This is a genomic window from Corynebacterium sp. MSK071 (genome assembly GCF_030232125.1).
In the GTDB taxonomy this organism is placed as follows: domain Bacteria; phylum Actinomycetota; class Actinomycetes; order Mycobacteriales; family Mycobacteriaceae; genus Corynebacterium; species Corynebacterium kefirresidentii.
Map to the genome: position 1 here is coordinate 1 of NZ_JASPJA010000007.1, position 112,227 is coordinate 112,227.

General features: G+C 59.8%; 114 protein-coding genes, 3 tRNA genes and 4 pseudogenes. 44 read left to right on the forward strand and 77 right to left on the reverse strand.

Annotated features, from left to right (window positions below; genetic code table 11):
* Positions 1-40: 40 nt before the first annotated feature.
* The 7 genes from QP990_RS07015 to QP990_RS07045 all read right to left on the reverse strand — a co-directional run bounded on the left by QP990_RS07015 (position 41) and on the right by QP990_RS07045 (position 5,958).
* Entirely contained in the window at positions 41-229 is a 189-nt protein-coding gene (locus QP990_RS07015) for a hypothetical protein (RefSeq protein WP_284798896.1), read from the reverse strand.
* Positions 230-650: 421 nt separating this feature from the next.
* Positions 651-723: transfer RNA gene (locus QP990_RS07020), tRNA-Arg, on the reverse strand.
* A 120-nt stretch (positions 724-843) separates the two neighbouring features.
* Positions 844-1,917, reverse strand: coding sequence for a GTP-binding protein (locus QP990_RS07025; protein WP_023020369.1), 1,074 nt, complete (start codon positions 1,915-1,917; stop codon positions 844-846).
* Positions 1,918-1,958: 41 nt separating this feature from the next.
* Positions 1,959-3,533 carry a DASS family sodium-coupled anion symporter gene (locus QP990_RS07030; RefSeq protein ID WP_259824789.1) on the reverse strand — a complete coding sequence of 525 codons (1,575 nt, stop codon included), beginning with the start codon at positions 3,531-3,533 and terminating at the stop codon, positions 1,959-1,961.
* A 258-nt stretch (positions 3,534-3,791) separates the two neighbouring features.
* On the reverse strand, positions 3,792-5,156 hold the full coding sequence (gene mgtE, locus QP990_RS07035; protein WP_239207818.1) for a magnesium transporter: 1,365 nt from the start codon (positions 5,154-5,156) through the stop codon (positions 3,792-3,794).
* Between the two features lie 138 nt (positions 5,157-5,294).
* Positions 5,295-5,603 (reverse strand): DUF202 domain-containing protein, encoded by a 309-nt coding sequence (locus QP990_RS07040; RefSeq protein ID WP_200288386.1) that lies wholly within the window; start codon positions 5,601-5,603, stop codon positions 5,295-5,297.
* A complete protein-coding gene (locus QP990_RS07045; RefSeq protein WP_049359000.1) occupies positions 5,596-5,958 on the reverse strand; it encodes a YidH family protein in 363 nt (120 codons plus the stop codon). The genes QP990_RS07040 and QP990_RS07045 overlap by 8 nt, the downstream gene beginning before the upstream one ends.
* Positions 5,959-6,075: 117 nt before the next feature.
* Here QP990_RS07045 and QP990_RS07050 point away from each other — a divergent pair, with 117 nt between their 5' ends.
* The 3 genes from QP990_RS07050 (at position 6,076) to QP990_RS07060 (ending at position 7,554) form a co-directional block, all read left to right on the forward strand.
* Entirely contained in the window at positions 6,076-6,837 is a 762-nt protein-coding gene (locus QP990_RS07050) for a hypothetical protein (protein ID WP_248099281.1), read from the forward strand.
* Positions 6,838-6,865: 28 nt separating this feature from the next.
* Positions 6,866-7,249 (forward strand): NUDIX domain-containing protein, encoded by a 384-nt coding sequence (locus QP990_RS07055; RefSeq protein WP_239207816.1) that lies wholly within the window; start codon positions 6,866-6,868, stop codon positions 7,247-7,249.
* 80 nt (positions 7,250-7,329) lie between these two features.
* Positions 7,330-7,554, forward strand: coding sequence for a hemolysin III family channel protein (locus tag QP990_RS07060; RefSeq protein WP_239207815.1), 225 nt, complete (start codon positions 7,330-7,332; stop codon positions 7,552-7,554).
* Positions 7,555-7,631: 77 nt separating this feature from the next.
* Here the strand turns inward: QP990_RS07060 and QP990_RS07065 are convergent.
* Positions 7,632-7,720, reverse strand: a tRNA-Ser gene (locus QP990_RS07065).
* A 108-nt stretch (positions 7,721-7,828) separates the two neighbouring features.
* Between QP990_RS07065 and hisC the strand changes: the two genes are divergently transcribed.
* Positions 7,829-8,881, forward strand: a complete 1,053-nt coding sequence (gene hisC, locus QP990_RS07070) for a histidinol-phosphate transaminase (RefSeq protein WP_248099283.1) — start codon at positions 7,829-7,831, stop codon at positions 8,879-8,881.
* On the forward strand, positions 8,882-9,274 hold the full coding sequence (locus QP990_RS07075; protein WP_023020361.1) for a phage holin family protein: 393 nt from the start codon (positions 8,882-8,884) through the stop codon (positions 9,272-9,274). It abuts the gene before it with no gap.
* Here the strand turns inward: QP990_RS07075 and QP990_RS07080 are convergent.
* The gene (locus tag QP990_RS07080) at positions 9,271-9,531 is read right to left on the reverse strand and encodes a MoaD/ThiS family protein (protein ID WP_049358915.1); all 261 of its coding nucleotides are present in this window, start codon (positions 9,529-9,531) and stop codon (positions 9,271-9,273) included. The genes QP990_RS07075 and QP990_RS07080 overlap by 4 nt on opposite strands.
* 58 nt (positions 9,532-9,589) lie before the next feature.
* Between QP990_RS07080 and QP990_RS07085 the strand changes: the two genes are divergently transcribed.
* Genes QP990_RS07085 through QP990_RS07100 form a run of 4 tightly spaced genes read left to right on the forward strand, consistent with a single transcriptional unit; the run spans position 9,590 to position 12,657 of the window.
* Positions 9,590-10,726, forward strand: coding sequence for a molybdopterin molybdotransferase MoeA (locus tag QP990_RS07085; protein ID WP_200288393.1), 1,137 nt, complete (start codon positions 9,590-9,592; stop codon positions 10,724-10,726).
* The gene (locus tag QP990_RS07090) at positions 10,723-11,202 is read left to right on the forward strand and encodes a MogA/MoaB family molybdenum cofactor biosynthesis protein (protein WP_023020358.1); all 480 of its coding nucleotides are present in this window, start codon (positions 10,723-10,725) and stop codon (positions 11,200-11,202) included. The genes QP990_RS07085 and QP990_RS07090 overlap by 4 nt, the downstream gene beginning before the upstream one ends.
* Positions 11,192-11,653 carry a molybdenum cofactor biosynthesis protein MoaE gene (locus QP990_RS07095; protein WP_284798782.1) on the forward strand — a complete coding sequence of 154 codons (462 nt, stop codon included), beginning with the start codon at positions 11,192-11,194 and terminating at the stop codon, positions 11,651-11,653. Before QP990_RS07090 ends, QP990_RS07095 begins: the two co-directional genes overlap by 11 nt.
* Entirely contained in the window at positions 11,650-12,657 is a 1,008-nt protein-coding gene (locus QP990_RS07100) for a ThiF family adenylyltransferase (protein ID WP_284798783.1), read from the forward strand. Before QP990_RS07095 ends, QP990_RS07100 begins: the two co-directional genes overlap by 4 nt.
* A gap of 19 nt (positions 12,658-12,676) precedes the next feature.
* On the opposite strand, the gene QP990_RS07105 is transcribed toward QP990_RS07100, so the two are convergent.
* Together QP990_RS07105 and QP990_RS07110 are read right to left on the reverse strand one after the other, a co-directional pair.
* Positions 12,677-12,931, reverse strand: a complete 255-nt coding sequence (locus QP990_RS07105; RefSeq protein ID WP_023020355.1) for a PLD nuclease N-terminal domain-containing protein — start codon at positions 12,929-12,931, stop codon at positions 12,677-12,679.
* A gap of 317 nt (positions 12,932-13,248) precedes the next feature.
* A tRNA-Ser gene (locus QP990_RS07110) sits at positions 13,249-13,336 on the reverse strand.
* Between the two features lie 165 nt (positions 13,337-13,501).
* Between QP990_RS07110 and QP990_RS07115 the strand changes: the two genes are divergently transcribed.
* Positions 13,502-14,458, forward strand: coding sequence for an NAD(P)H-quinone oxidoreductase (locus tag QP990_RS07115; protein WP_284798891.1), 957 nt, complete (start codon positions 13,502-13,504; stop codon positions 14,456-14,458).
* Here the strand turns inward: QP990_RS07115 and QP990_RS07120 are convergent.
* Positions 14,455-15,711 carry an aminotransferase class V-fold PLP-dependent enzyme gene (locus QP990_RS07120; protein ID WP_284798784.1) on the reverse strand — a complete coding sequence of 419 codons (1,257 nt, stop codon included), beginning with the start codon at positions 15,709-15,711 and terminating at the stop codon, positions 14,455-14,457. The two genes, QP990_RS07115 and QP990_RS07120, sit on opposite strands and share 4 nt — an antisense overlap.
* 213 nt (positions 15,712-15,924) lie before the next feature.
* On the opposite strand from QP990_RS07120, the gene QP990_RS07125 reads away from it, so the two are divergent.
* Together QP990_RS07125 and QP990_RS07130 are read left to right on the forward strand one after the other, a co-directional pair.
* Positions 15,925-16,776 (forward strand): ABC transporter permease, encoded by an 852-nt coding sequence (locus tag QP990_RS07125; protein WP_051138321.1) that lies wholly within the window; start codon positions 15,925-15,927, stop codon positions 16,774-16,776.
* Positions 16,777-16,822: 46 nt separating this feature from the next.
* Positions 16,823-17,626, forward strand: coding sequence for an ABC transporter ATP-binding protein (locus tag QP990_RS07130; protein ID WP_023020351.1), 804 nt, complete (start codon positions 16,823-16,825; stop codon positions 17,624-17,626).
* Here QP990_RS07130 and QP990_RS07135 read toward each other — a convergent pair.
* Positions 17,623-18,291, reverse strand: coding sequence for a GNAT family N-acetyltransferase (locus QP990_RS07135; protein WP_284798785.1), 669 nt, complete (start codon positions 18,289-18,291; stop codon positions 17,623-17,625). The two genes, QP990_RS07130 and QP990_RS07135, sit on opposite strands and share 4 nt — an antisense overlap.
* 94 nt (positions 18,292-18,385) lie before the next feature.
* Here QP990_RS07135 and QP990_RS07140 point away from each other — a divergent pair, with 94 nt between their 5' ends.
* Positions 18,386-19,303: a glycosyltransferase gene (locus tag QP990_RS07140; RefSeq protein ID WP_284798893.1), complete on the forward strand. Its 918-nt coding sequence runs from the start codon at positions 18,386-18,388 to the stop codon at positions 19,301-19,303.
* A gap of 121 nt (positions 19,304-19,424) precedes the next feature.
* Here QP990_RS07140 and QP990_RS07145 read toward each other — a convergent pair whose 3' ends face one another.
* The 3 genes from QP990_RS07145 to QP990_RS07155 are packed head-to-tail and all read right to left on the reverse strand — an operon-like array spanning position 19,425 to position 21,259.
* On the reverse strand, positions 19,425-19,865 hold the full coding sequence (locus QP990_RS07145) for a GtrA family protein (protein ID WP_200288397.1): 441 nt from the start codon (positions 19,863-19,865) through the stop codon (positions 19,425-19,427).
* Positions 19,866-19,876: 11 nt separating this feature from the next.
* On the reverse strand, positions 19,877-20,785 hold the full coding sequence (locus QP990_RS07150; protein ID WP_200288398.1) for a hypothetical protein: 909 nt from the start codon (positions 20,783-20,785) through the stop codon (positions 19,877-19,879).
* 9 nt (positions 20,786-20,794) lie between these two features.
* Complete coding sequence (locus QP990_RS07155; protein ID WP_200288399.1) at positions 20,795-21,259, reverse strand: hypothetical protein; 465 nt, start codon at positions 21,257-21,259, stop codon at positions 20,795-20,797.
* 34 nt (positions 21,260-21,293) lie between these two features.
* On the opposite strand from QP990_RS07155, the gene QP990_RS07160 reads away from it, so the two are divergent.
* The 5 genes from QP990_RS07160 to QP990_RS07180 all read left to right on the forward strand — a co-directional run bounded on the left by QP990_RS07160 (position 21,294) and on the right by QP990_RS07180 (position 29,600).
* Entirely contained in the window at positions 21,294-21,569 is a 276-nt protein-coding gene (locus QP990_RS07160; RefSeq protein ID WP_200288400.1) for a hypothetical protein, read from the forward strand.
* A 126-nt stretch (positions 21,570-21,695) separates the two neighbouring features.
* Positions 21,696-23,111 carry an FAD-binding oxidoreductase gene (locus QP990_RS07165; RefSeq protein WP_239279094.1) on the forward strand — a complete coding sequence of 472 codons (1,416 nt, stop codon included), beginning with the start codon at positions 21,696-21,698 and terminating at the stop codon, positions 23,109-23,111.
* A 37-nt stretch (positions 23,112-23,148) separates the two neighbouring features.
* Positions 23,149-23,907 (forward strand): decaprenylphospho-beta-D-erythro-pentofuranosid-2-ulose 2-reductase, encoded by a 759-nt coding sequence (locus QP990_RS07170; protein ID WP_023020343.1) that lies wholly within the window; start codon positions 23,149-23,151, stop codon positions 23,905-23,907.
* Positions 23,908-24,087: 180 nt separating this feature from the next.
* Positions 24,088-26,064 carry a galactan 5-O-arabinofuranosyltransferase gene (locus QP990_RS07175; protein WP_284798786.1) on the forward strand — a complete coding sequence of 659 codons (1,977 nt, stop codon included), beginning with the start codon at positions 24,088-24,090 and terminating at the stop codon, positions 26,062-26,064.
* A gap of 74 nt (positions 26,065-26,138) precedes the next feature.
* Complete coding sequence (locus QP990_RS07180; protein WP_284798787.1) at positions 26,139-29,600, forward strand: arabinosyltransferase domain-containing protein; 3,462 nt, start codon at positions 26,139-26,141, stop codon at positions 29,598-29,600.
* Here the strand turns inward: QP990_RS07180 and QP990_RS07185 are convergent.
* The 3 genes from QP990_RS07185 to QP990_RS07195 form a co-directional block, all read right to left on the reverse strand.
* Positions 29,539-30,924, reverse strand: coding sequence for a PepSY domain-containing protein (locus QP990_RS07185; protein WP_284798788.1), 1,386 nt, complete (start codon positions 30,922-30,924; stop codon positions 29,539-29,541). The two genes, QP990_RS07180 and QP990_RS07185, sit on opposite strands and share 62 nt — an antisense overlap.
* A 63-nt stretch (positions 30,925-30,987) precedes the next feature.
* Positions 30,988-31,881 carry an alpha/beta hydrolase gene (locus tag QP990_RS07190; RefSeq protein WP_284798789.1) on the reverse strand — a complete coding sequence of 298 codons (894 nt, stop codon included), beginning with the start codon at positions 31,879-31,881 and terminating at the stop codon, positions 30,988-30,990.
* A gap of 39 nt (positions 31,882-31,920) precedes the next feature.
* Positions 31,921-33,855, reverse strand: coding sequence for a M13 family metallopeptidase (locus QP990_RS07195; protein ID WP_284798790.1), 1,935 nt, complete (start codon positions 33,853-33,855; stop codon positions 31,921-31,923).
* 42 nt (positions 33,856-33,897) lie between these two features.
* Between QP990_RS07195 and QP990_RS07200 the strand changes: the two genes are divergently transcribed.
* Entirely contained in the window at positions 33,898-34,479 is a 582-nt protein-coding gene (locus QP990_RS07200) for a hypothetical protein (protein WP_023020337.1), read from the forward strand.
* A complete protein-coding gene (locus QP990_RS07205) occupies positions 34,480-35,331 on the forward strand; it encodes a PrsW family intramembrane metalloprotease (protein ID WP_023020336.1) in 852 nt (283 codons plus the stop codon). It abuts the gene before it with no gap.
* Between the two features lie 58 nt (positions 35,332-35,389).
* On the opposite strand, the gene QP990_RS07210 is transcribed toward QP990_RS07205, so the two are convergent.
* The 12 genes and pseudogenes from QP990_RS07210 to QP990_RS07265 all read right to left on the reverse strand — a co-directional run bounded on the left by QP990_RS07210 (position 35,390) and on the right by QP990_RS07265 (position 41,463).
* Positions 35,390-36,256, reverse strand: coding sequence for a hypothetical protein (locus tag QP990_RS07210; RefSeq protein WP_239207794.1), 867 nt, complete (start codon positions 36,254-36,256; stop codon positions 35,390-35,392).
* 30 nt (positions 36,257-36,286) lie between these two features.
* Positions 36,287-36,604, reverse strand: a complete 318-nt coding sequence (locus QP990_RS07215; protein ID WP_239207793.1) for a multidrug efflux SMR transporter — start codon at positions 36,602-36,604, stop codon at positions 36,287-36,289.
* The gene (locus QP990_RS07220) at positions 36,601-36,960 is read right to left on the reverse strand and encodes a multidrug efflux SMR transporter (protein WP_284798791.1); all 360 of its coding nucleotides are present in this window, start codon (positions 36,958-36,960) and stop codon (positions 36,601-36,603) included. The genes QP990_RS07215 and QP990_RS07220 overlap by 4 nt, the downstream gene beginning before the upstream one ends.
* Positions 36,957-37,262 carry an MGMT family protein gene (locus QP990_RS07225; protein WP_239207791.1) on the reverse strand — a complete coding sequence of 102 codons (306 nt, stop codon included), beginning with the start codon at positions 37,260-37,262 and terminating at the stop codon, positions 36,957-36,959. The genes QP990_RS07220 and QP990_RS07225 overlap by 4 nt, the downstream gene beginning before the upstream one ends.
* Positions 37,263-37,267: 5 nt before the next feature.
* Positions 37,268-38,095 carry a VOC family protein gene (locus QP990_RS07230; RefSeq protein WP_284798792.1) on the reverse strand — a complete coding sequence of 276 codons (828 nt, stop codon included), beginning with the start codon at positions 38,093-38,095 and terminating at the stop codon, positions 37,268-37,270.
* On the reverse strand, positions 38,096-38,380 hold the full coding sequence (locus tag QP990_RS07235) for an RNA-binding S4 domain-containing protein (protein WP_023020323.1): 285 nt from the start codon (positions 38,378-38,380) through the stop codon (positions 38,096-38,098). It lies immediately after the preceding gene.
* 35 nt (positions 38,381-38,415) lie between these two features.
* The gene (locus tag QP990_RS07240; RefSeq protein ID WP_023020322.1) at positions 38,416-39,351 is read right to left on the reverse strand and encodes a PHB depolymerase family esterase; all 936 of its coding nucleotides are present in this window, start codon (positions 39,349-39,351) and stop codon (positions 38,416-38,418) included.
* Entirely contained in the window at positions 39,344-39,673 is a 330-nt protein-coding gene (locus QP990_RS07245) for a YbjQ family protein (RefSeq protein ID WP_023020321.1), read from the reverse strand. Before QP990_RS07245 ends, QP990_RS07240 begins: the two co-directional genes overlap by 8 nt.
* 9 nt (positions 39,674-39,682) lie before the next feature.
* The gene (locus QP990_RS07250; RefSeq protein ID WP_023020320.1) at positions 39,683-40,357 is read right to left on the reverse strand and encodes a LysE family translocator; all 675 of its coding nucleotides are present in this window, start codon (positions 40,355-40,357) and stop codon (positions 39,683-39,685) included.
* Positions 40,358-40,493: 136 nt separating this feature from the next.
* Positions 40,494-40,640: a hypothetical protein gene (locus tag QP990_RS07255; protein WP_023020319.1), complete on the reverse strand. Its 147-nt coding sequence runs from the start codon at positions 40,638-40,640 to the stop codon at positions 40,494-40,496.
* Between the two features lie 20 nt (positions 40,641-40,660).
* Positions 40,661-40,861 (reverse strand): annotated as a pseudogene (locus QP990_RS12280) (LysE family transporter); the annotation flags it as partial.
* Between the two features lie 251 nt (positions 40,862-41,112).
* On the reverse strand, positions 41,113-41,463 hold the full coding sequence (locus QP990_RS07265) for a VOC family protein (protein WP_284798793.1): 351 nt from the start codon (positions 41,461-41,463) through the stop codon (positions 41,113-41,115).
* Between the two features lie 113 nt (positions 41,464-41,576).
* Between QP990_RS07265 and QP990_RS07270 the strand changes: the two genes are divergently transcribed.
* Positions 41,577-42,302, forward strand: coding sequence for a TIGR02391 family protein (locus QP990_RS07270; RefSeq protein WP_284798794.1), 726 nt, complete (start codon positions 41,577-41,579; stop codon positions 42,300-42,302).
* A 918-nt stretch (positions 42,303-43,220) separates the two neighbouring features.
* Here the strand turns inward: QP990_RS07270 and QP990_RS07275 are convergent.
* The 5 genes from QP990_RS07275 to betA form a co-directional block, all read right to left on the reverse strand.
* On the reverse strand, positions 43,221-45,113 hold the full coding sequence (locus QP990_RS07275) for a cation-translocating P-type ATPase (RefSeq protein ID WP_200288406.1): 1,893 nt from the start codon (positions 45,111-45,113) through the stop codon (positions 43,221-43,223).
* Positions 45,110-45,469, reverse strand: coding sequence for a helix-turn-helix transcriptional regulator (locus QP990_RS07280; protein ID WP_150851294.1), 360 nt, complete (start codon positions 45,467-45,469; stop codon positions 45,110-45,112). The genes QP990_RS07275 and QP990_RS07280 overlap by 4 nt, the downstream gene beginning before the upstream one ends.
* A gap of 82 nt (positions 45,470-45,551) precedes the next feature.
* The gene (locus QP990_RS07285) at positions 45,552-45,704 is read right to left on the reverse strand and encodes an alkane 1-monooxygenase (RefSeq protein ID WP_200288407.1); all 153 of its coding nucleotides are present in this window, start codon (positions 45,702-45,704) and stop codon (positions 45,552-45,554) included.
* Positions 45,705-46,048: 344 nt separating this feature from the next.
* Entirely contained in the window at positions 46,049-46,168 is a 120-nt protein-coding gene (locus tag QP990_RS07290; RefSeq protein WP_200288408.1) for a chemotaxis protein, read from the reverse strand.
* 179 nt (positions 46,169-46,347) lie between these two features.
* Positions 46,348-48,123, reverse strand: a complete 1,776-nt coding sequence (betA, locus tag QP990_RS07295) for a choline dehydrogenase (protein ID WP_284798795.1) — start codon at positions 48,121-48,123, stop codon at positions 46,348-46,350.
* Between the two features lie 333 nt (positions 48,124-48,456).
* Between betA and betT the strand changes: the two genes are divergently transcribed.
* The gene (gene betT, locus QP990_RS07300; protein ID WP_284798796.1) at positions 48,457-50,706 is read left to right on the forward strand and encodes a choline BCCT transporter BetT; all 2,250 of its coding nucleotides are present in this window, start codon (positions 48,457-48,459) and stop codon (positions 50,704-50,706) included.
* Between the two features lie 45 nt (positions 50,707-50,751).
* On the forward strand, positions 50,752-52,329 hold the full coding sequence (locus tag QP990_RS07305) for an aldehyde dehydrogenase family protein (protein WP_200288411.1): 1,578 nt from the start codon (positions 50,752-50,754) through the stop codon (positions 52,327-52,329).
* Between the two features lie 141 nt (positions 52,330-52,470).
* On the opposite strand, the gene QP990_RS07310 is transcribed toward QP990_RS07305, so the two are convergent.
* Both QP990_RS07310 and QP990_RS07315 read right to left on the reverse strand, forming a co-directional pair.
* The gene (locus QP990_RS07310; protein ID WP_200288412.1) at positions 52,471-53,016 is read right to left on the reverse strand and encodes an NADPH-dependent FMN reductase; all 546 of its coding nucleotides are present in this window, start codon (positions 53,014-53,016) and stop codon (positions 52,471-52,473) included.
* A 38-nt stretch (positions 53,017-53,054) separates the two neighbouring features.
* Positions 53,055-53,744, reverse strand: a complete 690-nt coding sequence (locus tag QP990_RS07315) for an alpha-ketoglutarate-dependent dioxygenase AlkB (protein ID WP_200288413.1) — start codon at positions 53,742-53,744, stop codon at positions 53,055-53,057.
* 150 nt (positions 53,745-53,894) lie between these two features.
* Here QP990_RS07315 and QP990_RS07320 point away from each other — a divergent pair, with 150 nt between their 5' ends.
* Both QP990_RS07320 and QP990_RS07325 read left to right on the forward strand, forming a co-directional pair.
* Positions 53,895-54,362, forward strand: a complete 468-nt coding sequence (locus QP990_RS07320; protein WP_234288137.1) for a MepB family protein — start codon at positions 53,895-53,897, stop codon at positions 54,360-54,362.
* A 340-nt stretch (positions 54,363-54,702) separates the two neighbouring features.
* Positions 54,703-55,413, forward strand: a complete 711-nt coding sequence (locus QP990_RS07325; protein ID WP_259824803.1) for an ASCH domain-containing protein — start codon at positions 54,703-54,705, stop codon at positions 55,411-55,413.
* Positions 55,414-55,507: 94 nt separating this feature from the next.
* Here the strand turns inward: QP990_RS07325 and QP990_RS07330 are convergent, their stop codons facing one another.
* Positions 55,508-55,837 carry a hypothetical protein gene (locus QP990_RS07330; RefSeq protein ID WP_234288138.1) on the reverse strand — a complete coding sequence of 110 codons (330 nt, stop codon included), beginning with the start codon at positions 55,835-55,837 and terminating at the stop codon, positions 55,508-55,510.
* Positions 55,838-56,007: 170 nt separating this feature from the next.
* Between QP990_RS07330 and QP990_RS07335 the strand changes: the two genes are divergently transcribed.
* Both QP990_RS07335 and QP990_RS07340 read left to right on the forward strand, forming a co-directional pair.
* A complete protein-coding gene (locus QP990_RS07335; protein ID WP_200288415.1) occupies positions 56,008-56,673 on the forward strand; it encodes a sugar O-acetyltransferase in 666 nt (221 codons plus the stop codon).
* On the forward strand, positions 56,674-58,941 hold the full coding sequence (locus QP990_RS07340; RefSeq protein WP_284798797.1) for an ATP-dependent RNA helicase: 2,268 nt from the start codon (positions 56,674-56,676) through the stop codon (positions 58,939-58,941).
* Here the strand turns inward: QP990_RS07340 and QP990_RS07345 are convergent, their stop codons facing one another.
* A complete protein-coding gene (locus tag QP990_RS07345) occupies positions 58,942-59,712 on the reverse strand; it encodes a TSUP family transporter (RefSeq protein WP_239207775.1) in 771 nt (256 codons plus the stop codon).
* A 113-nt stretch (positions 59,713-59,825) separates the two neighbouring features.
* Here QP990_RS07345 and QP990_RS07350 point away from each other — a divergent pair, with 113 nt between their 5' ends.
* Entirely contained in the window at positions 59,826-60,917 is a 1,092-nt protein-coding gene (locus QP990_RS07350; RefSeq protein ID WP_284798798.1) for an AbrB family transcriptional regulator, read from the forward strand.
* Here QP990_RS07350 and QP990_RS07355 read toward each other — a convergent pair.
* Positions 60,914-62,584 (reverse strand): DUF885 domain-containing protein, encoded by a 1,671-nt coding sequence (locus QP990_RS07355; RefSeq protein ID WP_284798799.1) that lies wholly within the window; start codon positions 62,582-62,584, stop codon positions 60,914-60,916. The two genes, QP990_RS07350 and QP990_RS07355, sit on opposite strands and share 4 nt — an antisense overlap.
* A 69-nt stretch (positions 62,585-62,653) precedes the next feature.
* Complete coding sequence (locus QP990_RS07360) at positions 62,654-63,223, reverse strand: TIGR00730 family Rossman fold protein (protein ID WP_284798800.1); 570 nt, start codon at positions 63,221-63,223, stop codon at positions 62,654-62,656.
* A 108-nt stretch (positions 63,224-63,331) separates the two neighbouring features.
* Between QP990_RS07360 and QP990_RS07365 the strand changes: the two genes are divergently transcribed.
* Positions 63,332-64,465 (forward strand): ROK family transcriptional regulator, encoded by a 1,134-nt coding sequence (locus tag QP990_RS07365; protein ID WP_239207773.1) that lies wholly within the window; start codon positions 63,332-63,334, stop codon positions 64,463-64,465.
* Here QP990_RS07365 and QP990_RS07370 read toward each other — a convergent pair.
* The 13 genes from QP990_RS07370 to kdpF form a co-directional block, all read right to left on the reverse strand.
* Positions 64,448-65,044: an HAD-IA family hydrolase gene (locus QP990_RS07370; protein ID WP_200288421.1), complete on the reverse strand. Its 597-nt coding sequence runs from the start codon at positions 65,042-65,044 to the stop codon at positions 64,448-64,450. The two genes, QP990_RS07365 and QP990_RS07370, sit on opposite strands and share 18 nt — an antisense overlap.
* Before the next feature lie 13 nt (positions 65,045-65,057).
* Positions 65,058-65,411: a hypothetical protein gene (locus QP990_RS07375; RefSeq protein ID WP_200288422.1), complete on the reverse strand. Its 354-nt coding sequence runs from the start codon at positions 65,409-65,411 to the stop codon at positions 65,058-65,060.
* A gap of 82 nt (positions 65,412-65,493) precedes the next feature.
* Positions 65,494-65,994, reverse strand: a complete 501-nt coding sequence (locus tag QP990_RS07380; RefSeq protein ID WP_284798801.1) for a ferritin — start codon at positions 65,992-65,994, stop codon at positions 65,494-65,496.
* A gap of 285 nt (positions 65,995-66,279) precedes the next feature.
* Positions 66,280-67,761, reverse strand: coding sequence for a SulP family inorganic anion transporter (locus tag QP990_RS07385; protein ID WP_284798802.1), 1,482 nt, complete (start codon positions 67,759-67,761; stop codon positions 66,280-66,282).
* Between the two features lie 21 nt (positions 67,762-67,782).
* The gene (locus tag QP990_RS07390) at positions 67,783-68,295 is read right to left on the reverse strand and encodes a phosphoribosyltransferase (protein WP_005326355.1); all 513 of its coding nucleotides are present in this window, start codon (positions 68,293-68,295) and stop codon (positions 67,783-67,785) included.
* Between the two features lie 73 nt (positions 68,296-68,368).
* The gene (amn, locus tag QP990_RS07395) at positions 68,369-69,772 is read right to left on the reverse strand and encodes an AMP nucleosidase (protein WP_034656130.1); all 1,404 of its coding nucleotides are present in this window, start codon (positions 69,770-69,772) and stop codon (positions 68,369-68,371) included.
* A 233-nt stretch (positions 69,773-70,005) separates the two neighbouring features.
* A complete protein-coding gene (locus tag QP990_RS07400; RefSeq protein ID WP_023020287.1) occupies positions 70,006-71,154 on the reverse strand; it encodes an MFS transporter in 1,149 nt (382 codons plus the stop codon).
* A gap of 884 nt (positions 71,155-72,038) precedes the next feature.
* Entirely contained in the window at positions 72,039-72,752 is a 714-nt protein-coding gene (locus QP990_RS07410; RefSeq protein ID WP_200288998.1) for a response regulator, read from the reverse strand.
* Positions 72,745-75,339 carry an ATP-binding protein gene (locus QP990_RS07415; protein WP_284798803.1) on the reverse strand — a complete coding sequence of 865 codons (2,595 nt, stop codon included), beginning with the start codon at positions 75,337-75,339 and terminating at the stop codon, positions 72,745-72,747. Before QP990_RS07415 ends, QP990_RS07410 begins: the two co-directional genes overlap by 8 nt.
* A gap of 12 nt (positions 75,340-75,351) precedes the next feature.
* Positions 75,352-75,903, reverse strand: a complete 552-nt coding sequence (locus QP990_RS07420) for a potassium-transporting ATPase subunit C (protein WP_284798804.1) — start codon at positions 75,901-75,903, stop codon at positions 75,352-75,354.
* 17 nt (positions 75,904-75,920) lie between these two features.
* Positions 75,921-77,984, reverse strand: coding sequence for a potassium-transporting ATPase subunit KdpB (kdpB, locus tag QP990_RS07425; RefSeq protein ID WP_023020283.1), 2,064 nt, complete (start codon positions 77,982-77,984; stop codon positions 75,921-75,923).
* Positions 77,981-79,696 (reverse strand): potassium-transporting ATPase subunit KdpA, encoded by a 1,716-nt coding sequence (gene kdpA / locus QP990_RS07430; protein WP_239206731.1) that lies wholly within the window; start codon positions 79,694-79,696, stop codon positions 77,981-77,983. Before kdpA ends, kdpB begins: the two co-directional genes overlap by 4 nt.
* The gene (gene kdpF / locus QP990_RS07435; RefSeq protein WP_005328272.1) at positions 79,693-79,788 is read right to left on the reverse strand and encodes a K(+)-transporting ATPase subunit F; all 96 of its coding nucleotides are present in this window, start codon (positions 79,786-79,788) and stop codon (positions 79,693-79,695) included. The genes kdpA and kdpF overlap by 4 nt, the downstream gene beginning before the upstream one ends.
* Before the next feature lie 535 nt (positions 79,789-80,323).
* On the opposite strand from kdpF, the gene QP990_RS07440 reads away from it, so the two are divergent.
* Complete coding sequence (locus QP990_RS07440; RefSeq protein WP_200288427.1) at positions 80,324-81,313, forward strand: triacylglycerol lipase; 990 nt, start codon at positions 80,324-80,326, stop codon at positions 81,311-81,313.
* Here QP990_RS07440 and QP990_RS07445 read toward each other — a convergent pair whose 3' ends face one another.
* The 3 genes from QP990_RS07445 to bioB are packed head-to-tail and all read right to left on the reverse strand — an operon-like array spanning position 81,314 to position 83,500.
* On the reverse strand, positions 81,314-82,237 hold the full coding sequence (locus tag QP990_RS07445; protein ID WP_200288428.1) for a Sir2 family NAD-dependent protein deacetylase: 924 nt from the start codon (positions 82,235-82,237) through the stop codon (positions 81,314-81,316). It abuts the gene before it with no gap.
* Between the two features lie 10 nt (positions 82,238-82,247).
* Entirely contained in the window at positions 82,248-82,520 is a 273-nt protein-coding gene (locus tag QP990_RS07450) for a hypothetical protein (RefSeq protein ID WP_200288429.1), read from the reverse strand.
* Positions 82,520-83,500 carry a biotin synthase BioB gene (bioB, locus tag QP990_RS07455; RefSeq protein ID WP_034655643.1) on the reverse strand — a complete coding sequence of 327 codons (981 nt, stop codon included), beginning with the start codon at positions 83,498-83,500 and terminating at the stop codon, positions 82,520-82,522. Before bioB ends, QP990_RS07450 begins: the two co-directional genes overlap by 1 nt.
* A gap of 77 nt (positions 83,501-83,577) precedes the next feature.
* Between bioB and QP990_RS07460 the strand changes: the two genes are divergently transcribed.
* Positions 83,578-84,888 (forward strand): M20/M25/M40 family metallo-hydrolase, encoded by a 1,311-nt coding sequence (locus QP990_RS07460; protein ID WP_284798807.1) that lies wholly within the window; start codon positions 83,578-83,580, stop codon positions 84,886-84,888.
* A 22-nt stretch (positions 84,889-84,910) separates the two neighbouring features.
* Positions 84,911-85,471: a hypothetical protein gene (locus QP990_RS07465; protein ID WP_284798809.1), complete on the forward strand. Its 561-nt coding sequence runs from the start codon at positions 84,911-84,913 to the stop codon at positions 85,469-85,471.
* Here QP990_RS07465 and QP990_RS07470 read toward each other — a convergent pair.
* The 3 genes from QP990_RS07470 to QP990_RS07480 are packed head-to-tail and all read right to left on the reverse strand — an operon-like array spanning position 85,468 to position 86,952.
* Positions 85,468-85,773, reverse strand: a complete 306-nt coding sequence (locus tag QP990_RS07470) for a CHY zinc finger protein (RefSeq protein ID WP_284798811.1) — start codon at positions 85,771-85,773, stop codon at positions 85,468-85,470. The two genes, QP990_RS07465 and QP990_RS07470, sit on opposite strands and share 4 nt — an antisense overlap.
* The gene (locus QP990_RS07475) at positions 85,751-86,590 is read right to left on the reverse strand and encodes a hypothetical protein (protein ID WP_284798812.1); all 840 of its coding nucleotides are present in this window, start codon (positions 86,588-86,590) and stop codon (positions 85,751-85,753) included. Before QP990_RS07475 ends, QP990_RS07470 begins: the two co-directional genes overlap by 23 nt.
* Entirely contained in the window at positions 86,590-86,952 is a 363-nt protein-coding gene (locus tag QP990_RS07480) for a heme transporter (RefSeq protein ID WP_284798814.1), read from the reverse strand. The genes QP990_RS07475 and QP990_RS07480 overlap by 1 nt, the downstream gene beginning before the upstream one ends.
* A 118-nt stretch (positions 86,953-87,070) precedes the next feature.
* Between QP990_RS07480 and QP990_RS07485 the strand changes: the two genes are divergently transcribed.
* The 4 genes from QP990_RS07485 (at position 87,071) to QP990_RS07500 (ending at position 90,201) form a co-directional block, all read left to right on the forward strand.
* The gene (locus tag QP990_RS07485; protein WP_284798817.1) at positions 87,071-87,505 is read left to right on the forward strand and encodes a hypothetical protein; all 435 of its coding nucleotides are present in this window, start codon (positions 87,071-87,073) and stop codon (positions 87,503-87,505) included.
* Entirely contained in the window at positions 87,502-88,302 is an 801-nt protein-coding gene (locus tag QP990_RS07490) for a PrsW family intramembrane metalloprotease (RefSeq protein WP_284798818.1), read from the forward strand. The genes QP990_RS07485 and QP990_RS07490 overlap by 4 nt, the downstream gene beginning before the upstream one ends.
* A gap of 95 nt (positions 88,303-88,397) precedes the next feature.
* Complete coding sequence (locus QP990_RS07495) at positions 88,398-89,594, forward strand: HNH endonuclease signature motif containing protein (protein WP_284798820.1); 1,197 nt, start codon at positions 88,398-88,400, stop codon at positions 89,592-89,594.
* 28 nt (positions 89,595-89,622) lie between these two features.
* On the forward strand, positions 89,623-90,201 hold the full coding sequence (locus tag QP990_RS07500; protein WP_259824826.1) for an LURP-one-related/scramblase family protein: 579 nt from the start codon (positions 89,623-89,625) through the stop codon (positions 90,199-90,201).
* Positions 90,202-90,290: 89 nt separating this feature from the next.
* Here the strand turns inward: QP990_RS07500 and QP990_RS07505 are convergent.
* The 5 genes and pseudogenes from QP990_RS07505 to QP990_RS07525 form a co-directional block, all read right to left on the reverse strand.
* Positions 90,291-91,000: pseudogene (locus QP990_RS07505) on the reverse strand (IS6 family transposase).
* Positions 91,001-91,093: 93 nt separating this feature from the next.
* Positions 91,094-93,328, reverse strand: coding sequence for a copper-translocating P-type ATPase (locus QP990_RS07510; RefSeq protein ID WP_259824828.1), 2,235 nt, complete (start codon positions 93,326-93,328; stop codon positions 91,094-91,096).
* A 51-nt stretch (positions 93,329-93,379) separates the two neighbouring features.
* Positions 93,380-93,706, reverse strand: a complete 327-nt coding sequence (locus QP990_RS07515; protein WP_200288441.1) for a heavy-metal-associated domain-containing protein — start codon at positions 93,704-93,706, stop codon at positions 93,380-93,382.
* 141 nt (positions 93,707-93,847) lie between these two features.
* Positions 93,848-94,974 (reverse strand): annotated as a pseudogene (locus tag QP990_RS07520) (sensor histidine kinase).
* On the reverse strand, positions 94,971-95,693 hold the full coding sequence (locus tag QP990_RS07525; RefSeq protein ID WP_284798823.1) for a response regulator transcription factor: 723 nt from the start codon (positions 95,691-95,693) through the stop codon (positions 94,971-94,973). The pseudogene QP990_RS07520 and the gene QP990_RS07525 overlap by 4 nt, the downstream one beginning before the upstream one ends.
* 405 nt (positions 95,694-96,098) lie before the next feature.
* On the opposite strand from QP990_RS07525, the gene QP990_RS07530 reads away from it, so the two are divergent.
* Both QP990_RS07530 and QP990_RS07535 read left to right on the forward strand, forming a co-directional pair.
* Positions 96,099-96,674 (forward strand): CueP family metal-binding protein, encoded by a 576-nt coding sequence (locus tag QP990_RS07530; protein WP_284798825.1) that lies wholly within the window; start codon positions 96,099-96,101, stop codon positions 96,672-96,674.
* A 71-nt stretch (positions 96,675-96,745) separates the two neighbouring features.
* Positions 96,746-98,227 (forward strand): multicopper oxidase family protein, encoded by a 1,482-nt coding sequence (locus tag QP990_RS07535; RefSeq protein ID WP_284798826.1) that lies wholly within the window; start codon positions 96,746-96,748, stop codon positions 98,225-98,227.
* Here the strand turns inward: QP990_RS07535 and QP990_RS07540 are convergent.
* Positions 98,205-98,441, reverse strand: a complete 237-nt coding sequence (locus QP990_RS07540) for an exonuclease domain-containing protein (protein ID WP_284798828.1) — start codon at positions 98,439-98,441, stop codon at positions 98,205-98,207. The genes QP990_RS07535 and QP990_RS07540 overlap by 23 nt on opposite strands.
* A gap of 1,110 nt (positions 98,442-99,551) precedes the next feature.
* On the opposite strand from QP990_RS07540, the gene QP990_RS07545 reads away from it, so the two are divergent.
* Together QP990_RS07545 and QP990_RS07550 are read left to right on the forward strand one after the other, a co-directional pair.
* Positions 99,552-99,911, forward strand: coding sequence for a helix-turn-helix transcriptional regulator (locus QP990_RS07545; RefSeq protein ID WP_003849933.1), 360 nt, complete (start codon positions 99,552-99,554; stop codon positions 99,909-99,911).
* Positions 99,908-100,507 (forward strand): cadmium resistance transporter, encoded by a 600-nt coding sequence (locus tag QP990_RS07550; protein WP_284798830.1) that lies wholly within the window; start codon positions 99,908-99,910, stop codon positions 100,505-100,507. Before QP990_RS07545 ends, QP990_RS07550 begins: the two co-directional genes overlap by 4 nt.
* 657 nt (positions 100,508-101,164) lie before the next feature.
* Here QP990_RS07550 and QP990_RS07555 read toward each other — a convergent pair.
* Positions 101,165-102,172, reverse strand: coding sequence for an ArsO family NAD(P)H-dependent flavin-containing monooxygenase (locus QP990_RS07555; RefSeq protein WP_239207749.1), 1,008 nt, complete (start codon positions 102,170-102,172; stop codon positions 101,165-101,167).
* Between the two features lie 21 nt (positions 102,173-102,193).
* Positions 102,194-102,541: a helix-turn-helix transcriptional regulator gene (locus QP990_RS07560; protein ID WP_003849978.1), complete on the reverse strand. Its 348-nt coding sequence runs from the start codon at positions 102,539-102,541 to the stop codon at positions 102,194-102,196.
* Between the two features lie 86 nt (positions 102,542-102,627).
* Here QP990_RS07560 and arsB point away from each other — a divergent pair, with 86 nt between their 5' ends.
* Positions 102,628-103,746 (forward strand): ACR3 family arsenite efflux transporter, encoded by a 1,119-nt coding sequence (gene arsB, locus QP990_RS07565; RefSeq protein WP_239207747.1) that lies wholly within the window; start codon positions 102,628-102,630, stop codon positions 103,744-103,746.
* Positions 103,743-104,162: a low molecular weight phosphatase family protein gene (locus QP990_RS07570; RefSeq protein WP_063279266.1), complete on the forward strand. Its 420-nt coding sequence runs from the start codon at positions 103,743-103,745 to the stop codon at positions 104,160-104,162. Before arsB ends, QP990_RS07570 begins: the two co-directional genes overlap by 4 nt.
* A gap of 124 nt (positions 104,163-104,286) precedes the next feature.
* Here the strand turns inward: QP990_RS07570 and QP990_RS07575 are convergent, their stop codons facing one another.
* From QP990_RS07575 to arsD, 6 genes and pseudogenes are all read right to left on the reverse strand, one after another.
* Positions 104,287-104,415 carry a hypothetical protein gene (locus QP990_RS07575; RefSeq protein ID WP_003849984.1) on the reverse strand — a complete coding sequence of 43 codons (129 nt, stop codon included), beginning with the start codon at positions 104,413-104,415 and terminating at the stop codon, positions 104,287-104,289.
* A 30-nt stretch (positions 104,416-104,445) separates the two neighbouring features.
* Positions 104,446-105,330, reverse strand: coding sequence for a permease (locus QP990_RS07580; RefSeq protein WP_239207746.1), 885 nt, complete (start codon positions 105,328-105,330; stop codon positions 104,446-104,448).
* A complete protein-coding gene (locus QP990_RS07585; RefSeq protein WP_003849997.1) occupies positions 105,320-105,709 on the reverse strand; it encodes a helix-turn-helix transcriptional regulator in 390 nt (129 codons plus the stop codon). Before QP990_RS07585 ends, QP990_RS07580 begins: the two co-directional genes overlap by 11 nt.
* Positions 105,710-105,960: 251 nt before the next feature.
* Positions 105,961-106,070, reverse strand: a pseudogene (locus QP990_RS07590) (IS3 family transposase); the annotation flags it as partial.
* A 118-nt stretch (positions 106,071-106,188) separates the two neighbouring features.
* Positions 106,189-107,940 (reverse strand): arsenical pump-driving ATPase, encoded by a 1,752-nt coding sequence (arsA, locus tag QP990_RS07595; protein WP_239207745.1) that lies wholly within the window; start codon positions 107,938-107,940, stop codon positions 106,189-106,191.
* On the reverse strand, positions 107,940-108,308 hold the full coding sequence (gene arsD, locus QP990_RS07600) for an arsenite efflux transporter metallochaperone ArsD (protein ID WP_284798839.1): 369 nt from the start codon (positions 108,306-108,308) through the stop codon (positions 107,940-107,942). Before arsD ends, arsA begins: the two co-directional genes overlap by 1 nt.
* 87 nt (positions 108,309-108,395) lie before the next feature.
* On the opposite strand from arsD, the gene QP990_RS07605 reads away from it, so the two are divergent.
* Entirely contained in the window at positions 108,396-109,142 is a 747-nt protein-coding gene (locus QP990_RS07605) for a metalloregulator ArsR/SmtB family transcription factor (RefSeq protein ID WP_284798841.1), read from the forward strand.
* 102 nt (positions 109,143-109,244) lie between these two features.
* Here QP990_RS07605 and QP990_RS07610 read toward each other — a convergent pair whose 3' ends face one another.
* Entirely contained in the window at positions 109,245-109,955 is a 711-nt protein-coding gene (locus QP990_RS07610) for an IS6 family transposase (protein ID WP_284798844.1), read from the reverse strand.
* Between the two features lie 289 nt (positions 109,956-110,244).
* On the reverse strand, positions 110,245-110,634 hold the full coding sequence (locus QP990_RS07615) for a heavy metal-responsive transcriptional regulator (protein WP_004601215.1): 390 nt from the start codon (positions 110,632-110,634) through the stop codon (positions 110,245-110,247).
* Between the two features lie 108 nt (positions 110,635-110,742).
* On the opposite strand from QP990_RS07615, the gene merA reads away from it, so the two are divergent.
* On the forward strand, positions 110,743-112,167 hold the full coding sequence (gene merA, locus QP990_RS07620; protein ID WP_018021797.1) for a mercury(II) reductase: 1,425 nt from the start codon (positions 110,743-110,745) through the stop codon (positions 112,165-112,167).
* The last annotated feature ends 60 nt before the right edge of the window (positions 112,168-112,227 follow it).

Genomic DNA, 112,227 nt, shown 5'->3' on the forward strand with positions numbered 1-112,227 from the left:
AATCCTCGGCGGCGCAACCCCACGTGAAATACTTAACGAACTATTCAAGCGTGGCGCATCCACCGCTTGATTCCGCCATGCCCGCCAAAATGGCAAAAAGCGCAGCGGGCAGGCCGTTGAGAATGACTTTGGTATGCCACACGAGGGAGGCCATGTGCAGGACTACCATGCCAATAATGGCAAGTGAACGGGCTATATCAAGCCCAACGATGCGCGAAGATGCGGACACCGAGCGTTCTCCTTCAAGACAGAGGGGAGCGCGTTGCCGCAGTCCCCTTATTAATAAAGACTTTCTTTTTCTACTAAACCTGTTTGGAAGGTTGCTGTGAACGTTTTATACGTGTCCTGCATTTTATAAAGGGGTTACTTAAGACTTTTTACTGCAGCGAAAATCCGCCTAATCGCGGAAGTTATCATCGCGATATTTGCGCGACCGAGAGGGATCAGCAGCAAGCTTGAGAAGCGGGGCGCATATTAGACTAAGCACAACTCCGCCCAGAAGGAGCCACAGGCTCCCAGAACCGAGCCATAGTGCGAGGCCAAGAACAATGCCAGCAATGAGCCCCGGCAGCAATGAGGAAGACTTCATAGATGGGCACCTGTGAAATAGATTAGATACAAGAAAAGCCGCCCGAAGGCGGCTCATTTTGTGCGCCCGGAGGGATTCGAACCCCCAACCTTCTGATCCGTAGTCAGATGCTCTATCCGTTGAGCTACGGGCGCAGACCGTTGGTAAGCAGTGCGTGTGCTCTGCTGTGCAACGAGAAATAACTATACCCACGGTCTGGGAAACTACCAAATCCCCAGTTCACTTAGTGTTTACCCACGAGAAGCAGGAAGGCTTTAGGAAGGAATGAGGGCGGCAACTTCGGCGTCGGAAAGCAGGGCGTCCCGGAAAGCTTGCAGGGTGGCCTCGTGGTCGAAGTCAATGCCGATGAGAACAATTTCAGCACCAGGGGTCACGCCATTGGCCGCCCAGAGGGACGCGGGCATGATCTGGAGGTTCGGGCCGGCTTGCTGCCAGGCGTGCGCGACGCGCAGATCGGTATCGATCCAGCAATAACCCTTGGAACGCACCAGACCGGTACTGGCCCGCAGGGCGGCAAGTAAGCGCTCGCGATTAAAGGGCCGATCCGCACGAAAGACCACCGAGGAGATGCCATATTCCTCGGTCTCGGGAGTATGTGGGTTGGCCAGTTCTTCGGCGTAGCCGTGATAGGCGGCAGCGGTAGCTGTGTCATACAAGTGGGCATCGAGGACGAGTCGCGGGTCGATGACACCGTTGGTAACAATCACGACGCGGGCACGGGGGTTCATGGCGCGCACGGTAGCGATGACCCGTTCGGTTTCGGCAGCATCAACCAAATCAGTCTTGGTGATGAGGATAAGGTCAGCAAACTCAACTTGGTCCACTAGGAGGTCAGCCACGGTGCGGTCGTCGTCAGGCGTGGCTTCGATGTTCTGGGATGCGAGACTCTTGCCGCGGCGTAAGTGCGTCAGGAAGGTCGAGGCGTCAACGAGGGAAACCATGGTGTCGATAGACGCGGCTTCGGCAAGCGTCGTGCCATCCTCAAACTCCCACTCAAAGGTGGCCGCAACGGGCATGGGTTCGGAAATGCCAGTGGATTCGATGACAATCTGATCGAAGCAGCCGGAGCGGGCGAGTTTGCCCACGGATTCGATGAGATCCTCGCGCAAGGTGCAGCAGATGCAGCCATTGGATAGCTCGACAAAGCGATCCTCGCCGCGCTCAAGGTGGCCCTCGCCGGCAACGAGGGCGGCGTCAATATTGACCTCGGAGAAGTCATTGACAATGACGGCCAGCTTGCGCCCCTCGCGGTTAGCAAGCAGGTGGTTTAAAAGCGTGGTTTTTCCGCTGCCTAAAAATCCGGACAGCACGGTAACGGGTGTAGCCATTCCCTAATGATAACGTTTTTCATTAGGGAATGGCTACGTCCCTAGATGGAGAGGCCGAAGATAGGCACTGCCAGCAGATACACTGTAAGGGTAATGAGGAAGATGCCGATGATATTGAGTCCGAGACCGCCCTTGATCATCTCGCCAATCTTGACGTAGCCAGAGCCATAGGCAATGGCGTTCGGCGGGGTAGCCACGGGGAGCATAAATGCACAGGTTGCCGCGAGCGCCACCGGAATGGTGAGCAGAAGGACGTTGATATCTCCCTCCGCGGTCAGGCCAACACCCACGGCAACGCCGCCCATGATTGGAATGAAGGTGGCAGCCGTTGCGGTATTAGAGGTGATCTCAGTCAGGAAGAGCACTAGTGCGGCTACGGCGGCGACGATAAGGACAACTGGGAGGACGCTCAGCCCCTTGGCCATCTCACCAATCCACAGGGACAGTCCGGAAGAATTAAAGACCGAGGACAGCGATAGGCCACCACCGAAGAGCAAGAGAACGTCCCACGGCATCTCATTGGCAGTCTTCCAGTCGAGCAGTCGAGTGCGACGCTGATTATCCGCCGGGAGAATAAAGAGCACGATGCCGGCAGCGATACCCACGATGGCATCGTCATAGTTCTCAAATTCCTTAAGCACCAGCGGCAGGATTACCCACGCTGCGGCGGCCAGAACAAAGATGATGCCGGTCATAATCTGAGGGCGGGTCCAAGGGCCGAGGGCCTTAATTTCATCGTCGATAAGCTCGCGGCCGCCCGGAATATCCTTCATCTCTGGCTTGAAAATGGTGATAAGTAGTGCCCAAGCAATCAGCAAGAAGATCACGGCGAGCGGTACACCGACCGCCATCCATCGACCAAAGCCAAGGGTAACGCCCCAGGTATCGGCCATATACGCGTTCAGGAAGGCATTCGGCGGGGTGCCGATGAGCGTGCCCAGCGAACCAATGGACGCGGAATAAGCAATGCCCAGCATGAGGGCCGTGGCAAATTTCTTTTGCTTCTCCCAGCCGCCTACGGTCTCTGCGGTCAGCGCGAGCACCGAGGTACCAATAGGCAACATGACCACGGCCGTAGCCGTATTAGAAACCCACATGGACAAAAATCCGGTGGCCAGCATAAAGCCCAAGATGAGGCGCTTGGGAGAGGTACCAATCACCTTCACCACATAGAGGGCCAAGCGGCGGTGCAGGTTCCAGCGCTGCAGGGACAGCGCGATGAGGAAGCCACCCATGAACAAGAAAATGGTGGCGGAGGCATACGGGGCGCCTACTTCCTTGATTGATCCGACGCCAGCTAGAGGGAAAACAACCAACGGAAGCAGCGCGGTGGCAGCGAGCGGAATAGCTTCAGTCATCCACCACACGCCCATAAGGATCGTCACCGCTGCAACAGCGCGGATGGCACCAAGCGTGTACTCGGCTTCCGGATCTGCGCCAGAGGAGCCTTGGACTGTCTCGATGGCATTGGAGGGGAAGATAAAGAAGACAAGTACCGCCAATGCCAAGCCCACGAAGAGGCCAATAAACTGCCGGCGCCATTCGCCGCGTGGGACTTTAGGGGCTTCGTCACCTTCGGTGTGGGCGGTGGATTCGTGAGTATGCGGGGTGGTCATACCGCGCGCTCCTTCACTAAGAGAGGACTGTGCTGAGGGATATGCTCCGTACTTCCCAGGTTATTAGCTGGCCTAGACAGCAAATAGAAAGTTATCTAATTCACTGCGAAGCATGCACTGACCATACAAAACATGTGACGCAGAAACCATATCCCGTCACAATAAACCACCCCCGCACCCCCGAATAGCACACACCACACCTGCCTAAAACCAGAAATGGCTCCACCACTCCTCCACCCCCGATCGATGAAGGATGGGTTAAATTCCCAGCACGGTCTTGGCAATCAGGAAGTAAATAATGAGGCCCGTAGCATCACAGAAGGTAGAGATAAACGGGTTAGAAAAGACCGCCGGATCGGCACCGATGGTCTTAGCCACGATGGGCATCAGCCCGCCTACGGTCGCAGAAATCGAGCAAATCAAAAACAGCGTCGAACCGATGACTAGGCCGATGCTCATGCCATAAACCAGCGTAGCCAGGCCCAGTCCCGCCAAGCCGAGCACGGCACCTAGCAACATGCCGACGCGTAGCTCGCGCCACAAAACGGCAACGAGGTCGCGGGTGCGGACATCGCCCAGCGCCAAAGCACGGGTCACAGTGGTGGCAGCCTGATTGCCGGTATTGCCACCGGTGCCGGTCAGCAGCGGGATAAATAGTGAGAGAACCACGGCCTTGGCCAGCGTGCCTTCAAAGGAGTCCAATACTTGCACAGTCAACAGCGCAGAAACTGCTAGCACGAGCAGCCATACGATGCGCGAGCGCACCAGCTTGAGCAAAGGCGTGGATAGGTACGGCTGTTGAAGGGCCTCGGTACCGCCAGCACGAGCGGAGTCCTCGCTATCTTCTTCCTCCACAATGTCCGTAGCATCGTCCCACGTCAGCAGACCAACCAAGCGGTGCGAATCATCCACGATTGGCAGTGCAAGAATGTCCAATGGGAGGAACCAACGCGCGGTTTCTTCCGCGTCAGCACTAGCACGGGCAAAAATGGGATCGTGCATAATATCGGCCATGGTCAGCGCGGAATCAGCGGTGAAGATTTCGCGCAGGCTCACCACTCCCACAAGACGCCTATCCTCGCGGGTAATGGGCACGGTGTAGATGGTTTCCAGCTCATGTGCGGTCTCCCGCAGTTTAAACAGCGCGTCCCTAACGCTCATGTCCGGGTGGATTCCAGGCACCTCGGGCGACATTCGGCGCCCCACCGATCCCTTGACATAGCCCAACACCACGCCCGTGACATCGCGCTTGGATTGAGTCAGTGAGCGCAGCAGCCGGTCCGCAATCTCCGCGGGCAGCTCATCCAGCAAAGCCACGCGGTCTTCCGGATCAAGCTCGTCGAAGAACTCATAGACATCAGCATTGCCCAGCTCATCGATGATATCGGCCTGGTGCTTTGCATCGAGGGCATCAAAGACGACGATTGATTTCTGGCGCGGCAGCAAGCGCAGGGCCAAGGCCGACCGGACGGCATTTTGCCGCTCGACGACGGCGATGAGTTCCTGCAGGGGCACCCTCTCCAGGAGTTCCTGGAGGCGCGGGGCCTTGGTGGGGTCAATGGCGTCTTCTTGCTTGAGCCATGCCTCGACAATATCGCTAGCCCGCTCGGTGGTCTCCGCCATGGCCTACCCGCCTTTCCAGCCCCAGGTTATTGACTTCAGCCTTCTTAGACTACGCCATTTGCCCAGAAAATCCGCCAGAGATCCTCCCTGGCCGCATGACGACGCCCAGAAGCCACCTCAATGACGACACCGGGATGACTACAGGAATAGACCCCACAGGGCGAAGGCTGCCAGCAAAGACACCAGACCGGCGGTACTGGCCAAAATGATTGCATGCGGAAGGGGAGCCTGGGAAGACAGGGCGACGTCGACAAGCGAGGCACGTTGCCACACCGCCAAGACCAGCGCCAGCACCCCGGCGGCAAGGAGGACGAGCGGCAAGAAGACGTGCACACTCACCGCCCGCATCACGCCTAGCAACACTAAGGAAAGCGCCAAAAGGGTGCGCTGCCAAGACAGGCGCGTGCGCTCTGGTTGCAGACCAGGATCAAAGGGCTGGTTAGACAAGGAACTCGCCTACCAAAAGCGCACCAGCCACCACCACGATTACAGCAACAAGGACCGGAAGGCCGAAACTAAATGGTAGCGATCGATTCTCTCGCATTGCGCGCTCTGATTGCTTCCAATGCCCCCACGCCACCACGGGCAAGATTATGGCGACTATCAGCATGAAGACCGATACCGCGGCACGCAGGGTGCCTGGCAGCGGAACGTCAAAGGCCTCAAGTGCTACTCCGCCAGCAATCAACGCCAGGGAAGTGCGAATCCACGCCAGGAACGTGCGCTCATTAGCGAGCGTGAAACGCGGATCAGGGTCGGTGCCAACTGCAAACACCGAACGGGGAAACCTCGAGTCACTCATGGGCACCACTTTATATTCATTTGTCTCTTGCGTCGCGACAAGCCCACGCAACGCTTCGCCTTTCCGTAGCCTCATAGGCACAGGCCAGCCCCCTGAGCCAAGGAGCATCCATCCCCTATGAACCTGCGCTTGTGCAACTACGTGCCATCCTCCCCGCACGAGGACGAGTTTTTCAGCAAAGAGAACATCAAGCGCGTCAGCACCCCAAATACCCGCCCCGATGCCACCGGCTTGCGCGAGACCGTTTTTAACAACGGCCCGTGCCCCTCCAAGAACCATACGAAATTCGACTTCCTCTTCCAGCTCTTCCATATGGGTAGCATCGTAATTCTGGGATTCTTCCCCTTTGCTCTTACCGGGCTCGATTTCCGCATCGCCTTGCTCATCAGCCTGTCCATCATCGCATTCGGCATTTCCAAGCCCGTTCGCTGGCTGGCCTCGACCCACAATGAGCGCACTCTGCTCCGCACAGCGTGGGCCAATAACTGGCTCGAGTTTTATCCCGTGCTGGTGGGAAACTTCTACCACTGTGATACCAAGGAAGAAAAGAACCCTGTAGGCGATGACCACTATTACTTCCACCGGGCGCGCATCATGGTGTTCTTTCCTGATGGCTCCACGGAAGTACTACCAGAGCTCGCAACCGTGAAAGCTGTCGACTATCCGCCTGAATTGATGAGGTCAGATGGCACTGCCATTGCGGAAAACCCCGACGATCTGCGTGTGAGCCCCAGCGTTAATAATGGCTGGACACTACTTGCCGTGCTCGCCGGTGACCCGGTATCCGCCGGTACTCCCGACATCGGCTTGAAAGAGCAACAAATAGAAGCAGCGCTTGCCCAAGTGGAGCGCGAGTGGGCACCCGGCATTCTGAACTAACCCGCCGCAGCGAGTTATAGTCGGGCCCATGATTGAAGTTGCCGCCGTAGTTTTCCGTAATTCCTTTGGCCATGTCCTCACCGTGCGCAAGGATTCGTCCACCAAGTTCCAGTTACCTGGCGGCAAGCTTGAGGCTGGCGAAACCCCCGCACAGGCCGCAGCCCGCGAGGTCGCAGAGGAAATCGGTGTGGAGGTCCGCCTCCCGGAGCTTTCCCCGCTCGGCACCTTCGACGCGCCGGCCGCCAACGAACCCGGCGAAACCGTGCGCGGCCACATCTTTACCTATCCTCGCCCAATCCTTGCCCGCGCAGCCGCAGAGATTGCGGAAGTCGCATGGGTAGACCCCACCAACCCAAATCGCGAGCTCGCCCACCTACTGCGCGACGAGGTCTTTCCTGCCCTAGAATCCTAAGGCCCTGCTTGATCCCTTAAGAATTTCCTATTGCAGCTCCTGGGAGGGCAACCTAGAGTTATTTTCATCAGAATTGAGTGATGAAAGGACTGACCCCCATGCCGCAGCAATCCACACTGGGACCTATCGTGACGATTACTTTCCTCGTCCTAGGAGTCATTAGCTCTGTTATCGCCATTCTCATGGTGCCTGCCCTCTTCCACGAGGTCACTTCCCTGCGCGCTGCGGCTTTTACCGGAAGCTTCATCTTCGGCACCGGCATGCTCACGCTCTTCCGCCGCTGCGCCAAGTACCAGCGCAAATAGCAGATTTCTCCGCTTCACGGCGCCGGCGAGAATAAAACCCGAATAAAAAATCCCGAGCACACTCGCTCGGGATTAATTGGCGGAGATGAGAGGATTCGAACCTCCGGACCCCAGAAGGGTCAACTCCTTAGCAGGGAGCCCCATTCGGCCGCTCTGGCACATCTCCACGGTTCACAAGGAACCTCGTTTGAGGATACCTGCCTACCCCGTCGCTGCCAAACTAGCCCCCTGCTTTCGCTCCCGTAGCAAAGGCGCAGGCCCTACAGTGGTAGGCATGATTCGCCCCGATCTGAAAGCCATCCCTGCCTATGTCGCTGGTGCGCGCAACGATGACGCACTCAAGCTTTCCTCTAACGAGACGGCTCACCCGCCCTTGCCAGAAGCGGCCGCGGCCATGGCAGAGGCAGCCGCACAGGCTAATCGCTACCCGGATATTGCGGCCACCGCACTGCGCGAGGACCTAGCCGCGCACCTGGGCGTGGATCAGGAGCAGGTGGCGGTGGGCACCGGCTCATCCGCACTGTGCCAACAGTTGGCTGAAATTGCCGCCACCCCTGGCGAAGAAATCCTCTTCCCATGGCGCTCCTTCGAGGCCTACCCCATCTTCGCCCAAGTGGTGGGCGCCCACCCCATTCCGGTTCCGCTCAGTACAGACCAGCGCGTGGACCTTCCTGCCATGGCGAAGAAAATCACGGATAAAACCAGGCTCATCTTCGTGTGCAATCCCAATAACCCATCGGGTACCACGATTACCAAGGCCGAGTTCGCCGCATTCATGGATGCCGTGCCTGCCGACGTCCTCGTAGCCCTCGACGAGGCCTATATCGAATACAACCGCGCCACCGACACTCCGCTGGGCACGGAGCTGGTGGGTACCTTTCCCAACCTGGTGTGCCTGCGCACCTTCTCTAAGGCTTATGGCCTGGCCGGGGTCCGCATCGGTTATGCCTTCGGCCCGGAAAATATCATTGAAGCCCTCAATAAGGTGGCTATCCCCTTCTCCGCCAGCACCGTGGCACAGGTTGGCGCCCGCGCGGCACTGGCGGCGCAGGATTCGCTGCGGGAGCGTACCGAGGAGACCGTCGTCCAGCGCGAGCGCTTAGAAGCAGCCCTGCAGGACTGGGGCGTGCCGCATTCCGAGGCGAATCACGTGTGGCTGCCGGCTCAGAATCTTGCCAGTCTTGGCACTCCGCAGGAGATAGCCGCCCGCCTCGCCGAACGCGGCGTGCTCGTTCGCGCCTTTAGCGAGGGAATTCGTATTACCGTTACTACCGAGGAAGAAACCGACACTTTGCTTAAGGCATGGAATGCAACCGTAGGAGGCTAAATGCGATCGCTTATTAACTTCGCCCTGAATGTCTTTGCCATTGCGGTGGCGCTGTGGGCCGTGGTCACTGTCATTCCCGGAATCTCCATCACTCCGGCCGAAACCGGAAATTTCATCGCCATTGCCATCGTATTCATCATCATTAATGCCGTAGTCACGCCGGTGCTGCGCATCCTCGGTGCACCGCTGACCTGCCTGACACTCGGGCTTTTCTCCCTCGTCATAAACGGCGCAGCGCTCATCATCGTGGAGTGGGCGCTCAATACGCTTGACCTCGGGATTGGCCACCTTGTCATCGACTCTTGGGGCGCCGCGATTATCGGCGCCATCGTGCTGTCCATCGTCAGCAGCGTCATCAATTTCTTTACTAGTCCGCTGCGCCAGCGCGATTAGCCGCCCGCAAAAGGTGGCAGAACGTCCACGCGGGTCACGCCGGCCAGGGGAGAATCCATGGCGGTGTTCCCAGCGCCGTCGATAAGAAAGCTACAGCGCCCCAGCACTTCTTTCAGGCTCATGCCGGCCGCAGTGGTGCCGGTATGGTCCTTGCCCAGCTGCACTACCAAATCACCCAAGGTAGCGGGGGCGTCTACCTGCTCAGAAGCCACCCCCGCGGCGGCGCGTGCGGCAGCGAAATAGTGAACGGTCAACATGCCTTCTACTATGCCTACGCACCCCTGCCGTGTCGAGACCGTGGGTAAACTAGCCGTCATGCGCACACCTGAAGCCCACGCGCGTGAAGTCGCCGCGGCCCTGCCCGTACGTCACGTAACCACCGTGGCCCTCAATCAGGCACAGGAAATGGTCTTAGCTGCGGATATCCGCGCTGATTTCCCTTCCCCGCGCTTTGATAATTCACAAATGGATGGCTACGCCCTCCCCCAGTGTGCGGCCGAGACTTACCAGGTAGGCCCCACCATCGCCGCCGGTACAGAGCCCGCCCAAGTGCTCCACGGCTCACTCAACGCGGCCTGCCCCATCATGACCGGCGCCAAGGTGCCGGAAGGAACTGCAGCCATCGTGCCCATTGAGCACTGCGAACCACAAAAATTCCTCGCCCCTGGTGACCGTGTCACCGTGCCGGAGACCCAGCCGGAACAATTTATACGCCGCGCCGGCTCGGACTTAGAAGAAGGCGCCCTCCTGGCGGCCCAAGGCGATAAGCTCACACCGGTCCGCTTAGCCGCCCTTGCTTCCCAAGGCATCGCCGAGGTGGAGGTCTACCGCCCCGCCCGCATCCTGATTTGCACCGGCGGAGCAGAGATTGGCAGTGGTAGCGCCGCCATCCCTGACGCCAATGCGCCGTTATTGACGGCATTGGCCCACCGCGCCGGCATCGACGTCGCGGGCTATATCACCACCGATGATGACCCGCAGGCCTTAACCCACGCTTTGACAGAAGCCATTGCGCAGCATCACCCAGACGCCATCATTACCTCGGGCGGAATCTCTGCTGGGAAGTTTGAAGTAGTACGCCAAGTGCTCGATGGCTGGTTTGGTCATGTGGATCAGCAGCCTGGCGGGCCACAGGGTATCGCTGCTTTCCACGGCACGCCGGTGATCTGTCTGCCGGGAAATCCCATTTCCACGTTGGTAAGTTTCCGCCTCTTCGTGGCCCCGGCACTGGGCTGGGCTCCGGAGCCATTCCGCGTTCCGCTCGCGGCAGGCATTGAAGGCCTCCCATGCAAGGACCAATTTCGCCGCGGGCGCGTCGATTCCCACGCCCATATCCTCGGTGGCGCTAGCTCCCATCTGCTCGCCCAAGCGGCCGATGCCACCCATCTCATCCGCATCCCTGCCGGCCAACGCCTTGCGGAAGGCCAAGAAGTCGAGGTTTACCCACTATGAGTCCGCAACGCACCGCCATCGTCATCGTCGCCTCTACTCGCGCCGCCGCGGGTATCTACGAGGACCGATCCGGCCCCATCGCGGTAGATTTCCTGCGACGCAAGGGCTTTGACTGCCCCGCTGCACGCATCGTCCCCGATGCCGATATTGCCGCCACCGTTGCTGCCGCCTTCGCCGAAGAACCCTCGGTCATCCTAACCTCTGGTGGCACCGGTCTGACCCAAGACGACAAGACGGTAGAGGCTGTCGCGCCGCATATCACCCGCGAGCTGCCTGGCATCGCAGTGGCCTTCTGGCAGAAAGGCTTGGAAAGCGTGCCCACCGCGGTGGCTTCCCGCGCGATTGCCGGTGTTAATGACTCCACCTTTGCTATGACGCTGCCTGGTTCCACCGGCGGGGTAAAAGACGGCTGTGCGGTTTTGGATAAATTAATTGTTCCGATCGTCGATATGTTAGAAGGAGTACATGAGCACTGATCCCTCCTATGTGGCCGAACAGACCGGCTGCACCATTGGCACGCTTTTGAGCGATCAGCCCCTTGAATCCCACCTTGCCGCTGCCAAGGAAGAGACCGCCACGGCCGCCATGGGTGCCGTTGTCACCTTTGAAGGCGTCGTCCGCGATCATGATGGCGGACGGCCGAATGTCACCCTTCTTTCCTATAGCGCCCACCCTTCCGCGCCAGAGAAGCTGCAGGACATCACCGACGCCGTCTCCTCCAGCCATCCGGTGCGCCTCTGGGCCGCTCACCGCACGGGGGATCTTCAGGTCGGCGACCTGGCCTTTGCCGTAGTTGCGGCCGCCGCGCACCGCGGCGATGCCTTCCGCGCGGCCGAAGAATGCGCCGATCGCGTCAAAGCCGAGGTCCCTATCTGGAAAGAACAAAGCCACGGCGATGGCTCCACTCACTGGGTGGGGCTGGAATGAGCATCCGCTATGCCCGCCAAGAAGCGCTCTGGGGCGAGGAGGGACAGCGCAAGCTCAGCGCAGCCCACGTGGCTGTTATCGGCGCCGGCGGCCTAGGCTCCCCCGCCTTGCTCTACCTGGCCGGTGCGGGCGTAGGCCACATTTCGCTTTTCGACGACGACGTGGTCTCCCCTTCCAACCTGCACCGCCAAGTCATCCACACCACCGCGGCCATTGGCACGCCGAAGACTGATTCCGCCGCGGCCGCCGTCCGCGCGCTCAATCCGGAGGTGGACATCACCTGCCATGGTCGCCTCGAAACGGCCACCGCCCTCGAGCAATTGCGCGGCTGCGACGTGCTCCTCGATGGCACGGACAATTTCGACGCCCGCTACCTGTGCTCTTGGGCCGCCCATAGCTTGGGCATTCCGCACATTTGGGCCTCTATCTTGGGATTCGATGCGCAAATGAGCGTCTTTTGGTCGGGCAAGGGCCCCGTGTACGAGGATGTCTTTCCCACTGCCCCTGCCCCAGGCGAGGTTCCTTCGTGCTCCCAGGCCGGCGTTCTGGGGCCGATCGTCGGCGTGGTGGGATCCGCGATGGCCTTGGAAGCCTTAAAAATCATTACCGGCGTCGGCACCCCGCTTATGGGCACGCTCGGCTACTACGAGGCCCTTTCTGGGACGTGGGAGTATATCCCCATCCGTTCCACCGGGGCGGAGCCTACCCAGCCGGACGATGCCCCCGAGGTCCGCGAGATCTCTGCTCACGCCATGCTTATCGATGTCCGCACAGACCCCGAGCGCGCCCAGTCTACCATTCCTAATTCAGCGCATCTTCCCCTCAACCGCATCCTCGCCGGTGAAAACCCCGATATCGCACGGGACGAGGTAGCCGTTATATATTGCGCCAGCGGCATCCGCTCCGCCCAAGCCGTCCACGCTCTGCGCGAGCGCGGATACTCACAGGTGGTTTCCCTGCGTGGCGGTATTAACGCGTGGTTGGAACAACAAGGAGCGTCTTAACGCGCCCCCGGCGAGTCGTCTAGACCCTTCTATTCTTGTCTTCTTTTCCGCGAACAAAGAGGAACCAGATCAGCGGTCCTAAGAAGGGCAGTGTGAAGGTAGCGACGATAAAGAGCACCTTCGCCGCAAGCGTGTACCCAGAAAAAATGATAGAAATTAAGGCCGCTATCCAGAACGCGACGAGCAAAAGGATGGGAAGGAACCCGAGGAACCACCACGTATCGTTAGGGTTAGTAGATTCCGCTGCTGCTAGGTAAAACTCCGAAGTGCTCATAGTGTCCTTTCGCCGAGTGATTTTTATCTTCGCTACAGAGCTTGACCACAATCACATCTCACTTGCCCTGTACATTTCCAAGATTAAGTCTGCGCCGCACCAGGCACATCATCCCCCGGTATGAAATGCCGCAGCACCACAAGAAGCAGGTTTTAACCCCAAGCCGTTTTCCGGTGCCCCGCCATGACCAAGTTCGGGTTAACACCATCCAGGGTGAGGCCTCCCGGGATAGCCGCACATAAGTAAAACGAGAAAACGGTAACTCCTAGCGTGAGCCAGAAGCTACCGAGGTATCGCCGAGTCATAAATTATGACGTTGGCGGAGACGGCGGGATTTGAACCCGCGGAGGAATAAACCTCGCCGGTTTTCAAGACCGGTGCATTCGGCCGCTCTGCCACGTCTCCACGTTGTATATCGAAGGCACTTTTCTTGCCCACGAAGCAACTTGGTCAGTGTACTAAATAGATGGCCTGGTTTCCCAAAAATCCACCTGTAGTTCTGAAATGCAGCCCCTTTCGTGGCGCAGGACACACCAGGTTCGTTAAATTGGGCCTATGACTACAGGAAAAATGAAGGCAATTGTCCAGACCGATCCTCAGGAGCGCCGGTCCCTAGAGCTCCACGAGGTCGAGGTTCCCCAGCTCCAGCCGGGCGAGGTGCTCGTCAAGGTGCAGGCAGCAGGCGTTAACCGCGGCGATATCCTGCAAACGATGGGAGCTTATCCGCCGCCACCGGGGGCGTCAGAAATCCTGGGCTTGGAAGCAGCGGGCATCATCACGGACGCCGGGGATACCGACTGGGAGGTGGGCACCGAAGTGGGCTGTTTGCTCGCTGGTGGTGGCTACGCCGAATACGTTGCGGTCCCACAGGGCCAGCTACTTCCTCTACCCCAGGGGTATAGCGTTGAGGAAACCGCGGCGGTAGTCGAGGTTGGATGCACCGTGTGGTCCAACCTAGGCATTGAGGCGGGGCTGTGCGAAGGCCAGCGTGTACTCATCCATGGCGGAGGAGGCGGCATTGGCACTTTCGCCATTCAGGTGGCTAAGGCGCTGGGGGCAGAAGTGGCGGTCACGGCCGGTTCCCAGGAGAAGTTGGAGCGTTGCCGCGAGCTGGGCGCCGACATTCTCATCAACTACAAGGAGCAGGACTTCTTAGATGAGTTAAAGGGAAGCTGCGATGTCATTTTGGATATCATCGGCGCAAAATACCTTGAAAAGAATATGAAGTGCCTAGCTAAGGACGGCAAGCTCATCATTATTGGCATGCAGGGCGGCACCAAAGCAGAAATTAATTTGGGAGCCATGCTGCCCAAGCGCCTGACCATCCAGGGGACGACGCTGCGGGCCCGCGATCTAGAAGACAAAGCGCAGATTGTGGCGGGCACAGTAGAAAATGTCTGGCCCATGTTGGAGGATGGCCGGGTAAAGCATGCGTTGCACGCCACTTACCCGCTTGCCGACGCCGCCCAGGCCCACGCCGCCCTAGACAGCGGCGAGGTCACCGGCACTTTGGTGCTTAGCGTTTAGGCCAAGGAAGCTACGACGCGGGTGAGGTGTTCGACGTCGTGATAAGTGTTGAAGGGGCCAAGCGCAACGGTAACGGCGCCGCCGATTTCCTCCACGCCCATCTCCGTTAGCAACGGGGTCTGCGGGGCAAGCGTGGTGACCAGCCCATTATCAAAGAGACGCTTGTACACGGTCTCCGCCGGAACACCCTTCACAGCAAAGGTAAGGCGCGGCAGGCGATCATCGGATGCGCCTGCGGCCGCCTCTCCCGTCACTCCGAGGATGTGTACGGCAGGCAAGGTGCTCAAGAAGGAATAAAGGTCCCCGCGCAGGTCCTCGAGGTAGGCGCTAAGCGCATCCATAGAGGTGCGCAGGCGCTTGCGGCGGGAGCCATTCTCCCCACCGGTGAGGGCGGCAAGATGGTCCACGAGTGGTCCGACACCGCCGGCCAGGCCAGAGGAAATTGGCGTTTCCAGCTTGCGAGCGCCCTTGCTGGCATGCACCGGATCGAGGGCATCGAGGCGGCGGAACATACGGGTATCGCGGAATACCAAGGCCGCTAGCTGCGGCCCGCCCAGCAGACCAAGGTCGAGACCCAAGATATCGGCACCGAGCTCATCGAAGTTGATGGGGCGGTAGGGGGCGATCGCAGAGACGTCGAGAAGCGTCCAGGCGCGAGAGCGTTCATGCACGGTGTCTATGATCTCAGCCGTCGGGGAGACCGTACCCAAAAGCTCGTGGGCGGCAGAGAAAGCGACGAGTCGCGTGGAGCCGTCGACAAGCTCGGCGAATTGGAAACCCGGCAACTCACCCGTACCTAAGTCCGGCTGGGCCCAGCGGGTTTCTGCTTTAACCTCAGAAAATGCTGAATACAAGGAAGGCGGGTCCAGCTTTGAGAGCACTAGTGAGGAATTGCTGCCGAGCAGCGGGCGCGCCGCATGCGCCAAGGACTGGTAAAGCACCGGCAGGGAGGGACCGAGCACCACGCGGTCTGCTTTGGAACCGGTCAGATCTGCTACGGCCATGCGCGCAGCGGTGTAATTCCCATCTCCTTCCAAGCGCCCCGGCGCAGGTGTGGCAGAGTGGGCGCCGCCCGGCCCTTCCTGGGGCGCCACCGCGGTAGACATACGGAAAGAGCGGGCCACGCCGGAGGCTACTCGCTCAGAAATCTGGGGAACCGCGTGCGCGTTGAGGTAGGTCCAACCATCAGATAGCCCGGTGTATAAACCGCGCACACTGAATACGTCATAGTGCGCCGAAGCTCCTGCTGGCATTTCGGTCCCTTCTTTTTTCGCGCTAGGCATCGCCACTCAGTGGCGGTCGATTCCCTACTGTATACGCGTTTGCCGCAAGTTTCCCAAATCTGGATTTTCGCTGAATATGGCCGTTTTCGCAGGCTAGCGGCGTGTAGTTCCCGTTTGCCCAGCCCGCGCGCTAGGGTGTTGAGCGTGCAAGATAACAATCAACTGCGCGCTGATATCGCCCGCATGACCTCCCAGCCAGATGGCGAGGCCACCCCAGCGTCCCAGTCCGAGACCCTCAAGGCCGCCTTCGCGGACCTTGCGCAGGGTGCACAGCAGCGCGAGCTGTGGTTCAAACTGGGTATTCAAGATATTAAGCAGCGCTACCGCCGCTCTGTCCTGGGCCCGTTTTGGATCACCATCGCCACCGGCGTGATGGCCCTCGCCTTGGGCCTTTTGTACTCCATGCTCTTCCAGATTCCCGTTGCGGAGTTCCTCCCCCACGTCACCGTGGGCCTTATTATGTGGACCTTCATTTCGGGCTGTATCAAGGAAGGCTCCACCGTCTTCATTGATAATGAGGGCTTGATTAAACAGCTTCCCGCCCCTCTTTCGGTGCACGTCTACCGCCTGGTGTGGCGCCAAACATTATTTTTGGGCCATAACCTCATCATCTGGCTGTTGCTTATCCTCATCTTCCCGCGCAGCCTGGGTTGGGAGTTCTTCCTCTTTATCCCAGGCTTGGCGTTGTTGTTGGTCAACGGCGTGTGGGTCACGATGTTCTTTGGCATCATTGCCACCCGTTTCCGTGACGTAGCCCCGCTGCTGGAGGCTTTAACCCAGCTCTTGTTCTACGTCACCCCGATTGTGTGGATGACCAATACCCTGAAGGATCAGGGCGGTGCCGTGGCCGGGCGAGCCCGCATCGCGGAGATCAACCCGCTCTATCACTACCTAGAAATCGTCCGCGCACCCATGATCGGTGAGCCGGTAGCCGCCTACCACTGGTGGATCGTTATCGGCTGCACCGTGCTCGGCCTGCTCATCGCCGGCTTGGTCATGCGCAAGTGGCGCTTCCGCGTCAGCTACTGGGTCTAAGCCCACGCCCTGTACTTGTGGAGATTCCTCGAAAGGATACTGACTGATGGTCTCGATTGATACGTATAACGCGTGCGTGGACTTTCCCATCTTTGATGCCAAATCTCGCTCACTGAAGAAGGCCATGCTCTCTTCTGCCGGTGGTGCCATTGGCAAAAATGCCCAAAACACCGTCGTGGTGGAAGCCCTGAAGGACGTTAACCTGCACCTGCGCGAAGGCGATCGCGTGGGTTTGGTGGGCCATAACGGCGCCGGCAAATCCACCTTGCTGCGCCTCTTGTCTGGGATCTATGAGCCCACCCGCGGTTCTGCCGATGTGCGCGGCCGGGTGGCCCCCGTTTTTGATTTGGGCGTAGGCATGGACCCGGAAGTTTCTGGCTACGACAACATCATTATCCGCGGCCTGTTTTTGGGCCAGTCCATCAAGCAGATGAAAAAGAAGATGGATGAGATTGCGGAGTTTTCTGAGCTCGGCGATTATCTCTCCATGCCGCTGCGCACCTATTCCACCGGTATGCGAGTGCGCTTGGCACTCGGCGTGGTGACCTCCATTGAGCCGGAAATCCTCTTGTTGGATGAGGGCATTGGTGCGGTCGACGCCGCCTTCATGGCCAAGGCACGCGTACGCCTGCAGGAGCTGGTGAAGCGCTCCGGCATCCTGGTCTTTGCCTCCCACTCCAATGACTTTTTGGCCCAGCTATGCAATACCGCCCTGTGGATCGACCACGGTGAGATCCGCTCGGTAGGCGAGGTTTCCGAGGTCGTCGGTGAGTACGAAGGACCTGAGGTGGGCGACTACGTCCGCGACCTGCGCGAGCGCTTTGAAAATGAGGACACCAGCGGCAACTAGCTGAGCATATGCAGCAGCGGGTCCCTCACACCCGTCACGTCCACCTGCACCCCTTCCGGCCGGTGATAGTCCGCAGCGCTTAGGCGCGCGCTGACCACCGGCCGGTTAATTTTTCCTGGGCCCGCAGGCTCTTCCTTTTCCTCGGTGCTAACGCGGTAGCCCAACTTTTCACTCACCCGGGCTGAGGCGCGGTTGGTTTTTATCCAACTGGTGCACAGCGAACCCGCATCGAGGTGCAAGAAGGAAAACGCCGCCATCGCCTGGCGGATAAGCGTGCCATAGCCTTGGCCTTGAAAGCGGTGCAGCACCCATGATGCAGTTTCTATTTCCCGTGCGGCCGCAAAATTTTCTGCCGCCAGGTCCACCACGCCTACTAATTCTTGGGTTTCTACCTGGCGAGCGATGAAATCCAAGGTCCACTTCTGGGGACACAGCTTCGCTCGGTGCTCCCATCGGTGCTGGGCCATGGCGGCGGGGGTATTCGTCTTCTCATCAAAAAGCCAGGGAAATGCATGTTCTGGAATGTCGTCGCCATAGATATCTTCCGCACACACCTGCGCTACCTGTGCGATGTCCTCATCGCGCATGACACGCAGGTCAACCCCGCGGCCCGTATCATCGCAGGCCCGAATGGTCACCGCAAAAGGCGGCCAGAAGTTTTCCATAGGCTTCACAGTATCCGCAAAGCGGCGTCTATATCCACTTTTCGCTCCACCAATGCGGAGTGTTTCTGCGCTGGTCCCCCGCCCCGGTGGCAAGATGGAACCCATGACTGCCACCCTGACTTCTACCGGTTCTACCGCCGCCGTCATTGTTACCCATCAGCGCGCCGAACTGCTGCGGGCATCGCTCGAACAGGTGGTACACCAAACCCACCCCGTGCAGTGGGTGATCGTGGTGGATAACGGTGCGGAAAATGCAGTGCGTGAACTTGTCGAGTCCATGGCGGGCGACCGCGGCGTCTACGTGCCTTCGGAGACCAACCTGGGCGGAGCTGGTGGCTTTGCGCTCGGCTTTCTCACCGCCCTTTCTTTGGGGGCGGATGCCGTGTGGTGTGCCGATGACGATGGCCGCCCTGCCGATCACACGGTCCTTGCGGAGCTGTACCGGGTGGCCGAGGCCAACCGTTTGCATGAGGTCTCGCCGGCAGTATGCAATATCAACGATCCCGACCAGCTCGCCTTCCCCCTGCGCCAAGGCCTAGTGTGGCGCCGGCGAATGGATGAGCTGGAGGGCGATTTCCTGCCTGGCATTGCATCGCTATTTAACGGCGCGCTGATTTCCGCAGCGGCCATGGAAATCATTGGTGTGCCGGACTACCGGCTCTTTATCCGCGGCGATGAGGTGGAATACCACCGCCGGCTGGTCAATTCCGGGCTTTCTTTCGGCACGGCGCTGACCACAAGCTACCTGCACCCAGATGGATCGGATGAGTTTAAGCCCATTTTGGGCGGCAAGATGCACACCCAGTTTCCAGAGGGTGAGTTCAAGCGGTTTTTCACTTACCGCAATCGCGGCTACCTGCTGTGGCAACGCGGCATGCGCAAGCTACTGCCACAGGAATTCGCCCGCTTTGGCTGGTTCTTCCTGATCCAGCGCCACGATCCGGCCGGCTTTCTCGAATGGCTCAAGCTTCACAACCGCGGGCGCAGGGAAGATTTCCGGCGCCCTAGCTAGGCCGAAGCCGAACTGCAGGGGCTGGGTAAAGGGGGCATCGATAAGCGCGGCAGATTACCGCCACCACCGAGAGCTTGACACCCCGCGCGCAGATTGGTCGGGCTCGATTCCGGTGGTGAGGTTATTTTTCTTTAAAAATGAAGGCCCTCTGAATGGCAAAATTGGTCACTGTGGCCACGCCCTGGGCGATGACAAAGGCGATGGTGTCTTTAAGCACGCCTTCTAAGCCAAGGGATAAAAGCGGCTCATTGAGCACCCAGTATAGGAAGTTTTGAACCGCGAAAGTGGAGGCGTACAAGATCCCGACGGTGACGGCCGTACGGCCGGAGACCTTGGCCCCAAAGGTCCACCGCGCATTAGCCAGGTAGGCGGCAATGGTGCCAAAGACCCAACCGATGGCCTTGGCGGCGGAACGGTGCAGTCCCACATACGTCAATAAAAGCGTCAGGCCATAGTCAATGGCGGCGGCACCTACACCCACGGAAATAAATCGCACCAGTTGGGTGTGCAGCGAGGTGGACGAAGGTTTTACTTCTACGGCGTCATCAGCGGAGTTAGTCACGAGTGAGTAGCCTACCCGCGCAAGAGCGCTCGGTACATGTCCAACCGATCCACCGGCGCGGCGGATTCGGCACCATAGGCGCCTATCCCAGCCAATTGCTGCAACGATGCCGCACATAACTCCCGCACTTCAGCCCCGGTCAGCGCCGAGCCATCGTCATTAACCCAGCCGAGCGCATCCATGGTGGTCTCCACGACGGAATCGGTCAGCTCCGCGCCGCCCATGCACGATAGGGCTAGCGCCATGGACCAAAAGGCGTCTTTGCCTTCATGGGTAACCTCGCGCGGCAGGCTGGCGAGCACGCGGGCAGTTTGCGGTGACAATTCGGTACCCCTGCTCAGGTCCATCGCCTGCAGCAGCGGAACAAAGTCATAGAGCTTGGTGCGCTCAATCAAATCACGCACAGGGGACGCTACCGCGGAAAGGACCTCATCGGTGACTTCTTGCCCGGTCAATTCCCGGTTGACGCTGGTTAATTCAAAGGGTGCAAAGAGCGAGCCCGAGCCTCCCACGCATAGCGCTTCCGGGGTGCCATTATCGCGCGGATAAATTTCAGCTACCACCAGCTCGAAGTCCCATAGCCCCCAGGCGAAGTCGATTTGATCGCCTTCGCGCCACAGGAATTCGGAGGCCTGACGTTCCGGATCGATGCGCGGGCCACGCGCCTCGGTGTGTTCATAAAAGTGCCAGGGGGATTCCTCCTCCGGCAGGCCAAAGCAAATGCGCAGCACACGGTGCAACTCGGTGAAGGTCAGGGCATCGCTAAAGCCAATCTGGCGGTGCACCTCGCCATCGGCGCGGATGTTCGCGGCTTGGCAAATGATTGTTAGGGGCTCGCGTTTGAGGGATACCACGCTATTGGCGCGTTTGGCCCGCGCCTGTGCGATATCGGTGACCCCTGCGTTCATGGGCCCCACCATACGCAAGTTTTAGGAAGCTAGTTTTGCAATATCGCGCGCTTCCAGCTCACTAATCAGGAACGTCAGTGCCGCGCCAATGGCGCCCAACAGAGTCCAGGGCCGCTTGGCACCGCGCTTGCGCAGGAACTTTACCATTCGGCGGGAAATTGCAACGTTCATCCAGCCGCCTAGGATGAGCAGCAGTACCACCGCGGCAAAAATGGCCCAGGGTTTGAGGCCCTGATCGGATGCATCCTGCGGTGAGCGCGGCTCATCACCATCCTGTTCCGCGTGCGCGTTGGTATAGGCCACCAGGGCACCAAAACCAAAGAAAGACAAGGTATAGGCAGTAATCAAACCGCCTTTGGATGTGATCCAATCAGGATAAGAGGTCGCGATACCCACGGCAGCGGCTTGGGTAATGCGGCCCGCCAGGGTGTCATCGAGGGCGTAGTTGTCTTGGCGCTGATCTTGCGTCTCGTGGTTGTTGGTCATAGCGACCACTTTAAGCGGCGGTAAGCTAATGCGCATGTACTCGGATAAGACAGAGCACATGACGCCAGCGCAGCAGGCGGCTCAGGATGTGCGTGCGGAAGACGATAAGCGCAACGGCCACTTCGAGGCCACGGAACACACCGATGTGCCGTTGAGTCCTTTCATGACTCGCCTGATGGCAGAGGAATTGCCCATGCTGGATTCCTCCTCGCGCGCTCGTGTCTATGACCTTTTGCGGGAGTACGATGGCCCGACTATTGAATCTCAGGAAGAGCTGCCGGAGGAAATCCGCGCGCTTATGGATCTATAAACGGACACATTCGGGCAGTACAAGCGTCCGTTTTGTTCTGAATATCACTCGCGTCACTCCGTCCACCCTCGTGTGAGCTAGGTAGGCTAGGGAGGCGACACAAATCCGTCGAGCAAAGAGTAAGAGATGGAATTACATACCACTGAAAAGTCCCTGCACGGCTGGGGCCGCACCGCCCCGACGACCGCCCATGTTCTCGCCACCGAAGACGTGGACGTGATCAAGAAGGCCGTGGCCCAGGTGGCAGAAGATAACTCGGATAAGCCCGCCCACCTGCGCCGTGGCGTCATCGCCCGCGGTATGGGCCGCTCCTACGGTGACCCCGCCCAAAATGGCGGCGGCTTGGTCATCGACATGCAAAAGCTCAATAAGATCCATTCCATCGACCCGGAGTCCGCTCTGGTGGACGTCGATGGTGGCGTCACCCTAGACCAGCTGATGAAGGCTGCCCTGCCTTATGGCCTGTGGGTTCCGGTTCTGCCGGGTACCCGCCAGGTCACCATCGGTGGCGCAATCGGCCCGGATATTCACGGCAAGAACCACCACTCCGCCGGCTCCTTTGGTAACCACGTGGTCTCCATGGAGCTGCTCGTGGCCGATGGCCGCGTGCTGCACCTGACCCCGGAAGGCTCCGAGGATGACCCCAGCGGCGACCTCTTCTGGGCCACCGTTGGCGGCATGGGCCTAACCGGCATCATCCTGCGCGCCACCATCCGCATGACCAAGACGGAAACCGCTTATTTCATCGCGGATACGGACCGCACCGATAACTTGGATGAAACCATCGCCTTCCACTCCGATGGTTCCGAGCACAACTACACTTATTCTTCCGCCTGGTTCGATGTCATTTCCCCAGAACCAAAGCTGGGTCGCTCCACCATTTCCCGCGGTTCGCTGGCCACCTTGGCACAGCTGGAAGAGCTAGCCCCGAAGCTGGCTAAGGATCCGTTGAAGTTCAATGCGCCGCAGCTGATGACGGTGCCGGATATCTTCCCGTCCTGGACCATGAATAAGCTTTCCCTCTCCGCTGTGGGCTTGGCATACTACACCATGGGTGCACCGGCCAAGAACCAGGTCAAGAACCTGACGCAGTTCTACCAGCCGTTGGATCTCATCGGCGAGTGGAACCGCGGCTACGGTTCCAAGGGCTTCTTGCAGTACCAGTTCGTGGTACCGACCGAGGCCGTGGAGCCGTTCAAGGAGATCATCCGCGATATGCAACGCTCCGGCCACTACTCGGCCCTCAACGTGTTCAAGCTCTTCGGTGAAGGCAACCGCGCGCCGCTGTCCTATCCAATGCCGGGTTGGAACGTCTGCGTGGACTTCCCCATCCGTCCGGGCCTGGGCAAGTTCCTGGATGACTTGGACCGCCGCGTGATGGAATTCGGCGGCCGCCTCTACTTGGCCAAGGAGTCCCGCACTTCCGCGGAGAACTTCCACAAGATGTACCCGGGCATGGAGGGCTGGCTGAAGACCCGCAATGAGATCGACCCGACCGGCGTCTTCGCCTCCGATATGTCCCGCCGCCTCGAGCTGCACTAATCACTGGAAATAACACCTTTAAGGAGATTTACTGACCATGCTTAATGCAGTAGGCCAAGCACAACACATCCTGCTTCTGGGCGGCACCTCTGAGATCGGCCTCGGCGTCGTCTCCGAATTCCTGCAGCGCGGCCCCGCCAAGGTCACCCTGGCTGCCCGACCGGAGTCCCCGCGCATCGCCCAGGCCAAGGCAGACCTGGAATCTCGTGGCGCTGACGTGGAGGTTTTGGACTTCGACGCCACTGACTTTGACTCCCACCCAGAGGTAATCAATAAAGCCTGGGCACGCGGCGATGTAGACGTGGCCATCGTTGCCTTCGGCACCCTGGGTGACCAGGAGGAGCTGTGGCAAAACCACGACAAGGCCGTCGCCTCCGCGCAGACCAACTACACCGCCCCGGTTTCCGTGGGCGTGCTTCTGGGCGAGAAGTTCAAGCACCAGGGCCACGGCACCATCGTCGCCATGTCCTCCGTGGCTGGCATGCGCGTGCGCCGTTCCAACTTTGTCTACGGTGCTTCCAAGGCAGGCGTGGACGGCTTCTACATCAACCTGGGAGAGGCTCTGCGCGGCACCGGCGCCAACGTGCTGGTTGTCCGCCCAGGCCAGGTTCGCACCAAGATGTCCGCCGAGGCTGGCGACGCCCCGTTGACCGTCAACGTCTCCGATGTTGCCGAAGCCACCGTGAAGGCCGTGCTCGATGGCAAGCAGTCCATCTTCGTGCACCCGCTGTTTGAATACGTTTCTTTGGCATTCAAGTTCATCCCGCAGGCCATTTTCCGCAAGCTGCCGTTCTAAATCACCGCGGTTTCTGCACTGGCGCCTGCCAGCCGCCTCGCCCCCGCTTCTCCTTCTCGCTGCACGCCCGCGGCGGGGAGGGGCGGGGGCGGTGGTGTATAAGGGGGCGTCGGAAAGCAAGTGTTTTCCTGCCCGCGCCAAATCTGGGTTGTGGCGCTTGGGTATGCGAAACTAATGGGCATGACAAGCACAGCTATACCCACCCAGTCAACGCCCGTGAGCGAAAATCCGCGCACCGAGGCCTACCGCGCCGATGCGCTGACTCATCGCGCGACCCTGCTGGGTATTGTGTTGACCGCGCTAGCCAGTGGTGTGGTCACGCTGCTGGGCTGGTTTGCCTTCAAGACGGTATCTCTGCCTTCTTTTAATACCTCCATGGTCACCCGCGCGCTGAGCACGGTGGGCGTGGTGGTCACGCTGGCTCTAGCCGGCGGGCTGTGCGTGTGGTGGCTTTATGACCACTACAAGGATTCCTTTACTCGGCCGCGCTGGCGGGTCTGGCTGACCTACGCGGTCACCTATCTCTCCCCCGCACTGCTGACCTTGGCTGCCGTGGGTCTGCCGCTGTCCGCCTCCCGTTTGTGGCTCGACGGCGTGCAGGTGGATCAGGCTTTCCGCACCCAGTTCCTCACCCGCTCAGTGGATGAGATGGGCTATGCGGATATGAACTACCAGGATATGCCGTCCTTTTACCCCATTGGCTGGTTCTGGCTGGGCGGCCGCTTGGGAGCGCTATTGGGCATTCCGGGATGGGAGGTCTACCAGCCCTGGGCGCTTATCTCCATCGCTGTAGCCGGCTGCATTTTGGTGCCCCTCTGGCAGCGCCTCACCAGCTCCCTACCGGTCGCCACCGCCATCGCCCTAGTCACCACCGCGATTACGCTCACCATCGCGGCCGAGGAGCCCTACTCCGCGGTCATCGCCATGGGCCTGCCCACCGTCGCAGTGCTCAGCGCCCGCGCCTTCCGTGGCTCTTGGCTCTCCACCCTGGGTGTGACACTCTACCTGGGCATTTCCGCCACGTTCTACACGCTTTTCACCGGTGCGGCCGCGCTCACCGTGGTCAGCCTCATCGCGCTCTTTACCGCGCTATATGAGCATACGTGGCGCCCCATCGTGCGCTTGGCGGTAATGGCGGCAGGCTCCATTGCCATTGCGCTCATCGCCTGGGGCCCCTATGTATGGGCGGTCATGCACTCGCCAGTACCGCTGCAGACCACCGCGCAGCACTACTTGCCGGAGGAAGGCACCCAGATTCCGGTGCCATTTTTGTCCTTTAGCATTGTGGGCTTCCTCTGCCTTATGGGACTTATCTACATGGTCATTCGTCTCAATGACCAAGAGGTGCGCGCGCTGGGCATCTCCCTCATTGGCAGCTATCTATGGATCGTTGTGTCTATGGTGGCAACGCTGGCCGGCACCACGCTGCTGAGCTTCCGCCTGGAAATCATCGTGGTACTCCTTTTTGCTACCGCCGGTGTCCTAGCCTTAGCCGAGGTTCGCCTCTTGGGCGTACACCGCCTCTACCCGGCGCGCTTCTCCCATACCACCAATAAGCAAATCACCGCGGTCTTGGGCATTATCCTTGCCCTGGCCGGCGTCTTCTATGCGCAGCAGATTCCGGAGGCCAACGAGGACGCCATCGACCACGCTTATAGCGATACCGATGGCTATGGCGAGCGCGCCGACCGCTTCACTAGCGATTCTGCTCATTACTACCTGGATATCCACAACTTCATCCAGGACCAGGGCTATACGCCGGATGACACGGTGGTGCTTACTGATGAAAAGATCTTCATGTCTTACTACCCTTATTGGGGTTTCAACGCCTTTACCAGCCACTATGCCAATCCACTGGGTGAGTTCAGCACCCGCAATGAGCAGATTGAAACCTGGGCCAACGATTCCTGGGACATGAAGCCGGATGAGTTCCGCAAGGCCCTGGATTCCGCTGCGTGGCGCAGCCCAGATGTCATGATCTTCCGCGGTGATTTAGAAAATAAGGACGATGGTTTCAAGCTACATTTGGCAGAAGATATCTACCCCAATCAGCCGAATATTCGCTATCGCGCGGTCTTCTTCAACGCCGATGTCTTTGACAAGGGCTGGAAGCTAAAGCAGACCGGCCCCTTCGTAACAGCCGTTCGCACCAAGTAAGTTCACCCACACTTCCCGCCCGTGGCAGGGTGTGCCCGCGGGCGGAGAGGGTTATCTGACGTAGACTAATCGCCGTGTCAGATAGCCTCACTACGAATACCACCCAAGCGCGACCTGCTAGCTCCCGCTTCACCGCCGCCCCCGCGGGCCTGCGGTGGACCGCGATCATTGCCGGACTGATTGGTTTCCTGTGTTTTGTAGCCACCCCGCTACTGCCGGTGACCCAAACTCAGTCCTCTTATGACTGGCCGCAGCATGATTCCGTGCAATCCATCAACGCGCCACTCATTTCCGTGGCGCCGGAGGATCTTCAGGCCACTATCCCTATCTCCGCAGTTGATGAGCTGCGTGAGGGACAGTCCATGGTCTACGGCACCGTCCCGCCGGAGTCAAAAAAGGCCTCCAACCGCGGTCTTTTCGTCCGCGCGAATGAGGAGGGCCTTTCCGTTGTCTCCTTGGATGAGGTTCTGCTTACCCTCAACTCCAAAGAGGTAGCCAAGCTCCCTAAGGACGCCAAGATTGAGATTTCCGCTGCGGGCGATGGCACCAGCGTGCGCGTGGGGGATCATGAAAAGACCACCGAGGAGGATCTTCGCCCGCAGGTCACCGGTGTCTATACCGAAATAGACGATAAAGCGGACGTGCAGGCCCTGCTTGACGACGGCCTCAATGTGCACGTCGATATCAACTCCCGCTTCACCTCCTCCCCGACGGTGCTCAAGACCATCGCCATGTGGCTGGGCACCGCCATGGTGGTCGTATCCCTGTTCTGCCTATGGCGCATCGACCGCCTCGATGGCCGCCGCTTTGGCTTCATGCCTAAGACGTGGAAGAAGGTGCGCCCGCTCGATGGCGTGGTGGCCGCCGTCTTGGGATTTTGGTATATCTTCGGCGCCAATACCTCCGATGATGGCTTCATCTTCTCCATGAGCCGCGTCTTCGATCACGCGACCTACATGGCCAACTACTACCGCTGGTACGGCGTGCCAGAGGCGCCCTTCGGCGCCCCCTATTATGACCTGGTTGCCGTTCTCTCCCAGATTTCCACCGCCTCGGTCTTCGTGCGCTTGCCCGGCCTGATTTCTGGGCTCATCATCTGGTTTATCCTCTCCCGCGAGATACTCCCGCGCTTTGGCCAGCTTGTCGACGGCCGCCGGGTCGCTCACTGGACCGCGGCGCTTATGTTCTTGGCCTTCTGGCTGCCCTATAACAACGGCACCCGCCCCGAGCCCATCGTGGCGCTTGGCGTGATGTTTACTTGGGCCTCTTTTGAGCGTGCCATTTCCACCCACCGCCTGCTCCCGGCGGCCGTGGGCACCATCGCCGCAACCATCACCTTGGCCGCCGGCCCCACCGGCCTCTTTGCCGTGGGCGTTTTCCTGGTCAGCCTGCCGCACCTCTTCCGCGCCATGGCCGAGCGCGTACCGTCCATGGGCGGTGGCACCTTGGGCTGGCTCGCGCTCATTGCGCCATTCCTTAGCGCTGGCACCGCCATCATGGTTGCCGCCTTTGGTGACCAGACGCTATCGACCGTGCTGGAGTCCACCCGCGTGCGCTCCGAGGTTGGCCCCTCCCTGCCGTGGTACGCGGAGTACGCGCGCTACTCCACCCTCTTCCAGGAATCGGTGGATGGCTCGCTCACCCGCCGCTTCGCGGTCTTCACCATGCTCTTCTGCCTAGTGCTCATCGTGGCGGCCTTCATCAAAGACCGCCGTGTCGTCGGTGCTGCCGTTGGCCCGACCCAGCGCCTGCTCATTATTGTGGCGCTGTCCATGTTCTTCCTCATGTTCACCCCCACCAAGTGGACCCACCACTTTGGCATCTACGCCGGCGTGGCCGGTGTTATCGCCGCCCTCGGTGCCGTGGTGCTCTCCCAATTCGCACTGCGCTCGCCGCGCGCTCGCACCTTCGCTATCGCCGCGGTGGTCTTCTTATTGGCCATCTCTTTCGCCGGCTGGAACGCTTGGTGGTACGTTTCCTCCTTTGGCATCCCGTGGTGGGACCGTACGGTGCAATTCAAGGCCATCGAGGCCAATAAGGTGCTCCTTGCCATCGCGCTGGTCATCTTCGCCATCGGCATAGTGCAGTCCCTGCGCCATAGCTACCGCAAGTCCCAAGCAGAAGAGGCCGGCACCCTGGCGGAATTTGAGAAAAATGCCGCCGCTAAGGTTTCGCGCTCCGCCGGTATCATGTCCGCGCCCATCGCCTTGGCCTGTGCCATCGTGATAGCGCTATCGTGTGCTTCCTTTGCCAAGGCCACCGTCTCGCAGGCGGATTCCTACTCCGTGGGCAAGGGCAACGTGGCCTCCCTGCGCGGCAATACCTGCGCTCTGGCGGATCAGACCATGGTGGAGACCAACACCAATGATTCCTTCCTGACCCCGGTTGAAGGCGACTTGGGCGATTCCCTGGTGGACCAGGACGAGACCCACAAGGGCTTCGATCCAAACTTCATCCCTGAATCCATCGAGCCGGAAAACCAGAATTCCGCCTCCGTAGGTGCCATCGCGGATGGCTCCAGCGACTCCTCCTCCGATAGCGCGGAGACCGCTACCTCGGGTGCGGATACCGAATCCGGCGGTAACAGCGATTCCGCTGATTCCCAGGAGACAAAGAATAAGCAAGACAAAAAGGACAAGAAGTCCAAGGAAACCACCAATACCTCGGAGGGTGGAGTACGCGGCACTGAGGGTGTCAATGGCTCTACCATGCACCTGCCGTTCAACCTGGATTACACCAAGGTCCCGGTGCTCGGCTCCTATTCCGAGGAGCAAGACTCCACCTCTGAAGTGACCACCAAGTGGTACAACCTGCCAGAGGCCAAGGACAATACTCCCGTGCTCGCCGTATCTGCAGCCGGCAATATCTACCACCACGACGTCAACGGGGTAGAGCAGGAAGGCATGAAGCTTAGCCTCGAGTACGGCACCATCGATGACTCCGGAAAGGTCACCAATACTGGCGAGGAAGAACTCTCCGCCGTCGGTGCCACGCCAAAGTGGCGCAACCTGCGCCTGCCACTGGATAAGTTGCCAAAGGATGCCAACGTGGTGCGCCTGGTAGCAACGGATGACTCCACCGATGAGGATGACTGGCTGGCCTTTACTCCACCGCGCGTCCCAGAGCTAGACACCATCAATAACCAGTTCTCCAAGGACACCCCGGCACTATTGGACTGGGCCGTAGCCCTACAGTTCCCGTGCCAGCGCACCTTTGACCACTTTGCCGGCGTTACCGAAATTCCGCAGTACCGCATCCTGCCGGACTCCTCGGCACAGACCTCGCTGACGGATTTCCAGTCCTTCTCCGGCGGTGGCGCCATGTCCACCGCGGAGGCGGTCAACTACTCCTATGAGATCCCGAGCTACCTCAATAATGACTGGGCCCGCGACTGGGGTGCCATCGAAAAGTACGAACTGCGTACCGATTCACAGGGCAATGCCCCAGTCCCAGCCGAGATTGATTATGAGGACATTACCCGTTCCGGACTGTGGAAAGACTCCGAGATGAAGATTCGCCCCGAGGGCGAGGAGTAACCTCCCCAGCGGCCGCGCCCCGATCCCGCTTCGGGGCGCGCAGGCGCCGCACGATCCAATCACCTACGAAAAAGAGCAATAGCGAAGCGCCAAAGAGCGGCGCGATGATTGAGTAGGCCACCGCCCCCGCCAGCACGGCGGGGGTAATTTTTAGCTCGGGCAGGCTGCGGCGCGGTTTCTTCCACCACATCCACAGGCCCGCAATGCTCACCACGAGCAGGCCGAGGGCGAGTACCGCCAATGCAACCTGGCTATAGATTCCAAAAAGCGTCCCCATGTGCAGCTGGATGAGCCACGAAGTAAGCTGCGCGGCAAGCGGCCAATCGGCGGAATTGATGCGGTCGATGACCTCGCCGTTCGGAGTAACCGCTACGGCGTCGCTGCGTAACTTGAAGGCCGCACGAGCCTCCCGCACGCCCCACGCATCGCCGGGCTTTTCCGGCGGAGTCATTTCCAGCACCCCGGTCAAACCCTGGCTACGGGCGGTCGATTCTGCAGTTTGGGCTCCGGCGAGTTCTGCGGCATCGTGGTTTCCCGTATGCCCAGCGTGCCCCGCGTGCCCCACGTGCTCGGCGTGGTTGGCATGCTCCCCCGCCCCAGTGCTAGCCCCCGCTTCTGCAACGGAGGTGGCCACGGACGGTTCCTTCCAATTAAGTTCCTCCCGCACCTTGCCAATACTTGTGCCCGCTACCAGCGACCATGTCAGGCCAGTAACCGTAAGAAAGAGGAAGCCCGGCAACAACCAGGCACCCACGCGGGCGTGCAGCGCCAGTACCTTAGAGGGCTGCTTCTTATTCCTTTGTTTACGCTTGAGCCACAGGTAGAGACCGAGGATGCTCAGCGCGCCGAGCCACGAGGCCGCAAGTTCGGCATAGAGACGGCCAGGCTCGCCCAACCATAGGGTGCGGTGGCCATTAGAGGCCCACGTACGGAAAGGCAGCGCCCGCGAGCCGCCATATTGTTGTAGTTCGCCAGTGATGTGCAGATCCACCGGGTCTACAAAGACGGCGTGGGTATAGCTGGAATTGGGAGCGGTGGGGTCGTCGAAAAGCACGCGGGTGGTCTCCTGCGGATCTTCGGAAGGCTCGACTCGAACCACGGTCCCATCCGGGTGCTGGCGCTGGGCGGCGGCAATCTGTTCATCAAGGCTGCGCGGGCTGCCTTGCGCGGTGGCTGTCACCTCATCGTGGTAAATCCACGGTTCAAAGGTGGGCGCCAAGGCATAGAGAAACCCGCTTAACGCTGCGACGATGAGAAAGGGCGCAATGATTACGCCGGCGAATTTATGCAGGCGCGATAGCGCGCCATGAGTGGATATGGTCATGCGGAACTAGTCGCGAGTCTATTGAAACTAGTTCCCTTTTAGCATGGAACCGCCAGGGAATTGTTATTTTTCTAGCTCTCCTGCCAGGAACGCGGCCGCATCCCGCACGCGCTGACGGGCAACCGCCGGGGTAGACACGCGGTGGGTGGAAACATAATCGCGCGCCACGGCGCCGGGCACAGAAACACGCGCAGCAATCTCATCCTCGGTCGCGGTCTGGACGAAAATATCCGGGCAGAGCTTAGAAAGGTCCGCCGGAATTGCATAGCCGGCACGGAGGTCCTCAGGCAGATTCGCCAAGGCACCGAAATCGGGGAAGGTGAGCAGGAGGGCGTCGGCAGGCGCAAGCGCCGCCAGAGCCCCGCCGGAGGAATACCCCCAGGTGGTGACGTTGGAAGCACCCTGCTTGCGGGCATAGTCGATGGCGTGATGCACGGCAGTGACCATCTCCGCCACGGTGTGCGCGGGTGCAAGCGGATAGTCCACATCGATGATGGTGGTGCCAGATAGTTGCGCGGCGGCGGCTACCTCAGGGCGCCATTGCATCTCTAGTGCCTGGCCAGCACCGCGCCACCAGCCGCCCGAGTGGAGCGAGACCGCCCAGCGGCCGGTGGACTTTGTGGGCCGAAAAATGGTTCCCATCTCGGATTCTTCCACGCTGATGCCCTCCGTATAGGCGGTGCCCGGCAACGCATGATCCACCGCAGTGCCGAGCACCATCATTGCAGCGTGTGTAATCCGGTCCGGCAAGAGCGCACAATATTGATCCGCCTCAGGAGAGCCGCCCCCAGCCCACGGCGGGCGGAAATCCGGGGTGTCATAGTGGGCATCGATATAGGCAACGAGCTGCTCAAGCTGCTCCTTGTCGTCCATCTGACGGTCCTGGCCGCCGATGTGCCACTCCTGTCCCGGCTCCAGCGGGCGGTGCGGATCCTGGTTAGCATCTGCGTTAGTCATGCCACCGAGCCTACGCGCACCGCCTACCGGCAGAAAGGTCTACCAAATGGTGACGCGATCCTCCGGCGCAATGTACATGGCAGAATCCTCTGCCACGTCAAAGGCCTCGTAGAACTCCGCAATATTGGCCGCAATGAGGTTGCAGCGGAACTCCGCCGGCGAGTGCGGGTCAATGGCTAGGTACTGCGTGGCCATCTCCGGACGGATGGCGGTACGCCATACGCGGGCCCAGGACAGGAAGAAGCGCTGCAGGCCATTGTAGGTGTGCTCAGCCAGCTCTGGCTCGGCACCGTCTACCTCGAACTTTTCCTCCTTGCCCTGCAGGTCGATGCCCTTATCGGCACAGTAGTTCTTAAAAGCCACCACGGCGATACCCAGGCCGCCTAGGTCACCGATATTCTCGCCCAGGGTGAAGCTGCCGTTCACCCCAGTAGATTCGATGCCGGCCTCCTTGAGCACCGTCGGTACCTGGCCATTGAACTGCTCCACCAGCTTGGCGGTGAGCTTTTCAAAGGCGGCACGGTCCTCATCGGACCACCAGGAGTTCAGGTTGCCCTGACCATCAAACTGCGAACCCTGGTCATCAAAGCCGTGGCCAATTTCGTGGCCGATGACAGCACCGATGGCGCCGAAGTTTTCTGCGGCATCGGCCTCCGGGTTATAGAACGGCGGGCGCAGGATGGCGGCCGGGAAGGTGATGTCATTGACCACTGGGTTATAAAAGGCGTTGACCGTTTGCGGGGTAGTCACCCATTCATCGCGATCGGCCGGCTTGCCAATCTTGGCCAGCTCGAAGTCGTGAGAAAAGGCAGAGCCGGCACGCGCATTAGCCAACAGGTCCGCGCCCTTGCCGGAAACCTCGAGGGCGGAGTAATCGCGCCAGGAATCTGGGAAGCCAATCTTGGCCTTGAACTGGGAAAGCTTCTCCAAGGCACGTTCGCGTGTGGTCGGGGTCATCCACTCCAGCTGAGAGATGCGCTCGCGGTAGGCAGCAATGAGGTAGGCCACCAGCTCATCCATCTCGCGCTTGGAGGAGTCCGGGAAGTGCTTATCCACGAATACCTGGCCAATCTCTTCGCCCACGAGGGACTCAGCCAGACCTACCGCGCGCTTCCACCGGTCGCGCTGCTGGGTGGCGCCGGAGAGCTTGGTGCCGTAGAACTCAAAGTTCTTCGCGCCTACTTCCTCCGGCAGCATGGCCGCGCGGGAGCGCAGGATGTGCCAGGTGGCCCACAGCTGCCAATCGGCCATGCGCTCGGAGATAAAAAGGCTCTCGAAGTGCTCGAGGTAGGACGGCATCATATTGACTACGCGGTGCTCCGGCAGGTTGCCGCCGGAGAGCACGGCCCGCGCCATGGCGGGCAGCTCGCCAAACTCACACGGGTTATAGGTCTTGACCGCATCGCGGGTGGAGACCACATCCCAATGGCCAGCGGCAAGTTCCTTTTCCAAACCCACGATGCGCTGGGCGGCTACCTCGGCGCCTAGGCCAAAGAGGCGGGCTGGGTCGAGGAACTCCAGCATCTCTGCCACATGCTTTTCATAGGCGGCCAGCGTTTCGGCGTGGGCTTCCTCGCGGTAATAGGCTTCATCCGGCAGGCCCAGGCCGGATTGAATGACATAGGCAATGGCGTCCTCGGAACCAGAGTCCTTGGATACCCAAAAGGTCACCGGGGAGCCGACACCGGTGCGCTCGAGTTCACCCAGGCGTTGCGCTAATTCCTCTGGGTCGGCCGCGCTCAGGCGGTCCAGATCCGCATCCAATGGAGCCATGCCGGCCGCATTAACCCCTTCGGTATCCATAAAGGAGGCATAGAGCTTGCCCGGTCGGCCGGTGTCCTTTTCCACGATTTCGTGGACGAGTTCTTCAGCTTCGTCGCGCAGCGCGTGAAAGGTGCCGTCCACGCCGCGATCATCGGGAATAACGTGGCTTTCCAGCCAGGGTCCATTGACTAGTTGATAAAGATCTTTCATGCTTGCCACTCTAGGGCAAAGCGACAAGATAAGGTGTGGTCCATGAATTTTTATCGCTTTCCTCCAGCGCATCCGCGGCGCCTTTTCTGCGCCGTCATTGCGTTCGTGGCGGTGGTTCTTGCCCTGCCCATGATCGTGCAGGCGGCGCTGGGGGATTCTTCCGCAGACGTCGAGCAGGTCACCCTAGCCGAGCCCAGCCAGGACTGGGAGATTGACGTTCCCGATCTTTATTGCGAGCGCGACTATGAATCCCTCGCCAGCATCGGCTGGAACTGCGGCGATGTCAGCGTACAAGCCACCCTTACCGAAGATGCCAAAGACGATGCCACCACCTTGCGCCGCATGGTCCGCGCCCTAGCCATGGCGCCCTTGCCGGCCGATGCCCCTACCTTCGACGGCACTAACGGGGCACTCCTGCTTGCCGACGCCCCCTCCTCCACCGCCGCCCTCTCCCTCGACGGCACCGGCGAGGACGAAAACAAGGATTGGGTGGTCACCGTGACCGGCAAGGGTGAGCAGGCCCGCGCCACCGCCTCCCGCATTTGGCATGCCTTCGGCCAAAAGGATCTACCCGCCGATGCCGATTCAGAATTCGCTGATTTCTCCGGGGAGTTGATGTTCTAGATGTCTAAGCTCTTTCGCACCACGCTGTGGATCTTATCCGCCATTGGACTCATCGCCTTCTTTTTCCAGACGCTAAGCACATTTTTGATTTCTCCCCTGATGGGCCTGCTCAGCCTGCTCATCGCCGCCATACTCGTGGCGCTGGTCATCTACCTGCTGCAACGCAGCCCCATGTGGGCCCGCCCGGCGCGCCTATGGGCCACGCTGGCTTTCCTTTGGGGCGGCGGAGTAGCCGTTGCCTTGGCGCTTATCAGCGCTGGGCCGGTCATGCAGCTCGCCATTGGCTCCGGCTGGGTCGACGCCATGATGTCGTGGAGCGGTGCCTATCCGGAAGAAATTTCTAAGGCCACCGGCGTAATCTTCGTGCTCATGTCCTTCCGCCAGCTCAACCGCCCGTGGCACGGCTGGATGGTGGGCGCAGTGGTGGGCCTTGGCTTCGAGGCCTGCGAAAATATCCTCTACGGCGCCATGGGCGCCACCATGCATCCTGATAGCGATATCCAGGGGCTTTTTGAAATGTGGGGCCTGCGCCTTATCGCCGGTCCTGGCCTACACGTATTGCTCACCGCGCTGGCCGGCTGGGGCATCGGCTGGGCACTCTATGCCGCCGCCAAACCCTGGTGGTGGCGCATCGGAGTCTTCCTCGGCGCCCTAGCCGCCTCCTTTACACTGCACTTCTGCTGGAATTACCTGCACGATTCCGAGGTGGCCTCGATCATCCAAGCCGTTGTCGTGGCGCTTATTCTTTACCCGCTGAGCATCTGGCTGGTGCTGCGCGGTAATAAGCTTGCCAAAACCGACGAGAGCTACAGCCACAGCACCGCCGAAGACGCCCTCGCCTTCATCCGTTAAAGCCGCCTGCGCCATCCAACCCCAGCACGCTTTGTAGTTCTGTCGAGCTCTGCAAGTCCTAGTTGCACACACGCATCGGCGTTACCTGCGCCAATGCCTGGTTCGCGCTCGCGCAGGCTTGACGCTCGTAGCTCGCTGCCGTGCGGGTGGCATCGCGAACGGCCTGACGCGCGGGGCCTTGTAGATTCAAATCGCGTTCGATGCGCGCGCCAATAGCTTGGCTAGAACCGCCCGCTGCGGGTAGTGCGCCTGGGTCATTATGTACGGCCCGGGTGACATCTGCGGTATGAGTGCCCGCGTCACCGTAGGTATTGGCGGCTACGGTAAATCCAGGGGCGGTGGATACCGAGGCATGGATGCGGCGATTATCGGACCAGCCAAACTTGGTACCGATAACGCCCGGAATTCGTGAGGTACCAAAATCTTGGCGGTAGCCATCGGCAGCCACAGGGGCGGCGTTAGCCATGCCGGTCATGATGGGTGCGGCAATGGGATCGTGCTGAATACGCGAGGTAAAACGCGCTACATCTTCAGTGGAGGTCGTGGTCGTTCCCCAATACCCGGTGTAGTGCGTTTCGCGCAGTCCAAACTCGTGGATGGTGCTGGGGATGGCTTGCGGGTAGCGGCGATCCAAGTCGGTAGCCACGTTGTCATCGCTGACGCGGATCATGTGCTCCACGCGGGCTTTGTCGGCCGGCGCACCGTATTTTAGGACCCAATAGCCCAAGTAGAGCTTGCTCAAAGACAGTGCGGGGCGAGACTCATGGGCATTAGCGGTGGACACAGTCGCGCCAGAATCATGCTGGACGGTGATCTGGGTGCGCGCGGGCACGGCGTGCGGATCGAGGGTGACAGCCTGGGCGGCAGGGGCGATTGCGAGGGAGAGTGCGGTAACCAGGGAACCTACCGCCAACTTTTTCATCATGAAAATAATATAGTAGCGCCCCCGCAGGTGCTACGCACCAGCTTCTACCAGCAGCACTCCTCCGGCGATCAGAACCACTCCGAGGGATTTTAACCAGGTGAATGGCTCCTTGAAGAGGAGATATGAGGCGACGGCGGTAAGCGCGACGCCAGTGGCAGCCCAGATGCCATAAGCCACGCCCAAGTCCATGCCGGCCTTGAGCACGAGCGCCAAGAAACCATAGGCGCTGACATAACACAGGGCGACAAGCACTACCCAGAAGCGACGGCCGGTCACCGCGGACATGCGCAGGCACAGCGTGCCGGTGACCTCAATGGCGGTAGCGAGGAAAAGCAGAAACCAGATCATTGCGGTGCCACCTCCACCGTGCGGTCTTCATCCTCTTCTGGTTTAGCGCCCATTTCCACGCAGAATACGCCGGCCATAATGAGCGCGATGCCAGCGAGTTTTACTACACCGAGCGGCTCGCCAAAGAGCGCGGCGGAAAGCAGCGCGGTGGAAATGACTCCACCGGATGCCCAGAGGCCGTAGGCCACGCCCACGTTGACGCCTTCTTGCATCACGCGGTGCAGGAGCACGAAGGCAAGAATGAAGCAGAGGGCTGCTACACCGTAGATCCAGAAATGGTCCACGGCGTATTTCAGCGCGATTGTACCCACGACTTCGCTAGCAATCGCGAGAAAAAGGATGAACCAGGCCCTCACTCCATCAACTCCTGTAATTCGCGGGCGTCGATTCCGTGCTCGTGCATTTTAACGCGGCCGCCAGCGTGGGCGATTGCCTCCCGGTCCCAGTAGTCCTCCGCACGGACGGGATCGTGAGAGGTGCCATCGGCGCGGACCACGCGCCACCAGGCAGTCCCGGCACCGTGGCGCTTTAACACGGTACCGACGTTGCGCGCGCCGCAACCGGCCACCTTAGCCACCTCACCATAGGAGGTGACGTTGCCGGGTGGAATCACGGCCACGACCGCCAATACGCGCTTGACCAGTGGCGACTCACTCATCGCGATTACTGCGGGTCGAGCCCCAGCACGTCATCCGATTCGGTTGGCTCCTCTTCAGGAGCGTCTTCGACCTCGGTGAGGGTGATGGTCGCACCAGTGGAATCGGCCAATAGGCACATGCGGCCAAAGGGCGAATCCCATGGTTCGCGGATGATCTCGCCGCCTAGTTCCACGGCCTTCTTCGCAGCGGCGTCGATATCGCGCACGCCCAAGTAGGTCTGCCAGAAGCTCGGCACCTGGGGCGGGAACTGGCCCTCGGCGTTCCACAGGCCAGCAAAGGGCGCACCGTCTTCTTCCGCGGTGGCGTAAATGAAGTTCTCATCCTCGGACTGCATGGCGCGAATTTCCCAGTTGAATAGCTCGCCATAAAAATCCATTGCGCGCTGAAAACCCGAGGTTGCGGTGAGCTCGTGCCATACCGGGGTGCCGGGTTCGCCGGCGGCGACGAAGTGCTCTGGGCCGGCGGGCTGGATGAGGCCGAACATGCCACCGGCGGCGTCGGCAAGCAAAGCCATGTGCCCTAGCTGCACTTGCTGCGGCTCCACCAGGATGCGTCCGCCTAGGCTCTCGGCGCGCTGGCAATCACCAGCGATGTCCTTGGAGAGGAAGTAGGTCACCCAAGTATCCGGCATGGGTGCCTCTTCCGGTTGCGGGATAAGCCCGGCGATGGGCAGGCCCTGTAAGCGCGCCATCTGATAGGGCTTTTCCTCCGCGGACTCGGCGGAAATCTCCCACCCCAGCATTTCCTCGTAGAAGTGCGCGGACTTGCGCGGATCCGAGGTGGTCAGGTCAATCCAGTAGGGCATGCCCACTTCAGCTTCGAATGCTGGCATCTACATATTCCTCCACTTTTCCGGATCAAAGTCATCGTCAGCCGTGGCTTCATCAAAGTAATCATCGTCTTCGTCCGGCTCGCCCACCCGTGCGCAAGCATCCTCGATGCACACTTCGTCGCCTGGGTGGAGCGTTGCACCCCGGCGCGTCTCGGGCTCGCCATTGACCGTAACCACGCCTTCCGCGATGAGTTCCTTGGCCTCGCCGCCGGTAGCCACCAAGCTGGCCAGCTTGATGAACTGTCCCAATTTGATGGAGTCGCCGTTGATAGGAATGTCTAGCATGCCGCCCAGCTTACCCAGCCCGCGCGTTGCGCTGACTACGGGTGGGCAATATGGAAGAAATCCAGCACCGTATCGGTGGTCCATTCTGCCTTAACTAAGCCGGAATGGTCCGTGGCCCCACCGTTCCACGTGTGCGTGCCGCCGTGGATGGTGTACTGCTCGGTGCGTGCATCACATACCCGCCAGGTAAAGTGCTCCACTGCTTCTTTCCGACGCCTCTTTGGAAACGGATTGCACCCATTCTCTTTCGCAATCCCGCGTAGTGATTTTTTGACCGAGTGGTAGTGCGCACCGTGCTGGCGCCCACCGCCATATTTCATCAGCACATCCTCGGTGCCGTGGATATCTAGGTAATCGGTGGGTTCGCTGGCGCAGTCTTTTTCCACGCGGTCATATTTTGCCGCCGAGACCGTGGCCACCGCATCGAATAGGCCCGGCCGCTTGCACGTCACCGCGCGGGCGAATCCACCACCATTGGAAAAGCCCACGCCATAGGTGGTGTCCGTGGCGGGATAGTGGCGGCGGACGAAATCGATCGTGTCATCCACGTATTTGAGATCTTCTTCCAAACTGGTCACCGCATAGGGTGCCGGTGCCCACGCCTTGCCCGCACCTTGAACAAAGACGGTAATGGCATCGCCTTGGGAAAGGTCGGTGCCTTTAAACATATTTCCGGCGTCCATCTCATAGCCGTGCATCGCCATGACCACGGGCAGGCGGTGGTGCTTATCCGCATTAAACGGCACATGCACCACAAAACTGCGATGATTTTGTAGGTTAATGATCTGGTAGCGGCCATTGGCCGTTGTGCCCTGGTCCGGCAGCGTGGTGATATAGCCATCGGCCGCACCTTGCGATTCATTTGGCACGCTGCCCGGCTGCGGCGGTTCTTCCTCGCACCCCGCCATGAGTCCGGCGGCCGCGCATAACCCAGCGCACAGGGCCAGTGTTTTCTTGCCTACCTTAATCACGAGCGCGCAGCTTCACCGCCGTGCCGGTAGCCGTAACCATCAGCATGTCATTCGACGTTCCCATGGGCGAATAATCAAAGGCGATGCCCACCACACCATCGGCCCCGAGCTCCTGCCCGCGCCGCCACAAGTCATCGAGTGCCGCTTCGCGTGCTTTGATGGCCTCGCTTTCGTACCCGGCGGAGCGCCCACCGGTGATATTGCGGATGGATGCCCCGAAATCCTTCAGCATATTAATTCCGATGACGGTTTCCCCGGCGATAATGCGGATATAGTCCGTAATCTCATAGCCATCAACGGTATTGGTAGTGGTAAAAATCATGGCCCCAGATTACATGGCTATAAGACCACGCACTCCCTCGAAAAGGATGATGACACCCAGCAAGAGGAAGACCACACCGCTGACAATATCCACCCAGGCGGAGTTCTTAGCCATCCACTTTGAGACCGCGCGGGTACTCAAAGCCACGCCCACAAACAGCACAAGGCTTTCCAGAATCAATACGGCCCCCACCATGAGATTGGCGCCGATGCCCATGCCGGGATCAATGAAATTGGCAAAGATGGCGCCAAAGAAGATGACCACCTTGGGGTTCGAAAGATCGCAGATAAATCCCATGCGATAGGCAGTGCCCGCCTTGATGATGCCGTCCGGTGTAAACCCGCGCGGCTGCGGGGCGCGGGTTTCGGTGCCCACGACGGTTGCGGGCGCGCGACGCTCCTTTATGCCACCGGTAATGGCGGTATAGGCCATCCACAGCAGGTAACAGCCACCGAGAACCTGCAGCACCACGAGGATCCCAGGGTGCGCAGAAATCAGCGCGGACAACCCTGCCAAGGAGGCCACGGTCCAAATGGTAAGGCCGGTGGTACTACCCAGCGCCGCCCATACGGCTGCGCGCGTAGAACGCGCACCTAAGCGAATGATTTGCACTACGTCTGGGCCCGGCGAGGCCATCGCCGCGAACCACACGCCCATCAGGGTCACGAGGGCGCTAATAGCCACCTAACACCTCCATACTCGCATGCCATTGGATCAACGCATGCCACTATAAGGACGCTCTCACCTGCAGCGAAACAGGTAAGTTCTGTGATTTAGGTAGCTCCTATATCAACTCTTTTATAGAAATCCGCCACCTGCACTAACCGAAGAGCTCGATGACGCCCTCCACCGCCATAACGAGTCCCAGCACCGCAAAGATAAGACCCGAAACGATATCGATGGCCGCGGAATGATGCGCAATCCAGCGCGATGCCGCGCGCACAATGAGAGCAAAGGTAGAAACCATGTCACAGACATCGCCAAGAGGATTACCGCCACTGCAACGGTCCACGTGAGCGACATATCGGGGCGAATAAACTGCGCGAAAACCGCGCCGAAGAACACGAGCGCTTTCGGATTGGATAGGTTCGTGACCACCCCGAGCTTATAGGCGAGCCAGCCAGTCAAGTCATTAATGCTGCCGGCCGCGATGGCCTGTTCCGTGTAAGTCTCGGTGCCCGCCACCACGGTAGGTACGCGGCGGACTTAAAACCGGAACGAATCGAAGACACGCTCATAGGGACAAAAGCCCCCCAATGAGTTGCAGCGCACCCAACACACTAGGCCGTGCAGTGATCACCGCGGAGAGCCAGCCAAAAATGCCGTGACCCAAAACACTGTGCCGCTGCACACCCCAACGCACACATCAACCCGGCGCCGGTCGACCGCGGGGCCACGCGGATGACTTGAACCAAGTCGAGTTCAAGTTCAACGTGTAGCTAGGCCCCGGGGTTACCCACGCAGAACTCGTTGTCTTCCGGGTCCTGCATGACGGTCCACACCAATCCCGGCGCTTCGTGGGTGGTGAGTTCGGTGGCGCCTAGGTCTTTGAGGCGTTCTATTAAAGTTTCGCGCTCCGCCCCGCCAACGTCGACGTGCATGCGGTTTTTCCCAGGTGTCGGCTCCTCAACGCGCTGAAATCCCAGCGCCGGGGTGGAATCAACCATCACGAAATCGCCGTAATCCGCGGCGATTTCGCAGGCGGTTGCGGCAGACCAAAACTTGGCGAGCTTTGAGGGATCGTGGCAGTCGAAGGTGATCTGGCGGATCGTGAAGTTGGGATCGCTCATGGTTTCCATGATGGGCGCGCGTCAGCGCGCCTGCAACAATGCGGGGTGTTTCTGGTGGGGGTATCAGACCAGTTCTCTCCGGCCATGTCAGCCCCATACGTCATAACGGAGGCATGACCGAGCTGGACCCCGAGTGGGCGATCAATGAGATAGACGCGTTCCTGCAAGTCACAGCGAAGGTAGTCCCCGACATGGGCCCGGGCATCGCCTACCTTGGAACCGTTATGAGTGGATCGCCGACTGAGGCTGCGGCACGCGCCCATGTCGTTGAAATGATCCTTGACCGAGTGCTTCCCGGGTGGAAACAAGGACTCCCAGTCCAGGACAAGGAGTATAGCTGGCTGAGGGGTCAAGCGGCCCGGGCCAAGACAGCGCTTGAACGTCGGTCTGAACTCGCTGAAAAGCTCGGAGAGAATACGCCAGACTTAGATGCAGCCAATCTGCATCCGTGGGCGTGGGAAAATGGCAAGGGTTACTGGAATCACGGACACTACCATCAAGCCGTGATGCAGGCTGCCATCCGCGTCAATGCAGAGACCCAAGCGAAACTGAACCGCCTAGACGTATCTGAAACAGCACTTTTCAACGAGGCGTTTTCACTCCATGATCCGAAGCGTAATGCGCCGCGCCTTCGGCTTATGGAAAATGATGGCAGTAAGACGTTTGAGAACCTGCATCGGGGCGCCCGCGCCTTTGCAGAGGGCTTGTACGCGGCTATCCGCAATCCCGGGATGCATGTTCCACACGACGGTGGTGAGGAGCAAGTCGCGTTGGAGCAGCTCGCGGCTTTCAGTCTATTGGCTCGCTGGGTTGATAAGGCTACCGTCCTGGAGGGGTGACAACATCGGTTTACGGGATAGCAGTTCGCTTGAGCGAAGGATGTGGGGAGCACGAACGCCTGTAATGGAGGTGCCGGGTGCTCAGTCAGCAAGGCCGTCCAGGACCATCGCCGTAATTTTGTGCAAGGTTAACGCCAGCGACTGGGCTGGGTCCAAGAATGAATCTCGCACACGTTAAGCTGCGCCGACACTCTGTGGAGTTCAAATTAAACGTGTAACGCGGGGCGTTGATGGCGCTTCGCGTTATTGGGGGGGTAGGTTGAAGCGCGGTCTGTTCGTTCGCCGACGCGGCCGCCGCCAGATGCTCGGCGGCGATTCCGGCCCGAACCTCGGGGACATCCCCCCATCTTCGATAGCTTTAGTGAGCACGACCACGACCATCTGATCTGGTGCGCTGGTTTTCGTTCGGCTCTCGGTCTATTCCGCCACCTCATGCGCGGCCGCGAAACCGCGGTGAAGAATCTGCATCTAGTCGGTTACGGCAACTGGAACGGCGAGGGCTCGGCAATGCTGATGAGGGTGGGGTCCTTTATCAAACACACTGCCCAGGTAGTCACGGGCTGTGTCGATGAGACTCGGCAGCACTCCGAATGGATGTCCGCGGTATCAAGGCCGCTGAACTATTCAAGTTGCGGGACGAAAAGAGTCTCGCAGTGACGCTTGGTCCCTGAGCAAGTTCGATCCTTCCACGATCTGCGCTGGAGACGCCGAGCGCTCGGGGGCCCTTGACCGGCTGGGGCACGTGCCGGGTGGTGGCTCGCCCACAGCCCCCATGCCCACACGCACCGAGAAGGGACAGGTCACCGAGTACGATCCCGATTCCACGGAGACGGACCGTGAACTCGAATGACGTGCCTGGCCCAAGGTGTGTCCGCTCGGCGTGTGGTTTAACCCTTATGAGACTTGCCGGTCACAGCCTCAGCGCTTCGCTTGCGCAGCCCGCAGGCCGTTCAAGATCACGATCACTTCGGCGACCTCGTGAACCAGCACGACGGCAGCCAGGCCCAGCACGCCGCTGATCGCCAGTGGCATCAACACGATGATGATGGCCAGAGACAGCACGATGTTCTGGTTGATGATCCTGCTTCCTCGGCGGGCGTGCTGCAGCGCCTTCGGGATTAGCCGGAGGTCGTGGCCGGTGAAGGCGACGTCAGCGGACTCGATCGCGGCGTCAGAGCCGGTCGCTCCCATCGCTATGCCCACCGTCGCGCCCGCCAGTGCCGGCGCGTCATTGATGCCGTCGCCGATCATCGCCGTCGGCGTCTTGGAGGAGAAATCGGCGACGATGCTTGCCTTGTCCTCAGGGCGCAGCTCGGCGCGCACGTCGTCGATTCCGGCGATTCCAGCCAGCGCCCGGGCGGTGCGAGTATTGTCGCCGGTGAGCATGCTTACTTCCACGTCGTTGGCGTGCAGGGCCTGCACGGCTTCGGGCACCTCGGGCCGCAACTCGTCACGGACCCCGATCGCCCCGGCGAGAGCGTCATCGACGGTGACCAGGACGCAGGTCTGGCCCTCGGACTCCATGCGCTCAACGTCTGCTTTCAGTGGTCCGGCGTCGATCCATCGGGGGCTGCCCACCAGCACCCGTCGGCCTTCGACGGTGCCGCCGATGCCATGCCCAGCTTCCTCGCTGATGTCCGAGGCGGTGGGCGCTTCGGGCCCCGCTGCCGCGATCGCCGCAGCGAGGGGGTGTGTCGATTGCTGCTCAACTGCTGCCGCGAAGGAAAGCACCTGCGTCCGATCGAATCCGTCTGCCGGGACCACTCCGGTAACCTCAGGCTGGTTGCGGGTAAGGGTTCCGGTTTTGTCCACTGCCAGGTGACGGATACTGCCGAGTCGCTCGAACGCCGCGCCGGACTTGATGACCACTCCGAACTGGCTGGCCGCGCCGATCGCGGCCACGACCGTCAGCGGCACGGAGATTGCCAGCGCGCACGGCGACGCTGCGACCAGGACTACCAGCGCACGGGTGATCCACGTCTCAGGGTCGCCCAGCAGCGAGCCGATAACGCCGACCAGCACCGCCAGGATCATCACCCCGGGCACTAGGGGTTGGGCAATCCGGTCGGCGATCCGGGCGCGGTCGCCCTTTTCCGCCTGCGCTTGCTCGACTAGGTCCACGAGTGTGGTCAGCGAGTTGTCCGTCCCAGCTGCGGTCGTCTCGACCTCCAGCACCCCGGCGGAGTTGATCGCTCCCGCAGGCACTTCGTCGCCGGGCGCAACCTCCTCCGGAATGGATTCTCCGGTGATCGCTGAGGTGTCAAGGCTGGAGCGCCCGGATCGAATGATGCCGTCCGTGGCGATCCGCTCCCCGGGGCGCACGAGCATTAGCTCGCCAACCTCGAGGTCCTTCGCTGCGACCTCGGCCGCTGTGCCGTCGCGCAGCACCGTCGCGGTCTGCGGTACCAGCTTCAACAGTGCCCGCAGTCCGCCTTGAGCCCGGTCCATCGCCTTGTCTTCCAGTGCCTCGGCGATCGAGTACAGGAATGCTAGCGCCGCGGCCTCTCCGACGAATCCGAGGATCACCGCGCCGACCGCGCTGATCGTCATTAGCAAGCCAATGCCGAGCTTGCGCTTCGTGACAAGGTTCCGGATCGCTCCAGGCGCGAACGTGTAAGCGCCCAACAGCAGGCCAACCCAATACAGTACCGTCGCGGGCGTCTCCAAGTCGGACCAGTCCAGCGCCAGTCCTGTTATGAGGGCTACCCCGGAGAAGATCGGCAGCAGTAGCTCAGGGTCCTTCCACCATGGCCGATCGAGCTCGTCAATCTCCGTGACGGGTTCGTGTTCGCATCCACATGCTGAACTCATGCGTCCGTTCCTTTCTCGCCGCAGTCGGGCACCGAGCACTCAGTGTCGATGCAGGGGGCATTCTCGTCGACGGCCAGCGTCGCGTGGACCAGCGCTTCGAGCGCTGCCGCGAGGTGGGGATCGGCGATTTCGTAGCGGGTCTTGCGGCCCTCCGGCTCAGCGACGACAATGCCACAATCGCGCAGGCAGGACAGGTGGTTCGAGACGTTCGAGCGGGTCAGATCCAAGCTTTGCGCGAGCACGGCCGGGTAGCTCGGACCGTCTAGTAGGGTTAGCAGGATTCGGGAGCGCGTCGGATCAGCCATGGCCCGGCCGAGCCGGTTCATGACGTCGAGGCGCGAAGCAATAGTCAGCATGCGCTGAATTATACAGTATGCGATGAACTATTTAAAATGGGCTGAACTAACAGTCACGCGAAAGTCCTGCCACCTGCAAGAATTAGTCGATGGGATAGCCGATGACTGGTCCTTCGCGGTTCGGCTGCCAACCCAACGCGGGGGCGACGTGGGCGGCGAAGTTCTCCAGAATCTTCACGTGGATGTCCACACCCACCCCTGTGGGGATGGTGATGAACAGGGTGTCGGCGGACATGACGGCGGCGTAGGTGCGGCCAGCGACACCGACACCAGGTTCTCCATCAAGGGCTAGACACTCACGGACATTACGTACGGGTCAAACCACACGTAGCGAAGCTTTCTAATATCCAAATGACTATCTCTTTTCGCTAGTATCCGGGAATGATACTTCCTTGAAGTCGGCAGTGTTGTCTACCCCGCATACGAAGTACTGGAACTGCTGCTTGGAAACCACTTTGGTCTACGAAGCCATAGCCCTTCAAGCTACATCGCAGGAAAATTCCATTTCACGGTCGGTATAGGCCTTTTGCAGTTGGTTAATTCGAAATTCGTCCACCATCTCCTTAGCCACCCGCACGATTAACGCGGTGTTTCGCCATCTTCGCGCGACGAGAGCAGCTCCTTTAGGTGCTTATCTATGTCGTCGAGTTTTTTAATAACGGCCAAGGCAGCAATGACCATCGCGATAAGAATTAGCATCCACAGGCTCCTTTTCTCTGACGCTTCGATTCACTGGGGCAATCGCTTGCCAGGGTATTAAACCATGGCTCTTACCTAGACGTTAGGGAGACGGTGGGAACACGGGGACGTCGGCAAGCAAAAGCGCCGCGCCCCAAGGAAGGGAAACGCGGCGCTAGAGCAATCCGGTAGGAGGTTGCTTAGTGGTCAGCGCCCTGGATGGAGTGCTTGTGATCGCGGACTGCTTCGCCCTCAGCGTAGAGCGGCATATCGTGCTTAGCCTTGTACCACTCGGCGTAGTTTGGCTCCAGCGGGGTGCGGCCGGCGATGAGGTCGGCGGCCTTCTCGCCCACCATCATGGTTGGGGAGTAGATATTGCCGTTGGTCACGGATGGGAAGACGGAGGCATCCGCAATGTAGAGGCCCTCAACGCCCCATACACCCATGGTGTCCGGATTAACGACGGCCATCGGATCGGACTCCGCGCCCATCTTGGCGGTGCAGGATGGGTGCAGCGCGGTCTCGCCATCGTTGCGGACCCACTCCAGTATTTCCTCGTCGGTCTGGACATCCGGGCCCGGGCTGAACTCGCGGGCGCCTACCTCTTCCATAGCCTTGGTATCCAGCAGGGAGCGGGCAACGCGTACGGCCTCAACCCACTCGCGGCGGTCCTGGTCGGTCTTCAGGTAGTTGAAGAGGATGGACGGCTTGTCGTGGATATCGGCGCTCTTGATGTGAACGTGCCCCTTGGTATCGGAGAACATCGGGCCGACGTGCCACTGGAAGCCGTGCTTGACGTCCGCCTTCTGGCCGTCATAGCGCACAGCCATCGGCAGGAAGTGGAACATGAGGTTCGGGTAGTCCTCATTGTCATTGGAGCGCACAAAGCCGCCGCCCTCAAAGTGGGAGGTAGCAACCGGGCCCTTGTGGGTGAGCAGCCACTGCAGACCCATGAACGGCCAGCGCCACTTATCCAGGTAAGGCTGGGAAGAAGCAGTGGACTTGGTGGTCTCGTACTGAATGTAAACCTCGAGGTGGTCCTGCAGGTTCTCGCCCACACCTGGCAGGTGCTTGACGACGTCGATGCCGTGCTTCTCCAGAATCTCGCGGTCACCAATGCCGGAGATTTCCAGCAGCTGCGGGGTGTTAATGGCACCGGCGGACAGCACGATCTTCTCGGCATAGACGCGGTGAACGCCGCCCTGCCACTCGTACTCGACGCCGACGGCCTTCTGGCCCTCGAAGAGGATCTTGGTGGTAAATGCGCGGGTACGGATCTCGAGGTTCTCGCGATCCATATTGGGATAGAGGTAGGCACGGGCAGCGGACCAGCGCTTGCCGTTCTTAATATTGCGGTCGAACGGAGCGAAGCCTTCCTGGCGGTAACCATTGACGTCATTGGTCAGGTTGTAGCCGGCTTCCTGCACAGACTTGAACAGGGCCTGGAAGAGCTCGGAGGTAGCCGGACCGCGGGAGAGGTACAGCGGGCCATCGTGGCCACGGCGCGGGTCATTCGGCTCAGCTGCAGCGGCGGTTTCCATGCGGTTGAAGTACGGCAGGCAGTGGGCGAAGTCCCAGTTCTCCATGCCCGGGTTCTGGCCCCACTTCTCGTAGTCCATCGGGTTACCGCGCTGGTAGATCATGCCGTTGATGGAGGAAGATCCGCCAAGGACCTTGCCGCGAGCATGGTAGACACGGCGGCCGTTCATCTCTGGCTCTGGATCGGACTCATACATCCAGTCATAGTTCTTTGCGCCGATTGGGAAAGAGAAGCCGGATGGCATGTGAATGAACAGATCCCACAGGGAATCTGGGCGGCCAGCCTCAAGGCCCAGCACGCGGGTGTTCTTGTCTTCGGTCAGGCGTGCGGCGATGACGGAGCCTGCGGAGCCACCACCAACGACGACTACGTCGCTTACTTCATCGGTGACCTTTTTAGCGGAACGCTTCTTGGTCAGCTTGTCCATAAAACCCATAAATCCCCTTCTTTCTGTGAAATATTTCACACGTCAAGATTGCCCCACCGGAAGTGAAAATATTGTAATTTATACAAAAGTCTGTAATTATTCACATCGCCTTATGTGCGGGCACCGCCTCCAGAGTACACATCCCGCTAGAAGTTTGCCCATCTTAATGTATATTTACCTTGTCCGGATGGATTTCTCTGGAGATGAAATCCGCAGTCTTTGCGCATAGTTCGCCCGAATATGATTCATTTCACTCACCTATCTCTCCCTGCGATCTTGTGAGCATTTTGGGGCACTCGTGCGAAAGATTCGGCCCAAAACAACCAGCAATAGGAGAAGTAGATGGCTAACTTTGATCCTCACAATCCTGAGGAGTCTCTCACTTCACATAAAGACCCCCAAGAAGGGGGTAAAAACACCTCTCTCGCAACCCCCTCTGGAGAGCCCAAGAAGCGCAGCCCGCGCTACCAAGTCCGCGCCCTCGTCGGCAGCTACAAGGCCGAAACCGGCGATGCCGTAGGCGCGGATCAGGTCCCTGCTCCCAAGACAAACTGGCCGGTATTTATCATCTCTGGCGTCCTCATTATTGCCATGGCGCTCTATGCCGGGCTCGGCCGCGATTCCGCGGCAGAAACCCTCGCCAGTGTGACCGGCTGGATCGGCCACAACCTTGGCTGGTTCTACGTTCTCACCGCCACCATCGCCGTGGTCTTCGTGCTCTATATTGCCTTTTCCAATGCCGGCAATATCCGCCTAGGACCGGACCACTCGCGGCCGAAATTTAATACCTTCTCCTGGGCGTCCATGCTCTTTGCCGCTGGCATCGGCGTGGACCTCATGTTCTTCGCCGTGGCCGAGCCGGTCACCATGTACATGCAGCCACCGGTCGGTGACGGCGAAACCATGGAGGCCGCCAAGGAAGCCGTGGTCTATGCCATGTTCCACTATGGCCTCACCGGCTGGGCGCTTTATGCACTTATGGGCATGGCCTTTGGCTACTTTGCCTACCGCCTGAACATGCCGCTGGCTATCCGCTCCGCGCTCTACCCGCTCATCGGCAAGCGCGTTCACGGCCCTATCGGCTCCGCGGTGGACATCGCGGCGATGCTGGGCACCGTCTTCGGTGTGACCGCCTCCCTGGGCATCGGCGTGGTGCAGCTGTCCTATGGCTTCCACCTCATCTTCGGCATCGAGCAGGGCCTTGGCCTGCAGTCCGCCCTCATCATTATTGCGGTGGCCATTGCCACGCTGTCGGCCGTATCCGGCGTCGATAAGGGCATTCGCTTCCTCTCCGAGCTGAACGTCTATTTGGCCATCGCGCTGATGGTCTACGTCGTGGTCTTTGGCAAGACCGCCTACCTCTTCGATGCCATCGTGACCAATATCGGTGACTACGTCGCAAAATTCCCATCTTGGACCATGGAGACCTTCGCCTTTGCCGAAGACCAAGCCAACGTAGATACCTGGATGCAGTCCTGGACCCTCTTCTTCTGGGCATGGTGGATCGCCTGGGCGACCTTCGTCGGCCTCTTCCTGGCCCGCATCTCCCGCGGCCGCACCCTGCGCCAGTTCATCTTCGGCACCCTGACCTTCCCATTCCTGTTCATCCTGATGTGGATGTCCTTCTTTGGTAACACTGCCTTGGACATGGTCCGCTCCGGTGACTACCCCGAATTCGCCGAGAACGCTATTAACGTGCCAGAGCAAGGCTTCTACGACATGCTGCACGAGTTCCCAGGCTCTGGCATCGTCATCTTCTTGACCACCTTTATTGGCCTACTGCTCTATATCACCTCGGCCGACTCCGGCGCGCTGGTGATGTCCAACTTCACCTCTCGCATCACCGATAACCGCCAGGATGGCGCACGCTGGCTGCGCATCTTCTGGTCCGTGACCGTAGGCGCGCTGACCCTGGCACTGCTTCAGATCGATGGCATCGCCACCGTGCAGTCCGCCACCGTCGTGATGGGCCTGCCCTTCGCCTTCGTGGTCTACCTCATCATGTTCTCCCTGTGGAAGTCCCTGCGCCTAGAAAACGTGCAACGCGAGGCCCGCACCACCGCTATGCATGGTGTGATTTCCTCCCGTACTGAGCGCGATCCTTCGGATTCCAACCTGTGGAAGAACCGCCTCGACCGCGCCAATACCTTCCCCTCCAAGCAGGAGATGGATACCTACCTGCGCGATACCGCCACCTACGCCTTGGAGCAGGTTGCTACTCACATGCGTACCCGCGGCTACGACGCCATCTTGCTCACCAGCGAGCTTCCCGACGTCGAATTGCCCCAGCTCGACCTAGAAGTAAAGCTGCACAATGAGCGCATGTTCCGCTACCAGCTCTTCCCGGTCGCGGCCGAGCGCCCCGATTTCAGCGCGGGCGAGGGCGACGAGTACTACCGCCTCGAGGTCTACGATATGACCGGTTCGCTGGGCTATGACGTCTACGGCTATTCCGAGAACCAAATCATCAATAACGTGCTGGATCTTTATGAGCGCCACTTGGCCTTCCTTTACATGCAGCAGACCCAGCCGGGTGACTCCGACGTCTCCGATGGCGCCGAGCCCGAGCGCACCTGGCGCGAAGATAGCTAAGCTGGCCACTACAACTACCTCTATGAGAGAAAGGTTGCTTTTCACTTGAGCACCCAGAACACTTTGTTCGACCCCACCCAGACCGAGCTGCTGAAGGGCGTGCATGCCGATGGCGCCCCGAAGTCCCTGTTCATCAACGGTAAGTGGGAAGCCGCCCAGAGCGGCGAAACCCGCACCATCATCTGCCCGGCCGATGGTTCCACCGTCGGTCTAGTCTCCGAGGCATCCGACGAGGACACCGAGCGCGCCATCAAGGTTGCCCGTGAAACCTTCGATAACGGCGAGTGGGCCAATACCCCGTCCGCCGAGCGCGGCAAGCTCGTTATCCGCGTTGCCGATTTCATCCGTGAACACAAGGAGCTTTTCGCTCAGGCCGAGTCCGCTGATACCGGCAAGCGCTATGAGGAGTCTTTGGGCGATATGGATGATATCGCCAACGCCTTCGAGTACTTCGGCACCCTGGCCCAGCACCAGGCCGGTCGCGTAGTCGACCCGCAGGATCCCAACCTGCGCTCCCGCATCGATGCCGAGCCCGTCGGCGTCTGCGGCCTGATTACTCCGTGGAACTACCCGCTGCTGCAGGTCTCCTGGAAGGTCGGCCCGGCCCTGGCCGCCGGCAATACCTTCGTCCTCAAACAGGCGGAGCTCACCCCACACACCGCGATGCTGCTCATGGCCGCCCTCAAGGAGTGCGGCCTGCCGGACGGCGTAGGCAACCTCATCACCGGCGCTGGCGCTAACTGCGGCAACCCGCTCTCCCAGCACCCAGATGTAGACATGGTCTCCTTTACCGGTGGCCTGGTCACCGGCAAGATCATCGCCAAGAATGCGGCGGAGACCGTCAAGCGCACTGCGCTCGAGCTCGGCGGCAAGAACCCGAACGTCATCTTCGCCGATGCCGACTTCGACGTTGCCGTGGACAACGCCCTCAATGGCGCCTTCTTCCACTCCGGCCAGGTCTGCTCCGCAGGCTCCCGCATCGTCGTGGAAGAGTCCCTGCACGATAAGTTCGTCGACGCCCTGGTGGAGCGCGCCAATAAGATCAAGATCGGCGGCCCGACCGATGACAAGGCAGAGACCGGCCCGCTCATCTCCGCCGAGCACCGCGAGAAGGTCGCCGCCTACGTGGACAAGGCCCACGAACAGGGAGCCAAGATCCTCACCGGCGGCCGCGCCGCTACCAGCGAGGACTCCAATGGCCAGCACGGCACCGGCACCACCGACCTAGGCGCTGGTGTGTACTACCTGCCGACCATCATTGATGGAGCTACCCGCGAGATGGACTGTGTCCATGACGAGGCCTTCGGCCCTACCGTGACCATCGAGACCTTCACCACTGAGGAGGAGGCCATCGAGATCGCCAACGACACCGAGTACGGCCTGGCAGGCGCCGTCTACACTTCCGACGCCGGCCGCGCCGAGCGCGTCGCCCGCGCCCTTCGCCACGGCACCATCTGGATCAACGACTTCCACCCCTACCTGCCGCAGGCAGAGTGGGGCGGCTTCAAGCAGTCCGGCAACGGCCGCGAGCTTGGCCCCACCGGCTTGGCCGAGTACCAGGAACACAAGCACGTGTACCAGAACCTCTCCCCTGCCGCGTGGGATCAGTTTGGCCTGCAGTAACTAAACCGGCCACATAGCATTCAGCCCCCGCGCTCTTCGTGAGCAGCGGGGGCTGGATTTTTAAATGAGGCCAACATGCGGCCACGTTATCGTTCTCGTTCGCCTATTGCGGGGCCAGAACGTGGCCGCTGTGCGAACTGATTATGCGGAAACGGCATCTTCCAGCTCGGCCAGCAAGGAATTGGTGCGTTCCACCTTGGCATCTACAGGGCGGAATTCGCCTTCGATCCAGTCAGTAAAGAAACCGAAGTCGAGCTGATTGCGCAGCTGCGGCATGGAGAAGTTGACCACGACGGTGCGCCATGCTTCCACGCCGCGGATTGCGCCCGCTGGACCGTAACCGGCGAACGCAACCGGCTTACCGGTCCACTCCCCAGCCAAGCAGTCGAAGGCATTCTTGAATGGACCCGGCACGGAGCGGTTGTACTCCGGGGTAACAAATACGAAACCATCGCAGGCATCCACTGCATCAGACCACGCCTGCACCTTTTCATCCGCATACTGCTTATTGGCGGTGGCAGGAATGACGTCAGTGGTCAGCAGTGGAACATCAAACTCCTTGAGGTCCAGCAGGGTATACTCCACCCCATCCTGGCGCCCCTGGGCAAGATCATAAATCCACTCACCTACTACCTTGCCGGCCGAGTTATCGCGGGTAGTGCCGATGATGATGCCGATACGAGACATAAGAGAACCTTCTTTCCTTCAAGCTTTATGTAACATCCCTAGCTTACCGCCCGTGCAGATACTTGTCTGATAGTGATGTTGATACGTCCTTCACTCAGCCCGCACCCCTGCGGCAACGTTCCATCATTAACGCGCACCACGCCGTGGTAAGCAAAGCGCTTTGGCCCACCAAAGACCACCAAATCCCCAGAACACAGCGTGATATCATCCCACGGCCGCGTGCGCGATTCGGTATGGCCCATGCGGAAAAGCGCCTCATCCCCAATGGATAGCGAAATCACCGGGGCGGGTGACTCCTCCGAATCATCCACGTGCATGCCCATGGCCGAACCCGGCGGATAGTAATTAACTAGCGCCATTTCCGGCACGAAGTTCTCCACCCACGGCTCTAGCTCAGGTGCTACCTCAGCCGCAGCGCGCAGCGCCCCCGGAGCAATCCGCCGCAGGCTCTCCGGCACCGGCGGAACCCGCGTGCCGTCCATATTGTCCACGTACCGATAGCTGGGATAATGCCAATACCGGCCCAGATGCAGCTGAAAAACGCTCATTTGCCCGCCGGATTTCAACCGCGGCCGCACCATCGCCATCGGCGTAGCCGCATACTCGCGCGCAATGCCGCGCATCTCTTCTACCAAAGCCTTCTGCTTATCGACGCCCACCCATCCCGGCACATGCCCCACCCCCGGAGCCACACGCACACTCGGCCGCGGCAGCGAATCAAAAAGCATGACCTCACCCTAATCCCAGCACCCCAATAAATCGATCCAGAAATTTCCTTCAACAAGGGTAAGAATCGTTTCAAGACAAATCGGCCCCAACCCTGGACACTTCAAATAACGTGGGAATTTGTTGCCCTCCGCCGCTTTCCTTAAGCTTCAATGCTGGACGAAAAAGATGCGGATATCGCCTTGAAGATGAAGTTTGATTCCTTTTACCAATTTGTGGCGGCCTTTAATTTAGAAGGCAGCATAAATGAAACAAGTGATAATGCGAATTATGAATCGGGAATAGCCGAGTTGGGAGCTAAAACCTGGCATGTTCGCACAGCACGCACCACGCCTTCTAAGCCGGGAGCCTTCGTAGCATTCTGGCAACGCGACCATGAAGGGGAATCCGTGCCTTTTGAAGATTCTTCCTGCGGCGACGGTCTCCTAGTCTTTGTGATTCAAGGAGATCACCGAGGTGTGTTTCAATTTAGCAATCAAGATTTACAACGTCTCGGTATTACCTCCGGAGCAACCCCAGGAAAGAGAGGATTTAGAGTATATCCGCCATGGAGTGAGGGGCTGAACTCCAACGCTTTAAAGACTCAAAAGCAGCAACAGGCATCGTTTACAGAATTTTGATTTGTGTGTACACAAGCAAATCGATCACAATCTGCACACCCAGTACGCAGAAGGGTGGTAAACGCTCAACTTACGCACTAACGCGGTTTTCGGCGGATCCACCCACCTATTAAAGCGCAAAGAAAGAGGACTGCTTCTGTCATTGCTGCGGCACATTGCTTATTCCGACTGCCGTCCTGCATTCTCTGCCCACACGCGCGCTCCCACAAAAGCGGTAGTCATAGCATTCATGAGGACGTCTGTTAAGCCCAGCAATTTTTTATGCATCCCAGAAACCCCGATGTTCCCGATCTCTGTCTTCACCTAGATGAAGCGCGTCGGCAATCATTACCCTTAAAGAGTGATTACGAACGAACTTCGAAATTTGCTAGCCAAAGCAACTACTCACGCACGGCGCTTTCAGGACGGAGGAAATCACACTGTAGCCGCAGCACTCCTCACCAAATCAGGAAAACACGTACTCGGTTTGAACGCGCACCACTTCCTCGGTGGTCCTTGCGGGGAAGTCTCGGCTTTAGCTAACCATGCTGCTAGTTATCCAGAGGACCCAATCCAAGCAGTAGTCGCCGTATACGGACCTACTGGTCAAGTTATTCCTCCCTACGGTAAATGCCGCCAGGTGCTTTTTGATGTTGATCCGTCCATTCGGTGCATCGTGCGCGGAAGCAATGGACTTGAAGCACCTACCGTAGAAGAACTCTTGCCATTCGCATTCAACTGGCGAGATATGGAACAAGAGCAGCGCATCTACATGTGGGAAGGCTACGAGGAATCAATTCGTAGCGGAGAAAAGCAACAGACAATTCGGGTAGATGATCCTTTCCATGAAGGAAATGCCCAAATAGTCTTCGAGAAAGAATCCGGAGAGGTCGTCACCATTCCTGCACAGGTCACGGCCGTTTCCTCTATCCAGCGAAGTAAATTGTCGGAAAAGCAAGCTCGAAATGACGGCTTTGGCTCTCTCGCCGAGCTTCAGAAAGCGCTAGATGCTCACTATCCCGGATTAGCTGCCGATGATGAAGTAGACGTCGTCGAGTTCAAACTGCGATAATCCATTCAGACCGAAAGGTGGAATAGCCCTCCTCCCCACGTGCAGAATTCACCTCATCGATAACGTCATTCTTGCGGGGTGAAGATTGCGGGAGCTACCGCTGGGGGTCTTCTATTTCCCTTATCCAGAAGTTCATCATCTCAACGATAGGATCCGAGGAGGAAAACACTTCGCTCGCTATTTCCCTAGGAGACCAAGTATCCGGAAGGTCTTGAAATCCTGCGCCGAGCTTTCCAAGTGTCACTGCTGAGGAGTTTTTGACTGCGCTAAGGATGGTAACGACATCGTCATACGTAGCATAAAACGAGTTTTTCCCATTCGCCCCAGTTGCATCAGCAATACAGATCCAGTCATTGAGTTCCGCCATATCGCTCAAAATATTATCGACGATTTTTCTTGAATCTGTTTCCATATGCTCACTCATTGTGCTTGGCCTTCTACTTACGCTCAACCTTAACTCTGAGAATTAGCAACCGCTTTGCCAATGTCGTCTACAAATTTTATCGAGCCAACAAAAGCGGCCTGTGAGTTTGTGATTTACCGGAACCTAAGTGATTTCCGCAGATACTTATTAAGCACCACTCACCCTCTACAATGACACCCATGAACGAACAGGTGCGGCAGGACTTGGAACGCTACGGCTCATGGGAGCGGATGACCAGTGGGGAGTGGTTCTTGCCGAGCATGCCGGAGGCGAAGGAAGAGCACCAGCGCACTTTCCGCTTGCTTAAGCAGCTCAACGAACTACAGAATACGGACCAAGAGCGTGCCAAAGGCATCCTGCGCGAGATACTGCCGGAAGAATCAGCGGTGCCGGGCCTGCACGTGCCGTTCAACTTGGAGTACGGCTGCAACCTAGTATGCGGCGAGCGCGTCTTCATTAACTTCGGCGCTACGATCTTGGCTCAGGCCCAGGTAACGCTCGGCAATGGTGTCATGGTGGGTCCCAATTGCTCCCTGATTACGGTGGGGCATCCGGTAAACGATCATGAGATGCGCGCCGGCGGCTGGGAGATAGCCAAGCCCATCACCATTGGTGATAATACGTGGCTCGGTGCTCATGTCACCGTGCTGCCGGGCATCACGATTGGAAAGAACTGCGTCTTAGGCGCGGGCACGCTTATTACCACCGATATCCCGGATAATTCGCTGGTCCTGGGATCACCCGGCCGCGTGGTGCGCAAACTGGAAGACAATGAGGAAGCCTGGGAGCGCCAGGATCTCAAAGGCCCTGTCGAGGGTTTTGGAGCCGCCAACTAAATGTTTGATCTCGCTCGCATCGGCGCGGGACTTCCCGTAGCCGAGACCATCGATTCGCTACCTAGCACCGGAAACGTCGTCATCCAGGCCCCGCCCGGCACGGGTAAGACCACACTCGTGCCTCCGGCGCTGGCCAATCATGCGGCAGGACGTAGCAAGGTCATCGTCACCGCCCCGCGACGTGTGGCCGTGCGCGCGGCCGCGCAGCGCTTGAGCACACTTAACGGCACGCCGGACAAGGTCGGCTTCGCCATCCGGGGCGAGTCCAGCAAGGGCAGCGAGGTCGAGTTCGTCACGCCGGGCGTGCTGCTGCGCCGCCTGCTGAAGGATCCGGAACTCGAGGGCGTGGCCGCCGTTGCCATCGATGAGGTCCACGAGCGTCAGCTCGATACGGATTTGGTGCTAGGCATGTGCCTGGAGCTAGCCGAATTGCGTGAGGATTTTCGCGTCATCGCCATGTCTGCAACCGTGGATGCGCAGCGTTTTTCCCAGCTTATGGATGCGCCCGTCCACGTGACCGAGGCAGTCACCCATCCGCTCGACATCCAGTACGCCCCCATGCCGGGCAGGGCGGCGGGAACGAGGGAGTTTTACGGGGACGTCGCCAAGCAAGCAGCCCGCCAGCAGGAATCAACGCTGGTCTTTGTACCCGGTGTGCGCGAGGTCAACCTCGTGTGCGATGCCTTAGCAGGCCATAATGTCTTCCCCCTGCATGGCAAGCAAACCACCGCGGAGCAAGACGCCGCGCTATATACCGAGGAACAGCGCATCGTCGTGGCTACCTCTATCGCGGAGTCCTCGCTGACCGTGCCGGGTGTGCGCGTAGTGGTAGATGCCGGGCTTTCCCGCGTTCCCCGACGCGATGCCCAACGCGGCATGTCCGGGTTGGTGACGGTTTCTACCTCAAAGTCGAGTGCCGATCAGCGCGCTGGTCGTGCCGGCCGTGAGGCACCAGGCACCGTGATTCGCTGCTATTCGCAGGACGATTACCAGCACTTTTCCCCACACACCACCCCGGAGATCCTCTCCGCGGACCTCACCCAGGCCGCGCTGTTTCTGGACTGCTGGGGCGCGGGCCCGGATTTCCCGCTGCTCGATCCGCCGCCGGCCCAGGCCCTCGCCTCCGCGCAGGCAACGCTCAAGCGCATTGGCGCGACGCAAGAACTCGCCCTCCTGCCCACCGATCCGCGCCTCGGCGCCTCCTTGCTCCGCCACGGCAGCCAAGCCGCGCCCATTATCGCCTCGCTTGCCGACGCCCCCTTAACCCCCGATCTCACCCGTCACCGCCCACCGCAGAGGGAGGTCAAGCGGCTTGCCCGTCTCGTAGAGGATCTCGGCCCGGCTGATCCCGGAGAGGTCGTAGCCACCGCCTTTCCCGAGCAGGTGGCCAAGTGCATGGGCGAGGATTATCTGCTGGCCAGCGGCACCCGCGCGCGCCTGCTCGATAACTCGGGCTTGGCCGGAGCCCCGTGGCTCGCAATCGCGGAGGTATCCCTATCTAATGCGGGCAATGCCATCATCCGCTCGGCCGCCCGCATCGAAGAATCTGCAGCCCCAGCAGCTATCGGCGTCACCGAGGAAACCCGCGCCTTTCTGCGCGATGGCCGCGTGCGCGGCGTCAAGGTCAGGGCCGCGGGCGCCATCACCCTTTCTGAGACCCCAGTCAAAGTCACGGGCCCCGCAGCCGAGGAGGCGCTTGCCGCCGGCATCCGTGAAGAAGGCCTAGGGCTCTTTTCCTTCAGCGAGAAGGCCCAAAGATTAAAAGACCGCCTGCGCCACCTGCACTCCCACTTTGGCGATCCGTGGCCCGATGTCGATTCCGCGGATCCCGCCGAATGGCTCGGGCCCGAATTACATCGCATCGCCGAGGGCACTCCCGCCGCCAAGCTAGACATGTACCCCGCGCTGCAACGCCTCCTTCCCTGGCCGGAAGCCACCCACTTGGACGAGCTCGCCCCCGAGCGCCTTCCGGTGCCCTCCGGCCGCGATGCCATAATCGACTGGTCCGGCGATCGCCCCGTGGTTCATATCAAGCTGCAGGAATGCTTTGGACTGGCCGAATCCCCCGAATACTGCGGCCACCGCGTGCAATTCCACCTGCTCTCCCCCGCCGGCCGCCCGCTTGCGGTGACCGATGATCTGGCCAGCTTCTGGTCAGGACCTTATGCTGGCGTGCGCGCCGATATGCGCGGCCGCTACCCCAAGCACCCCTGGCCGGAGGACCCGTGGAATGCGATTGCTACCGCGCGCACCAAGAATCGGATGTAATTAACCCCATTGCTGCCAGCCCAGGTAGCAGCTCATGACCACGACCAGGGTAAGCAACGCATAGCGGATGAACTTGGCACCGCCACCGAGCACGGTACGAGCGCCGAGAAGTGCGCCGGCGATATTGGCTACGCCGAGCACGATGCCGAGCGTCCACCACACGTGCCCGCCAAAAATGAACACGATGAGCGCGCCGAAATTGGTAGCGGTATTGACCACCTTGGCCATGGCCGCAGAGGTCAAGAAGTTCTGCGCAAAAATAGAGGTAAAGGCCATGATCAAAAACATGCCGGTACCCGGACCGAAGATGCCATCATAAAAAGAAATGATGCCGGAGAGTAACAGGACCACGACGGTCCGCCAACCGCCACGGGTACCGGCCGAATCGCTACTGCCAAAATCTGGTTTGAAGGCAACAAAGATGCCCACGGCCACCATGAGCACGATAATGATGGGGCGCATGACGTCTTTATCGAGGCTCGAGGCCACGCTGGCCCCCAACCCGGAGCAGACTAGCGCGATGAGGAGGAAGCGCGACATTTCTGCCTTGTCCAGCTTCACCTTGCGCGCAAGGGTCACGGCAGCGGATCCGGTGCCAGTCACCGCAGCAAGCTTGCTAGTGCCCAAAGCGGCGGCCGGAGCAAGGCCCGGCAGGACCGCCAGCAGCATCGGGATCAGGATCAATCCGCCACCGCCGATGACCGCATCGACCCACCCCGCGGCCGCGGTACCAAAGAAGAGAATTACCCACTGCACCACATCGATTTCCATGCCCCCGATCATAAATCTTGAATGATGTAAGGTGATAACCCGCCTACCGGCCTCCCCATAGTGGAGTAAAAGAAGGCATTATACTTTTGTCGCAGCAGAACGAGGAGGCTCGCATGGCCGCACAGCAGAAAGGCGCCGGGCTCAGTGCCCATACCGTGGCACGGTGGTCCATTGTCGTTCCGGCATCGGTCGTATTGGGCTGGCTGTTTAGCATGTGGCACGTACCTGCGGCCTGGATCTTGGCAGCGATCCTCTCCTCCGGCGCCATGGCGCTTTGTACTGGGGAAGATCTGCGTGTGAACCGGAGTTTTTATAGCATGTCGCGTGGTTTTATCGGCATGATGGCTGCCATCCCGCTGACCGTTGTGCCGGTGAGCCAATTGCTTGGCTTCCTGCCTGCCGCCCTGACGATCTCCTTTGTCACACTGATGGTAGGCGTTATCGGTGGCCACCTCTTACACCGCGCACAGCCGCACGATGTCTCCTCCGAAACCGGCATTTTATCCATGCTGCCGGGCGGTGCGTCCCTCATGCCCGCGCTTGCCGACGAACTCGGGGCCGACTTCCGCTACGTCGCCCTCACCCAATACCTGCGCCTGTTAGTAGTCTCGGTATCGCTACCGGCCGTGGTCGCCTTATTGGACACGCCCTCCGGAGAGGGGGCAGATCTTTCAGTCGACGGCGAAACTACCTGGTGGATAGTTGCCCTAGTGATTGCCATTGCCTGCATAGGAGAAAAGGTAGGCAAGTTCCTCCATCTCCCCGCCGCCGCGGTACTCGGCCCATTGCTGCTGACGGTTCTAGCCTCTTTCGTGTTGCCGGAGGGCCACACGCTCGAACCGCTCTATGCCTTTAAGGTGATGGCCTTTTTGTCCATTGGTTGGGTCTGCGGCGGTGGGCTTTCGCTGCCGGCGCTCAAGGCCTTTGCCAAGCAATTGCCCGCCACGGTTCTTTTCATCGTGGTCATCATCGGTATCTGCGCGGCCACCGCCTGGCCGCTAACCAAGTGGCTGCACATCACTTACTTCGAGGCCTACCTGGCTACCAGCCCCGGCGCGCTAGAGACGGTGCTCGCACTCTCGGCGGAGGGCGGGGCCGGCCCAGCGGTCATCGCAGTCCAGCTCACCCGCCTCATCGCGGTACTGGTCGTAGCGGGCTACTTGCCACAGCTGCTACGCCTGGCCCAGCGACTGCTGCGCCGCTAGTTATCCAGAACGGCCTCGCGCAGCACGGACATCGGCACGGAACCAAGGGCGAGGGCCTCGGAGTGGAACTCGCGCGCACTCATCCCCTGCTTCTCGGCCGCGGCGCGGGTCTCCTGCCACAGGCGCTGGCCCAAAGCATAGGACGGCGCCTGGCCCGGCCAGCCGAGGTAGCGATTGACCTCAAAATTGAGGTTCGCATCATCCATGGCGGTGTTTTCACGCATGAAGGTCTTCACGTGCGCCTTGTCCCACACGCCGGACGTCGAGCAATCCGGCAACTGCTTGCCCAAGTGCAATCCGATGTCCACGACCACGCGGGCGGCGCGCAGGCGCTGCGCATCCAACATGCCCATGCGGAAGCCCGGATCGTCCATGTAGCCCAGCTCGGCCATGAGCTGTTCGGCGTAGAGCGCCCAGCCCTCGCCATGACCAGAGTTCCACGTCACCGCGCGGCGCCACAGGTTGAGATCCTCCTGCACCAGTGCGGAACCTAGCTGCAGGTGGTGGCCCGGCACGCCCTCGTGGTGAACGGTGGTCAGCTCTTGCCACGTGTGGAAGGTGTCTTGTCCTTCTGGCACGGACCACCACATGCGGCCCGGGCGGGAGAAGTCATCGCTCGGCGGGGTATAGAAGATGCCGCCGGTCCCGGCCGGATCGATGCAGCACTCGATCTCTTCTACTTCTTCCGGAATATCGAATTCTTTGCCGTTGAGCTCTGCAATAACGCCATCGGCGGTGGATTGCATCCACTCCACCAGCGCATCGGTGCCGCGCAGGGTATAGCGCTCCTCGTGGTTGAGCTTGCGCAGCGCCGAGCGCACCGAACAATCGGAACCATAGAGCTCGTGAGCGATCTTTTCCTGCTCCGCGCGCAGGGTGCGGACTTGGTCGAGCCCCCATTCATAGGCCTCATCGAGGTTGACGGCATCGCCCACAAAGAGCTTGGAAAAACGCTCGTAGCGCTCGCGGCCCACGGCATCCTTCGTGGGCGCTTGAGGCTGCAGGTCATTGGACAGCCAATCGGAGAACTCGCCAAAGGCTTCCTTGGCCTGCTCCACCTCAGCGGAGTCGGCGTCGAGGCCGAGGGACTCGAGCATCGAGTCGGCGTCGGCAAGCCGCTCGCACTGCACAATGACCTCTGAAATCTGGCGGTGTGGTGCCACCATGCCGTGGGAGGCCGCCTCTTCCAGGGAGCTGCGGTAGCCGGCCAAAGAGTTCTTCACCTGGGATAGGCGGGAGCGAATAGCATCGCGGTCCTCCTCCGTATCCTGCGGCATTAACAGCAGGGTATCGCGAATGGTCTGCACCGGTGAGGCGATATTATTCAGGCAGCGCACATCCTCGCTGTGGTGGTGCAGATCTAGATCGAGGCACAGGCGATCACGCAAAACGGCCGCGGTGACGTAGTCCACCTCATCAAAGTCATCCTCATCATCGGACTCATCGGTGGTGTCATCCAGGGCATCCAAGTCCGCCACCATCTCGCGGGTGCGGTCTGCGATGGCGGTGAAGTATTCGGGGGAGAAATCCTGCAATTCGCCCTCGTAGCCGTCAATGCCCCACGCGGTGGCATCGGTGGGGGAAAGCTCGGCTAGGTCGTGAACGAAGTTATCGCACGAAGCGTCCAGTAGAGAGGGCTGGCGCTTAGCGGTCTGCTCAGAACTCATAACGAGGAAGTCTATCCCTAAGTATCAGCTATAGGCCACCCGGGGAGGATGAAGTTGCGAACTTGTTAACTAATCGTTGTCCCACTTTGTGCCGGGATAGCTCCAGTGGCTGAATTCATCCAGGATGTCCTGCGGTTTCTCTTTCATCACCAGCGAGTCTACAAAGCGCGGCAGAATGAAACCGGATTCAGCCATGGCGGCGTACATGGCGTAGAAGGGGCGCCAAAAGTCCGCGGTATTAACTAGGCCTACCGGGCCGCGGATGTGGCCCAGCTGCTGCAAGGTGAGTACCTCAGTAAGTTCTTCAAGGGTGCCGACTCCGCCGGGGAGGCAAATATAGGCATCGGCAAGCTGCTCCATGCGGGTCTTGCGCTCGGCCATGGAGCCCACGACCTCTAGAGTGGTCAGGCCGGGGTGGGAAATCTCTAGATCCACCAATGACTGCGGCATCACACCGGTGACGGTGCCGCCAGCGGCCAGACAGGCCTGCGCCACCTCGCGCATCAAGCCGATATTGCCGCCGCCATACACCAAGTTCAGGCCGCGTCGGGCCAGTTCGGTGCCCAATTCCTGTGCCGCCTGAGTATAGGCCGGGGAGTTTCCTGTTGCTGAACCACAATAAACCGCTACTGACTGCATGCTCTCCAGCATAGATATCTGCGCCCCCACCACCACCTTTAGACTATTCGGTACATGAAACTTTTATCAGGTTAGACAAAGCAGTCTGGGATGCTTATACTCCTTTTTATGATCAAATCTGGCCCAGTGTTCACGCGGCCCCGCACGCCGGCCGCAAAGTGCCTCCATTTGGTGCGCCTGAACCCGATCATCACCCGGAGCGAGTTGGTGGAAGCCACCGGACTTTCCCAGCCCACCATCACGCGCGCTACCACTTCCCTACTCAACGCGGGCCTCATCCAGGAACGCACCGACCTCACCCAGTCCCGTGGGCGCGGTCGGCCAACTGTGCCGCTTGAGGCGGCCGATAATGACTGGGCGCTCGGCGGCATCTCCGTGGGCACCAAGCAGACCTACATCGGCCTCTATGACATCAAGGGCCGCACCTTAAGCGAAGAAGAGTTGGCCACGCCGGTAGCAAACCTCAGCGAGGATGACTTCCTCGAGCACATCATGGCCGGCATCAATCGCCTGATGACCAACCTGAACCACCGCTTGGTCTCCCTCGGCGTGACCACCTCCGGCACCGTGGATGACAACGGCTTGGTCACCGCAGAAAACCTCAACTGGCACGGCGTGGACATCGCCGAACGCCTGCGCTTCCAGTTCGGCGTACCCGTAGTAGTCTCCTCCGCGATCCCCGCTATTTTGGGTTCCGAAACCCAAGCGGCCGAGATTGGCACCAGCGAGCGAGTTCTGGTGCTCTTTGCGGATGATTCCATCGGCTCGGCACTCTCCATCGAGGACGAGGTCAGCCCCATTATTCCCGTACCGCAAACGCACTCTGAGCTCCTTGGCCACGGCGCTTCCGAGCGCCTGCTGGCCACCCGGCACATCCTCGAGGCAATACGGCAGGAGGGAGTGAAGGCTGCCTCGCTTACCGAGGCCGCCCAAATCGCCGAATCCAATCCCACCGTCCGCACCATTCTGGACGAGCGCGCCCGCCAATTGGGCACCATCACCGCGGAACTGGTCAAAGCCCACTCCCCGGCCACCGTGGTCATCGCCGGCGGCGCGTTTACCGACGACCCGAAGGCCCCCAAGCAATTCGCCGCCACCGTCCGCGCCTCCGCAGGCGATGAGTTGCAGCTGCGCATGATCCCCAGCCATAAGGAGATTGTCCGCGCGGTAGCCCGCACCGTGGCCACCGACCAGCTCCTGCGCCAACCGCTGGAGCTAGGCCGCTCACTCCAGTGTGCTTAGCACCTCACGTACCGAGTCGATGCCGCGAAAGAGGTGGGCATTGAGCCCGCAGTAGCTAGCGCCCTCCACGTAGTCGATGCGGTCATCAAAAAAATAGGTATCTTTCGGCTGCGCGGACAGCGCATCCACGGCTACGCGATAGGCCTCTGGGTGCGGCTTTGCCAGCCCAATATCGCAGCTGAAGGTCACCGCCGCACAGTCCTCCAGCCAGGTATGCTTCTCGCGCACCTGCCCCGCCAGCGTGGTGGGAATATTGGACAAAATGCCTACACTATAGCCTTCCCCGATAAGCCCCTTGACCAAAGCGACCATCCCCTGGTCGGCCTCCAGCAAACCGCGGTTTTCACACGCTACCGCCTCCGCGACGGGTATCTCCCCCAACCCTGCGCGGGCCGCTACCTCATTCCAAAAGTGGCTATCACTAAAGATGCCGGCATCATAGTCCGGGCGATAAAACCCGTAGGCCTCCCACATCGCCTCGGCATCGGATGGCGCGAGGAGGCGCTCCAAGGCTGCATGACTTTCTGGGGTAGCCGGGCGCATGAGCACGCCATACATATCAAAAAGGAGTTTGGGCATAACGAGAGCCAGTTTATGCGCGTTTCGGCGCCTGGGTCAGCACGGCTACGATTCCCACACCGGCGCCGGCCACAAAAACGGGCAGCATCGCGGAGACCTGTTCCATAGACAAGGCGAAAATGCCGCCGATCGCACCGATGAGCAGCATGCCACCAAGGCTATACAGCGAGCGAGTAACCAAGCCGCGCTTTCCCGCGGCACCGTACACCAGCAGCGCGAGCCCGGCGAATGGACCGAGCATGAGCGCCGCAGTGGTCAGGAATACCCCCAAGGCCACGTGGGTGGACATAATCGCCGCTCCCACGATGAGAAAAAGCGCCAGGATCAAAAGCGTCATGGCACAGAAAGCCTTGCGTTGTGTTGACATAGAAGCAATCCTCCCACGGCACTGCAGTGCCGTGGGAGGATTGCTCTAAATCTTGATGGGTTTGTTATTCACCCAGGCGCGCTTAGGCAGCGCCACCTTCGGTGCGACCAGCCAAGCGCTCATCGATGCGTAGCAGGCCAGAGCCGTCATTTCCTACCAGCTTGATCTGATCCAGAATCTCAGAAACGGTAGCTTCTTCTTCTACCTGCTCGCTCAGGAACCAGTCAACGAGCTGGCGGGATTCCAGGTCCTGTGCGTCCAGCGCCGCGCGAGCGATGGTGCGGATTTCCTCGGAGACCTTCTGCTCGTGCTCCAGGGAAGCCTGGAAAGTATCCTGCGGGTTAGCGGCCTTCACCGAACCAACCGGAATGTCATTGAGCTCTACACGATAACCGCGGGAGAGCAAATGGTCCGCAATCTTTTCGGCATGCACGCGCTCTTCAGCGGCCTGGCCCATGAACCAATCGCGCATGCCCGGGAAGGAGAGGTTGTCCATCTCAAAGGCCAACTGGGTATAGACCATGGAAGCGCCGTACTCGCTAATGACCTGGTTATTCAGGAGGGTTTGCAGTTTCTCGTCCATTGTAAAAACCTTTCTGTGCAGGAAAATCAATAAGTGCTAAGCACCACACTACCGAAGATTCTCCCGCAATCCAGCAAGGCCTACTTAAGTAAACTTGCACGTCATTATGCTTTTTTAGATTGGATAACCTAAGTTAGCCAAGACAAAGCTATCCATCGCACGCAGGCAAAGTTCCCCTAAGAACGCGAGGTCATCGCGGAAACTATACATTTACGCCGACGCGCGCCCGAGTCCAGTTCGGCGCTTCTCGCTTGAGCGCTCGCACCCTAGGCCAATAATGTGACTTTATTCACCCAAGCGCCCACTGAGGCGATCGAGGCGCTGCGCGCTCGCTCCTTCCAGGCCGCGGAACTCTACGTCGATGCCCCTCTCGGCGTATTTCTTCTGCACCGCATCCAGCGTCGCCACGGTAGAGGCATCCCATACCTCGGCCTCGGTCATATCCACCAGCACGCGCTGGGTGTCCAGCGTGTAGTCGAAGGCGTAGACCAAGTCATTGGAGGAGGCGAAGAACAGCTGGCCACGCACCGTATACTCGGCATCGCCTACTTGTTTTACCTCCACCAGATGCGCCACGCGGCGAGCAAAACCAATGGATGCTGTCACCACGCCGAGCACCACACCGACCGCCAAGTTATGCGTGGCCAGCGTGCCTACGACCGTCACCAGCATCACCAGCGTTTCTGATAGCGGCATGAGCTTAAGCGTGCGCGGGTGAACCGAGTGCCAATCCACCGTAGTTGCGGCCACGATGATCATCACCGCCACCAGGGCGGCCATCGGAATGCGGCCGACGGTCTCGCCCAGAAGAAGGCAAAGGATGAGGAGGAAGACGCCCGCGAGGAACGTCGACAAGCGCGTGCGCGCCTGGGATGCCTTCACGCCGATCATGGTCTGGCCAATCATGGCACACACGCCCATACCGCCAATGGCCGCGGCGAGGATATTGCCCACGCCCTGGCCAAAGGACTCGCGCGTTTTATCGGAGTGGGTATCCGTAATATCATCCACCAGCTTCGCCGTCAGCAACGACTCCATGAGCCCCACCAACGCCATGCCAAAGGCATAGGGCGCAATAAGCCGCACGGTATCCAGGTTCCACGGAATATCCGGCACGAAAAGCCCCGGCAGCGAGGTAGGCAGCTCGCCTTGGTCCGCCACATCGGGGACCTTCCACCCGGCCGCGACCGCAATAATGCTGACCACCACAATGGTAACGAGCGGGGCGGGAATCACCGTGGTCAGCCGCGGTAGTCCCAACATGATGGCTAGGCCAATGGCCACTAGCACATAGACCATCCACGGCACATCGGTAAGGTGCGGCAGCTGCGTGGTAAACATCATGATTCCCAGGGCATTCACAAACCCCGTCATCACCGAGCGCGGAATAAAACGCATAAGCTTGGCGACGCCCACCGCGGCCAGCACCACCTGCATGATTCCCGCCAAGAGCACCGCGGCGACCACGTAGTCATGCCCATGTTCATGCGCGAGCGGAGAGACAACGAGCGCCACCGCGCCGGCCGCTGCGGAAATCATCGCCGGCCGGCCACCGGTAAAGGCAATGGACATTGCCATGACGACGGAAGAAAACAATCCCACCCGCGGGTCCAAGCCCGCAAGGATGGAAAAGCTTAAGACCTCCGGGATCAAAGCAAGCGCCACCGCGAGTCCGCCAAAGACTTCCTTGCGCAGACGAGCGGGCGAGGAAAATGCATAACGGAAACTGGCGATGACGCCGGTTGGGGCAGGCTGTTCTTTAATCACGCCTGCTCATCCTAGTGGACTTTAGGAGCCTTCCTTAAAGGAGCCATCTGCAGTGATAACTGGCAGCACGGACCAGGCGAAGTTGATCCACTGATCGGTCTTCTTCCACGAAAAGTCCGGTTCAAAGATGGTCTTCGGCTTGGTGTAAATGACGGCTGAGCGCACCTCGTCTGCGGTTTCCTTAAGTAGATTAACCACCAGATCCAGGGTCTTGCCGGAGTCCGCGACGTCATCTACGACCAGTACCTTCTTGCCCTTTAGCGAATCCGTGTCCAGCTGCGGGGACAAGATGATCGGCTCTTCCAGGGTCTGGCCGATATCGGTGTAGAACTCCACATTGATAGCGCCCATGGCCTTCACACCGATGGCATAACCGATAGCACCGGCTGGAATGAGGCCGCCGCGGGCGACGCCCACGATGAGGTCAGGGAACCAACCAGATTCCACAATCTGTTCCGACAGGTTACGGCTCGCCTCGCCGAAGACCTCCCAGGTGAGGTTTTCCCGGTCCGGGTGGATCCAATTTTCAGTCACGATTGTGTGGCTCCTTTTGCGTCATGGGATTTCTTTGTAGTTTAACGAGCATTGCCTGCCAAAGAAAAGGCACCTACCGGAATGGAACCTCGCCCAAAGTCCGGCGCAGCTTGCGAGTGCGCAGGCGCTCCGGATTTTCGGCTAGATGCTCCATCGCGCGCACCGCGCACATCACGTGAGCTTCCTTCGAGTTGGAGTAGAAGGCCTGCGCCTGGGCCGGCAGCTTCGGCACCGCATGCAATGGCAGGTCAGAGACCGAAAGGAGTGTGCCGTAGGGAACGCGGTAGCGATAGCCATTGGCCGCGAGCGTGCACGATTCCATATCGACAGCCACCGCGGTGGAGGTACGCAGCCACTCCCACAAATCCCGGTTAGTGCGCCACTCCCAATTGCGATCATCGGTGGAGAGCACCGTACCGGTTCGCATGAGCGAATTATCGTCGCCATATACCGCCTTCACCGCAGACTCAAGCATGCGCTGTACCTCCGGAATCGCCGGGATGGGAGAGGTCGCCGCAACCTTTTGGTCCAAGATGTGGTCATTGCGCTGGTAGGCATTGCCCAAAATCAAATCCCCGATGCGCATGCGCCCATCCATGCCAGCGCAGTGGCCAATCATGATCCAGGCTTCCGGCCGCAGTACCGCCAAGCAATCTGTGATCGTCTTGGCGTTGGAGGGCCCTACACCGATATTGATCATCGTGATGCCATCACCACCGGCAGTGATCAGGTCAAAGCGCGGCATTTGGAAGCGAGACGTCAAGGTCAGACCGTCCACATCGAGGTCCACCGCATCGTTGGGATGAATGGTCTCGCCATTGGGCAGCACCAAGGCGGTATAACGCGAGTCTTCCCTGGTCAACTCGCGCAAACCGAATTTCACAAACTCGGTGGTGTGCATCGCGTAGTTAGTAAACAAAATGTATTTTTGCACCGTATCGACCTCGATGCCGGTGTAATGCTCAATGCGCGCACACGCGATATCAAAGCGCTGGGCACCAAAATGAAAAAGCGGCTTTTCCGCACCGTGGAAGGCATCCCATTCGCCATCAATGATTGCATCATTGACCTCATCCAGCGTCGGACGCGGAATAGGCCCGCGTTCCTGCGGGGCTTTCCTTGTGTCCTTGATGTACTCCGGTGGAATGCGCTGGTCCGATTGACCGACGAAAATATCGCACGGATAGTTACCCGCCAGGCGAGTCAGCTGCTCGTGCAGGTAGTCCCGAATGATGTACGGCTTGGAGATTACCGCCGAGTACTTGCCGGCCTCGTTAACGTAGCCGAAGGGCTCGGAACGATCGATGGGCTGCCATTTGCGGATATCCACCGTGACCTTGGGATAAACCACGTAGCGATAGTCATCAAGGTTTCCTGATTCCAAAGTCTTGCGCGCAAGCTCGCAGGAATTCTCGTAAATCTCGATCAGGCGGTTTACCGCCTCATCAACGGAGTGGACATGCTGCAGATCGGTCATAAGCGCGAGTGTAGCGGGGACTTCGCAGCGCGGCAGCGGTCCGCGCATTTCATTATTCTTTTCCGCGGTAGCTTCAGTGATACCGATACTGACATGATTTACTGCGAGAAAATCAAAGGCCTAGGATCAGTCCTTTTAGCTGCTAAGAGTGTCAAAGCAAAGGTCTCAAAGGGAATGCGACGAAGAGCTCGACTATGTCAATTCGGGCATCGTCCCATCAATCCGAAGTATTCCTAATTCACATTGCCCCCACTATGAGAGCGAGAAGAGGCACTGGCCCCAATACTGCAGACGATTCCTACTAGGACTGCACCTAGTGCTCCTAACAGGATTCCCGTGGAGGAGGGCAACAGTAATCCACCCACTGCGGAGCCGACTGCCGAGCCAAGGTAGTTCGCAGATGCATTAGCAGCAACAGCAGTCGCCCCTTCATTAGGGTTTGCACTGAGCATCGAATGCTGCTGTGGCGCCATTGACGACCACCCCAAAAGCCCCCAAGCAAAAAGACACACCACTGCCACCACGTGGCTCGAAGGGAAGAGCAGCAGTAGAGCGAAATCAGTCACGAGTAATGCAATGATAGTGACCGTTAGTTTGCGTGAACTATTAACCTTGTCAAGCACCCTCCCAATCCCAAAAGCACCCACTGCCCCGCCGATACCCCAGACCCACATGCCAGCAATGGTGTCTACCTGCACACGATCAAGCACTACAGGAATATAGGTGTACAACCCCAGCGAACCCACTCCAACAAAGAAAGTAACTAAGGTCGTCAGGAAGTTATCCACTCGGCCGATGACTCGGAGTCGCTGCCCCAACGAGGAGGAGGGCACAGCTGGTACCACACTCGCTTTGCGCAACGCTAGACCCGCTAACGCCACTATTCCAATGGCCGAGACCAAACCGATGGTAGCCCTCCAGCCTAGCTGTTTAGCTACCCCCAATCCCACCGGTACGCCCACGACAGTTCCCACCGCTAAGCCAGCCAGCACCATTGACAGTGCGCGCCCGCGATACTTTGCTGGGACAGACATCCCCGCTACGGCTGAGGACAGCGGCGAATAAATTCCCGCTGCTGCACCTGCGATTAAGCGCGACACGAGAAAAACGCTCACTGTAGGCGAAACTGCAGTCACGACATTCGCCAAAGAAAACACAGCAACAGCTCCAAGCAGACCACTCCGCGGATCTTTGCCTGCCCTACCCGAGAACAGCGGACCAGATATTGCGTACGCGCCGGTAAAGGCGGTAACGCCCAAGCCGATCACACTGCCACTTGTACCCAAGTCGTTTGCAATCTGTGATAGCAGCCCAGCGATAACATATGCGTCCAATCCGAGCGCTACACTGCCCAAAACTAACGGCCACAGCTGTTTAAGCATTCGAAATCACCATATCGAGCAAACCAGGGAACCGTTCGTCTAGATCGCCTCTGCGCAAAGAGATAACACAAGTTCGTCCCTGGCTTCTTGTCCACGTCACACCGGCTTCACGCAGCTGCCGAGTGTGGTAGGTCAGGGTAGATCGAGGCAGGTCATCAGCGAGCGTCAAACTATCGTGCTCCTGACCGTCTGCCAGGCGCCTAACCATCTCTAACCGGATGGGATCACTTACCGCAGCCAGAACACGGACGAATTCAAGGTCCTCGGTGGCCGGATGCTCATACTTTCGTGGGCTCATCACAACTCCAATCGTGCAAGAATTCCTGAACGATCGACCACAGTAAGCTACCCGAGAGATTCGTGCAAGATTTCTTGCACGAATGCAGGTGCGCAGATAAAGCCCCACCCAGACAGCGATAAATGAACACCGGAGTCTTGAGGAGCTCTATTTTTAGATACCAAGCTTTCAACCCCAGACGTCTCTAATTCATAACCTTCAACGTTGGCACAATAAATCGAGCCAAGTTTATGAAAGTAGAGAGCCCTATTCCTTCTTCTAACGGTGCGTACAACGTAGCTTGATTTAATAGACCCTTCTACCCAAAAATATGCTCGAAGGTTCTTTGGTCAGGAAAGCATGACAGACACCGTCACCCCTTCAGGGAAAAGCAACTAATCTGCAGCACCAGAAATGATTTAGAGAACGAACAATCGCTGGTGACCAGTTGAAATGTTTAGTTCTTACGCGCTTGCAGTTGGTTAAATGCGCAGGGCACACCGAAGCCCTCGACGCATAAGCGTTATGGATACCAACTCGCACCCCTCCACTGCACAGAATTGCCACTGCAAGAGTAGTTCCCTGCAGAAAATGGCGTCAGCTACTCCTAGACTTCTGGGGAGGTAACAAAGCGGTATCCCAACCCGGGTTCAGTAAGGAGATATTGGGGATCAGAGGGATCGGTTTCCAGTTTGCGGCGCAGCTGCGAGGTATAGATGCGCAGGTAGTGGCTTTGCCCTTCGAATCCCGGGCCCCAAATCTCTGCGAGGAGGTCTTCTTTGCGCACCAAACCGCCGTGGGCACGCAGCAGCGTCGTAAGCACGCCCCACTCAGTAGGGGTCAGGTGAAGGGGCTTTCCTGCCTTGGTGATGGAGTGTCGAGGGACGTCGATCAGCACATCGCCCGCCCGCACCATCGTGGCTTCCCGCTGGGCAGATGGCTGCTGCGGGCTGCCATGCCGCAAAGCCACGCGCACGCGGGCCAAGAGCTCTTCCATAGAAAAGGGTTTGGTCACATAATCATCAGCACCGCGATCTAGGGCCGAGGCACTAAATAGGGGATCGGACCGGGCCGTAAGAATCAGAACGGGAATTGCTGACCACCCTCGAATCCCATCGAGGACCTCCCGCCCATCCATATCCGGCAGACCCATATCCAAAATCACCACATCGGGCTGATGCTGGGAGACCACCTGCAGACCCTCCGCCCCGGTGCTGGCTGAATACACCTCATATCCACGCGCCTTGAAGTTAATGCTCAAGGTGGTGAGCAAACGCGGATCATCATCCACGATGACAATCGTGGCCTTCTTATCAGTAATGGCTTTTCTCCTCCCGCAGCGGGAAACTCAGGATAAAGGTCGCTCCTGGAGTGGCCTCTACGGTGATAGTACCGTCCATAGCCTCCACAAATCCGCGTACGACGGAGAGGCCTAAACCCACCCCGTTGTCATTGCTGGTATCGCCCAAGCGTTGAAAAGCTTGGAAAAGCTCCTGCTGCTTTTCTGGTGAAATTCCCGGCCCTTCATCGCTCACACTCAGCTCCACGCGCTCATCTGTAACCTGCGCATCAACGTTGACTGGTCCGCTCGGCGCATAGCGCAAAGCGTTATCGAATAGGTTCGCCAGCACGCGTTCCAGCAAAACGCTATCCGCGCAACAGGTGCGGCCACGGAGTCCAGAACCAATATGAATGCGACCAAGTTGGTCCTTGCTATGTCCAAAGGCACAGGAAGCAATAGCCCGATTGGCTACCTCGTATAACTCCACAGTATCCCGGCGTGCAGTTACCGCTCCTGCACTCAAACGCGAGTGATCCAATAGGTTGGTCACGAGCAGCGTGAGTTGATCGATGCTAGCCGCGGTTTCCGCCAGTAGTACTTCTTGATCCTCTGGGGTGAATTCGATTTCGGAATTCCGCAAAGAGGACACAGCCAGCTTGGCCGTTGCTAGGGGCGTGCGCAGATCGTGGCTCACGCTCGATAGCAGTGCACGACGCAATTCATCAGCGGCAGCAATGGCATCGGCACGTGCGGCTTCAGCCGAAAGCTTGTCGCGGCGCACTATGCCGGCTAAATAGCCTGCCACAACCGCCACCAAAGCACGGTCGCGGGCGGATAACGCTGGGCCTTCCATCACAATCTGGACCGTAGTGTCCTCGCTGGAGACCAACGTTTCTACCTCACGTTTATGAGTCTTTGCGGGGATATGCAGGTGTCTACTTTGCCGGGGCGAGGCCGCCGAAGCGTGCCAAGTAGAGAGTATGTCCCCGGAGGCGTCAAGAAGCACGGCCTTATGGCAGCCGAAGGTCTCTCCTACCTTGCGAAGCACTGCGTCGATGGGAGATATGTCCGCACGGCGGTTGAGGGCTGCGCGGGAAAAGACCGTCAAGAGCTCAGCATCGCGCGTGGCAATGGCCGCATTATGGTGCTCTATTTTGGTGCGCCGCACTTGTAAACCCACGGCCAGGGCAATGGCTACCATGACCACGAGGATGACAGCGTTAGCTGGCTCAGCAATATCGAACGTGTACAGGGGTTCGGTAAAGAACCAATTGACCGCCAAGCCCGAGGCAAACGCAATAATTACCGCCGGCCACAGGCCAGCGAGCATGCTCACGAGGAGGATCAGCGCAAAGTAAAAAGCAGAACACGTACCTGTTCCCAATGCCGAGCCGTCGATGCCTTGCAACAGTGCGGTCAAGGCGATGAAAGCGACAGCCGCGCCCACCCAAGACACCGCCCGGCGCGGGAGGGAATGCAATGGTCGCAGCAGTGGTGAAAGAGGCGAGGGTTTATCGGACGGAAGATTAACAATGTGGCAGTCAATCTTGCCCGAATCCCGCAGCACGGCCTCAGCAACGGTGCCGCGCCAGTGCAGGCCTAAGCGACGCCGTGGTGAAACCCCCAGGACCAACTGGGTGGCGTTGACGCTGCGGGCAAAATTAAGCAGCGCTTCTGGCACCGAGTCACCGGTGACCTGATGCAAACGGGCACCCACGTCCTGAGCCAAGGATTGTAATTTGGACAGTTGTTGAGCGGAACCGGCAACGGAAGATCCACCGGATGAAAAGGAATCCCCAAAAATTACGTGGACCACATGTAGCTCGGCTGAGGATTTGGACGCGATGCGGCGCCCGCGGCGAATGAGCAGTTCTGCGTGCGCAACGTTCTGAATGGCCACGACCACCCGTTCCCGCGCCTCCCAGGTATCGGTAATATCCTGCTCAGAACGGTAAGATGCGAGAGCCTCATCAACCTGGTCCGCCAACCACAACAGGGCTAGCTCCCGCAGTGCAGTCAGATTGCCCACCCGAAAATAATTATTCAACGCTGGGGCAATGCGCGCTTCTTTATAGACTTGGCCATCACTCAAGCGGGTGCGTAAGAGCTGCGGGGATACATCCACCAACTCGATCTCGTTCGCCGCACGCACCACCTCGTCCGGCACCGTCTCCTGCGGGGAAATACCGGTGATCTGGTTTATTACATCATTGAGGCTTTCAAGGTGCTGGATATTCAGGGTAGAAATCACATCGATTCCTGCGGCTAGGATTTCCTCTACGTCCTCCCAGCGCTTAGCGCGTTCCTCACCGCGCGGATTGGAATGGGCAAATTCATCGACCAGAACTGTTTCCGGCTGGCGCGAGATGATGGCTGCAGTATCGAGTTCTCCGGTGGATAGCCCGGCGGCGTGGCGCCGCGGGATGGTCTCAAGGCCATCACACAGCGCCCGAGTGAATTCGCGCCCATGATCTTCCACGATGCCAATGGCCACATCGCGGCCGGCCAGCACAAGGCCGTGCGCCTCGTTGAGCATTGCACAGGTCTTACCAGACCCAGGCGCCGCGCCGAGGTAGATCTTCAAAGCGCCACGCTTGGTGCGCGCCGGAACTTTCTTGTCGTTCATATGGCACTCATCTTATGAGCAGGACGGTGGAAGGGGCAGTGCTCGGTTGAGAGTAGTGACGTTAACTGCGTCTTCGCCCAGGAACCCGAGGCTGGCATGCTCCGTGTTGTCCTCGATGAGGCTTCGCACCTCTTCGGTGCTCATCCCCTGCTCTCGTGCGACACGTGGAGCCTGTAGTTCAGCGTACGCAGGGCTAATGCCAGAGTCGACACCAGAGCCGGAACCGGTTACCGCATCGGTGGGAACATCTTCTGGAGCGGCGCCTTCACGCTTGGCGATGTCCCCGCGCCGCTCCTGCACGGCTTTTTCTAGCTCGGAGCTACTAGCGCCGTAATTGCTCATGCCTTCGGAACGGGGGAAAAAGTACGGGCCTTCGGTCTGACCATCTTGCAGCTGGGTCGAGCCAGCTAGGCAATCACCTTGGTAAATGAGGTTGCCCTCGGCGGAGTCCGGCTTGATGCGGGAGATTCCCCACACGGCAGCGGGATAAATCATTCCCAGTGCGATAACGCACAATAGTACGGCTACGAATCCAGCGGCGAGGTTACGAAAATAGACACGCATTTTTGGTCCTTCTTTTTCTACATACCTGGAAGCAGGTTGACTACCTGGTCAATGAGCCAGATGCCTAGGAATGGGGTGATCACGCCGCCCAGTCCCCAAATGCCCAGGTTACGGCGTAGCAGGGACGAGGCGGAGGCCGGCTTATAGGCCACGCCCTTGAGCGCCAATGGGATAAGAGCAACGATGATGAGCGCATTGAATACCACTGCAGACACAATGGCGGATTGCGGCGAGTGCAGGTGCATCACGTTGAGGCGCTCGAGGTGCGGAAGCTGGGTAGAAAACAGGGCCGGCAAGATGGCGAAGTACTTCGCTAAGTCATTGGCCAAAGAGAAGGTGGTAAGCGCCCCACGGGTGATGAGCAACTGCTTGCCAATGCGCACGACATCGATAAGCTTGGTCGGATCAGAATCCAAGTCCACCATATTGGCGGCTTCCTTCGCTGCAGAGGTACCCGTATTCATGGCCACGCCCACGTCCGCCTGCGCCAGCGCCGGCGCATCGTTGGTACCGTCACCGGTCATAGCGACCATGCGGCCGTGCGCCTGTTCCTCGCGGATCCTGGCCAGCTTGTCTTCTGGGGTGGCCTCCGCGATGTAATCATCGACGCCTGCCTCTTTAGCAATGGCCGCTGCCGTCAACGGGTTATCGCCGGTCACCATGATGGTTTTGATGCCCATCTGGCGCAGTTCGGCGAAGCGCTCCGCCATGCCCGGCTTGACGACGTCACTGAGCTGCACCACCGCAATAACCCTGCGGGTGCCGTCGGATTCTTCCACAGCAACGGGCAGCGGGGTTCCACCGCCTTCAGCAATCTGGGTCACCGAGTCTTCAATTTCTTGTGGCCAGTCGCCACCCGCCTCAGTTACCCACCGGCGCACGGCGTCGCCTGCACCCTTACGCAGCTTTCGGCCTCTGAGGTCAAGCCCAGACATGCGCGTAGAAGCGCTAAATGGAATGACCTCGGCGATCTTTTCTTCCTCTCCTGCTTCGGCAGAAAGGTGGTAGTTTTCGGTCAACCACAACACGATGGAGCGACCCTCCGGGGTCTCATCGGCAACCGAAGCAACGCGGGCTATCTCCGCAGCTTCCTGCTCATCGACGCCGCGCGCAACGATAAGCCCGGTAGCCTGCCGGTTGCCATAGGTGATGGTGCCGGTTTTATCCATGAGTAGGGTCGCTACGTCGCCCGCCGCCTCCACCGCTCGTCCGGACGTAGCCAGAACATTGTGGTGCACGAGGCGGTTCATTCCCGCGATTCCCACCGCGGATAGCAGGGCAGCGATGGTGGTTGGGATGAGGCAGACCAACAGGGCCACCAGCGAGAGCGGGGAGAGCTCCGCGCCGGTAAACAACCCCATTGGGGCCAGTGCGGTAACCGCAATGAGGAAGAGGATAGTCAGGGTAGACAGGAGGATGCTCAGCGCGATCTCATTCGGGGTCTTGCGGCGCTCCGCTCCCTCCACCAAGGCAATCATCGTATCGACGAAGGTCGATCCCGGCTCCGAGGTGATCCGTACCAAGATGGAATCAGACAAGACCACGGTACCGCCGGTTACAGCACAGCGATCGCCGCCGGCCTCGCGAACCACGGGAGCAGACTCGCCGGTAATGGCAGATTCATCGACGGTTGCCGCGCCTTCAATGACGTCGCCGTCGCCCGGGATCGTCTCTCCGGCCTCCACGCGCACGATAGCGCCCTTGGTGAGCTCAGAAGCGGCAATGACCTCGATGCCGCCATCGGTGACCAGGTTAGCGGTGGCGTCATCACGCACGGCGCGCAAGCTATCCGCTTGGGCTTTACCGCGGCCTTCGGCATATGCCTCAGCAAATGCGGCGAACGCAATGGTAAACCACAACCATACGGTTACCACCCAGCCATAAACGCTGGGGCTAAAGATGGACCACAGGGTAGTCAGCGCGGCACCTACCCACACCACGAACATGACGGGGTTGCGGGCTTGGGCGAGTGGGGACGTCTTGTGCGGCAACGACTTTAACGCTGCCGCAGCCAACCCACTGTTTGTGGTGGCAGAGCGCTGAGGAGTGCGTCGCTCAGTGGTCATAGTTGGTGTTGTCATGAGAGTGCCTCCGAAATGGGACCCAAGGTAAGAACGGGGAAGAAGGTAAGGGCGGCGACCAACACAATGACGCCGATGGTAAGCAGCGCGAAGGTCACACCGGACGTCGGCAAGCTGCCGGCGGTAGTGGCCTGCCGGCGTTGACCGGCTAAGCTGCCCGCCAAATACAGGGTGAAAACGATGGGGAGGAAGCGGCCCAACAGCATGGCGATTCCGAGCGTGACCTGCCACCAGGGCTCGGTTACCGTCAGGCCGGCGAAGGCCGAGCCGTTATTATTCGAGGCCGAGGTAAAGGCATAGAGCACCTCGGAGAGACCGTGCGCGTTATCCGGGGTTCCAGGCGCGCCGTAGTTGGTCGCCGAAAGCTCCACCAGCTTGCGCTGAGCCACCGATGCGCCCACGCCTACCAGGACGAGGACCGGCATGGTGAGGATGTACAGGCTCACCGCGGAGATTTCCTTGCGGCCGACCTTATTGCCCATGAACTCCGGTGTGCGCCCAACGAGCAGGCCGCCGATAAATACGGCGAGAATTGCTACCATCAGCAGACCGTAGAGACCCGTGCCCACGCCGCCTGGTGCAATTTCGCCCAGGAGCATATTGAGGATCAACAAGCCGCCACCCAATGGTGAATAGCTATCGTGCATCGAATCGACCGCACCGGTAGAAGTGCCCGTGGTAGACACCGCAAAGAGTGCGGAAGCGTCAATACCTAGGCGCTGTTCGATGCCCTCCAAGTTGCCGCCCGCAGCCTGAGCTGCCGCACCGGTGGTAGTGTGCTGTGCCCATACCACCAAGGCAACCATAACGGTCCAAATGCCGCCGATGACGCCAAGCAGGGTCCAGGCATGTTTTTGCGATTTCAGCATTACCCCATAGGCACGGATAAAGCAGAAAGAGATAACCAGCAAAGAAAAGATTTCCACGAGGTTGGTAAAACCAGTGGGGTTCTCAAAAGGGTGCGCCGAGTTGGCGCCGAAGATGCCACCACCATTGGTTCCCAGCAATTTAATTGCCTCCTGGCTAGCTACCGGAGCGCGCGGAATATCCACGCCCGCGGAGCTCACCAGGTTGGACCCGAAGGTTTGCATGGTTCCGCCCAAGATGAGGACGAAGGAAATCAATAGAGAAAGCGGCAAAAGAATGCGCACCAAACCGCGGGTGAGGTCAACCCAGAAATTTCCGATGAGGTGCTGTCCGCTCTCAGAGCCCAGCTTGTCACGACCATATCCCAAGTGACCGATACCGCGAATGAGCGCAACCGCCACACACATGCCGACAGCCGCGGAGGCAAAGTTCTGGACGGTCAGGCCAAGCATCTGCGCACCATTGCTCAGGGTTTCTTCGCCCGAATAGGACTGCCAGTTGGTATTGGACACGAATGACGCCGCCGTATTGAACGCCATCCACGGTTCCACCGCTGCGGAGCGGGAATTGCCAAAGCTAGGCAAAACGGTTTGTAGGCGCTGCACCGCGTAAAGAACGAGTACGGATGCCAAGCTGAAACCAAGCAATGCACGGCTGTAATTCTTGCTGTTATGCCCGCGGTTTGGGTCAACGCGCAGGACCTTATACACCGCACGCTCTATCGCCCAGTCCTTGTCAGAGGTGTAGCTGCGTGCGATCCAGTTGCCCAAAGGAACATATGCCGCCGCGAGCAAGACGACGAGGGCGAGGAACTGCGGTAACACCGCCCCAACGCCGGCGATCATGCGAAACGCTCCGGATCAACTAAGGAAATGATGAGGTAGGTCACCAACGCCACAACAATGACGAGGCCAATGACCGCTGTAATGGTGTTCATGGTTATGCATCACCGTCCAGAAGCTCGTTGAGGACGGAGGGACAGCCAACCGTCAGGATGGCTATCAGGATTGCCACGATGTCTAACATGTGGGAAACTCCCTTGTGCGAGTGAAACTTTCCTGTGCCTGACAGGTATGCCTGCCAGGTGCCGGTACCAAGGCAGCACCTGCTACGCACAAACGTTAGGACCACACCTCCGCTGCCCTAGGCAATCTTTGCGCTATCTTTACGCCTCCCGCTCGCAATTTTTATATTTCCTTTACACCCCTTTTGCGCCACCTTTTCTTCAGGCCGGGAACCGCCCTTTATCCACAACGAAGGCCCGCCGACAGCGCATCGGCGGGCCTTCTCCCCATGACTAATCTCTCGGTACCCAAGGAGGGAATGGAGCGCACCCTCCTGCAAGCACCGCCCGTGATTAGGCAAGCCTAAGTTTATAAACCTTTCGTAGGATGGTCAAGGGTTTGCCCATAAATTTCTTAACTCCTGACAAAAACACAGTTAACCTGCAATAACGAGTACAATCCGGAACCATGGCTGAGTTGAAATCCACTATTTCCGAACAACTCCGCAAATTCTGGCGTGCCAGCGAGAAGGAATTGACCGATTCCCCGCGTCGCGGTGTCGCCTCCCCTGCCGAAGCCACGGCACTGCGCGAGGAGGTCGCGGCCGAGATTGCGGACCTCATCAAAGCGCAAAAGGTCAAAACCAGCCCCGGCGATACCGCCCTCGACGCCGATGCGGCCGCCACCCTCCCGCTAGGCGCACGCATGAAGCCACGTGGGATCTTCGAAGATGACTGGGGCGCACGTCCTACCGCACAACGCCCCTGGCCGGTCATCCTCATCCACGGCACCTGCGATACCAAGGGCGTATGGCAAATCCTCGGCAATGAGCTGCGCCAAGACGGCTGGGCGGTCTTCGCCCCTGACTACGGCCGCCGCGCCACCCAACCCCTTGCAGAATCCGCCGAGCAACTCGATGCCTATATCCGCACCGTGCGCATGGTCACCGGCGCGAACAAGGTCATCCTCATCGGCCACTCGCAGGGCGGGCTCCTCGCCCGCTATTGGATGCGCATGATTGGCGGCGCCGAGCATGTCCTCCACCTGATGTGCATCAGCGCGCCAAACCACGGAACTACCTACGGCGGTATCGTCAGCCGCCTCATTCGCACCCCGCGCCAAGAGGCGGTAATGCGCTCCGTCATCGATGGCTGGTTTGGGCCGGCGGGAATGGACCAAATTGTCGGCAGCGAAGCGCTACGCGAGGCCAATCGCGATGGCGACTTGGAATCTGGCGTGAGCTATACCTGCATTGCCACACGGTCTGATGCCGTCGTGGTCCCACCCGAAACCTGCTTCCTTGATCCCCGCGGCGTCGCAGAGGGCACCGTGCGAAATATTTATGTCCAAGACTTCGACCGCCGAGCAGTGGTCATGCACGAGGATATGCCCATGGATAAGCGCGTCCATGCCATCGTGCGCACCATCTTGGAATTAGTAGAGACTATCCCCCGCTAGTTAGAGCTCCAGCTCATCAAGGACCGCGTCAAAGGCTGGGCCCACCTGCGTGCGCCACAGCGTATCCACCTTCTGATCACCCCGGCCGGGGCCGCCATTGATGACGGCTACGCGCTTGCCCTGCTTCTTTGCCTCCAGCACAAAGCGATACCCACTCATCACCGCAAGAGAGGACCCAGCCACCAGCAGCGAGCGCGCCTGTCCCAACACGGCAAAGGCGGCATCGCGGCGCTCAGCCGGCACGGGTTCGCCAAAGTAGACGACGTCTGGTTTCAATAATTCCGATCCACAGCTCTCGCATCCGGCCATGCGAAACGCTGCCACGGCGGCCTCATCCAGGGTCACGTCACCATCCGGATTCACTTGGTCCGCCTCCACCACTAGGCGCTCCAAGTACCCCGGATTTGCTGCGGCCAAACGCGCATCGAAATGCGTCCGCGCCTCCCGATATCCGCACATCAGACACACGACGGTTTCCATATCGCCATGCAGCGCCACCAAGTTCGCGGTCCCGGCCTGTTTATGCAGGCCGTCCACATTCTGAGTAACCACGCCATTAATCAGCCCGGCGCGCTCCAGTTCCACCAGCGCATAATGCGTACGATTCGGCGCCGCAGCATCCATGACTCGCCACCCCACAAAACTGCGGGCCCAATACCTATGGCTCGCGGCCGGGTCGTGGCGAAATTCCTGATAGGTCATCGGACGGTGCCTACTCAGCGAGCCACGCGGCCCCCGATAATCTGGCACCCCTGAGTCCGTAGAAACCCCGGCCCCCGTTAGCACCATCACTGGGCCCTCGCGCAGCTGCTTGACGACGTCCCCTAAAGCCCTCCCCGGCTCCGTATGCGGCGCCGATTCCTCTACCACTCGGGCGATCGAGCGCAGCGCGGACTGGTGGGCAAGGGAGACGGCTGGATCCATTCTCCCGATGCTAGCTTTCGGGCAAGTGCTCTACGTATAGCCACTCCGAATCCAGCTCCCCGTGGCGCGAGCACTTGGTATGCCAGCCATCGGGGCGCACCTGGGCCACCATGCGCCGGCCACAAATTTGGCAATAGCGCGGCACATCGAGGCCAGCTGCGGCTGCAGGGTGCAGCGTAAAGACCTCCTCAATCGGCTTGCCGGTATTCGGATGGAAAATCGGCTCTTCCCCGGAAAGGACGGCAGCGGCCAAATCGGAAGTCGGCTCGGATAAACCAGCCACTACAGGGCCTTAATCGGCAGATCGATGCGGTTCAACATGTCCACATCCTTTTCAATCTGCTGGCCCAGGGTGGTCAGGTAGTTGCCGGCAATGATGGCGTTGATGCCGCCGAGCAGGCCGCGCTCCGTGCCGTCGTCGCCAAGCGAAAGCTCGCGGCCACCGGCAAAGCGCAAGGTGGTAGACGGCATAGCCAAGCGGAATGCCGCCACGGCGCGCAGGCCTTCACCCAGCGGAACCAGCGGGCGATCCGCAAAGGGGGTGCCCGGGCGCGGATCCAGGAAGTTCATCGGCACCTCGCAGGGATCAATTTCTGCCAGCTGCGCAGCGAACTCGGCGCGCTGTTCCAAGGACTCGCCCATGCCGATGATGCCGCCGCAGCAGACCTCCATGCCTACCTCGCGCACATAGTCAAGGGTCTGCTTGCGTTCCTCCCAGGTGTGGGTGGTGACCACATTGGGGAAGAAGGAACGGGACGTCTCCAGGTTGTGGTTATAACGCTGCGCGCCCATGTCCTTTAGGCGCTGCGCCTGCTCGCGGGTCAGGGTGCCCAGGGAGCAGGAAATCTCGATATCGACGGCGTCATTAATCGCTGCAATCGCCTCGCCTACCTGGTCCAGCAAGCGATCATCCGGGGACTTCACCGCAGCGACGATGCAGAACTCAGTAGCACCGGTCTTGGCGGTCTTCTGCGCTGCCTCCACCAACTCCGGGATGTTGAGGCGCACGGCGCGCACTGGGGACTCGAAGAGGCCGGACTGAGAACAGAAGTGGCAATCTTCTGGGCAGCCGCCAGTTTTAATGGAGATAATGCCTTCCACCGATACGTCTGGACCACACCACTTCAGGCGGGTCTGGTGGGCGATATCGGCGATTTCCTCCAATTGGGAATCCGGAACCTGTAGTACTTGCAGCAGTTCTTCCTGGTTGAGGCCTTTGCCTTGCTCCAGTGCTTTTTCGCGGGCGATGTCAATAATGCTCATAGTGTGAACCATACTTGAACAGCGTTCAGCTTTGGTTAAAATCACATAAAATTTTTCCCAGCGTTAGGCTCGATAGCATGACGCTTTATGATGACACCCTCTCCCTCCTCCAAGAACTTATCCGCAATGCCTGCGTAAATGACCTCACGCCGGACTCCGGTCACGAGGTACGCAATGCGGATAGTTTAGAAAAATTCTTCGCGGGCGAAGACGTGCAGATTGAGCGCTTCGAGTCCCACCCAGGCCGCGTTTCCATCGTCGTGACCGTCCCCGGCGATCCGGACAAAGAACCGCTCACCCTCATGGGGCATACGGACGTCGTCCCCGTCGACGAACCTAAATGGACCAAGCCTCCCTTCGAGGCGCTCATCGAGGACGGCAAGCTCTACGGCCGCGGTTCCGTAGACATGCTATTTATTACCGCCACCATGGCCGCCGTCACGCGCGAGGTCGCCCGCACCGGCAATACGGGCGGCACCCTTGCCTTTGTCGGCATGGCCGATGAGGAGGCCCGCGGCGGTCTCGGCGTGCGCTTTATGTCCGAAAACCACCCCGATGCCTTTTCCTGGAAGAACTGCTTATCTGAAACCGGCGGCAGCCACCTGCCCGGCGCGGTGGGTTTCAACGTGGGTGAAAAGGGCGCCAGCCAGCGCCGCCTGCACGTACATGGTGATGCCGGCCATGGCTCCACCCCTTATGGCAAGGACTTTGCCATCGTAAAGATCGGTGAGGTAGCCCGCCGCATCGCCACCGCTGAGCCGCCCACGGCTTCGAATGAGATCTGGGAAGGCTTTGTGCGCACCTTCAAGTTTGATCCCCAGACCGAGCAGGAGCTTATCGACGGCACCGGTGACTACTCCAAGTTCGGCAACCTCGACGCCTACGCGCATGCCTTTAGCCATACCACCATCGCCGAGACCGTCCTGCGCGCCGGCGGCGCCATTAACGTGCTGCCTTCACATGCCTACCTGGAAATGGATGTGCGCCCCTTCCCCGGCCAGACCCAAGAGGATCTGGATGACTTCCTGCGCAGCGCGCTTGGAGACATGGCCGATGAGGTAGAAATCGAACACCTCATTACTGAAGATGCCACGCAATCCTCCACCGATACCGAGCTGTGGCGCGCCATTGAGTCCACCTCCAAGGAATTCTTCCCAGATAAAGCCGTCGTCCCTGTTCACGCCACCGGCGGCTCGGATCTGCGCTTTGCTCGGCGCAAGGGTGGCAACGCCTATGGCTTTGCCATGCACGCCGAGGGCCGCGATATGGCCAGCGCCAATTCACAGCTGCACAGCCACGACGAGCATCTCTACTTGGAGGATCTGAAGCTCACCGTGCGCGCTTACCGCAGCCTGGTTAATCGCTTCCTTGGCCTGTCACAGGCATAACAAGTGTGGCAAGATAGCTGGCATGAGCTTTGCACGTAAGTCCGCGCTGCTATCTGCAGCTACCGCCCTGACCGTAACCCTCGCCGCCCCTGCCGCTGCCCATGCCGACGCCGTTGATAACCTCCTAGCCAAGATGCCTGCCGGCCAGATTTCCTGCTCCCAGGCGAAGCAATACTGGACCAACTCCGCTGACTACAACCAGAAGAAGTCCCAGGCCCTCGCCGTTGCCACCGTGCACCCACGCGGCAACGAGGTTCGCGACGCCATCGGCCGCATGGACGAGGCTATTGCCCGCTGCGGCCTAAACGGCACTACTGGCCAGGGCAAGCCGGTCAACACTGGCGGCCAGCGCGGCAATGCCCCCGCACCAAAGCCGGCTCCGGCCCCGGCACCAGCGCCAGCCAAGAACGCCAAGGTCATCGAGCTGGGCACCATCCCTGGCCAGCCGACTGTCGACGTCCCGTTCTTGGGCCAGACCTTCCGCATCCCGGACGCGGCCAAGATTGCCCAGAACGCTGTATCCCAGTTCCAGCTGCCACAGATTCCGCAAATCCAGCAGCTACAGCAGCTGTCTTCTTTCTAGCGGTCTAGCTGAAAATAGATCCCGGCATGCGCGCTGCAGCCGGGATTAAATTTATGCCCGCAGTGGGGACACGCAGGCACGGCGGAATAAGCGTGGTAGTTCATCTCGGTGCGGCAGGCGCCGCAGAGGACTGAGGGGGCGTCGGCAAGCATGGGCCCAAACTCATGGTCAGTAAGCTCGGCGTGGCACAGCGCGCAGGCAAAATACTTCTCGCAGGTAGCGCACTTATTGGCCACCACATCCAGCGGGGAATGCCAATGCCTGCACCGACCTTCCGCATCAATCGCGCCGTGAATCTTCATGGCCGTCAGCATACGCGCCACCCTGTTGCCACTGCTGCTTCTTTTCTTCAGACTTCTTGGCATTGCGCACTGCCTGAATGCCCACCACGATGGCAATGATGATCGGCACCCACACCTTGCTGTAGTCCATCAAGAATACGAGCCAATCGGGCAGGTCTATGTCAATATTAAGGTCGATATTTGGCACGGGCAGCTCAATCTGCGGCAACTCCGGCACTGGGAGCGCGATATCCGGCAAGTCGATATCCGGCAGCTCCCAATCCGGCAACAATCGGGACAAAATGCGGCTAATGATCGGACCAAGCACGATCACACCAATGGCCCAGCCGGACTTTCCCAAGCCGCCCAGGAGCGGATACAACACCCGCTTAAAGGAGCTTTCCTCCATGGCCTTGCGGCGCTTTTCTCCCAGTGAGCCGGCCGGTGGATCGAGGGCAACTGCCTCCTCGCCATTGCGGTAGTAGACGTCTAGAAGCTCGCCAAAGGGAGAGGCTTGGATATCCAGATAAGGTTTGCTGCGCGAGGCGGAGTTCTCAAAAAGGGTGAGGTCTTTTTCAATCTTCTTCTTAAGCGAATACCGGCCCGCACGGGGCCGATCGTGGCGGCTGCGTACCTGACCGTTCACCACAATCTGCAGGCGTGGGCTCGGGTTCTTCCGCCAGAGCCGGAGGCGTTCCGGCAGGGTGGCATCGCCTGGAACCGGGGTGAAGTCCTTCGCTTTCTTAGGCCACTCACCTAGCTCAGCGAACTCGGCATCGTATCCGCGCTGCACCTCAATGGTGCCCACCTCGGGGTGCTCTAGGCGCCACGTCTCCATTAGCTCTTCCCCGCCTTGGAGCCCACCACGGCACCCAGCTTGCTCGCGGCCCATGCCAGGAAAACAAACACTGGGAGATATATCCACGTTCCCTCATTGAAATACAGGGACATGGCGGCAAAATAGGCCAGCCCTGCCACACTGAAGATGGTCCAGGAGGCGCGGAAAGTGGCGCCGTCGGCAAGAGCAATGATCACCGTCAGCACGGCCATGAGGATGAGCAGGGCAAGGCCGGGAACAAGGTGGTAGACAGCGGGCGGCAGGCCAACGAAGACCGCGACCATGGCGATGGGCGCCCACCATTGCCACCAGACGCGGCTGGGCTCGTCTTTCGTTTCCGCTTCTTCTAGTTCCTCAAACACGCACCCAACCTATCACAGGACTTAACAAAGCTTATGGGGGAGAAATCCTCCCTATGGCCGGCTTAATCCTCCCGGCGGAGGATACCGCGCTGAGCAGTGCGTACCTAGCGTTGAGTACATGAAAAGCACACCACTCATCCTCGCGGCGGGCGTGATATTTGGTGCCATCTACGGCACCAATGCGCTCATACCAGACATGTATGACAACCCCACCTCTGAGGTGCAGGCCGGCCAGGCCCGCATCCCCGGATTATCCTGCACGGAAGAAGATGGCTCCACCAGCAGTGAACCACGCTGGGACTGTGACGGCACCCAGATCCGCGCTAAAGAAGTCGGCGTACAGGACAAAGACCAAGCCACCCGGCGCTACCTCCGAGCAATGGGTGAAGGTACGGCCATGCCGGAAGGAGAAATCGACCACGACGGGGATAAGCGCACGCTTAGCGATGGCGACCTCGTAGCCATCAGCATCGAGGGCGATGGCCCCACCACGTTCCTCTCCCTGCGCGGACCGCGCGCTGCAGAACTTGCCCAGGAGGTAGAAAAGGCATGAAGAATCTGTACTGGCTATCTATCGCTTTCGGCCTTGTAGTCGCCGGCTTCTTCTTGGCCGATCGCCGGTTTACCGAGGTTGGGCTCATCGGTGCGCTCATCTGCGCTGGCCTGACGCTTGGACTGGGATTCTGGTGGTTTAAGCCGCGGCCGATGTGGCAGGGCATCCTATGGGGTGCGCTCGCCCAGCCGGTGGTGTTTAGCCTCAACAACCAAATGGTGGGGATCTCAAACAAGCTGGGGATCACCCACCTAGACGCAGCCTTATACTCGCCGCTTCCGGAAGAAACCATCAAGCTCCTCGGCGTTGTCATTATTGTTGCAGCCTTTAAGAACGTGCGGCATCCCTACCAAGCCGCCGCGATCGGAATGGCGGTAGGCCTTGGCTTTGATGTCATGGAAAATATTCCATTCATCCTGAGCGCGACCATCACTAACCTGGATGGCGATCTCTGGGGCGCCATTATTACCGGTACCGGGCGAATCCTCACTGGTGCCTTTAGCCATGCACTGTATACGGGGGTTGCGGCGTGGGGCGTCGGCAAGCTCTACGCGGGGGCACGCCACGGATACTGGCAGGTGGCCGGATTCTGGCTGGCCGCTATCGCCCTGCATACCCTGTTCAATGCCTCGCTGATCATTACGGGTGATTGGCCGGTGACCTTTTTCCTTACCGCTCTCATTACGTGGACACTGATTATCTGGGGCCTGCGTTTCATACGCAAGCAAGAGAAGAAATATGCGGCACAAAGAAGCGAAACTACTCTACCCACTAAGGATCCAGAATATAGCTCTTGAGCTGTGTAAATACGAAGGAAGGGGCTCGTGTCCGAGGGGTGTTATAAGGTGTGAATCGTACACAAGTTCACACGATAATTTAGGTACGATGCGCCATGGAAGAACCCTACTTTTCCACGACCAACGCCACCGACCCCACCACACGCTTAGCCTTTGAGATGCGAAAGGCGGAATACGAGTTCTGGGTGAACCAAGTCCCAGAACTCGATTCTGATTTCGAATTAGTCACCAACTCCCTCTACCGCACCACCGGCGTCAATGAAGGCCGGATTGGCCATATCCTCATGGCACTGCACCGCTTGGAGGAGCTTCCCAAGCTCCAGGCGCTGCAGCACCGCCTCTATCACTTAGACCTCGACCGGATTATTGCCATCAACAAGTCCCTCAACCGTTTGGGCAACCCGACTCCAGAGGTAGTCGCCCGCATCGATGAGCAGCTCACCGCCTACCTCACCCCTACCCGGCCGAACCAGACCATGCGTACACAGGCACAGATCAAGCGCAAACTCAACGAGCTCATCAACCTCGCCGATGACACATTGGCCGTCACCCAGGGCCCCACCCAACCGCGCTACACCATGGAGAACTGGGGCGATAACACCTCAGCGGTGACTTTGAGCGCGGACCCGGCGGTTATCGCGAGCGTCGATAAGTGCATCCGGCAGACCGCGCTGGAGCTAGATTGCTCGCTTGCCGACGCCGCCGTTGCACTCCTCACCGGCCGCGCCCAAGCCCCCGAAATCATCCTCAACGCCTATAAAGCCACCGACGTACCCAATTCCCCGGCCTTTATTGAATCCGTGGGCTGGCTCGACCCGGCGCGCTCGAATGCGCTGCCCTACACCAAAATCCGAGAGATGGATCCTAACCAGGAGGTAAAGGGCTACGTCACCCCGGCGGCCATGGCTGCATACCTGGAAGGATTTGACGGTACCTGCCGCTATCCCGGCTGCAATCGCCCGGCCACGGCCTGTCAGAAGGATCACCGCATCAACCACGCGGACGGTGGCCCGACCACTCCGGCAAACCTCGCCTGCCTCTGCCAGCACCATCACAATGTGAAGACCGATGGTCGTGCTTTCTACGTCATGGATCCACATACGCGCGACATCATCTGGCTATTTGAAGACGGAACCTGGACCGCTACGGAGCCCTCCGGCCCGCTGGCACCCAAGAACAAGAATTGGGTGCAGACCTTTGCGCAAACCATGACCGCCCACCGCGCCCGAGCATATGAAGAGGCCCAAGAACTCATGCGCCAGCAGAAAACCACCCCTAGGGAGGAGGAATAATTCCACCAGCTGCCCTACAGTGGCTGGCATGACGCAAAATTTATTCACACTGGATGAGCTCGTAATTACCCAGACCAAGTCCTTCCTCAATGATCAGTTCATGATCACCGATATCGACGGCACCCCTGTGGGCACGATCCTGCAATCCACCAGTCTTAAAGATATGGTGTTTAAATCCTCTCGCAGCTTGGAGGTCGCACTCACGGATGCCGAGGGGAACCCCCTCCAGACGGTCATGACGATTTCGGATCCGCCGAATTTTCTGCGGGATACCTACGAGGTGCACTTGCCGGGAATCGAACAGCCCATGGCTGTCATTACCAAGCGTTTCTCCATGCTCAAAACAAAGCTGGAGCTGACCATGAAGGGCTTTCCTGACGTCGAAATTCGCGGCGATTTCTGGGACTGGAATCTCTCCATCACCTCCCACGGCCGCCAGCTTGCCAACGTCACCAACGAGTGGACCGGCGTAGGCAACTACTTCATGGGTAAAAATACCTACTGCCTAGCCATCACCCCAGGTCTCAACGAGCAACAACATGCTGCCATCATCGGCGCCGTGATGAGCATGGATATGCTGCGCACTAAGGAAAAGAATAGCGACTAGGAAAATAAAAAGGTGTTGTTGCAAAGTTGGGCGGAGAGCAGCGAAGACTCAGTTTCTCATTCCCTGATGGCCGCTGCGTGTGGGCGTTGTTAGGTCGTCTCGAAGACCTGGTTGACGATCACCGCGTCCGGGTTCGGTTGCCCGTAGGCAAACATCGCGCCTTGCCCTTTCCACAATGATTGCATCGCCTCCATCCCTTTCAACGTCCGATATACAGATGTCCGGTTCTTAAACGCGCCTTTCGGCCCGAGGATCCGCTTCAGCCGACCATGGTCGCCTTCCAGGATGTTGTTGAGGTATTTCACCTACCGGTGTTCCATTGTTGGCGGGCAGATTCCCTCTGACTTCAACTCGGCGATTGCCCTGGCAAGGGAGGGTGCTTTATCGGCGTTGATCACTCTGAGATACCCGGCTGACGCATTGGATCTGACGGCCTTGGCCAGGAAACGCTTCGCTGCGGCCACGTTTCGCTCCGAAGAGAGGTAAAAGTCCAGGGTCTGGCCACCGGCGGTGATCGCCCGATAGAGGCAGCACCACCTGCCGCCGACCCGGATATAGGTCCCATCCGCCCGCCAAGAACTGGCCTGCCAGTCAGGTACCTGCCGGTACCACCGTGTTTGCTGGTCCAGCTCAGGCGCGTATTTCTGGACCCAGCGGTAGATCCTGGTGTGATCGACCGGCACGCCCCGCTCGGTCATCATTTCCTCCAGAGCGCGGTAGCTCACCCCGTAGCGGCAGTACCACCGCACTGCCCATAGAATGATGTCACGGGGAAATGACAACCGGAGAAGATACCCATGGCTGTGATTACATCACGTCGCTCTTCCTACTGCCCCAACTTTGCAACAGCACCTTTCAGGGTCATATGGGGGCAGTGGAGAGAAGTGGTGGATCAGTGGACGGCGGTGGATGCCGGAGTAGGCGTGGTGTGTTCCTCCTTCGACTCGGTCGAAGCCAGGCGAGCCGGATCCAGATCAATGCGGCGCAGCAGCTGGGCGTTCAGGGCCACCACGATGGTCGAGGCAGACATCAAGATCGCGCCCACGGCCGGGGACAGCACGAACCCGATCGAGGCGAGCACTCCGGCAGCCAACGGCACGGCGAGGATGTTGTAGCCAGAGGCCCAGATCAGGTTCTGGATCATCTTGCGGTAGCTGGCCTGGGACAGCTCAATCATCGACAGCACTGCCCGTGGGTCATCACTGGCTAGGACCACCCCGGCAGATTCCATGGCCACATCCGTGCCGGCACCGATGGCGATACCGACGTCCGCGCGGGTCAGAGCGGGGGCGTCATTGACACCGTCACCGACCATGGCCACGCTCAAACCCCGGTCCTGCAGCTGCGTGACCTTGGTGTCTTTGTCCTGGGGCAGGACCTCGGCGAAGACCTCATCAATGCCTAGGTCCTGACCAACCGCCTGGGCCACCTGCTGCGCGTCGCCGGTGATCATCGCGACCTTCACCCCGCGGTCCTGCAGGGCTTTCACGGCGGCGCGGGATTCGGGGCGGATCTTGTCCTCGACGGCCACCGCACCGATGATCTGACCGTCGCGGACAATATGGAGCACACCGGCCCCACGCCCGGTCCAGGCGCTTGTGGTGTCGGTGAGCTCGGCCGGGGTGGTGAGGTTGAACTCGCGCAGCATGTTCGGCCCGCCCACGAGGATCTCAGCGCCATCGACAGTGGCCCGAACCCCCCGGCCGGAGGCGGCACTGAAACCAGTTGCACGGATTTGCCGACGGGAGGCCTCGGGATGGGCGGCCGCGGCCGCCACGATGGCGCGGGCCACGGGGTGCTCGCTGTCGGCCTCCGCGGCGGCGGCCAGGGCCAGCAGCTCGCCCTCGGTGACGCCGACAGCTGCCGCGACACCGGTGACCGCGTGCGCACCCTCGGTCAGGGTGCCGGTTTTGTCGAAGAGCACCACGTCGATGGTGCGCATCCGCTCGAGCGCCATCCGGTCCTTGATGAGCACCCCGGATTTCGCGGCCCGCTCGCTGGAGATCGCAATGACCAGCGGAATCGCCAGGCCCAGGGCATGCGGGCAGGCGATGACCAGCACCGTGACCGTGCGCACCACGGCATCGTCCGGGCTGCCGATAATGGTCCACACCACCGCGGTGATCAGAGCGGAGATCAGCGCGAACCAGAACAACAACGCCGCCGCCCGATCCGCCAGGGCCTGGGCCCGGGAGGAGGACTCCTGGGCGTCGGCAACCATGCGTTGGATCCCGGCCAAGGCGGTGTCCCCGCCGGTAGCCTCCACCCGGATGCGGACGGTGTTGTCGGTGGCCACGGTACCGGCGACCACCTTGTCACCGGTGTCGCGGAAGATGGGACGAGATTCGCCGGTGATCATCGCCTCATCGAATTCGGCGGCTCCGTCGAGGATGGTTCCGTCGGCCGGCACCCGGGCACCGGCCCTCACCAGCACGACGTCGTCGACGACCAGCTCGGAGATGGCCACGGTGCGGGTGGTCCCGTCGATGACTTTCTCGGCCTCATCCGGCAGCAGGGCAGCCAGCGCATCAAGCGCGGAGGACGCGGCCCCGAGAGCGGACATCTCCAGCCAGTGGCCCAGCAGCATGATGGTCACCAGCAGGGCCAGCTCCCACCAGAAGTCCAGCTCAAAACCGCCCAGCCCCAGGGTGGTGACCCAGGAGGCGACAAACGCCACGGTGATGGCCATGGCGATCAGGAGCATCATCCCGGGTTGGCGGGATTTCAGTTCTTTCCATCCGCCCTTGAGGAAAGGCGTTCCGCCGTAGACGAAGATGATCGTGCCCAGCACCGGGGGGATCCAGGTGGATCCGGGGAATGCCGGGAGGTGGTAGCCGAGCAGGTGGGCGACCATGGGGCTGAAAATAACGACGGGAATGGACAGAATCAGCGACCACCAGAAGCGGTCCCGAAACATTGCGGTGCTGTGTCCGGCGTGTTCGCCGTGACCATGAACGTGGTGGTCTTCGTCCAGGGCGGAGTGCGGGTGATCGTGGGGCATCGCCCGGCCGTGGGTGTCGGCATCCACGTGGTGTTCGTGGCCGGCATGATCCGGGTGGTGGGTGTGGTCTGTTTCCGGAGCGGGGTGATCACCATGGTGATCACCGGAATGGTGGGGAGTGCTCATGACGTTCCTTTCGCTCAACCCGGTCGGGGTCGAGATGATGGGTAAAACTGATCAGGATAAGACGATGTAGCCGGCCTCCTCGATAGCCCGGCGAACCATCTCCGGAGGTACGACACCGGTGACCGTGACGGTGGAAACACCACCAGCAGCGAGATCAATCTGGACGTCGTCGACCTGAGGGAGGGTCTGAAGGGCCTGGGTCACGCTTTTCGCGCAGTGCCCGCAGGTCAGGCCGGTGACCTGGAAGCTAGGGGAGGACCCTCCTGCTGACGAGTCGCTGGCGGCAGGGATGGAGGCAGTGTCTGCACGTGAGGCAGGTCCGCAACAGCTGCAACCGTGGGAGGCCATCGGCAAAAGGCGGGGCGGGGAGGTGATCATGGGAAAGCTCCTTCGGTTCGGTGGGGCGCGGCGATGCCGCCCTCTAGCGTATACCCCCAGGGGGTATATTTTCAGCATACCCCCCCCCGGGGTATATTTTCAAGGGTGGAGGGCGCGGCCCTCACGCGGGGCAGGGTGTGGTCACCGAGCAGCCTCCTCACTGTCGGAAGGGGACAGCGGGAGGTGGAGGGCAAACACCGCTCCGCGACCGGGTCCGGGGGAGGTGGCTGTGAGAGTGCCGCCGTGGGCCTCGATCAATGCCTTGGAGATGGTCAGACCGATACCGGCCCCGGCGGCGTCCCGGCTGCGGGCGGCATCCCCCCGGTAGAAGCGTTCGAAGATGTGTCCGAGCTGGTCAGATGGGATGCCCTCGCCGTCATCGGCGACGTGGATGAGCGCGGTGGACGCCCCCTGTCGGTGGACGCTGATCCGGACCTGCCCGCCGGCCGGAGTGTGCCGTAGCGCGTTCGACAGGAGATTGCTCATCACCTGGCCGAAGCGTTGCCGGTCCACGAGCACCCGGGCGGTGTCTGTAATGGTCTCGACCTGTAAATCGACGCCTTTGTCAGCATAAGCTTCCCCCGCGGCAGCAGCGGCGGTATGGAGCAGATTCCCGAGCCCTTCCTCCGCCAGGTCCAAATCGATCCGGTGTTCCTGGGCCCGGGAGACATCGTCAATGTCTTCCATCAACCGGGTCAGGCGGGTGAGTTGGTCAGCCATGATCGTGTGGGTGGCATTATTCCAGTCCACGACCCCGTCCTGGAGACCATCGAGGTAGACCGTGAGCACCGATAAGGGGGTGCCCATTTCGTGGGCCAGATCAGAGAGCATCTGGCGGCGGACCTGTTCGGTGTGTTCCAACCGGTCGGCCATGGTGTTGAAGGCATGCGCCAGGGTGGTGACCTCGGGGCCTGCTTTTCCGGCGGGCACGCGGATACGGGAGTTGCCGGCCGTCAGGCTGGTAGCGGCGCGGGTGAGATCCTGCAGGGGGTGCGCAGACGACGCGATAACCACAGGCTGGCCAGCAGGGCGCTGATCAAGGCGGTGGGCAGGGCGACGGCCAGAGTGATCAGGTTGGCTCCCCGGTAGGCCTGCTCGGCATGGAACAGCTCCAGCGAGGGGTCCTCCCGGCCGGTCATCAACATATGATCATGGAACAGGGTCGGGCCCACCATCGTGGCCACGGCCGCGGCCACCAGCAGGCTAATCACCACGACCAACACCTGGGCGGCCAGGAAGCGGAAGGTCAGGCCGGGTCCGTGATTCATGGCAGCCCCACCCGGTAGCCCACGCCACGCACGGTGTCGATAAACCCCCGGCCCTGGGTGTCGGTGCCGAGCTTGCGACGCAAGTTGCCGATGTGGACATCGACGATGCGTTCATCACCGACCCAGGTGGTGTCCCAGACCTCGGTGACCAGGTCGTGGCGGGTCAGCACCTGGCCGGGGCGCAGGGCCAGGGCAACCAGCAGCTCGAACTCCGTGCGGGTGAGCTCCACGGTCGTCTCCCCCACCCGCACCTGATGGGCGACGGGGTCAAGGATGAGGTCACCAACGATCAAGGGGGTGGTCACCTGCGGTGGGGTGGTGCTGGTGCGCGGGCGGCGCAGCACCGCATGCACTCGGGTCACCAGTTCCCGGATGCTAAAAGGTTTGGTGATGTAGTCATCCGCCCCCAGGGTCAAACCGCTGATCTTATCGTCCTCGCTGCCACGCGCGGTGAGCATGAGGATGTAGCAGTCCGAGAAGGTGCGGATCCGTCGGCACACCTCCAGGCCGTCGAGTTCGGGCAGCCCCAGATCCAGCACCACAACATCGGGGGAAAAGCGACGGGCGTCGTCCACGGCCTGGGTACCGGTGTGCGCCTGGCGGGTATCGAAGCCGGCCCGGATGAGGTAGGAGGCCACCATCTGAGCCAGGGGTTGTTCATCATCGACGACCAGCACCCGCCCCGGGGGCGTGGCGGTGGTCGGTGTGCGGTCAGCCATAGACCCCAGTATCGCTCCGGTGAGGGGGGAATACCACCCTCGCTCAGTGCCCGGCGGGGAAATCTTCATCAAATCTTCAAACATCACCCTTCGACCGCCGTCACCACTGTGCCCCACCCCGGGCCAGCGGCATCGCCTCCCCTGGTCGGTTCAGCAGGCGCCACCAGGGATTTCACTGCCTGCACCGCATACCCGGGGCGGGTAGAAGGACATCGCCCACGGCTGTGGGGTGGTGTTCCGGTGGTGACCCAGCCCACCGAGTCCACCCCCTTTTTCGCCCTGTTATAAGGCTGCGAGCAGGGTTTTTGATTTCTAGTCCGTCAGGCACCCGTGCTAGACAAAGGTATGGCATCGACCTTGAGGCGGTGTCTTCTCACGGTCTTACCACGATCCAAGGAGATTGACGTGAAACGAGCAGTGATCGCAGCCGCCGCCCTTGCCCTCGCCCTCACGGGGTGTTCGGCTGCCGACCCGGAACCCACCGCCGACGGGACGGTGTCCCAGGATGCATTCCTGACTACCCATGGCCTGGCCGACATGGACGCGGTGGAGATCATTGATCACCTCGACCGGCAGAAGGTCACTGAGCGTCCCACGGATCTGAAAGCCTCAGTGCGTGCCGATGAACTGCTGCTCTCGAGCGATGACCAGGAAGTCGTGGTCGATCTTCCCGACAATCAGACGTATGTCTCGATCGCACCCTATCTCACCTCCACCCACAACTGCTTCTACCACAGCCTCACGACCTGCCTGGGGGAACTCGGCAATGAGGATATCCAGGTCACGATCACCGATGAGGCGACCGGTGAGGTGCTGGTGGACGAGGCGACAACCACCTTCGACAACGGGTTTATTGGCTTCTGGCTTCCCGATGATGCCACCGGCCTGATTGAGGTCAGCTACCAGGGGCGTACCGGCACCGCGGAGTTTTCCACCGCCGACGACGGTGCCACCTGTGTCACAGACCTGCACCTGACGTGATGGCTCAGCAGGGTCCTCACCTGCGCCTGTCTCCCGTGTCACTGAAATCTAACACCAAGGAAGGTTAAATCATGATGAACGGATTTTCCCGACGACAGTTTCTGCTCGGTGGGCTCGTCCTCGCCGGCACCGGGGCCGTGGCCGCCTGCACCAGCGACCCTGGACCCGCTGCCTCGGCACCAGGTTCCTCTCTTCGCCCCACTCCCACCCGCACTGCGCTCGGTGAGCCGACGGTGCGCCGGACACTGACCGCCCGGCCCCTCTCTCTGGATATCGGCGGTATCGAAGCCAAGACGTGGGGATACGTCTCTGACACCGGGGATGCGGCCATTGAGGCAACCGCCGGCGATGTCCTCCAGGTCGATATCACCAATGAACTGCCTGAGAGCACCTCCATCCACTGGCATGGCATCGCACTCCACAACGCAGCCGACGGTGTGCCCGGCATGACCCAGGACCCCATTGAACCTGGCGAGTCTTTCTCCTATGTTTTTGAAGTCCCCCACGGTGGCACCTACTTCTACCATTCCCACTCCGGCCTGCAGCTTGATCGCGGCCTCCACGCCCCACTGATCGTCCGTGACCCACAAGACGCTGAGGACCAGGACGTCGAGTGGACCATCGTGCTCGACGACTGGGTCGATGGCATTCAGGGCACTCCCGACGATGAGCTCGACAAGCTCACCGGAATGGGTTCGGGCGACCATAACGGGAAGAAGGGGATGGGAGGTCACGGCCAGATGATGCACGGCACCCCGGACCGGGTACTGGGCGGGGATGCCGGCGATGTGATGTATCCGCACTACCTCATCAACGGACGTATCCCCCGTGCTCACCGGACCTTCGAGGCTCGCCCGGGCGACAAGGCCCGCCTGCGGTTTATCAACTCCGGCAGTGACACCATCTTCAAGGTGGCCCTCGGTGGTCACCGCATGACCGTCACCCACACCGACGGCTTCCCCGTCCAGCCCCGGGAGACCGAATCGATCTACCTGTCGATGGGCGAGCGTGTCGACGTCGAGGTCATCCTCGGCGACGGCATCTTCCCGCTCACGGCTTTGGCGGTGGGTAAAGACGACCGCGCCTTCGCCGTCATCCGCACCGCCGGTGGCCAAGCCCCCCACCCCGATGTCGACTTCCCCGAGTTGTCGTCCACCGGACTGCTTCTGTCCTCCCTGAAGCCAGCAGACCGTGCACTCCTGCCCGAGGACACACCAGACCGAGAAGTCAGCATCGACCTGGGCGGGCAGATGATGCCATATGAATGGAGCATTCTCACCGACGGCCAATCCTCCTCCGCGACCGTGCAGGAGGGCCAGCGCCTGCGGATGGTCATGCGCAACAGGACCATGATGCCCCATCCCATGCACATCCACGGCCACACGTGGGCGCTGCCCGGCAGCGGCGGGCTACGCAAGGACACCGTCCTTCTCCGCCACGGTGAAACCATGATCGCCGACCTGATCGCTGACAACCCCGGTGAGTGGGCATTTCACTGCCATAACGCCTATCACATGGAAACCGGGATGCTCAGCTCGCTTCGCTACGAGTAACCCCCACAGCAGGGTTGAATGCCGAGGTGGGCGGGGGTGTCCCCCGAGTAGTGAACACGGCGTTGGTGTCAGGGGTGAGCAATGTGTGCCAGGAGTCAACGGGATTGAAGTTCGCGTCAGCGCGCACGGCAGCAAGTCCAATGATGCGGTCATAGCGCTTGTTAAAGCCGGTGATTTCGGTATCAATGACCGCAAAGACCGGCTCGCACGGCATGCGTGGGGTGTAGCGGTTGAGGAGGTTTTCTAAAAAGCCTATGCCTCAAGCCAAGAGGCCCATACCGACATGCCCGCCTAAACGCTATCGAACACTGCAACCAACGTGGATTTCTGTGGATAACCACACTAGCCCTGTGCGGGTTGTCCACAAGGTTAGTGTGGTTGGCCTTTCGTAGCGGGCGTGGGTGTGGTTGCCTTAGTGCTATGAGCACTTCGCAGGACTATCCGAACTCCACCCCAACCCCCGCTACTACGACCACTGGGGAGGGTCAGCGGCGGGGCCGAGTTTGCGGGATATTTCCCAGCAGGAATTAAATACTGCTACCCAGTACATGATTGATGAGTATGGATATGCTGCGTACTAAGCAGAAGAACTGCGACTAGGAAAAATAAAAAGAACCGGAGTGGAAACTTCTGTGGTTTCCATCTCCGGATTTCGATGGTGTGATGTTCACGATGGCAGCTCAGCATGGCTTTTCAAAGAGCATATCCCGTACTGCGGATATGGATTCTTCCCTAGTGCTTCCAACGACGAGAAGCACTAGGGGAGTTTCCTTTTATTGAGCGCCGTTTTCCTTCGGCCGGCCAGGGGTTTCGTGGAAAGATTGAAGATGTTTCTTGAAAGCCCCGTGACGGACGAGGGGCTTTTATGAAACTTCCTGACCAGATGTATTAGGTCCGCGGCAACACCCCGGTTACACGCAGTTTCGCCTCGGGTTACACAACAGAAGTAAATTTTTGACGTGAGCAGGAGCGCTCCTGAGAACGGGAAGTCAGGAAATTCCGCTTCCGACTCTTCCTGCCTCTCGGCAAGCTCCACGCTCCACGGTGAACGTTCGACAAGTTCGTCAAAGGTGAGCACCTCCGGTGACTTATGGTTCGAGCGGAAACTTTCAACGCTACGGAACTTCGAGCCAATTCGGTTGCCTTCGGCGCGGCACAAATCGCACATGGGCCGATCATCAGAAACGAACGTGGTTCAGCTGTTTTCGCAACTTTGCCGGAATCTGCGCCATCTCTGCTACTTTCACTGTCTCTTCAGCAGCGCACACAGCTGCACCGCTACCCGGAACTTGACTAGTTCAGCGATCGCTGTATAGTTCAGCGCATGCTGACTATTGCTTCGCGTCTCGACGTGATGAACCGCCTGGGTCGTGCACTGGCCGACCCCACTCGATCCCGGATCATCTTGACCCTACTCGACCATCCCGCCTACCCGGCGGAACTATCCCGAGATCTGGACCTGACACGCCCGAACGTGTCCAACCACCTGACATGCTTGCGCGATTGTGGGATTGTCGTCTCCGAGCCAGAGGGGCGTCGGACACGATACGAGATCGCCGATCCGCACCTGGCACAGGCACTGACAGCACTGGTCGATGCCACCCTGGCAGTAGACGAAGACGCCCCGTGCATCGATCCCGTCTGCACGCTTCCCGGGTGCTACGCAGCTGGGGAGGACGCATGATCCTCACCTCGGCCTTGCAGGCGATAGGCCTGTTCGCAGCTACCAACATCGACGACATCATCGTGCTCTCCCTCTTCTTCGCGCGAGGGGCAGGCCAGCGCGGCACCACCGCCCGCATTCTGGCCGGCCAGTACCTCGGATTCGCGGGCATCCTCGTCGCCGCGATCCTTGTGACCACCGGCGCCGGAGCATTTCTGCCCCCGGCAGCCATTCCATACTTTGGTCTCATCCCTCTGGGCCTCGGCCTCTGGGCCGCATGGGAGGCCTGGCGCGGAGACGGTGACGACGATGACGAGGCCAAGGTTGCCGGCAAGAGGGTCGGCGTGGGGACGGTCGCAGGCGTCACCTTTGCCAACGGTGGCGACAATATCGGCGTCTACACCCCTGTATTCCTCAGCGTGGAGCCTCTCGCAGTAGTCGCCTACTGCGTTATCTTCCTCGCGCTCGTTGCGGTCCTGGTGGCCCTGGCAAGGTTCGTCGCAACCCGCCCCCCGATCGCGGAAGTGCTCGAACGCTTTGAGCACATCCTCTTTCCCATCGTTCTCATCGGCCTCGGTATCGTGATCCTCGTCAGCGGCGGAGCCTTCGGGCTCTGACGTAGCGGCAGCGTTCCAAACGGCCCCGACCGGGCGTTATCGGTGGCTCCTATAACGCCTGGAAGGTCTTTTTGAAGCGCTGTCGGGGCGTGTGAATCTAATCACACAGAGTTTACAGAATCCCAGCAATTAAACTTTCGGCTACCCAATTTCACCCGCGGACGCAATGAGACTAGCACCGACGCTTTCCCCAACGCGCCACCGCTTGCGGCGTAGCCCGACCAAGGCCACCGGCTGGTTCTCAAACGAGGACGAAGCCCGTGGCCTAGAGCTCGTGTCGGAGTAAGCACTGCTGATGCGGTCGCCGAAGAACTGGGGATGTCCCGACGATAGATATACCGACTTCTGACACGCCACCGCGAGGGTTCAGGGGTAGTAACTGATCTTCTCGCGGATTTTCCCGCGCGGTGCGCAGCTTGTCCCCGCTGAGCAGTGGTGGCCGGCTTTCCGTGCGGCCACGAACCCAGGCAGCCTCCAGACCGGCCTGTCTCCGCTCCCGGATCAGATCACATTCAAACTCCGCCGGGCGGGAAGATGTGGAACACTTTTCGGCCTCCGGGGGATGAGGTGCCGGTGTTTTCCTGCAGCGATCGAAACTCCACTCCTCTCGTTGTGCTGACGACAGAATGCCCCTCGGGGTTGCCAGCCAGGCGGGGATTACTTGACGGTCATGCCGAATGAGTCCGCGATAGTCCGCGCGGTCTGCTTGGCGTAGGGGCCTACCCCGGTGAGCGTGGCGGATCCGGGGCCGGTCCAGTCGCCGTAACCGACCAGGTGCAGGCCCGGGTATTTTGGGGTCGTGCCGTCCAGGAGCCGGCGCACCGGCCCGAGGGACGGCCGAAACCCGGTACACCAGATCAGATGATCGGCCCGTACTTCGTTGAGGGAGTTAAACATCGGCGTCGCCGCCAACCATCCGGCGTCGCGGGCAGCGCGCACCTGAGGCAGCACGACAATGTCGCCGAGCTCCGAGTCGGCCCCCGGATCGGTCTCGCCGCGCTGGACGGCCAGGGCGCGTTGCCGGTTCCGGCGAAACAGCACCCGCCCGTCGACCTCATCGGGCATCCACCGTGGTGGATGGCGGGTATACCAGGTGACTTCGGCAACACCGGTGAGTTCGGCGGCGATCTGCGCGGCGGAGTTCGCCGCCCCCACCACAGCCACGGACGACCCCCGGAAGGGGCCCACCCCCGGATAGTTCGCCGAATGCCACTGCGTGCCGGTAAACAATCCCGGGTAGGCCGGAACGAAGGGAGTAGACCAGGTACCGGTGGCGGCTACGACATGGGGAGCCGTCCACGACCGATCACCGGCGTGGAGGCGGTAGCCTCCAGCCACCCGCTCGACGCGGTCCACGTGCACGGGGCGCTCGACGGGAATCCGGTAGCGCTGCTCATAGTCGGCAAGGTAGTCGATGACATGGTCCGACGGTGGAAACCCCTCGTAGGCTGGCATAGGCTTGCCCGGCAGGCTGGAAAACTCCGCGGTGGAAAACAACGTCATTGATGGCCACACATGCCGCCACGCTCCACCCGCATCCTCCTGATCGTCGAGGACCAGGATGTCCACGCCTGCTCGCAGCAGGTAGTAGGCGGTGGCCAGCCCCGCCTGGCCACCGCCAATAATGATCGCCTCGAAGTCTTTGCTGGTCACGTGTATGGTCATCTCCTTCTCGTCGGTGGTGATTCAGTCCATTTGCAACACGGTGCGCAGCTCCGCGAACAGCTCCGGGCGCACCTGATGGGTCACCGTCCGACCGACCCGGACCTTGTCCAATAACCCGGCCTCGGTCAACCGCTTCAGGTGGTGCGACACGGTCGGCTGACTCAACCCCGACGTCTCTGTTAGCTCCCCGACGCTGACCGGGCCGCAGCCGTCGGCCGCTAACTGCGATAGCAAGCGCAGGCGGGCGGGATCGGCCAACACCTTGAACAATGTGGCGTAGCGTTCGGCCTCAACACTGGTCAAGGGGCCAGCACCCAGTGAGCAACAGTCGGACAAGTCCGCCAGCGGGAGAGTCTGCGAGAGTGTCATACCAACCATTCTATATTGACAAGCATCAATATGAAAGCTACTTTTTGTATTGATGCTTGTCAATACTGTGAAAGGCTCGTATGAATATGAATGTTGATAACCGCCCACGCATGACCTTTTTAGATCGCTTCCTGCCGGTCTGGATCATTCTGGCCATGGCCGCTGGCCTACTCATCGGCCGGGTGGTCCCCGGTATTAGTGACGCCTTGGGCGCTTTAGAGGTCGGTGGGATTTCCCTGCCGATAGCGCTTGGCCTCCTGGTGATGATGTATCCGCCACTGGCGAAGGTTCGCTACGACAAGGCCGTCGAGATCGCCGCCGATAAACGCCTGATGACGGTGTCCATCGTCCTCAACTGGCTGGTCGGTCCGGCTTTCATGTTTGCCTTGGCTTGGATCTTCCTGCCAGATCAGCCGGAACTGCGCACCGGGTTGATCATCGTCGGCCTGGCTCGGTGTATTGCGATGGTGCTCGTCTGGAGTGATCTGTCATGTGGTGACCGGGAGGCCACGGCCGTGCTGGTGGCGATTAACTCGGTGTTCCAAGTCATCATGCTCGGCGTACTCGGCTGGTTCTACCTCCAGGTCCTGCCGGCCTGGCTGGGCCTGGAGACTACCTCGGCCGAATTTTCCTTCTGGTCGATCGTGGCTTCCGTGCTCGTATTCCTTGGCATCCCGCTGGCCACCGGAGTGGCCTCCCGGATCATCGGTGAAAAAACCAAGGGCCGTGCCTGGTACGAAAACACCTACCTGCCGAAGATCTCCCCGCTGGCACTGGTCGGCCTGCTCTATACCATCGTGCTGCTGTTTTCCCTGCAGGGCGAGCAGATTACCTCCCAGCCGTGGACCGTGGCCCGCGTGGCTGTGCCGCTGCTGGCCTACTTCGTCGGCATGTTCGCCGTCGGACTGATTGCTGCGAAGGCGTCGGGAATGAATTACGCCCAGTCGGCGTCGGTGTCGTTTACGGCCACGGGCAATAACTTTGAGCTGGCCATCGCCGTGGCCATCGGCACCTTCGGGGCGACCTCCGCACAGGCGCTGGCCGGTACGATCGGCCCGTTGATCGAGATCCCGGTGCTTGTCGGCCTAGTCTACACCATGCGGTGGCTGGGACCGAAACTCTTCCCCCAGGATCCGACCCTACCCGTATCCTCGACACTGTCCTCGCAGACTGCTGTATCCGAGAAGGAGAACTTCACCTCATGAGCACCCACCCAACAGTCCTGTTTGTCTGCGTCGGCAACGGCGGCAAGTCCCAAATGGCCGCAGCCCTAGCCGCTAAGCACGCCGGTGACCGGATCGAGATCCACTCCGCCGGCACGAGACCCGGCACGAAGCTCAACCCCCAGTCCGTCGAGGTCATCGCCGAGGCCGGTGCCGACATGTCAGCAGGCCACCCTAAGGGTGTAGATCCACAGCTGTTGCGCGAGGTTGACCGCGTGATCATCCTGGGAGGTGATGCCCAGCTGGAGCTTCCCGACGACGCCCACGGAACGTGTGAACGGTGGGTGACCGACGAGCCGTCCAGGAGGGGGATAGAGGGGATCGAGCGCATGCGTCTGGTCCGTGACGACATCGACACGCGTGTACGCCGGCTCGTTGCCGAGTTGCTCGAGAACTAACCACCCCACCTCACACCATCAACGACCCCGCGCGAATTCGCGCGGGGTCGTTGATTCCTGAACTGATCATCAGCGTCGTCGGCCTGAAACCGGACATGCTGGTAGATACCAGGAGCGTGGCAGGTTAGGACTGAGCCTGCGGATGCTCCTCCTCCTGGTCACTGGTGGTGTCGGTGTCGTCGTCGGCGACGATCTCGACACTGCAGCAATCGGAGTTCGTATTCTTCTTGTGAAACAGGTCTTTGAAGCCCATGAGGGTCTCCTTTCGTTAGAGGTACGTGGTTTAGAGGATGATCGTCATCGCGTAGCCGGCCAGCATGGCCGCCAGCAGAATGGTGATCACGAAGGTGGCCAACAGTTTCGGCTTGAACACTGCCGCCAACATCGAGATTTCCGGTGGCGAGGCCCCGGACCCGCCGATCATCATCGCGAAGATCGGGCCGATGGCCACCCCGGCACCCGATAAAGCCAGGGCGACCGGCAGCATCGTCTCCAGTCGGACATACAGCGGGATACCAATCGCCGCAGCCAGTGGAATCAGCCACCAGACGTTTCCACCGGCCATAAATCTCAGGCCGTCTTCGGGCACAACCCCGTAGATGAATGCACCGATGGCCACGCCGATGATCATCGGAAGGAGCATGGGGCGAAGATCGTCCCATGCCTGACGGATTGCTGCCGGGGTTTCTTGTTTGATTCCACGCCACGGGGTCCCGTCCAGCTGGCGCCCGCCCTTGACCTTGACCTTGCGCAGCTGGTCTTCCATGCCCAGCGCGGTCCAGACCCAGGGTGCTCCCAGCGACAGCAGCACCATGATCACTGCGTAGCTGATCGCGACCTGCCAGGTAAGGGTCAGCCAGATCCCGCCGACGATAACCGGGTTGAGCAGCGGCGAAGCGATCAGGTAGGTCACGGTGGTACGAAAGGCCACCCCGGCTTTAAGCATGCTGACAAACATCGGGATCGTCGAACAGGAACAAAACGGAGTGATCGCCCCCAACGCCAGTCCCTTGACCTGACCGGGAACCGCTCCACCAGCCATCCAGCTCTGCAACCGCTCCGGGCCGAAGCGCCGGTTGATCAACGCGACCACATAGGAGATCACCAGAAACAGCAGGAGCAGTTCGACCAGGAGGGTAGCGAACGTGCCGAGCGCGCTAATCAGCATCAACGACCTCGTTTCTCAGGGAGGTGTCCGTGCAGCAGGCGCGTTGTCCCTCCGGCGTCAACGTCGCCAGGTGCGCCAGCCAGCGCACCGGATCAGCCAGCTGAGCACAACACACCGAATTCAGCGTGGCACGACCCGTCGGCTCCGAGTCCACCAGTCCGGCCTTGCGCAGGGCAGCCAGATGATGGCTAACCAACGCCTGACTCATCCCGGTGACCTCATGGAGCTGGCGGTTGGTCATCGACTTCTCCGCCAAGGTGAGCAGGATCGTCAACCGGTTTTCATCCGACAGCGCGGACAGGGTGGGCACGAGTAACTGGGCCCGCTCGGCGGGACTGAGATCCGACGCGGGGATGGATAAGGAAATCTCTGTAAGCATACTCCAACATTAACAAGCGGTTACTTGTATTTCAAGCGATGGTTTAAACGTCGGAAAAGGGGACCCTTCCCGCCTTTCCCGAGTACCTCACTTCTAAGGAAGCGAGACACCATTAACGACAATAGATTGAAAATACATAGCCCCAGGAGGAGCATATCTCACAAGTCACACTCCAAAAGAACAGTTTTGAATTACAAACGCCCTCGCAAACATCATGTGAACTTGCCTCCGAAAATTGGACTGGTTTAACTCTAGGCGGTTAGGGTTTCAAGGGTCTGACTCCGATATTGCATCGGGGCCAGGCCCTTGAGTCGTTGTTGGAGTTGTACCACTGGATGTACTCGTCGACTGCAGCGGTGAACAAAGCTATTCAAGTCTCAGAAAAACGGCCACCTCGTCTATCCAACAGTTTATAACTGGCCGAAGAGACGAGGTGACCTATACGACTTAGCTTCGGCAAATCGATATTTGCATAGTTCTTAGTCGGGTATGACGGGTAGTTGAACCACTTGTACCCCTGCCTGGTCAACGACCGAATTAATTACCTCCTGTTGCGCATTGGCTCGTCGTAACAGGAACGGTGAGGAGGTCTCGGTTGCAGGGAGCGACTGGTTGATTACCCATGCCCACGGCTCAATACCTGCTCGCGACAGGTCAGCTGCGAGGGATTGCGCCTCGAGCATTGGCGTGGTTTCTGGCAGTGTCACGAGGATTGGCCGGGTCACTTCCGCATTTTGCAAGTGTTGGAGCGTGGTCGCAGAATCGTCACGTCCAGATTGACGCATGAGTTCGCGGTGGTAGGACCCAGTGGCGTCCAGTAACAGCAGGGTGTGCCCGGTGGGGGCGGTATCGAGGACAACCCACTGGTTTTCGGCCGTTGATACGACCTCAGAAAATGCGTTGAAAACGGCCACTTCTTCTGTACATGGGGAGCGCAGGTCTTCCTCCAACTGTGCGTACCCGTCGGCATCGAGAGAAGCGCCTTTGCTGGCGAGCACTTCTTCTCGGTAGCTAGCCGTCACCGCGTCAGGATCGATAGACGACACCGTCAAACCTTTGACGCTGTCTTCGAGGGAACCATCGAGGTGATTCGCAGGGTCCGTGGTGGACAGATGTACCGGCTTGCCGCGCTTAGCGAGCTCCAATGCCAGCATTTGCGCCACGGTGGTTTTGCCAACCCCACCTTTGCCCATGCACAAGACGAGTTTCGGTTTCCCCTCTGCTAGCTCATCCACCAGATTGGATAAATCAACGTGCGAATTTGAAACGGACTGCGTCAAGCCCGGCTCTAGGGCGCGACCCGCGTTCGAACTTTCATTATCGTCAGGCTCGCCTAGGTGTAATAGGCCGTCTACCCCCATCACCGGGTTAGCCTTCAACTCGAGCCGTACCGTTGGAATACTATTGATCGCGCTCAGCTCAGGATTTGCGGCAAGGCCATCAAGTAATGCCTGCTCCCTGGCATAAATTGACTCCGACAGCTGATCAGTAGCGGCGCCTACTGGCAGGATGCCATTGATCACCAACAGTGCCGGTTCGATTCCCATCTCAAGTAGTTCACCGGTGGAACGGTTAGCTTCCTGCAGAGTCGAGATTTGAGCTCTGGCCACCAGAACCAGTGAAGTTTGTGCCGGGTCAGACAGAGCGGCGACCGCCTCGTGATAGGTTTGCCGATTCTTCTCCAGCCCCGACATCGGCCCCAGACACGAGGCATCGCCCGCGCCTTTATCAATGAAACTTGACCAATCGCCAGGCAAGGACAGTAACCGCAGAGTGTGTCCGGTCGGAGCGGTATCGAAAATGATGTGGTCATAGCGGCTAGTAATGTCTTCGTTAGTTAGATAATCGACGAATCGATTAAAGCTAGCGACTTCAACGGTGCAGGAACCGGACAAGGTTTCTTCGGTTGTTGCTAGCACCTCGGGTGGCAGCAAGCCACGAACCGGCCCCAGGATAGATTCGCGATACCGCTCCGCTTCTGCTTCCGGGTCAATCTCTACCGCATCAAAGCTGGTAGCGCCGGGCACAAGGTCGGTTAGCTCTGCTCCGCCCGATCCGATCTCACGGCCGAATACCTGCCCAATGTTCGAGGCTGGATCAGTTGACACTAGCAGCACTCGTTTACCTTCACCTGCCGCACGGGTGGCTAGAGAGCAAGCAACCGTGGTCTTTCCGACTCCACCTTTACCAGTGAAAAACGCAAACTTGGTGCTCAGCTCAGGAAGGGACACTAGCAGCACCCACTTTCGCCACAGCAGCCAGACTCAACGACGGGCAAAGTGGTCTTTTCCTCCAAGGATACCCCGGCGAATTGACGGAGCTGATCAACGTGCGGGTAAGAACCAGTAGCAACGATAGTGCCATCGACCACAGTAACTGGCAGGCCGTCTGCACCCGCCACCTCGACATATGCGCGAACTGGCTCGCACGTCGCAAAATCAGTAGGGGCAGACGCCAGATTATGCCTAGTCACGATAATACCCTCCTTTTCCAAAGCGGTCAACGCTGCATTGAAATCAACGAGAGCTTGGTCTACGTCGGTTCCGCAGACCCCAGAAGAACAGCACAAAGCCGGTTCATAAATATCGATTTGACGCACAATTAACTCCTTACATTTCGATGGTTGCCGTACTGACTCGAACTCTATCACGTTTCGATGTTTATCGAAACGTGATAGAGTTCTTGCATGACCAACCAATATGCTCCGAATTGCTGCCCCGCACCTGCAGTTGCCGACGAAGGACGGTGTCGGGACGTGACGAGTATTTTTGCGGCACTTAGTGATGTCACGCGGCTGCAAGTGGCTCTGTTCATATACCGCTGTTCACCGAACCCGGTGTGCGCATGTTCATTTCCCGAGGTTTTTAATATCAGCCGGTCAACCATTTCGCACCATCTCACCAAGCTGGTAAATGCTGGCATATTAGGCCGTGAACAGCAGGGTAAGTGGGCCTACTATTCGATTGCTTCGGACTTTGATACTCAATTCCTTGACGTTGTCGCTAAACACGTGCCTCAACAAACCACACGCCGAAAGGAAGCCGCCGTGACCAAAATCTTTTTCGCCTGCAGACAAAACGCTGGTCGCTCACAAATGGCAGCTGCCATTGCGCAAGAACTAGCAACATCTGACGTGAGCATCATGAGCGCAGGCACCGAACCGGCTGAGGAAGTACACCCCGAGGTACGCGACGCCCTCGCCGAAATTGGGTTAGAGCCGTTTGCGCAGCCAGAAAAACTGGATCCGGCAAAAGTGAAGATGGCCGATTGGGTGATCACGATGGGATGTGGCGAATCATGCCCAATTTTCCCCGGAACCCACTATGAAGACTGGGAGGTCGCTGATCCGTCGGGGGAACCCACAGAGGTCGTACGCGAAATCCGCGACGATATTACCAAGCGCGTAAAAGAGTTGTTGAGCCGAATTCCTTAAGGAAAATCTGCGCACCCCTAAGGGGGTGCTGTTGCAAAGTTGGGCGGAGAGCCGAGACGACCCAGTTTCTCATTTCCTGATGGCCGCTGCGTGCCGGCGTTCTCAGGCCGTCTCGAAGACCCGGTTGACGATCACCGCGTCCGGATTGGGGTGCCCATAAGCAAACATCGTGCCCTGACCTTTCCGTAATGAATGCATCGCTTCCATCCCTTTCAACGTCCGGTAGGCGGAAATTCGGTTTTTGAACGCCCCCTTCGGTCCCAGGATTCTTTTAAGTCGGCCATGATCTCCCTCGAGAACGTTGTTCAGGTATTTCACCTGCCGGTGCTCCACCGTCTGAGGGCAGATTCCCTCCGCCTTCAGCTCGGATATTGCCTTGGCCAGAGCTGGTGCCTTGTCGGTGTTGATGACCCGCGGGGACCCGGCTGTCGTATTCGATCGCAGCGTCTTGGCCAGGAAACGCTTGGCCGCAGCCACATTCCGTTTTGGTGAGAGGTAGAAGTCTAAGGTCTGCCCACCGGCGGTAATAGCCCGGTAGAGATAGCACCACGTACCGCCGACCCAGATATAGGTCTCATCCACCCGCCAGGACCGGGCCTGCCAGTCGGGTACCTGCCGGTACCAGCGAGTGTGCTTATCCAGCTCAGGGGCGTATTTCTGCACCCAGCGGTAGATCGTGGTGTGATCGACTGGCACACCCCGCTCGATCATCATTTCTTCGAGGTCGCGGTAGCTCACGCCGTAGCGGCAGTACCACCGCACCGCCCACAGGATGATGTCACGGGGGAAATGCCGACCGGAGAAGATGCCCATGGCTCTGATTATTTCACGCCGGTCTTTCTACTGCTCCAACTTTGCAACAGCACCTTATAGGCTCAGTTTTGGTTGCGAGTGCTGTGGTGGCAACTGTCAGTCCAGAGGCCAAGAAGCTTTTGGCTCAAAATGCACCAAAGGTATTATCCTCAACCGCCAAAATGTTACTTCCAGGTAAGAAATAGTCCCTATTTATAGATAGCTCCTGGCGGTTAATCCTGTCATCCTGGCTCTCGTCGAGCTGCAACTCTCGCATAGCGTGGTTGCTAAGGAGGTGTGCCCAATTGGATTACAAGTACCTACACACTTGATCGGTGCTGCACGTTTCAGGGTCCGGGTGTGCGGCGTCCTGTCTGAGGTCCGCGATAGTGTCGCGCAGCACGGAGAGCTGCGCGATCTGCTGCTCGATCTCAGCGAGGCGCACGTCAAGCAGGTCGCGCACGTGCTCGCAGGGCGCCTGGCCGCCGTCGCGGATGTCGAGGATCTGGCGGATCTGGGCGAGGGTCAGCCCGGCGGCCTGGCCCCGGTGGATGAACCCGACCCGACCCACGGCATCCTCGGCGTAGTCCCGATAGCCGGAGGCCAATCGCTCGGCCGGAGGGAGCAGCCCCGACTCCTCGTAGAACCGCAGGGTCTTGGTCGTGGTTCCGGTTGCTTCCGCAAGCTGTCCGATCCTCATGTTCGCCGATTCCCCTTCCAATGGCCACCACACTTGACCTTCCATTGTACTGGAAGGTTCACAATGGTTCCATAGGAACTTTTGAACCACAGGGAAGAGACATCTGGAATGACAAACGAAAAGTTCGATCTGGCGATTATTGGTTCCGGCGGCGGAGCGTTTGCGGCCGCGATCCGGGCCACCGGACTGGGCAAGCGCGTCGTGATGGTGGAGCGCGGCACCGTGGGCGGGACATGCGTGAACACGGGCTGCGTCCCGTCGAAGGCGCTCCTGGCTGCCGCGGAGGCCCGCCACGTGGCGTTGGATTCGGCCCGCTTCCCTGGGGTGGCGGCCTCGGCGGGCCCGGTGGACATGCCGGCCCTGATTCAGGGCAAGGCCGCGCTGGTTGAAAGCATGCGCACGGAGAAGTACGTCGATCTGGCCGCGGACTACGGGTGGACGATGATCTCGGGGGACGCGTCGTTCACCGGAACCCAGGACGCACCGCTGCTCCGGGTGATCTCCCCGGATGGTGCAGTGAGAACGATCGAGGCCGGGCACTACCTCGTGGCCACTGGCTCCGCACCCTACGTGCCGCCCGTTCCCGGACTGGCCGAGGCCGGGTACCTGACCTCGACGACGGCGATGGAACTGGACGAGGTGCCCGAATCAATGCTGATCCTGGGCGGAGGCTATGTTGCCCTGGAGATGGCACAGCTTTTCTCCCGGCTGGGCTCCCGGGTGACCATGCTGGTCCGTTCCCGGTTGGCCTCGCAGGAGGAACCGGAGGCATCCAAGGCGTTGGCGGGGGTGTTCGCCGACGAGGGGATCCGGGTGGTCCGGCGGGCCATGGCCGACTCCGTGGCCTCCGGCCCGGACGGGGTCTCGGTGACGGCAAACGTGGCCGGGGGCGAGGAGGTGTTCCGCGCTTCCCGCATCCTCGTGGCACTGGGCCGCCGCCCGGTGACCGAGGGACTGGATCTTGACGCCGTCGGGGTGAAGACCGGCGCATCCGGCGAGATCGTGGTCGATTCCCGCCTGGCCACGTCCAACCCGCGGGTTTGGGCCGCCGGGGACGCGACCGGCCATCGGGAGTTCGTTTACGTCGCAGCGGCCCACGGCGCCCTGGCCGTGGACAATGCGTTCACCGATGCCCTGGCCGAGGTCGACTACCGGCACCTGCCCCGGGTCACCTTCACCAGTCCCGCCATCGGGGCGGTCGGGATGACGGAAAAGGAAGCTGTCGCCGCCGGGATCAGCTGCGAGTGCCGGGTCCTCCCCCTGGAGTACGTGCCGCGAGCCGTGGTCAACCGCGACACCCGCGGCTTCATCAAGGTTGTCGCGGACCGCGACACCGGACGGATCCTGGGCCTCTCCGCGGTGGCCAAGGACGCCGGGGAAATCGCCGCCGCCGGCGTCTACATCCTCGAAGCGGGCATGACCACCGCGCAGGTCGCCGCCGCCTGGAGCCCCTACCTGACGATGGCCGAGGGCATCAGGATCGCCGCCAAGGCCTTCACCACCGACGTCTCCAAGCTCTCCTGCTGCGCCTGAGCTGCAGCCCCCACTACCGAAGCAAAGGAATGCCATGACCGCCACCGACCAGGCCCTCAC

Coding starts and splice junctions, on each gene's coding strand:
- mgtE (WP_239207818.1), bottom strand. CDS start 5,156: ATGGCGGAGACCACCGAGCGGGCTAGCGATATTGTCGAGGCATGGCTC.
- QP990_RS07400 (WP_023020287.1), bottom strand. CDS start 71,154: ATGCTTAAACAGCTGTGGCCGTTAGTTTTGGGCAGTGTAGCGCTCGGA.
- QP990_RS07510 (WP_259824828.1), bottom strand. CDS start 93,328: ATGAGCACTCCCCACCATTCCGGTGATCACCATGGTGATCACCCCGCT.
- QP990_RS07175 (WP_284798786.1), top strand. CDS start 24,088: ATGACAAGCACAGCTATACCCACCCAGTCAACGCCCGTGAGCGAAAAT.
- QP990_RS07200 (WP_023020337.1), top strand. CDS start 33,898: ATGAATTTTTATCGCTTTCCTCCAGCGCATCCGCGGCGCCTTTTCTGC.
- QP990_RS07535 (WP_284798826.1), top strand. CDS start 96,746: ATGATGAACGGATTTTCCCGACGACAGTTTCTGCTCGGTGGGCTCGTC.
- QP990_RS07190 (WP_284798789.1), bottom strand. CDS start 31,881: ATGACTAACGCAGATGCTAACCAGGATCCGCACCGCCCGCTGGAGCCG.
- QP990_RS07350 (WP_284798798.1), top strand. CDS start 59,826: ATGGCCGCACAGCAGAAAGGCGCCGGGCTCAGTGCCCATACCGTGGCA.
- betT (WP_284798796.1), top strand. CDS start 48,457: ATGGCTAACTTTGATCCTCACAATCCTGAGGAGTCTCTCACTTCACAT.
- QP990_RS07465 (WP_284798809.1), top strand. CDS start 84,911: ATGAGCTTTGCACGTAAGTCCGCGCTGCTATCTGCAGCTACCGCCCTG.
- QP990_RS07500 (WP_259824826.1), top strand. CDS start 89,623: ATGACGCAAAATTTATTCACACTGGATGAGCTCGTAATTACCCAGACC.
- QP990_RS07115 (WP_284798891.1), top strand. CDS start 13,502: ATGAAGGCAATTGTCCAGACCGATCCTCAGGAGCGCCGGTCCCTAGAG.
- QP990_RS07490 (WP_284798818.1), top strand. CDS start 87,502: ATGAAGAATCTGTACTGGCTATCTATCGCTTTCGGCCTTGTAGTCGCC.
- QP990_RS07170 (WP_023020343.1), top strand. CDS start 23,149: ATGCTTAATGCAGTAGGCCAAGCACAACACATCCTGCTTCTGGGCGGC.
- QP990_RS07270 (WP_284798794.1), top strand. CDS start 41,577: ATGACCGAGCTGGACCCCGAGTGGGCGATCAATGAGATAGACGCGTTC.
- QP990_RS07225 (WP_239207791.1), bottom strand. CDS start 37,262: ATGAGTGAGTCGCCACTGGTCAAGCGCGTATTGGCGGTCGTGGCCGTG.
- QP990_RS07575 (WP_003849984.1), bottom strand. CDS start 104,415: ATGGGCTTCAAAGACCTGTTTCACAAGAAGAATACGAACTCCGATTGC.
- QP990_RS07470 (WP_284798811.1), bottom strand. CDS start 85,773: ATGAAGATTCACGGCGCGATTGATGCGGAAGGTCGGTGCAGGCATTGG.
- QP990_RS07125 (WP_051138321.1), top strand. CDS start 15,925: ATGACCTCCCAGCCAGATGGCGAGGCCACCCCAGCGTCCCAGTCCGAG.
- QP990_RS07340 (WP_284798797.1), top strand. CDS start 56,674: ATGTTTGATCTCGCTCGCATCGGCGCGGGACTTCCCGTAGCCGAGACC.
- QP990_RS07135 (WP_284798785.1), bottom strand. CDS start 18,291: ATGGAAAACTTCTGGCCGCCTTTTGCGGTGACCATTCGGGCCTGCGAT.
- QP990_RS07560 (WP_003849978.1), bottom strand. CDS start 102,541: ATGACACTCTCGCAGACTCTCCCGCTGGCGGACTTGTCCGACTGTTGC.
- betA (WP_284798795.1), bottom strand. CDS start 48,123: ATGGGTTTTATGGACAAGCTGACCAAGAAGCGTTCCGCTAAAAAGGTC.
- amn (WP_034656130.1), bottom strand. CDS start 69,772: ATGACCGATCTGCAGCATGTCCACTCCGTTGATGAGGCGGTAAACCGC.
- QP990_RS07230 (WP_284798792.1), bottom strand. CDS start 38,095: ATGCCAGCATTCGAAGCTGAAGTGGGCATGCCCTACTGGATTGACCTG.
- QP990_RS07105 (WP_023020355.1), bottom strand. CDS start 12,931: ATGAGCACTTCGGAGTTTTACCTAGCAGCAGCGGAATCTACTAACCCT.
- QP990_RS07255 (WP_023020319.1), bottom strand. CDS start 40,640: ATGGTTTCTACCTTTGCTCTCATTGTGCGCGCGGCATCGCGCTGGATT.
- QP990_RS07050 (WP_248099281.1), top strand. CDS start 6,076: ATGAACCTGCGCTTGTGCAACTACGTGCCATCCTCCCCGCACGAGGAC.
- QP990_RS07585 (WP_003849997.1), bottom strand. CDS start 105,709: ATGCTTACAGAGATTTCCTTATCCATCCCCGCGTCGGATCTCAGTCCC.
- QP990_RS07440 (WP_200288427.1), top strand. CDS start 80,324: ATGGCTGAGTTGAAATCCACTATTTCCGAACAACTCCGCAAATTCTGG.
- QP990_RS07540 (WP_284798828.1), bottom strand. CDS start 98,441: ATGCCGTGCGAGCCGGTCTTTGCGGTCATTGATACCGAAATCACCGGC.
- QP990_RS07580 (WP_239207746.1), bottom strand. CDS start 105,330: ATGCTGATTAGCGCGCTCGGCACGTTCGCTACCCTCCTGGTCGAACTG.
- QP990_RS07545 (WP_003849933.1), top strand. CDS start 99,552: ATGCTGACTATTGCTTCGCGTCTCGACGTGATGAACCGCCTGGGTCGT.
- QP990_RS07210 (WP_239207794.1), bottom strand. CDS start 36,256: ATGATGAAAAAGTTGGCGGTAGGTTCCCTGGTTACCGCACTCTCCCTC.
- QP990_RS07055 (WP_239207816.1), top strand. CDS start 6,866: ATGATTGAAGTTGCCGCCGTAGTTTTCCGTAATTCCTTTGGCCATGTC.
- QP990_RS07235 (WP_023020323.1), bottom strand. CDS start 38,380: ATGCTAGACATTCCTATCAACGGCGACTCCATCAAATTGGGACAGTTC.
- QP990_RS07525 (WP_284798823.1), bottom strand. CDS start 95,693: ATGGCTGACCGCACACCGACCACCGCCACGCCCCCGGGGCGGGTGCTG.
- QP990_RS07160 (WP_200288400.1), top strand. CDS start 21,294: ATGTACTCGGATAAGACAGAGCACATGACGCCAGCGCAGCAGGCGGCT.
- QP990_RS07165 (WP_239279094.1), top strand. CDS start 21,696: ATGGAATTACATACCACTGAAAAGTCCCTGCACGGCTGGGGCCGCACC.
- bioB (WP_034655643.1), bottom strand. CDS start 83,500: ATGAGCATTATTGACATCGCCCGCGAAAAAGCACTGGAGCAAGGCAAA.
- QP990_RS07550 (WP_284798830.1), top strand. CDS start 99,908: ATGATCCTCACCTCGGCCTTGCAGGCGATAGGCCTGTTCGCAGCTACC.
- QP990_RS07555 (WP_239207749.1), bottom strand. CDS start 102,172: ATGACCATACACGTGACCAGCAAAGACTTCGAGGCGATCATTATTGGC.
- QP990_RS07030 (WP_259824789.1), bottom strand. CDS start 3,533: ATGACCACCCCGCATACTCACGAATCCACCGCCCACACCGAAGGTGAC.
- QP990_RS07185 (WP_284798788.1), bottom strand. CDS start 30,924: ATGACCATATCCACTCATGGCGCGCTATCGCGCCTGCATAAATTCGCC.
- QP990_RS07215 (WP_239207793.1), bottom strand. CDS start 36,604: ATGATCTGGTTTCTGCTTTTCCTCGCTACCGCCATTGAGGTCACCGGC.
- QP990_RS07610 (WP_284798844.1), bottom strand. CDS start 109,955: ATGGGCATCTTCTCCGGTCGGCATTTCCCCCGTGACATCATCCTGTGG.
- QP990_RS07205 (WP_023020336.1), top strand. CDS start 34,480: ATGTCTAAGCTCTTTCGCACCACGCTGTGGATCTTATCCGCCATTGGA.
- QP990_RS07315 (WP_200288413.1), bottom strand. CDS start 53,744: ATGCTTTTTGATTCGCTGCCGCGGCCGAGTGTGCGTGTGGCTCCGGGG.
- QP990_RS07380 (WP_284798801.1), bottom strand. CDS start 65,994: ATGGACGAGAAACTGCAAACCCTCCTGAATAACCAGGTCATTAGCGAG.
- arsB (WP_239207747.1), top strand. CDS start 102,628: ATGAATGTTGATAACCGCCCACGCATGACCTTTTTAGATCGCTTCCTG.
- QP990_RS07100 (WP_284798783.1), top strand. CDS start 11,650: ATGAGCATCCGCTATGCCCGCCAAGAAGCGCTCTGGGGCGAGGAGGGA.
- QP990_RS07460 (WP_284798807.1), top strand. CDS start 83,578: ATGACGCTTTATGATGACACCCTCTCCCTCCTCCAAGAACTTATCCGC.
- hisC (WP_248099283.1), top strand. CDS start 7,829: ATGATTCGCCCCGATCTGAAAGCCATCCCTGCCTATGTCGCTGGTGCG.
- QP990_RS07335 (WP_200288415.1), top strand. CDS start 56,008: ATGACACCCATGAACGAACAGGTGCGGCAGGACTTGGAACGCTACGGC.
- QP990_RS07515 (WP_200288441.1), bottom strand. CDS start 93,706: ATGATCACCTCCCCGCCCCGCCTTTTGCCGATGGCCTCCCACGGTTGC.
- QP990_RS07445 (WP_200288428.1), bottom strand. CDS start 82,237: ATGGATCCAGCCGTCTCCCTTGCCCACCAGTCCGCGCTGCGCTCGATC.
- QP990_RS07375 (WP_200288422.1), bottom strand. CDS start 65,411: ATGTCAACACAACGCAAGGCTTTCTGTGCCATGACGCTTTTGATCCTG.
- QP990_RS07310 (WP_200288412.1), bottom strand. CDS start 53,016: ATGTCTCGTATCGGCATCATCATCGGCACTACCCGCGATAACTCGGCC.
- QP990_RS07140 (WP_284798893.1), top strand. CDS start 18,386: ATGGAACCCATGACTGCCACCCTGACTTCTACCGGTTCTACCGCCGCC.
- QP990_RS07605 (WP_284798841.1), top strand. CDS start 108,396: ATGACCAACCAATATGCTCCGAATTGCTGCCCCGCACCTGCAGTTGCC.
- QP990_RS07485 (WP_284798817.1), top strand. CDS start 87,071: ATGAAAAGCACACCACTCATCCTCGCGGCGGGCGTGATATTTGGTGCC.
- QP990_RS07075 (WP_023020361.1), top strand. CDS start 8,882: ATGCGATCGCTTATTAACTTCGCCCTGAATGTCTTTGCCATTGCGGTG.
- QP990_RS07285 (WP_200288407.1), bottom strand. CDS start 45,704: ATGTCCGCCGACACCCTGTTCATCACCATCCCCACAGGGGTGGGTGTG.
- kdpB (WP_023020283.1), bottom strand. CDS start 77,984: ATGACAACACCAACTATGACCACTGAGCGACGCACTCCTCAGCGCTCT.
- QP990_RS07265 (WP_284798793.1), bottom strand. CDS start 41,463: ATGAGCGATCCCAACTTCACGATCCGCCAGATCACCTTCGACTGCCAC.
- QP990_RS07345 (WP_239207775.1), bottom strand. CDS start 59,712: ATGGAAATCGATGTGGTGCAGTGGGTAATTCTCTTCTTTGGTACCGCG.
- QP990_RS07330 (WP_234288138.1), bottom strand. CDS start 55,837: ATGAGTGAGCATATGGAAACAGATTCAAGAAAAATCGTCGATAATATT.
- QP990_RS07355 (WP_284798799.1), bottom strand. CDS start 62,584: ATGAGTTCTGAGCAGACCGCTAAGCGCCAGCCCTCTCTACTGGACGCT.
- QP990_RS07245 (WP_023020321.1), bottom strand. CDS start 39,673: ATGATTTTTACCACTACCAATACCGTTGATGGCTATGAGATTACGGAC.
- QP990_RS07475 (WP_284798812.1), bottom strand. CDS start 86,590: ATGGAGACGTGGCGCCTAGAGCACCCCGAGGTGGGCACCATTGAGGTG.
- QP990_RS07090 (WP_023020358.1), top strand. CDS start 10,723: ATGAGTCCGCAACGCACCGCCATCGTCATCGTCGCCTCTACTCGCGCC.
- QP990_RS07290 (WP_200288408.1), bottom strand. CDS start 46,168: ATGCTAATTCTTATCGCGATGGTCATTGCTGCCTTGGCCGTTATTAAA.
- QP990_RS07155 (WP_200288399.1), bottom strand. CDS start 21,259: ATGACCAACAACCACGAGACGCAAGATCAGCGCCAAGACAACTACGCC.
- QP990_RS07280 (WP_150851294.1), bottom strand. CDS start 45,469: ATGCTGACTATTGCTTCGCGCCTCGACGTCATGAACCGGCTCGGCCGG.
- QP990_RS07415 (WP_284798803.1), bottom strand. CDS start 75,339: ATGAACGACAAGAAAGTTCCGGCGCGCACCAAGCGTGGCGCTTTGAAG.
- QP990_RS07360 (WP_284798800.1), bottom strand. CDS start 63,223: ATGCAGTCAGTAGCGGTTTATTGTGGTTCAGCAACAGGAAACTCCCCG.
- kdpA (WP_239206731.1), bottom strand. CDS start 79,696: ATGATCGCCGGCGTTGGGGCGGTGTTACCGCAGTTCCTCGCCCTCGTC.
- QP990_RS07370 (WP_200288421.1), bottom strand. CDS start 65,044: ATGCCCAAACTCCTTTTTGATATGTATGGCGTGCTCATGCGCCCGGCT.
- merA (WP_018021797.1), top strand. CDS start 110,743: ATGACAAACGAAAAGTTCGATCTGGCGATTATTGGTTCCGGCGGCGGA.
- QP990_RS07060 (WP_239207815.1), top strand. CDS start 7,330: ATGAAAGGACTGACCCCCATGCCGCAGCAATCCACACTGGGACCTATC.
- QP990_RS07095 (WP_284798782.1), top strand. CDS start 11,192: ATGAGCACTGATCCCTCCTATGTGGCCGAACAGACCGGCTGCACCATT.
- QP990_RS07150 (WP_200288398.1), bottom strand. CDS start 20,785: ATGGTGGGGCCCATGAACGCAGGGGTCACCGATATCGCACAGGCGCGG.
- QP990_RS07320 (WP_234288137.1), top strand. CDS start 53,895: ATGCTGGACGAAAAAGATGCGGATATCGCCTTGAAGATGAAGTTTGAT.
- kdpF (WP_005328272.1), bottom strand. CDS start 79,788: ATGAACACCATTACAGCGGTCATTGGCCTCGTCATTGTTGTGGCGTTG.
- QP990_RS07495 (WP_284798820.1), top strand. CDS start 88,398: ATGGAAGAACCCTACTTTTCCACGACCAACGCCACCGACCCCACCACA.
- QP990_RS07025 (WP_023020369.1), bottom strand. CDS start 1,917: ATGGCTACACCCGTTACCGTGCTGTCCGGATTTTTAGGCAGCGGAAAA.
- QP990_RS07570 (WP_063279266.1), top strand. CDS start 103,743: ATGAGCACCCACCCAACAGTCCTGTTTGTCTGCGTCGGCAACGGCGGC.
- QP990_RS07275 (WP_200288406.1), bottom strand. CDS start 45,113: ATGAGTTCAGCATGTGGATGCGAACACGAACCCGTCACGGAGATTGAC.
- QP990_RS07365 (WP_239207773.1), top strand. CDS start 63,332: ATGATCAAATCTGGCCCAGTGTTCACGCGGCCCCGCACGCCGGCCGCA.
- QP990_RS07045 (WP_049359000.1), bottom strand. CDS start 5,958: ATGAGTGACTCGAGGTTTCCCCGTTCGGTGTTTGCAGTTGGCACCGAC.
- QP990_RS07085 (WP_200288393.1), top strand. CDS start 9,590: ATGCGCACACCTGAAGCCCACGCGCGTGAAGTCGCCGCGGCCCTGCCC.
- QP990_RS07080 (WP_049358915.1), bottom strand. CDS start 9,531: ATGTTGACCGTTCACTATTTCGCTGCCGCACGCGCCGCCGCGGGGGTG.
- QP990_RS07615 (WP_004601215.1), bottom strand. CDS start 110,634: ATGAGGATCGGACAGCTTGCGGAAGCAACCGGAACCACGACCAAGACC.
- QP990_RS07195 (WP_284798790.1), bottom strand. CDS start 33,855: ATGAAAGATCTTTATCAACTAGTCAATGGACCCTGGCTGGAAAGCCAC.
- QP990_RS07130 (WP_023020351.1), top strand. CDS start 16,823: ATGGTCTCGATTGATACGTATAACGCGTGCGTGGACTTTCCCATCTTT.
- QP990_RS07120 (WP_284798784.1), bottom strand. CDS start 15,711: ATGCCAGCAGGAGCTTCGGCGCACTATGACGTATTCAGTGTGCGCGGT.
- QP990_RS07420 (WP_284798804.1), bottom strand. CDS start 75,903: ATGCGTGTCTATTTTCGTAACCTCGCCGCTGGATTCGTAGCCGTACTA.